Source organism: uncultured Cohaesibacter sp., from assembly GCF_963556055.3.
In the GTDB taxonomy this organism is placed as follows: domain Bacteria; phylum Pseudomonadota; class Alphaproteobacteria; order Rhizobiales; family Cohaesibacteraceae; genus Cohaesibacter.
In genome coordinates, this window is the sequence record NZ_CAUVYE020000012.1 from 57,173 (window position 1) to 172,515 (window position 115,343).

Below are 115,343 nucleotides of genomic sequence, written 5' to 3' on the forward strand. Positions count from 1 at the left end.
CCTTCTGGAAAAGCCGATACGTGCTGATCTGGCCATTATTCATGCGGCATGCAGCGACAAGGCAGGCAACCTGCAATATCGCTTGTCGGCCCGCAATTTCAATCCATTGATCGCTCTTGCTGCTGATGTCGTTATTGCTCAGGCGGATGAAATCGTCGAAATCGGCTCGATTGACCCTGACGCAGTGATGACCCCGGGAGCCCTTGTTGATGCAATCGTGAGGAGTTGAGAGCGATGAACAAGAAAGAAATCATAGCGCGTCGTGTCGCCAAGGAACTGAAAAGCGGGGATGTGGTCAATCTGGGCATCGGTCTGCCGACCATGGTTGCCAACCATCTGCCCGAAGGTATCGAAATAACGCTTCAATCGGAAAACGGCTTTCTGGGAATTGGCCCCGTAACAAAAGAAGATCCGGCACTGGTAAATGCCGGAGGTCAACCTTGTGGCATTCTTCCGGGCGGCTCGACCTTTGACAGTGCCTTCTCCTTCGCTCTTATCCGGAGCGGGCATGTCGACGCCTGTGTCCTGGGGGGACTTCAAGTTGATGAGAATGCCAATCTGGCCAACTGGATGGTGCCGGGCAAGATGGTGCCGGGAATGGGTGGAGCCATGGACCTCGTTGTCGGCTCCAGGAAAGTCATTGTCGCCATGGAGCATTGCGCCAAGGATGGCAGCGCCAAGATCCTGAAAGCCTGCACTCTGCCGCTGACCGCGGTTCACTGTGTATCAATGATCGTCACAGAGTTGGCGGTGTTCGAGTTCTCAGATGACACACTGACCCTTGTTGAGCTTGGTCCGGAAACGGATCTTCAAACGGTCAAGGACAAGACCGAGGCCAGCTTTGCCATCTCCAAACACCTAACGCAACAAAAGGCATCCTGATCATGAAAAATATCGTCATAGCCAGCGCGGTCAGGACCGCAATTGGCAAATTCGGCGGATCTCTTTCCTCCGTTCCTGCCGTGGAACTCGGAGCCCGCGTTGCCGCAGAGGCAATCAAGAGGGCAAGCATCACCCCCGACATGGTGGACGAGGTCTTGCTTGGCAACGTGCTTCAGGGTGGACTTGGGCAAAACCCGGCCCGACAGGCGAGCCTGAAGGCGGGATTGCCGGAAAGCGTGCCTGCCTCAACGCTTAACATTGTCTGTGGTTCAGGTCTCAAGTCCGTTATCATGGGTGCTCAGATGATTGCTTCAGAAAGCAACCAGATCATGTTGGTTGGCGGCATGGAAAACATGTCTGCTGCTCCGTACCTCATAGACAAGGCGCGCTGGGGCCTGAAAATGAATGATGGCACGATTACCGACATGATGATCCAGGATGGGTTATTTTGCGCGATGAACGGCTATCACATGGGGTTCACGGCAGAAAATGTCGCAGAAAAATATGGCATTTCCCGTGCGGAACAGGACAGAATCGCTTTTCAGTCTCAATCACGGGCAGCCAGGGCCATCCAGTCGGGTGCCTTCATGGATGAAATCCTGCCGGTTACTGTGAACGTGAGAAAACAGGAAGTTGACTTTTCCACTGATGAGCATGTTCGTCTTGATACCTCACTGGAAGGTCTTGAAAAACTGAGGCCGGCGTTCAAGCCCGACGGAACAGTGACCGCGGGCAACGCATCCGGGATCAATGACGGTGCGGCAGCGCTGATCCTTGTGAGCGAGGACAGAGCGCGTGCGTTAGGTTTGCCAATTCTTGCCAGGATCCGTGGTTTCGGGACGGCTGGTGTCGATCCCGCCTATATGGGCATGGGTCCCGTGCCCGCGACTCTGAAGGCTCTGGAACAGGCCAGGCTCGAGATCAGCGATCTCGATCTGATTGAAGCCAATGAAGCCTTTGCGTCGCAGTTTGCGGCGGTTGGCAAAGAGCTTGGACTCAATGAGGAAAAGACGAATGTCAATGGCGGGGCCATCGCCATCGGTCACCCGATAGGTGCTTCCGGTGCCCGGATTCTCGTCACTCTTCTTCATGCATTGATGAAACGGGACGGAACCCTTGGCCTTGCGACGCTGTGTGTCGGTGGTGGCATGGGCGTTTCCCTGATTGTCGAGCGTATTTGATCTCTCGATAGCATCCGGTCTTTCGGCAAATTGCCGAAGGACCTTTGCTACGCAAGAGGGCCAACCGGCCAATGCGTAGACAACCCAAAGTTCCATCCACTGAAAATGTCACTACCCACGATGATCGAATTTGAAAAATATATAAATTGTTTGCGCGGCCCTGCGAGCCGTATTATGCACTTCAAGAAAAGTTGCATGGATTGCTGACCCGGTTTGAGACCGTATCGAAAGCGTGGAGACCGGAGGACCCTGACATGCCATTTGATCCGCTATTTGACACCGCACACACGAATGAAATGAATGCAGTGAAAAACGACAACAGCTCAGAACCACCCAAGAAAAAGCGCATTACCCTCGTTGATCGTGCGCGATTGCATTTACGGGATGAAATCTTGTCGGGACGACTCGCTCCCGGACAGCGCATTCATCTGAATGAAACGGCAGAGCAGCTCGAAATGAGCATGGTCCCTTTGCGGGAAGCTCTCGGTTCACTTGTTTCCGAGGGATTGGTGACCGCTGTCCGGCAAAGAGGCTTTCGTGTCAGCGAAGTCGATCTTGACGATATGGCCGATATCTATCGCTTGCGGCTCATACTTGATCCTCTTGCCGTCGAATTGGCTGTCAGCCAGATGACAGATCAGGAATTCGACGCGGTAACCGAAGCCTATCAGGCGATCAAGGGTGCAAAAACCAAAGAGATTTCGCGAGCTGACAACCGTACTTTTCACTTTTCCGTCTATACGCCGTGTCGTTCTCCCTGGTTGCTGCGAATCATCAACATGCTTTGGGAAAATAGCGAGCGCTATCAGACCCTCTCGACATCTGACAAGATTGTCAAAAAGCATCATATTGATGAGCACGAGAAAATTTACAGGGCTATTGTTGAACGGGATCCGAAAAAGGCGGCAGAGGCAATGTATCAGCACGTCAAGGCAACCGCTGAAGCGCTCGTATCGGCTTTTGACGAAAAGGATCCTTCCTGACTGGGCATGACTGTCACTTTTCATCCTTCTGCATTCATATCTTCCCCCGCACAGCGCGGGGTGGATTGCGGATGGAGCCCTTTGTTGCGATTGAAGTCTGTGGATCAAAAAATGCCCTGCCCTTTCAGGCAATCCGACACAGTATCGACCAGACCTGGCGTTGAACATGGACTTTTACTTGGTCAAGAATCACCCAATCTTATGCTGAACGCTCGACAGAAAGTATAAATGCGGTATTTTGCAAATTTATTTATTTTATACTATGCAAATTAAAACGAAATTATTATACAATTAGCAACAATACTATTTATTAGTATATTAACCATACCATTGCCCCAACTATCACTATTGCATCGGGGCAATGTTATGCACTTCAAGATTCGAATTTGGGCGATATTATTCTTTGGGTTCTTCGGTCTGATATTTCTTTCCGGCATGTTTTACTGGAATCAGGAAAGATCAAATGAAGTAAATAGTATTGCGCTGAAAGCTGAGATGAGAGTCGGTTTCTATTATCAAACGGCCGCAAAACTCAGCAATTTAAAATCCATTGCTGAAGAATTCCTTCTTTCCAACGACCTCGCTCTCATCGATCAGGCGAGAGTTGTAGGCGCCCCGGCTCACGATGCAGAAGAGCTTCCAGTCAAGGATGTCGAATTCATCAATGAACTGGTCAACAAGGCCCTTACCCCAGTTGGTCGCATTGACAGAGGCGCGGTCAATTTCGGGTCTGTCTGAGAATGAAGGTCTGAAGGGAGAGTTGCGCAGCGCTGTCAAGACAGCCGAGGCAAAGCTTGGCGAATTCAGCAAACAGAATCCCGATGTTTCGATTGATGCTCTGATGGTCAAAATGCTCATGCTGCGCCGCCATGAGAAGGACTATATGCTTCGCCAGCAGACCAAGTATCTCGACACCTTCAATAAGCGCATCGGTGAATTCATGAAGGTTCTGGCGGAGACAGACATTCCGACAAGTCTGAAAAGCGAGATTGCAGATCTGGCTCAGAATTATCAGGCAAAATTCAGCAACTGGGTGAATGCCGACCAGACAGTTCTGGCTCGCGCCACAACGTTTAGAACGGACTTGGCAGACATGACCAGCCGATTGGACGGCCTTGTATCCGAAGCTCGGTCTGATTTCACCAAGGCGCTGGAGTCGCGTGATGAAATCAATAGCTCCGTATATTCAACGACGCTCCTTATTCTGCTTGTGGCGTCCTTCCTTATTCTTGCCGGGGGCATTTTCGTCATTCGCTCAATAACTCGCCCTCTGCAAGGCATCACAAATGCGATGAACAGTATCGCCAAGGGAGATCTCGACGCGCGCTTGCCGGATTACAAGCAGAAAGACCAGATCGGAGAGTTGGTTTCGATTGCCAGCATTCTGCGTCAGAGCATTGAGCGGCAGAAGAGACTCGAATCGCAGGAACAGGAGAGGCAACACCAGCTCGAGCTCGATAAACAGGCTCTTATGGAGCGGCTTGCAAATGAATTCGATCAGAGCATTAGCGGTATTGTCAATGCAGTTTCCCAGTCTTCCGAACAGCTGAGCAAGACGGCTGAAAGCATGAACGCTGTGGCAGAAAAGACGTCTTCAGAAGCCTCAAGCGCCTCCTCTGCCTCCACACAGACCATGAACAACGTCCAGACGGTGGCGACTGCGACGGAGGAATTGACCGGATCCATTTCCGAGATTAGTTCCCAGATCAGTTCCGCTTCCGGTGCTGCACAGCAGGCGGTTGCCAAGGTAATCGATACGAGCCGACAGATGCTGTCGCTAACGGAATTTTCTGGCAAGGTCGGACAGGTCGTGGAGATGATCTCATCGATTGCCGAACAAACCAACCTTCTGGCGCTCAATGCCACCATCGAGTCGGCCAGAGCCGGGGAAGCAGGCAAGGGCTTTGCCGTGGTAGCCGGAGAAGTAAAGGCGCTTGCCGGTCAAACCTCGAAAGCAACGGAAGAAATCTCGAGGCAGATTACCGAAATTCAGGCGGCCACCACTTTTGCCTCTCAGTCGATGGATGAACTCAACGATGTGATTCAGCAGGTCGACACAATATCGGCCAGCATCGCCGCGGTGATGGAACAGCAGACAAGTGCAACACGAGATATTGCCAAAAGCGTTCATGAGGCAGCCAATGGAACCAACCTTGTGAATGCCAACATTTCGAGTGTAGCTTCCGCGTCAAAAGAAGCGGGAACGGCCGCTGAAATGGTGATGTCGGCAGCAAGTACCCTGCAAGATCAATCACGGCAGCTGAACGCTGAAGTCAGTAATTTCATAAAGCGCATACGCACGGCTTGAGGCAGAGAGACTTGCCTCTCGATCCAAACGTATCATCCGAGAGAAGTGAAACATCACCCGGTCACGCAGCATCAAGACCAGAGCCTTGCCGCAACCACAAGACTGTCCGCTTTGGGCTCCGCGCCAACACGCATTGTGTAAGATTGCGGGGCCCAAAAGCACAGAGGCAAACAGGACATACAGGCCCCGTTATTCCCGGCGAACGCGGGACAACGGGGTCTCTGGTCACCTTCGGCATCTCGACATTGAGACAGGTCCCGATGTGAGATCAATGCGCCACACCGGATTGCTCCATGTCACTGGCGTGCATTTGCAGGTAGGTCTGCACAAGGCGTGCTTCCTCCTTGGTCATGTTGCATGACGCTTCCATCGCCTTGAACTGCCCTGACCACTGATTGGAGTCGAATTCGTTCAGATGCGGTGCAGCGTGGCACTGGGCGCAGTTGGCATTATAGAGAGCATCTGCATAATGCCATAATTTGTCGGTTGCGCCGGTCAGATTATCTTGAGGAATCCAGCCAGTAAGCTTGGTTTTTTGCCAGACCTGGCCGGTCTCTTCGATGGTCATCGGTTCATCGTAGGCGACCGCAGCTTCCTGAGCTTCCGTTCCCAGTGATGCAATCAGAATGCGTTTGCCGGCATCGACATAGAGCACGCGTTCGACGCCTTCCTGTCGCCATCCGTTCAACTCAATCTGAACCATTCCATCAGAGACCGCCAGCACCGTCATCGGAGCACCGGGCAGAACCTTGCCGCCCTTTTCCTGACCAGCCTGATCGAGGAAATAGGATTGAGTAGTCAGCGAATGGGCCACTTTCTGTTCAATACTTACCTGACCGATTGTTTCCTTGAAGCTGTCATAGGCAATCTTGGCCAGCGATCCCATATCGGGCATTTTATGTACCAGACCCTTGTGACAGGAAATGCAGGTATCCCCTTTCTCTATTGCCCTGGGGTGCTGTTTCTTTGCATCTGCCGCTTGCCTGCTAACATTCATGCTGTCATAGGAATGGCACTCACGGCAGGTGGCCGAATTGTTTTTTTCCATTTCAGCCCAGACCGTCTGAGCCATTGCCAGACGATGCGATTCAAATTTCTCCTCGCTGTCGATGACGCCTGTCACCTCTCCCCAGACGTCCTTTAGCGCCTTTATCTTTGTCACCACATAGGGCGCCATGTCTTTTGGCACATGGCAATCTGAGCAAAGGGCTCGAACACCGGATACGTTTTCGTAATGTGCAGATTTCTTGTATTCTTCAAAGGGTGTTTGCATGGAGTGGCAGCTGGTACAGAATTCAACGCTGTCGGTAAATTTCATCACGGAATGAAAACCGCCCCAGAAAATAATCCCGATTATGAAAAACAGTCCTGCAATGACACTCCATGCGATTGGGGCGGGTTGCAGAAACAGCTTTCGAAACTTCTGGCCCAAGTTCGAATGCGTCTTCGACATTTTAGTCACCGATTTCCTTTAAGTCAGGCAAGCGGATATTGGCCGCGTGCCTACCGTCATCTTTATAGGTCTAGCCTGTCCAACCGATCTGAAAGGCTTCCGTCACGTCTGTTTGGAAAAGGCTGCTAAATCTCGAAGACATGGTCTTTCACAATATTTTGGCTGCTCATAACCAAATGGATGCGCTTTATTGGACAAAAGTAGCATGTAAAATGCCAGTATAGGCACTCTTAGACCTTTTGTGCATGGAACAGATCAAAGACGCTAAGCTTTCCGCAGGTAAACTTACCTTTTTAAGAGACCATATCCAGAGGCCGGCAACACGACGCCATTTTACCAAGCGCCGCGCCCGACTTCCTGTCATGTGAGAATGAAGGAGGTTAATTCTCATGTCGAAAATCAGAGGACCGTTTGATCCCCGACTAACCCGCAGGGGATTTCTGGGAGCAACAGCAGCGACAGGTGCCGGAGCCATGTTGGCCGGACCATTAACATCAGCAGCAGCCCATGCTTCAACCGAAAAGGCCAGCCTGACAGCTGCGCATTGGGGGGTCATGCGCGCGGTTGTCGAGGATGGCAAATTCGTCAAGGCGCTGCCGTTTGAAAAAGACCCTGCCCCGATCATGCCGATGATCGAAGGGACGCCATCGCTGGTCTACAGCCCATCTCGCATCAAGTATCCCATGGTCCGCAAGGGCTTCTTGGAAAATGGCCACAAGAGTGACACATCGGAGCGTGGCACAGACAACTTTGTTCGGGTTTCCTGGGATGAAGCGCTGGATCTGGTTGCGCGCGAATTGCATCGTGTCAAGGACGAGTTCGGACCGGCCAGTTTCCTGGTGGGCAATCTTGGCTGGAAAAGTTCCGGCCGACTGCACAACCCACGCGCATCACTGGTTCGTTTGATGCATTTGCATGGCGGCTTTACAGCGCCACTTGGTGACTATTCCACTGGCGCCGCGCAAGCCATCATGCCGCATGTGATGGGTGGTCTGGAAGTCTACTCGGCTCAGTCAGCCTGGCCAGGTGTCGCAAAAAATGCCGACTTGCTTGTCATTTTCGGTTCCGACCCAATGCGTACACTCAATATTGGCTTTGCCCCTCCTGATCATCAGGGCTTGCTGGGCTTCAAGGCCTTCAAGGACAAGGGACTGAAAACCGTCGTCATTGATCCGAAACGCACTGAGACTGCCAAATATCTGGATGCGGACTGGATCGCTCCACGACCGGGTTCGGACACCGCGATCATGCTCGGCATCGCCCACACGCTGTATAGTGAAGGGCTTCATGACGAGAAATTCCTCAAGGACTACACGGTTGGCTTCGAGGAGTTCGTGCCTTATCTCACGGGTAAATCCGATGGTCAGCCCAAAGATGCGGCCTGGGCGGCAGATATCGCTCAAATTCCGGCTGACAAGATCGTCGAACTTGCCCGACAAATGGCGAAAGGTCGCACCTTCATCATGGGTGGCTGGGCGATTCAGCGGACGGAAAATGGCGAGCAAACCTATTGGATGCTTGTCACACTCGCTGCCATGCTTGGACAAATTGGCCTGCCCGGCGGTGGCATCTCGCTTGGTTATCATTATAACTCATCCTGTGCTCCTCGCGCCACCGGCGGTGGGTTACCCGGCCTTTCAGGCGGCAAACCTCCCTCTGACATGCCACCACGCATGCCATGTGCCCGCATTGCCGACATGCTCATGAATCCGGGTGCAGAACTTGACTTCAATGGCAAAAAACTGACCTATCCAGACATTCGGATGGTCCATTGGGCAGGTGGCAACCCCTTGAGCAATCATCAGGATCGCAATAAGCTCATCAATGCCTGGCAGAAACCTGAGGTTATCGTGATTCAGGAACCGTGGTGGACAACATCGGCCCGGTTTGCCGACATCGTATTGCCTGCGACAACGCCGTTCGAGCGTGATGATATCGAAATATGCGGTGACTATTCGCGGCAATTCATCGTGCCTATGCATAAGGTCATCGAACCGCTTTATGAAGCCCGCAATGATTATGACATCGCCGCAGATCTGGCGGATCGCCTCGGCTATGGCAATGATTATGATCGCAAGGACCAGCTCCAGGAGATCGAGGGCTTCTACAATGCCTGCAAGGGCCAGGCGGCCAAGCAGAAAATTGACATGCCTGACTTCAAGGACTTCTGGGAAAGCGGCGATTATTACGAGTTCCCGGTTATGGATCGTGCCAAAGAGTGGACCCGTCACGCAGACTTCCGTGAAGATCCTGATATCGAAGCTCTCGGCACGCCATCAGGGCGGATCGAAATCTACTCCAAAAAGATTGCAAGCTTTGGCTATGAAAATATTGATGGTCATGCGAAATGGATCGAGCCGACAGAATGGCTTGGCTCCAAAGAAGCGGCTGGCGGTGCAATGCTGCACATGATCAGTCCGCATCCTGAATATCGCATTCATAGCCAGATGAACCAGTCCGATGCTCGGAAGGAATATGTGGTCAAGGATCGCGAGCCGATTGAAATCAGTGCTAGCGACGCCAAGGCACTCGGCATCGCTGACGGCGATGTGGTTCGGGTCTTCAATGATCGCGGTCAGTCCCTTGCGGGTGCGGTCGTCACCGAAGACCTGATGGCAGGCGTCGTTCGGTTGTGTGAAGGCTCCTGGTATGATCCGGACAAGCCCGGTGTCATCGGTGCCCTCGACAAGTATGGTTCAGCCAACCAGCTCACTCGAGATATCGGGTCCTCCAAGATCGGCCAGGCCACCACGGCCCACACGACGCTGGTCAAAGTCGAGAAGTTTGACGGAGACCTGCCTCCGGTCACAGCTTTCGATCCGGCTCAAAACGGCTAGGACCAAACACCATGAAGGAGGGCGTTGCCGACGCCCTCTTTTTCGGGGCAATCGTCTGTTGTCACTGACTGCAAGGGTCGCATTGCCTGACTTTGATCGAGAACAACAATATGGCCTGCTTTGACCCCCACGGACGCAAGATCGAGTATGTCCGCCTGTCTGTCACTGACAAATGCAATCTGCGCTGTTTTTACTGTATGCCGGAACATTTCAGGGACTTCACCCCATCATCCGAATATCTCTCCTATGATGAGCTGATCCGCATCATTTCTGCTTTTGCCGAGCTTGGCATATTCCGAGTGCGCCTGACCGGAGGGGAGCCTCTGGTACGCAAGGACCTTGCGGGTTTCGCAAAACAGCTTTCCGCCATTCCCGGAATTGAGGATCTGTCTCTTTCAACCAATTGTGTCCTGATGGACCGGCATGCAGAGGATCTTTTCGAAGCCGGAGTAAACCGGCTTAATGTCAGCCTGGATACTCTGCGCGAAGACCGTTTCCGCTTCATCACCCGGCGAGGAGGAAATCTTGAGTTGGTTCTCAATGGCTTGAAAAAGGCCAAACAAGTCGGATTTTCACCGATCAAGCTCAACATGCTGGTCATGCGCGGTATCAATGATGACGAGGTCATCGACATCGCCAATTATTGCCTGGAGAACGCGTTTTCCCTGCGATTTATCGAGACTATGCCAATTGGGGCAAGTGGTCAGAAAGCAACCGATCATTATATCAATCTGAGAGAAGTTCGCGATCGCCTTGATGCACATTTCAATCTGGTGCCCTCCATCATGCGCGGCGGTGGTCCGGCCAGATATGTCAGGGTGGAAGGGACAAATGTGCATTTTGGTTTCATTACGCCACTATCGCAGCATTTTTGTTCGAGCTGCAACCGTCTGCGCCTGACCGCGGAAGGTACGTTGCATCTCTGCCTTGGCAATACACAGAATTTTGAGCTCAAACCTCATATCCGGCAGGGCATATCCGATGATGGTCTCAAGGGCTTGCTATATGAGGCTTTGGCACTCAAACCCTTGCAACACAATTTTCTCGACAACCCGTCAGAGGTCAACCGCTCCATGTCTGTAACCGGGGGTTAGGGCTCATCCTGTTCCAGCCAAACAGGAACACAAGGCGGCCCAACCCGTGACGAGGACATATTGGCATTCTACCGTCTCTCGCAGAGAGACACATGCCCTCGCACCCGGTTCACGTTCCGATCTTGGCTCTGTGCGGAATGCTCCGATCAGATCCTCTGCCCTGACATGTCAAAAAGATGCGCGCGGGCGCTCTCGAATTTGGCGTCCAGCATGCTGCCAGATCGCACATTTCTGTCATCGCCAAGATCAAGAATGGCGCTGGCACTGCCATGAACCGTGCCATAACCAAAGGTTTGTCCGCCCAGATGTTCGATCAGATCCAGGGTGACGGGAATAGACTGATCTCCTTGCAATCCGAAATGCTCAGGCCTTATTCCGACCTTCACCACCTGCCCGATCTTCACACCGCCTTCCGGTTTGGGGAGCTTGATTTTTGGGCCATCCTCATTGATGAGCTGAAGGTCCAGACCGTCTCCGGTGACACCCATGACTGTTGCCTCGAAAAAGTTCATTGAAGGCGAGCCGATAAAACCGGCCACAAAGGTATTGTCCGGATGGTCATACAATTCGAGCGGCGAACCAATCTGCTCGACCTTGCCATCCCGAAGCACAACAATCTTGTCGGCAAGCGTCATGGCCTCGACCTGATCGTGCGTGACATAGATGATGGTTGATTTCAGTTCCTTGTGAAGTTTTGAGATTTCAACCCGCATGTGAACACGCAGCTCGGCATCAAGGTTGGAAAGAGGCTCGTCAAACAGAAACGCACCCGGTTCGCGTACAATCGCCCGACCGATCGCCACCCTCTGGCGCTGTCCGCCGGACAATGCCTTGGGCTTGCGTTTCATCAGGGCATCCAGTCCCAGAATGCCTGCGGCCTTTTTGACCCGTTTCTGCACCTCAGGCTTGGGCATGCCTGCGCGCTTGAGGGCAAATTCCATATTCTGCTGGACCGTCATGTGCGGATATAAAGCATAGGATTGGAACACCATAGCGATACCGCGTAGAGCAGGTTCGACATCATTCACCCGACTGCTATCGATCAGCAGCTCTCCCTTTGTGATGGTATCGAGCCCGGCGATCATTCTGAGCAAGGTAGATTTGCCGCACCCGGAAGGACCGACAAACACAGTGAATTCGCCATCCTTGATCGAAAGGTCGACGCCTTTGATCACCTCTTGCACACCGTAGGATTTCCGAACGGATTTCAGCTCCAGAGAACTCATTTTTTACCTTCCTCCATGATGGCAAAGCTTACAGATGCAAAACGATCCGATGAGACGGTTACGGTTGAGCTGTCAACTCGCCCCGAAGATCTAAGCCAGAATGCGGCATAGCCACCGCGGAAAATGACATCGGACGGTCCGACAAGATCGACGGAGCCTTCCACTTTGACCGTTATGCGGTCCTGAAAGAATGGCATCCGGTTCCCAGCCTGATCCAACGCCCGAACGGACACCCGGACGCAATCACTGCCATCAGATTGCAGGGTTGAAGCGTCTGGGATGACCTCAAGGCGGTCAGGCAATGGTGCGCAGGCCATTTTGCGTCGGATCACTGGCTCGCCATTGATGTAGCCGACAAACTCGACATCCGCAAAGGCCGCCCCCCAAAGCTCGAATCCGTTCGTGGCATCCTGATTGCCTTTAAATATGACAGGCGGATGGGCCAGGTTCGGAAAACGCTCTCTTTCAGGTTCGCCCACCATATGCTTTTCACCAGCAACAAGTTCTACGCGGTCACAATTTGTCAGCACCATGAGCGGCAGCACTCCGCCAGTACTGCGATTGCCCATTGTCCAGTAGGAAACGGGTTCCATGACAATCCTTTGCTGAGGGTCAATCTGGCTTCCATAGGCATAAGCGGCAAATTTGGGCTGACGATACATGTTCAGCACGCCGTGATGGCAAATCCTGTCACCTGCCCCGAAATCCTTGTGCGTGTTATAGTCGGCAAAGCACCAGCCAATGCAACCTGCAATGTGATCATCGCCATGGGCCGCATTGAGGACTTCGAGATGTCTGAGGACATGTTCGAACTGACGCTCTTCCCCATCTTCTACCGTTGTCGGGTACATGTGCCCGCCATATTCGGTAACCAGATAGGGAACATTCCTGACAAGGCCAGTGACTTCCCTTTGATCGCGCAATGGCACCCTGCCCCGGTTGTTGCCCGGCATGATTTCCTCGCCCAACACGAAGTCATTCATGGTATAGACGTCTTCGAGCATTTCGCTGTTCGGAATGCAGCGAATGCCGCCCGTTTGGCGTGTCCCGTCCAGCTCGTGCGCCAGTGTGTTCGTGCGGCTATAGAAGGAATGCTCGTCACGGGACTCGTTGATCCTCACGCCCCACAAGATAATCGAAGGATGGTTCCAGTCCCTTTCGATCATGGCGCGCACATTTTCCAGAGTCTTGTCTTGCCAATCGGCCCCGCCGATATGCTGCCAGCCCGGAATCTCTTCCAGAACCATCAGACCTATTCGATCGCAGTGGTCGAGGAACCATGGTGACTGCGGATAGTGCGATGTCCTGACAAGATTGAGCCCCAAATCCCGTTTCAGAATTTCGGCGTCCTTTTCCTGTGCGGCTCGCCCCAGAGCGTAGCCGATATTTGGAAATGACTGGTGCCGGTTGAGCCCGACGATCTTGACCTTGCGTCCGTTAAGGAAGAATCCCTCTGGTCGGAATTCCGCCAATCGGAAACCAAAGGACCGCGAAACCCTGTCTTCAGACTGCGAAGCCTTCAGTTCAAGGGACAAGGTGTAGAGTGCTGGATCATCGAGTTCCCAAAGCTGAATGTCCTGGAGACCATCAAAGGAAAAGCGAATGACTTCCCCATTTGCCTCAATCACCTTGCTCTGAACCAAGGAGCCATCAGGCGCCAGAATGTCAGCTGAAATGGTCCCGTCAATCGTGACGGCTTGCGGATTTGCAAGTTTCAGCACAACAGAGACGGAGGGCGCATTCTCGCTCAATCCGGGCGTCTCGATCTTGACATTGTCGATTCGCACGGCATCACTTTCCACCAGCCAGACATCGCGATAGATACCGGCATAGGTCAGAAAGTCTATGGTTCCGCCAAATGGTGGAATATCGGGATTCTCGGCACCACTCAAAATCACCTCAACAAGGTTGCTTCCCTCCTTTAGTCCGCCAGTCAGACGGGCTTCAAACGGCGTGTAACCATCGCTATAGGCAGCAACAACTGCTCCATTGAGCAGGATATGCGCATCCGCCATCGCGCCTTCAAAGCGCAAGAAAACCTCTTTCTTGAGCATTTCTGCGGTTGCAATCAACTCCTTGCGGTAGCGAAATGGACGTTGATAGCTATTGTCATCACAATAATCGTAAGGCAGATCCACAGCATTGTGTGGCAGGTTTACTATTTGGCTTTTCTCGCCATCAATGAAGGTCCAGGCCTTATTGAAACTTGTCGTTTTTCTCATTGTAGACCCTATTTAACAGACCCGAGCATGCCTTGAACAAACTGGCGCTGCATCAGGAAGAAAACCAATATCGTTGGCAAAGTGGCCAGAATGGTTGCAACCATCACAATCGCATAGTCGGGGTAATAGCCTTGCGCGATGGAAGAAATGACCAGTGTCAGCGTTTTGGTGTCATTGGATTGCAGCACGATCAGAGGCCATAGATAGTTGTTCCAGGCGAACATGAAGGTGATGATGAAAGCCGCAGCGAAAGTCGAGCGCATCACCGGCATGTAAACGAAGAGATAGATCTCCCACTCTTTCAGCCCGTCGACTCTCGCCGCATCCCGCAATTCGGAAGGAAACGCCTTGGTCGTCTGACGAAAATAGAAAATGATGAAGGCGGTTGCCAATGTTGGCAGAACAACCGCGAAATGGGTGTCCAACAATCCCGCCTTGGCAAACATCATGAAGAGCGGAATCATCAAGGCAGCAAAGGGGATCATCATGGTCAGCAACAGTGTCGCATATATTCTCTCGCGAGCCTTTGAGCGGAAGATCTCGAAGCCGTATCCCGCCATTGAACACAGGAGCAGAGAGAAAAATACGCTGATACCAGCGATTTTTGCCGAGTTCCACGCCACCAGCGGCAGATCAACGGTCTCGCTGAGCGTGGCAAAATTCGCCAATAGCTGATCGCCAAAACTGACTTTCCCCTTGATGATATCTGCCGATGTGTTGGTCGCTCCGATCAACATCCAGATGAATGGGAAAATGGAGACGAAGGCTATCAGGCTCAGAATGCCATAACGGGTCAGATTAAGCAGATATTTCATCAGTCACGCTCCTGAGCCAGCTTGAATTGCAGGAAGGCCAGAATGGCTACGATCACGACAATCACGTAGGAAACGGTCGCCGCGTAGCCGAAATTCGGCGCAAAGGCGAAAACGAGCTTGTAGATATACATCGACAAGGTAAGGGTCGCGTCTCCCGGTCCTCCGTCGGTCAGGTTCTTGACCTCATCGAACAGCTGCAAGGTGCCGATGGTCGATGTGACCGTGGTGAAAAGAATGACCGGCCTCAGCATCGGCACGGTGATGAACAGGAAACGGTCTTTCGCCGAGACCCCGTCCACCTTGGCGGCTTCATAAATCGAGCGATCAATATTCTGCAACGCGGCCAGATAGAAGATCATATTGTAGCCGGTCCAGCGCCAGGTGATGGCGACAATCACAAGCGTTCTTGCCCAAAAGGGATCATTCTGCCAATCAATCGGCTCTCTTACGAAATGCAAAGCCATCAGCGTCGCATTGACCACGCCATCATAGGAAAACATGCTCTTGAAGAGAATTGCATAGGCTACCAAAGACGTTACCGTGGGAAGGAAAACTGCTGTTCGGAAAAACCCTCTGAATTTCAGTGTTGGCTCATTGAGCGCGGAGGCCAGCAACAGCGCCAGGCTCAACATGACCGGCACCTGTATGGCCAAGAACAACAGCGTGTTGCCAAGAGCAGACATGAAAATCGGGTCGGTCGTAAGGCGAACGATATTTGCAAAGCCGCCAAAATGCGTATTCACACCACGGCCGACCTGAAAGGACATCCATAGGGACCAGAAAACGGGATAGACCATGAAGAGCGCAATCAAAACGAGCGCTGGCAACACAAAGGTCCAACCTGTTATCGAATATCTGGCTTCAGCGGTACGAGCCATATCATTCTCCAGATACATTTCTTTGGAAAGTCATGCTCTCTCACCCCATCAATCACGAGAGAGACCAACAGTTTTATTCACGTTCAAAACCAGACCTGAAGCAAACTGTCTTTGCTTCGGCTGGAGATCCTGCCGAGAAATGCGGGATCCGGGCGGGACCATGAAATCCCGCCCATATCTCTTGGCAGAGAAGTGACTTACTGAATCTGGCCTTTGGCCTGACGTTCAACAGCCTGCAACATCTGATCAACGTCGATCCGGCCTTTCAGATAGGCAGGCAGATTTGATTTAATCGCGTCATGGAACTCGTTGGTATAAGCCCCATAGTTGACCGCCGGGATTTTGCTCATCCAGTTGGAGATATCTTTCCAGATATATTCTCCACCGAAGAAAGCATCCGGGCTGCTGTAAACTTCACCTTCACTGGCGGCAAGCAATGTGCCCACAGCCCCGCGCTCTTTCAGAATATTCTGATACAGACCGATATCCTCGACCAATTCGGTTTTCAGGAAGTCGATTGCTTCCGCTTTCTCTTCGGAGCTTTCAAGCACATACCAGCTTGAGCCACCACGGTTCGAGGCATTGGCAGCACCGTCGATTGACAGTCTCGGCGTCGCAGCAACACCCCATTTACCTGCCTGATCAGCGGATGACTTGACGGTACCGATAATCCAGACCCCGGTTGTCACGCTCGCGGCGTCACCAGAAGTGAATTTGCCAACCCAATCAGCCCAGTCGTTGGCGGGCAGAACTGCGTCAGAATTTGCGAGTTTCTTGAAGGTTTCAAGTGCTGCCGCAAGGGCCTTGTTGCCCACGACATTGATGGAGCCATCCTCTTTTACGTACCACTCTCCACCTGACTGCATGAGCATTGAGATAAAGTCGGCATCACCAAGATCAAGTGCCATCATGGCATGACCGGTTTTGGCTTTGACTGCTTCTGCAATTTCCAGAAAGCGATCCCACGTGATGTCTTTCATGTCATCGGCAGAAAAGCCGGCGTCAGCCAGATAATCGCTTCGATAAAACATCGCCGACGCGCCGGAGTCGAATGGCACACCGTAAATATCGTCCCCTACGGTCATCACGGACACTTTGTATTGGGCAAATGCGGAGTGGTCGATTTTTCCGTTTAGGGGCTCGAAAGCGCCCGGGAAAGACGTGAGATAACGTTGTGCGGAATAATCTTCGATCAGTGTGATATCCGGCAAAACGCCACTCGCACCGGAAGCCAGTGCCACTTGCAACTTCTGCTTCAGATCATCCTGAGAAAAGTCGACAATGTTGAAAGTAGTTTCAGGATGGCTTTTTTGATAGCGCTCGGCTGCCTCTTTCATGATCGCGATATTGAAATTCGGATCCCAGGCCCAGACAGTCACCTCTCCAGCCTGAGAATAGCTCACCGATGCACCGATCGCGGCAACGGATGCAGCCAACAAATATGAAATCTTTTTAAGCATGGTTTCCTCCACTTCATGCAAAAGGACCAACATTCAAACTCCGCAATTGGCGGCGTTAATTTCGGTCTGTTCCGACCATCTCAAAACAGCTTGAAACCCTCCGGTACAGGATCATTTTGGCCGGTGAGCGTCTTCAAAGAGACTCCGGAACTGACCTCAATGTACCTCAAGTAAAATTTTACTGCAATATTAGTTTTGTACTTTTTAGACCATTTGCCCCCATCGAGCATCGGCGTTAAGGCCAATCATGAGGGAGGGCTTTGCGTCTTCCACCAAGCGGGTTCAGGTTGCCGCAGGGCTATCAAATGGGGACCTATTTCGGGCAAAATGATTAGCGAGCTTGCGACTCTATGGATCTTTCGCATAAAGTCGCGCAACGCATGTGCTTCAGATTTTTCGCATATGCTGCTTGCTCGAATGCCAAGTTGCGGAGGAGACGAACGTGGCGACCATCAAAGAAATTGCAGAGCGCGTCGGTTACTCTCTCACCACCGTCTCTCGCGTTCTCAATTATGACAGCTCTCTTTCCGTATCCGAAGCGACCAGACGGCAAATCATTGAAACCGCAGAAGAACTCAACTACACCCCGCCCCGTTTGAGAGGCAAAAGACAACAGGCACCAGATATAACCATCGTGCCGGTATCGCTGGTGCATTTTCTCAATCCTGCCGAAGAACTTGCCGACCCCTATTATATTACCGTGCGGCACAGTATCGAAAAACGATTGCTTGAGCTTGGCTTGAAATTGAACAATCAATGCGTCGCCGATGACGAACTCCCCGCAGCCATCGCAGCCGATGGAGGTGCACTTATTGTTGTTGGCCCACACAAACCATCTTTCATTGACGCTCTGGCAGAACAGTCCATCCCGTGTGTGTTTGTCGATTTTCCGCCAACCCGCAAGGATGTGGACTGTGTCTACCCAGATCTCACCCATGCAATGACAAACCTTATGGATCAGCTTTGGGAGCGCGGCTTCAGATCCTTTGGTTTCATAGGTTCGCGTTCCGGTGGATCAAACCCCAAGAGGCCGTTTCCGGAATATCGTCATGACACATTTCTGGAATGGTTCAGACAGCATGATCTTGAAGAGCCGTCGCTGGTCCGGTTGCAAGACTTGTCTCCTGTGGGCGGTTTCGAAATGGCCCGTGACTTGTTGAGCTCCGGAAATTTGCCTCAGGTTCTTATTGCAGCCAACGACACCATGGCTATTGGCGCGATGCACGCAACGTCCAGCCTCAATCTGAAAGTGCCCGAAGACATCCGCATTGTCGGCTTCAACGACATTCCCGCAGCAGCCCTGACCGAGCCGAGCCTTACAACGGTCAGCATACCGGCCGACGAAATTGGGCGATCGGCTGTGGATCTGTTGGTTGAACGTCTGGCTGGTCGCCAGTTTGCAAAACGGCTTATCTTGACAACCAATATTTGTTGGCGCGAGAGCTGCTGAATGTCCGTGTGAGGTGGCTTTTCTGAGTTCGCAGATCACGAAAGCCTTCGTCTGCGTAGAATGTATGCTCGCCAATCAAAAGGATTACCCCCTTCCAACAAGACAAAAGCCCTCGCAACTGCCTGAGCTGCAAGGGCTTTTTGTGCAAAGTGGTACGCCCTACGGGACAAAGATGGGCACTGGAATATAACGATAAATTACGCCCGGTAGGCCGAAGTTACCCGGATTTGGTAACAGATCGCCTTTATATCGACTGTTTGGGGCAACACATCTTCCATTGCGTCGCAGCATCGGCGGCAGGCGAACTTCGGGTGTGCGGACGTTTGAGACATTGGGTGTTATTGTTTCAATGACTGCTAACAGAATACAGGCTGTAAACCCTAAAACGGAATATCGTCATCTAGGTTTGACGGTTTCAAAGCTTCAGGAAGCGCGCCTGTAGGCAAAGGCTGATTAGTTACTGTAAACAAATTGAGAATGTCATCCCTGTCCATAAACATGATCTGACTTCGTTTGCTGGCATCCAATTTTTGACCGAGCCAGTTCTTGGCCTGCTTTGTGATTTCTCCACCGGCAACGATGAATGCATGATCCACGAGCGCTTTCTTGCTTGTCTCGGGATCAAATATTTCATGACCCAACATCATTAGAACCTGCTGGTATATTTCAGAAATATTTCTATTGTTGCCTTTGCTCATTCCTGCGGCGTCAAGTTTCCCCTTCTTGGCTTGTATTCCAAAATAAAGAATATGCTGTGTCGGCAGGGTATATCGCATCCAAATGTCTTTGCCATATTCTAGCGCTTTGTCTTTGTGCCCTGCTGCTTGAATGCGGTGGTAGCCAAGTTGCCGAAATAGTGGTAGTAGCACGTCCTCTATCAACTCATCTTCCGAGCACTTATTGAGGTAAACGCTAAGAATTTCACGACGCTCTATTTCTTTTGGCGTGAATGGTCGATGAGGGTTCACGGCTTGGGATATCGTTTTTGTGCCAATGTGCCTGATATAGAGCAGATCATCTTCTCCATAATAGGCTTCGAAACCTTCGCGGGAGAACGGCTTGTTGATGTGTTCAAGCGCAAGGCTACGATCGGGGTCATCATCTTCAGCGTCGGCCTTGTGCATAAGAACACGGAAAACATGCACAAACCGCTCAGGTAGAACGTAAGGTCCCGATGATGGTTCCGCCAGCAGTTCAGCAAGTACATTGGAAGTCCACGCCCAACGTGTAGAGCCATCGTGAGCGTAATCCATATCGCATTCTTCGAAGAAGCGCGTGATGTAACTACTAGAGCGGTATATAAAATATGGCGGATCACCGTTTACGGCTTCAGCTAGATCTCGCAAGTTTCTGTCTTTAAACTTCATAAGAGGACCAGTCTGTTGCAGTTTATTGCCTTGCACTCGTAAATCAGACATTCATGTAGTTTACAGCATTTGTCAAATTGGGCTCGAACCGGACTGATGCGGTGCATCATCACCGGAAATGGCTCATCTGTCGCCGTGATTGGTATTCGCGGCCCAAACCTGCCGCTCGATGAAGCTGCTCTGCTGCGCTAAATATTTCTCATAGCGGCCATTCGTTTATTATGCGGTAATATCGTCAGATAATGGTCAATTCGACAGACCGATCAATCAATCAGCACAATTAGCTATCTATCGTTTGGTTCGGTTTTCAGCACGTCCAAGACCGTAGCACTGAAATCGTGAATGCGAGCAAGAGGAATGATGCGGGCGTTGTTTGTAACTATGGGGAAACGACTAACAACAAACGGTTCGATCCTTTCAAAACCTAGGTGATCCCTAAGAAGTTGTTCTCTGGAACTCTCCTTAATGATTGCCCTTTCGTAATAGCGCTCGAGAATTCGATTAGTTTTGATAAAACGCTTTGGATTCAGATCCACCCATGAAGGGTCGACCAAGTTGTTCTTGCACTGTACATTAAAGCAAACGTTATCTCGGGTGGCTATAACATCGAACTCTTTGCGCTTGATCCGCTTGACTGGCAGAATTTTGAAGCCTTGTTTTACAAGTTCATTCTTGATTCGGTCCTCAAATATGAACCCAGACCGAATCTGGAAACGACGCTTTCGATAAAGACAAATATTCTTGTAGTTATAAAGAAATCGTCCTAGCAATGTTACTGAACTACGAATTTCACATCCAGCGCGAACGAAAGGCGCATAGGAATTTAAAGCCGATATGAAGTCGTCGTTGGTGAACGTTAGCAGCAGCCTATTAGAGGCCGACACTCCATTCCTTTCGGCAAGTACATCAAGAAATTTCGGGCTTACGGTAACCCAAAAATCATCTTGTGCTTTGTAGGAAAGCTCTCGGACCAACGCAGCCATTGCTGCGAAAGGTGTATTCTCGAGCCCAAACTCAGCAAAAGCTTCTTCTATGAGAACGATATTATTGCGCAACTCTGTCGCACTAAATACACGGCGAGGAGGAACATTCTCGATCCTTTTGGATTGCAAATATGATGTACGCTCAATTATGGGAACTCTTTCGGCCTCGAGGGACAGTTCGTCCAGAGTGGGATAGCTGTGGGACGCTGTAAACCCTTTCGAACCGACGTGGAGCGTGAAGTCATCATAGAGTTTACTTAGCACCCGCTGCTGCAGCAGCCCGACAATCGTAGTTCCACTTATTTCCGCTTGCGGTAATATCCACGTCAAGGCATCACTGGCAGTCATAGTAATATGACCCCTACATGCGCCAGATCCCATCAAATAAAGCAGACCGACAAAGTGGCGACGCCGTGATTGTAGATAGCCTATAGCATGTCCGACAGTAGCAAGGCCTTGAGCAGCCTGAAGGATACCGTGCATCGCAAAACTCTTCTGCATAGCGGAGAGTTGAATGAGCAGCTTCGCCTGCCGCTGAGCGAAGTCAGCACCATATAGGTATCTTAGATGGTGCAATACGAATTTCAAACGCGGCGAAATATTTGTTTCGGTGAGAATGAGCCCCACCAATTCTCGTTCGAGTACCTCATCATCCAGTTTGCTCGGTAGATTTATGAGTTCCTCAATCGCGCGAATGATTTCTAGCCAGGAATTTACCGCAGCCTGGGGCTCCAACATTGCCAATGCTTTGAGTATGCCGTTGGCGTGCTGGTCAAGCTGGTCTTCGATCAGCTCAAGTGCGGAGTGCCCGTATAAGCTGTAGTTATTCATTCTTGGGTCAATTCTGCATCCTAGAAGCTATCTCGTCCAATACATCCCTATTTTGAAGTTGTTGTGACCACCCTGCAACAAATGAAATATCGTTGGAATCTGGAAGCTTTTCTTTCGGCAGTGATCTAATCTTAATTCTAGCGGGTAATGCGGCTGCTTCTCCGACAAACAATGCTTCTTGTCTGGGTAGAGAAGACAAAATGGAGGTCATGTTGGAGAGGCTGTCAGGAAGAAAACGCTTTACGTGTTGTTGGTCTAAGCTATTTGACAACCGCAAAACGATCCACGAATTGCACTGTGAAATTACAGTGCCTTCAACATCTGCGGGACGTTGCGAAACCAACATAAGGCCTAGGCCATATTTTCGTCCCTCGCGGGCGATGCGGCGCACGGCGTCTTGCGCGACAGCGTATTGTGCTTCACCTCGATCAGGAACATAGCGATGCGCTTCCTCACAAACCAACAAGATAGGATCTCGTTCTCGGCCCTCTCGGTCTTGGGCAAGCTTATACTGAAATAGCAATCTCGCGATCGATGCTGTAAGTGGTCCTGCAACTTCGTTAGGAAGGCCGGAAATATCGATGATTTTGATTTTTGTCTGTAGTTCTCCAGCAATAGACAGAAACTGAGAAAGAACATCAGAAAGTGTCAATGGTCGTTCTTCGTCGAGATGATCGTTTAGGAGAAATGAAATCCTTGTATCAGAACTCAGTACATTTACTTTATCTAGTATTGAAGAGAACTTTTGTTTTGCCCCGTCAGTTTCATCGTCCCATTTTCCTTTAAAGTAACGTTTGGTCTGTAGTTCACTGATATGAGCTACAAATTCTGCCAACCTGAAGGGACGCGGCTTATCTCTATCAAAGTTCGCGATTGCTAGTTTACGTGCAGCCAATTCCGCGGGGTTGTCTGAAGGAATAACTATCGGTTCCTGTGGATGTTGATCCGCTCCAAGCGTCGCAAGATCGATATCTTCTACGGGCAATATCAAGCCTGCTTCAACCATCCGTGCGTGAGTGAGAGCCTTATAAACGATGTTTGATTGTGATGTGGCTTCGTTCTCGGTCTTACCAACAACCAAAGAACGAAACTCATCGCTCGACATAAGCCAAAACGGAAGTTTCAAATTAGTATGTCCAACTGCGGCTTCATTTGGAGCGTCATATGCTCTGTACAGCGACGCTTCCTCTCCAAAGGCGGCAGAATACTCCCCATGAGGATCAATAATGACAATGTGGGGATTGGAAATGCGCCCTTCAACAGCTTGGTGGGCGATCACCGAGTGCAGAATAGAAGCGACCGTACCTGACTTGCCGGAACCGGTGGAACCTAAGATTGCACTGTGTTGACCAAAAAGTTTATCAATATTAGCTCGACATGCAACTCGAGTAGCTCCGACATAGTCACCTATTGCGACATGACAATCTATATTGTCGTCCCGAGCGCTTTCAACGCTTGCGTAGAGCCGTTCCGTTTCTGCTTTTGTCATTAAAAATACAGATTGTAGAGGGAGCGGGTATGTACTTATACCCCGACGGAAATCTAACTTTTGCTCTCTTGGTTGCCACCAAGCTTCTCCGAGTAAATCAGCTTCAATGACTCGCTTGTCAAATGTAGATACAGCGCTTCCAGTTGAGGCTGCAATCGCGGCAGCCTCCTCGTCAGACTGAAGACGTAAAAGACTAACCGTCGCAAAGACAACCTTTCTACCGATATGCAGTTTGATAACACTGCCAAGCTGGCCAACGGAATAACTTCTCCCCCGATAGCCTCTTGTCAATTCTGTAATGCGTTTATCGAGAGCAATCTTGATGGAATTCCCAGAGACTTCGAATACTGTTCCAATCTCAAGGCCTGACTCTACTGCGAATTCTGTCATGCCATTGCCTCCTGAATATCTGTAGGTAGACCACCTGAAAGTATTCCCGTGACACCATCGAACGTCCACCAATCACGTCCACCATCTTTCTCCCAGAACGGGCCACGATCACCGTTATACAGCCCCTTAGTTGAAGCGACGTAGACCCTTTCGCCCCAAGAAGACTTCCTCCAGAAATCAAGGATAGTAGGAAGCGCATCTTTTTCTTCTGAGAATGCAACTAGCGTTAGCTGGCTATCCGGAGCGGACATCGCAACTTCAATGTCCTGATTAATGTGCTCATCTCCGAAGGAATATCCGCAAACCAATAGAACCCTTTCCGAACCATCTGCAAGGTTTGCGCGAAACCGCTGAAACAATGCTGCAAAAGGGTCTAGCTGAGTGTTTACGTATTTTGTAGATTGCGGATAAATTACCACTTGGTTTTTAGGTGCAGGATAAGTGTCATGATGTCTGACTCTAAGAAGCCGAGAAGCACCTTCTTTGGGTGCCACCCAATCGATTGAGCCATGTAATTTGATAATTCTAGCCTTTGAAGCCCGGCTTGTATCGCGGCCATAGCCAGCCCAGAATGCGACTCCTCCACCAGAAAATCCGTCATCATAAGGAATACCACACAATGCGAGAGCATCTTCGATTAACGTGTCATAGTTGGTTGTAAAAAACTCTACTGGCCCGCGCAGTGCTTCAAGTCCAGCCCGACTTTGTCCAAAGACGGCTCTCACAAAACTAAGGTGGTGTTTTACAGTAACGATTGGGTTTTCAGAATTGCCGACATCAGGATCCTCGAGTTCCCCTTTCTCGTTCCAATTCTCACGGTAACCCCACCGGATTGTATCAGAAATAATCTCCAAAAGCCCGTGGTGTAACTGCGTCAGAGTATCAAAGCTGACTTTTTCACCCCCCAGCTGTACAGTGTGATCGCGAGAGCGTGTCGACATTGAGATCAAATCGGCCAAATGAGTCAAGAAAACCTCTATGTGCGCTTCCTTTTCGATGTCTCCTGCAATAAAATTAATTACGGAGAGTAATTCATCCTCATCTTTGAAGAACTCTGTCCTTGCCAACGCCAATACTCGCCTTGTTAGCGGATACATCAAGGGAATATTGGACATGAAGCTAGCGCCAGCGGCTAGAAGCCATGTTTGTTTCGGCGTCCGAATTGCTTTTTCAAACTGTTCTGCAATATCGATGGCTTCGTCCGACATTTACCCCTCCCCCAAAATTGATGATTGTTCCAACTCTAGGGCATCTTACCTGCAATACAACTAAAAGCTGCTTTTTAAAGGGGATATCTGACTGTTCCCATCAAAACTACTTTCGCACTTGTAGAGCAAGATATGGCTATCGCCGCAATTGGCGTAACAACAAACGGTGCAGACATCCTGCGATTGTCTTCTTCGACCCGCGGCATTGTAGATCTCGCAGCAGCAGGAAATGTCAGCAATCCGCCCGAACCGGCAGCCTATGCCTAAATACGCCTCCAGGTCCCTTGAATGGTCGCTTTGACCTGCGGCGTCAAAGATCTCGCATCTGACAGAAATGGCAGCTGGTTTGGGAAGAATGGCGAGCAAGAAATCCCTGACCCCACCATACCAATCCTCAGCGATTGAAATCATCATTGATCAAGGCTGTCTTCAGCCAGCCATGATCCCGCCTCCCCGATTTGAGTTGGTCAGAGAACCGTAAATCTTCAGCTCCAAATTATTTTTAAATTCGATTTTTATTTTTCGAAAACGGACTCACTTCCCCTGCAGAGAGACGATCTGATCGTCTGATCCTGCAGTCCGGATTCATATTGTCGGTATCCCGTCTCTCTTCAAACGTGATTTGATCAGGAGACGATACATGCATTTTTGCTCTCGAAACCATAGCAACCAAGTCGGTCAAGACTACTCCGGCAGATGGTGGTCATTTGGAAACCACCCCCGCATTATCCGCAAGTTCGGCAAGGATTGTTTTGCCGGACAGCAAGGTCAAAAGCGACCCCAACCGGATTGCCGAAACCATCATCTGGCCGTAACGACAGCCTTCCAACACCGCGAAAATCACAAGCATCTGATCCTCCAACCACACACAAGAGCGGGGGCAGATGTATGAGTGAAAAGAAGACAGCAAGGAAACCCGTGTATTACACGGGGCCTTGCGAGGGGAGGCAAACCTCCCCTTCGAACCCCACCGACAGCGCATGTGTAAACCACCGTACCAAGGTGATTACAATACGCTGCACAGCCGCGGAAAAAGAGAAGCTTATCGCCTCGGCCAAGGCCCAGCGCAAGTCGACTTCGGAGCTGTTGCGTGATGCGTTGGGGCTGATCGAAAGCCCCAGACGCACACGCCGACCACCTCCGAAAGTCGACCAGAAGCTTCTCGTTGCAATCCATGCCATTGGCACAAATTGCAACCAGATTGCCCGCGGCATAAATGCTGCGCGTCGCCATGGCGACATGCGCCAACTCGACGCGATCGACATCCTCACCACCCTTGTCTCTCTTGATCGGCAACTCGCATCCATCCGCCTGTCTCACTCCAAAAAGGAGGTCGGCAATGATCATTGATATTTTCGACGCGGGTCAGGGTGGCGGCGCAGCTCCGGTTAATTATCTCATAGCGTTAGATGGTTTGGCCTATGATAAAATTCGCAACATTCTCCGCGATGAGAATGGCAACGTGATCATCAAACGCCGAGATCCGCCGCCAGACATTATGCGTGGGGATCCCAATATAACGCGCGACTTGATCGACAGCTCCCCGTTCAAATGGGCCTATGTATCAGGCGTTGTTGCTTTTACGCCAGAAGATAATCCGACTGAAGAGCAACAACAGGTCGTGATGGACGAAATTGAAAAGCTGTCGTTCGCCGGCCTCGAACCCGAACAATATAATATTCTCTGGGTCAGGCACACGCACGAAGGCAAGGTCGAGCTGCATTTCTGTCTGCCTCGCCTCGAGCTGATATCGGGTAAATCGCTCAATCCGTGCCCGCCAGGGTTTGAAAAAGCCTTCAACAGCCTGCGCGACGTGCTGAACAAGCGCCATGGCTGGGCGGATCCTGAAGACCCTTCCCGCGCCAGAGACCTAAAGATTGTCAAGGAAAGCCCAAGCAAGGCCAAAATGCGGGATGAGATCCATAACTGGATTGTGAGCGAGATAGTCGCCGGGACCATCAACGACCGGTCAGAGATGATCGAAGCCCTGATGAAAGGTGGCTTTGAGGTCCCACGCATCAAGAAAAAATTCATCACAGTAAAATTACCCGCATTCAAAAAAGGCATCCGCATGCAAGGAGGAATATACCATGAAGGATGGACAAGAAACGAGGCCATTGCACGAGCAATTGCTCAGGCAGCAACAGGAGGCGGAGAACCGCCAAAAAGACTTGATGACATCAGCCTCGCAGAGCTTCAAGAAAGACTTGGACGACATATTGAACGACGCACAGAATACAATCAAAGCCGGTATCCAAGACCTCACGAGCGAATTCGAGGCGGAATTGAACCAGGAACGGAGCGAGAAGCAACAGCATCTGACCCAAAACGAGGAGTTCCAGGAAAACCTGTCAGATATCCTGACGATGATCTTCAACAAACAGACGAAAACTACGAAAGCTTTGGATCAATTGGGAACGCAGATGAAGAGACAAAAGATGATGGCGGCAGCGGCGATCCTCTTAATGCCGGTGATCTTCTGGCTTCTGGTGCCGACCCAGCAGGACCATCTGCAGCAAGGCAAACCAATGTCCCTCCACCTGCCAGGCCGATATCTGATCATGGATATCAAAACCGGCGAGATGGCCAACTGCTTGATGCTGCCGACCGGTCGACAGCCTCAATGCTCGAAAGTGGAGTTTTGACCGATGCCTCAAAACCATCAAGATATCAGTCAACCCACCTTGCTGACGCCACTCGAGCGCGAGTTGATGTCATCCATCGAAGAATTAGTGACACAATTGAACGGGCCCAACGAAGAGCAGAGAAAAGCACTGCGGGATACCGTCAACTTGCTGATAGAACGGCAAGAAGCGCTCGAAGCCTCATTCAAGGCCTTTCAAACATGTCAGATGGCCTACAACGTTGCCTTGATTGGCTGGGCTGGCGATCCGAACGACCAGAAAAGTCGGGCCCGCTTGTCTCAAGCGTTCAAGGCTCTGGAAAGCCTCGAGCAAGCCGCTTCGTCGGAATAATCATGAAAATTTACGAGCTTCGACAACAGCGACAGCGAGCGCAAGAAGAACGAGCGAAAAGGAAGCACGCCCGCTCCTTTGACCACCTTGATGCGGCCGAATTCGAACGCCGAATTGATCTGGAGACAGGTGAGATCATTGACGGTGACGATTATGTTGCTGACGCCAGCAACCACGACAATCGGCCACCGGTGGGCCGAAAAGCTGGGAACAATAGCGGTCACACGAACTCCGCCGCGCCTGCGCCTCGTCGCGAGCTCCACGGTCGGATGACAGAGCAAATGGCGCAAACTGAAGAATCTCGACCGCCACGACGTACAGCCCCGGTCTCGCAACCCACAAACGATAAACGGCAGGCTCCGCCTGTCAAATCATCGAGCGCTCAGGCCCAAAGCAAACCCACCGGCGGTGAAATCCCCCCTAAAAAACGCCGCCGCGACAGAGGATATGAGCGGTGATGTCTTACGAAACGGAAGAGGGAGATATCGACCAATCTGCTTTCATGAGGCGATCCGGGTGACGCCACATTCAACCCGATTGGTCTGCAAAACAGATGGGAGGAATGGATAGGCGGAGAACCACATAGGAATAGAAAATCCATGACCACCGCCAATAATTTATCCACGAAGCACGCCAGCAACTGGCAAGACTCTGTCAGCTGTGGCGACATTGTTGCCTTCGAGATGCCTTCAGAGCATTTCGACAATCCTCCACAACCACCCAAGAAGGCATTGCCATGGCTCATCGTTGACGAGGCAATCTATGTCGGCACCCGTTATCTGACTCTCGCACGGGGACATGACATCGGGACAACTTTCAACCACGGACCCCAAATCCGCGTCGAGCATTCTGCCGCCTTTAGTGCTGCAGGTCTCACGCAGCCGACAGTCTACAATCTGCGTGGCCTTGTGATTGTCTCTGTCAACCATGAAGGCTTTGCACTCAACAAGGGTGGAACACCAGTCCTTGGTCGGTTGGTTGGTGACGAGCTCGTTCAGTTGGAACGCCTTAGAGCTCTTATCCATGCCACCAACGTTGAGCGCGCAGAAGGACGAGCCGATATGCTCAAACGACAAGCCCCGCTTGCCAAGAGATCTGGCCACCAAATGTCCGGGATGATTATCCCAGCGCCGATTGCCATCCCAAAACCCGATCCCCAGCAGTAGCCACAGTGTGGTCTGAGATTTGTCCGACCAGCCACGGTGTCGGCCGGACAAATCACCAACCCATTCATTTTGAAAAGGATGACTATATGCCCCTTATACCTGAAACCTATCGCCACAATATTTCGCTTCTCGTCGATCAGCGCTCGACCGATGCCAGCCGCATCCTCGATATTGGAGCCGATGCAATCTGCGCGGCTAGACAGGCGTTATCCTCTTTGCCCGATATTGCAGTCGGCGATATTTTCGACGACATCAGGCCATTACATGCCCTGATCGATGCTGTCAGCAATCGCCGTGTTCTGGATCGGCAATTTGACGAAATTGTCGACGATTTACTTGAAGCACTACCTATCCTCGACGCGGACGATCCTTTGGCTTCATCCTACGCCAGTGTCCGCGCTGATCTGCAAGAAGCTCAGTATTTTGCCAATCGATTTCTGGATCTATTGGCCGCCGAGGCGCAACACGCTCAAACACGCAGCTCGCGTTGAACGCAACATCGGCATCCATTCGACCTCGCCCATTCTGCGGGCGAGGACCGAAACGGCCACAAGCTCAGTAGCCTCACAATCCCAATACCAACAACCGCCTATAGTCAGGCATGCATTTCAGGAGACAATTGGTCATGAAAGACCTTTTCATCAGCATGGGATCATTCATTTGCGTCCAGAATTTCGTCGAAGGACCGTTGCAGTGCAAAACACTCCAACCTGACGAAGTCGCCAGCATAATCGCTTCCACAAGAGCTGAGGGTGGCAAGATCAAGGGCTATTTCGATTTCAATTCCGAACTATCGGAAGAAGAAGATCAGCGCCTCCATCAACTCCTCGTCGCCTTCGAAGCAGCAACGGGAACCCGGCTCAGCGAAGATGACTTCTTCTACGACAGTGACGAAGACGACGATCATTTCCCGAGAATAAATTACGTTCCAACCGTGACTGATACCTGCAGCATGCTGGTGGTCGAATATTTCATCCCATATAGGCCTGACGAGGACCTTAAAGAATCTGGATTGAGTGACCGGTACGCAGTTTCGGCGGATGGCATGTCTTTCTGCCTCTTCGAAACACCATAATAGCCAGCCTCAAGTCAGGTGGTGACCTGACCACATCGGGTCTCTCGGCCGGCTCGAAGAACTGCAATCGCCAAAGCATCGCAGCCAAAAAACATGGATTTTGAAAATTCATGTTTTTTGGCGGGACGACACCATGCCCAGAAGGCTGGACGTTTCTAAATCCTCTGAGCGCGGTCATGAGCTTTTATGCAGGGCCCACTTTCTGAAAATGTGCCAGAAAGAAAATTGCTCAACCATTTCAGCACTTTGCGCAGGAATGGAAGAATGTGTTTTGATTTCCAGCCAAACGAACCCATGTCGTCGGATTCACGTTTTTTTTACCAGAAGCCAAAATCTGCCAAAAAATCTGACCAAAAATCGACCCCTACAGCAAAAGCAGTTGCCTGCCTTGATAGCAGGATCCTGATTTTCCGAATTTCTGGCTCAACATGCGGCCTGCATGAAACTCACCCGCGTCGAATCCAGCACAACTGGAAAGAAGGACGGACTTTATTCAAACAATTCAATAGCTTGAATAAAAATCGAAGAAAATATTTTTAAATTTTTCAAACGGACTCACTTCGTTGATGCCCTGTCGGCGCCTGAAAATCGCTGCCGACAAAACATCAAACTCGGTTTGTCCTTCAATGTCATCAAGTCCGAAACCAGAAAATTTGGATTGTTTACATCAGCCGACAACCACGGCAGATGCGAAAAACGCATTGAACTCGGCCGGTCACAGAGAGCAGCCAAAGAATAGCAGCCTGACCGTCACCAGTGACTGGGCAGCATCTTTCGAAGTGACCGAAGAAGAAATTCAGTTGATTTTGAACCACCTCGATCGCGACCTTCAACGGATCATGGGAGAATGACGATGACAGATACAAAGATCAGGAACTGCGCTTTATACTGTCGAGTGTCGACCAGTCGTCAGGCGGAAAAAGACCTTTCTATCCCTGATCAACTTCGTCATGCAAGACAGTATTGCGAGCAGAGAGACTGGGAACTAGTAAGAGAATTCGTCGAACCCGGGGCTTCGGCAACAAATGATCATCGCCCGGTTTTCCAGGAACTCATCGCCTTTGCCTGCCGCTCTGATAAACCGATTGATGCCGTGCTCGTGCATTCATTCAGCCGTTTCTTCCGAGATGACTATGATCTCGAAACATATCGCCGTCGGCTGCAAAAGCATGGCGTGTCATTGATCTCAATGACGCAGGAAATTGCCGATAGTCCGCAAGGCGATCTCATCCGCAGTTTTATCACCAAATGTGATGCCTACCACTCCGCGGAGACAGCAAAACACACGACGCGGACCATGCTGGAGAATGCCCGTCAAGGATACTGGAATGGCGGGAAGCCGCCATTTGGATATTGCACAATAGAGGCGGAGAAAAGGGGAGACCGGGTCAAGAAAAGACTCGCCATTGACGAGGACGAAGCCACATTGGTGCGTAGGATCTATGACCTATACATAAATGGAGAAGGCGTCAGTGGGCCACTGGGCGTGAAAGCCATTGTCAATCATCTCAATGATAGAGGCATCAAGCGTCGAGGAAAGATGTTCTACGTGAGCCACGTTCACGACATCTTGCAACGAACAATCTACACCGGTACCCACTACTTCAACCGCCTGGACAGCAAGACACGGGAAATCAAACCGCGTGAGGAATGGATTCCCGTTGATGTGCCTCCAATCATCGAACAGGTTGTGTTCGATAAGGTGCAGAGGACATTGGAAGACAAGCGTCCCCAAAACACACCGCCACGGGTGGTCAGCGGACCAACTTTGCTTTCGGGTCTCCTGAAATGCGCCACATGTGGCGGCAGCATGGTTTTGAGGACCGGAAAAAGCGGTCAATATCGCTATTATGCCTGTTCTACATGCGCCAGAAAGGGGAAAACAGCTTGCCCGGGCAGAAGCATTCGCATGGACTTCATGGATGACATGATCCTGCAAGAACTGGCCCAAAAGCTTTTTACCCCGGAACGGCTCTACCTAACTCTTCAGGAAATCATGGATCGTTCGAACGGTGGCAAAGAAGCTCTTAAACAGAAGCTGGCCCAACTCAAGAAAGAGCATTCTGCAAAAGCGGCCGCGCTTTCAAACCTGTATGCAGCGATCGAAGAAGGTCTCATTGACCTTAATGATCCGCAGCTCAAGGAACGCATCACCAAAACAAAAGCATACCGAGACGAGTTGGGAGAGCAGATAGAGATCTTGTCGCGACAGATCAGCAATGACGATCTTGCCATCACGCCCGAGAAGTTGGAAGCTTTTGCCAAACTCATGCGCGAAAAGTTTTTCGGCGGAAATCAGGGCATGCAAAAAGCATATTTGAACCTGTTCATAGAACAGATCGTGCTGAATGATAATGAAGTGAAGATCACCGGATCAAAACATGCTCTGACGCATGCTATTAGCACCCCCGAAAAACTAAACACGTCTAAGGTGCCCAGTTTTGTTCGGGAATGGTACGCCCTACGGGACTCGAACCCGTGTTACCGCCGTGAAAGGGCGGCGTCCTAACCGCTAGACGAAGGGCGCTCATCAATCGGTGAAGCGCTTTATAGAAAGCTTTCGATAAAAGTTCAAGCCTCTTCAGAGCAAAGCCGTCAAATTTTCGGGTGTCAAAGCCAATTGTCCAAAGGCTTGTTTATGCTGCACGACATTAATTTGAGACCAAACTCGGGGGGCTCCGTTTTGCTCGGTCATCAAGCAAGTATCTCTGCGGCATCGATGATCCTGAGCTGCACCGATGGTCGGCCCTGCCAGTAATCGAGCGAGAGGCTTCCTGCGACATGAAGGCTCTGCCCCCGGTTTTCCAGCAGAAGCCTGCCGATTTCCTGATCGGCGGCCCTGAAACATATGGCCTTGATCTTGCCACCCGAATTGTTGGCGAGGGTGCAGCGTACATGACCACCCTGCCCCACGATATCTGCAAATGCGATCTTGTGTGCGGGAAACACGAAAACCGGTTCGGGATTGCCCGCACCATAGGGCCCGGCCTTTTCCAGCATGGAAACAAGCTCTTCCGTCGCACCGGTCGCGCTCATTGCAGCATCTATTTCCAAGACATCATTGGACCTCGATTGCTGGACCTGTTGTCTGAGCTGGCGATCCAGAAAATGGCGAAACTCGTCGATTTTCTCCTGCTCGATGGTCAAGCCGGCGGCCATTGCGTGACCTCCTCCCTTGACCAGCAATCCTTCCGCGTGAGCCGCCCTTACCGCTCCGCCAAGATCTGAGCCCGAAATCGAGCGTCCCGATCCGGTTCCCCTGCCATCAGCGCCGATGGCTATGGCAAAGGCCGGTCTGCCGAATTTCTCCTTCATGCGGGATGCAAGAAGCCCGACAATTCCGGCATGCCAGTCCTTGCTATGCGCCACAATTGCAGCGCAGTCGGGATCGGACATGAGGTCGGCTTCAGCCTGTGCGTTGGCCTCCTCCAGCATGATTTGCTCAAGCGCCTGACGTTCCTTGTTGAGGCGCTCCAATTCAGCGGCTATGACTTCTGCTTCCTGAGGGTCGGATGATGTCAAAAGCTTTGCGCCCAATGCAGCATCGCCTATACGCCCTCCGGCATTGATGCGGGGGCCAAGCATGAAGCCGAGATGATAGGGATTGACCGGTCCGGACACGCGCGAAATGGCAAGAAGTGCGCTGAGCCCGAGGTTGCTATTGGACCGGATGACCATGAGGCCCTTTACGACAAAGGCCCGATTGAGGCCTGTTAGCGGGACAACATCGCAGACCGTGCCCAAAGCGACGAGGTCAAGCCACGCCAAGAGGTCTGGTGCGGGGCATCGACGGGGGAAAAAACCATCCTGACGCAACAACCGATTAACGGCAACGACGGTCATGAAGGTCACGCCGACCGCAGCCAGATTCCCAAGTTCGCTCAAGTCATCCTGACGGTTCGGATTGACCAATGCCACACATGGAGGAAGTGCCTCGCCAACCTGGTGATGATCGAGAATAACAACATCTATCTGGCGCTCTTTTGCCCGTTCAAGAGCGTCAAAGGAAGTCGAGCCGCAGTCAAGGGTCAAGATCAGTTGATGCCCTTCGTCGATCAGTTGATCAATGGCGGTTGGATTTGGGCCATACCCCTCAAAGATCCGATCCGGAATATAGATGCTTGCTTCGCAGCCACAATGGCGAAGGAACAAGGCCATGAGTGCGCTTGAGGTTGCTCCATCGACATCATAGTCGCCAAAAATCGCGATCTTCTCTCTCTTTCTGATCGCAATTGCAATGCGCTCCGCGGCGACATCCATATCCGTCATGCAAGAGGGATCCGGCATTAGATCCTTGATCGTGGGATCCATATAGGACTTCGCGGTATCGAGAGTTTGCCCGCGGCCAACAATGATGCGCGCCACGATGTCAGGGAGCCCCTGCCCTTGTGCAATGGCATTGGCAAGCTCTATTCCCCGCAAATCCAGCCGCTCGGTCCAGCATCTTTCCCGTGCTGATCGTCGGACACCCAAAAAGGGTTTGGTTTCGGATGTTTGGGAGAGCATTAGCGGGCTTACTTCTCTATTGGCGAAGAATCATGTGGTTTTTGCAAATTTAGCATGTTGGTGACTCGAAGCCATAAAAAAGGCAGGCCATACAGGCCTGCCCTTGTCTGACGGGTCGTTTTCCGGCGCTTATCAATCGAGGTGGAATTTGTCGAATTGACGATGCTCAGACTCAATCCAGCGAACCGTACCGGTCGTTGAGCGCATGACAACCGTTTGTGTCTTGATCACACCGCGTCCAAACTTGACACCTGAAAGCATGGCACCATCGGTCACGCCCGTAGCGGCAAACGTCACATCGCCACCGGCCAGTTCGATCAATTCAAACTTCTTGGACGGATCTGCGATGCCCATGCGAATGGCACGTTCACGTTGTTCCTCGCTGTTGATGACAAGACGCCCCTGCATTTGCCCGCCGATACACCGCAGAGCCGAGGCTGCCAGCACGCCCTCTGGCGCACCACCGATGCCCATATAGATATCGATGCCAGTTTCGTCAGGATCAGTGGTATGAATAACGCCCTGGACGTCACCGTCACCGATAAGCCGTATCGCTGCGCCGGTGGTTCTTACTTCTTCGATCAGGTTGGCATGACGCGGACGGTCCAGAATGCAGACATTAAGCTCGGAAACAGGAACATTCTTCGCCTTGGCCAGCGCGTTGAGGTTGTCGACAGGACTACGGTCCAGATCGACGAGACCTTTGGGGTAACCTGGACCAATCGCAATTTTGTCCATGTAAACGTCGGGCGCGTTCAACAGGCTTCCTTCATCGGCGATTGAAATCACGGCGAGTGAATTGGGCTGGTTCTTGGCGCAAAGGGTCGTACCCTCCAACGGATCGAGTGCGATGTCGACTCTCGGGCCATGCTTGTTGCCAACCTGCTCACCGATATAAAGCATGGGCGCTTCATCGCGTTCCCCTTCGCCGATAACCACGGTGCCATCGATTGGCAACTGATTCAATTCCCTGCGCATGGCATCAACAGCGGCCTGATCGGCCTCTTTTTCATTCCCCTGTCCGCGCATGCGAGCGGCAGAAACAGCGGCTCGCTCGACAACGCGTACAATTTCGAGGGTCAGGATGCGGTCCAGTACCTTCGCTTCTCTAATTTCAGTCATTTAAACTTCCCTTCGACCCGAATTAATAATCAATCCAATATACATAGCACTGTGATTTACAATCTCTCAATTCGGATAACCTGAGGGGGTGCAACGATATGACCATCCTTTTCAATGGCTTCAATAGCTGCCCTGACAGCCTTTTCTGTCGTCATATAGGTAATCAGCACAAGATCTTGCGGCATATCACGGTTTGCTGAAACAGCTGACTTGGGATCGGATTTATGCCTCGGCTTTTTTTGTACTATACTTTCGAGTGAGATGGCTTGCTCGGCCATCCTTTTTGCGATGGAAGCAAAGACGCCCGGTTTGTCGGTCACACGCAAACGGATATAGTAGCCGCCTTCATGAGCGCGCATGCGTGCACGTTCATATGGCTCCAATGCTTCGGTCGCTCGTCCCAGCGGAATGATCTGCAACCCACGTGCAATATCGACAATGTCGGCAATGACTGCCGATGCAGTTGCATCGCCACCAGCGCCCGGACCGGAAAGAGTTATGGAACCAACGGCATCGCCTTCAATGGCTACGGCGTTTGTGACATCAGAGATTTGTGCAATGGCAGATTCCTTGGGAACCATGGTCGGATGCACGCGCTGTTCGATGCCGGTGTCCGTTTTCATGGCAACACCGAGCAGCTTGATGCGGAACCCGAGATCATCAGCAGCCGAAATGTCGGTCTGCGTGATCGAGGTAATGCCTTCGACAAAGATCGAGTTGGCCTCAATTTCTGACCCGAATGCGATACTTGTCAGGATCGCCAGTTTATGGGCGGTATCGTAGCCTTCGATGTCGAAAGTCGGATCGGCCTCGGCATATCCCAGTCGCTGCGCTTCTGAAAGACACGCATCGAAAGACAGCCCTTCATCTTCCATCTTGGTCAGAATATAGTTGCAGGTGCCGTTCAGAATACCGTAGACGCGGGAGATTTCGTTTGATGCAAGGCTTTCACGCATCGACTTGATGACGGGAATGCCGCCGGCGACGGCTGCCTCAAAGTTAAGCGATACGTTGTTCTCTTCTGCCAGGCGGGCCAACTCATTGCCGTGTTTGGCAAGCAGAGCCTTGTTTGCAGTGACGACATGTTTACCTGCCATAAGAGCGGTTCGGACAGCTTCTTCTGCCGGGCCGCTATCGCCACCAATCAGTTCGACAAAAACGTCGATATCCGGTGACTTTGCCATTGCCACGGGATCGTCAAACCATTGGAACTGGCTGAGATCGACACCGCGATCCTTGTTGCGGCTGCGGGCGGTGATCGCCTTGACCTTGATTGTGCGACCGGCTTTTACGGCCAGTGTGTTTTCTTTGGCTAAAAGGCGCTGAAGTGCGGAAATGCCAACGGTTCCAAGACCTGCGAGGCCGAGCTTGAGGGGGTCGCTCATAGAGTTGTTAGTCCGTTAAGTCGTAATCGGGTGGGTTTATGGGTTGTTCAATGAGTTTTTCAGAGCAAATAGACTAGAAAATCAAGAACAAGGAAACTTCAGGATAAATACGAAAGGCGGGGATCATCCGCAAGAACAATTTCACTGAATGGAATGAGTTTGCTCTCGCGGATGAGATTACTTGCTTTGGCAAAGATCAGGACGATGCAAGAAAGCGCCGGATATTACGAGCGGCCTGACGAATGCGCTGTTCGTTTTCAACGAAAGCCAGACGAACATAGTCATCGCCATATTCGCCGAAGCCAACACCCGGCGCAACCGCCACGTGGGCCTCTTCTACAAGTCGTTTAGCGAATTCGAGCGAACCGATATCTCTGAATTGTTCAGGTACCGGAACCCAGGCGAACATGGTTGCATTCGGGCTCGGGATTGGCCAGCCGGCCCGTGTGAAGCTTTCAACCATGACATCGCGTCTCTCTCGATAGGTTTTCCTTGCTTCCCTGATGCAGTCTTCAGCGCCATTGAGGGCAGAGGCCGCCGCAACCTGAATGGGCGTGAATGCACCATAATCGAGATAGGATTTGACACGGGTCAGAGCGTTGATCATGCGCTCGTTCCCCACCGCAAAGCCCATGCGCCAGCCGGGCATGGAGAAGGTCTTGGACAGTGAGGTGAATTCGACAGCAATGTCCTTGGCCCCTTCAACCTGAAGAATAGACGGTGGTGGATTGTCGTCGAAATAGATCTCGGAATAAGCCAGATCGCTCAGCACCATGATCTCATGCTCTTTGGCAACCCGGACAACCTCTTTGTAAAAATGCAAGTCGACCGTATAGGCGGTCGGGTTGGCCGGATAGTTGACGATGAGTGCGATCGGCTTCGGGATGGAGTGGCGTACAGCGCGATCAATCGAGCGGAAAAACTCGTCATTGGGCTCGGCCGGCATGGAACGCACCACCCCTCCGGACATGATGAAGCCGAATGAGTGGATGGGATAGGTCGGATTGGGAACGAGCACGACGTCGCCCGGACTGGTGATGGCCTGAGCGATGTTGGCAAAGCCTTCCTTGGACCCAAGTGTCGCGACGATCTCGGTATTGGGATCAAGCTTCACGCCAAAACGACGATCATAATAGGCAGCCTGAGCCTTGCGAAGTCCGGGAATGCCGCGTGAAGTGGAATAGCGATGGGTTCGCGGGTTCTGAACCGTCTCGGTCAGCTTGTCGACAATATGTTGCGGTGTCGGCAAATCGGGGTTGCCCATGCCCAAATCGATGATATCCGCACCCGCCGCTCGCGCTTTCGCCTTAATCCGATTAACGGGCTCGAAGACATAAGGCGGAAGACGACGAATTTTATGGAATTCATCCATTGAAAGGCTCCTTGAGAATAGCTCAGAGACTAAGTGAAGGCATTTGCCGGATATTGGCACTGGCCGCTGTCAGACAGATGCCGGTGAAACGAAAAAGAAAATGGAGTCATCGCGTTTGCTTTGCCACCACTAATTCCATTTGTGCACATGCTAATACGACGATAGTGGGGCGGTGCAAGCGATAACACTGTCCGATATCGCCTGAAAATCACGGCGACAAGTGACATGACCGATCACTTTTGCAGATTGGGATTGAGTAGCAGAAGCTCTTTCTTGATCGCTTCCTGCTCTTCCTGACTTAAAAGGGTTGGGTCTGTTGTCGCGATATTGCTGATGGTGGGATAAGCGGCAGCTTCCTGTTCCACTGTCGTTTCATTGAGCAACTCAAAGGACTCGCGCGCGGTCGTGAGTACGGCTTGGCTCTTTTGTTTGCTGGTCGTCGCCAGTTCCTGATGCGTTGAAGCGCAACCGGCAACGAAAAACAAAAGCGGGAGCGAGGCCAGCGCGAGCCGCACGCTGGCGGGTTTTGCTGATTTGAGGTTGCGATTGCCGTTGCTCGACAAAATGGCCGTCATTACTGCAAAATCACTCCGGTTCCTGTTTGCAAGATGCAAGCTTGTGAGATTCGTAAATGGGATCATACTCTGGCCGGTTCAATTGTCGACGCACCTGTTTTTCAAACTTTTTCTATCCGATCTTTGAGTCAAAATTGCGTTTTTTTCAAATCTTTCATATATGCGTATCGCCGAACACTATTTTTGCGCCCTTGATTGATTTTTTGCATTATCATTCATTGGCGTGTGCAAGTGCCAGCTGCTGGATAAGAAATGGCATGTCCCGATTCATGTGCAAAGCTTCATGCCGGGCTGTCGATAAGTAAGGGCCGGAATAAGCAATGGATGAAGGAAAAAATCGCGAGGATGAGTTCGTGTCGTGCGGTGATTCCAGTAATGACGGCCGATCCGGCAATGGCAGCTCTTCCTCCTCCGGTAGCACTTGGGAGTACGATCCGGACAAGCTTGCGATCTCCATCGCTCGGATCGCTGTCGAGCTTGGACAGGTGGCGACTTCATTTCTGACAATGAGAAATCCGGAACGGGAAAAGCAGGTCAAGAACTTTGCCAATCCGATGACCAAGGCCTTTGCGCATGTCGTCAGCTACTGGATGTCAGACCCGGAACGCGCATCTCAGGCCCAGATGCGGTTGTTTGGGCAATATCTTGAACTCTATGGCCAGTTGGTCCGCAGAAGGATGGGACGTGAGGAAGCGGATATTGTAACCTGCGAGAAGGGTGACAAACGGTTTGATGATCCGGCTTGGACCAGCAACGCCTTTTTCAATTTCACAAAGCAGCTTTATCTCATGACCTGCCGATGGGCCAACGACATCCTCGATGAAACGGCTGATATCGACGAGCATATGAGGCTCAAGGCCAAATTCTATCTGTTGCAGATCCTGAGCGCCATTTCTCCCTCGAATTTCATTCTCACCAATCCCGAGCTTTTGCGCGAAACGATCGATTCCGGCGGCGAGAATGTTATCAATGGCCTCAAGTTGCTCAGTCAGGATATTCTGAACAGCAAGGGTGAGCTGCCGATCAGGCAAACAGACCAGACAGCCTTCACCATCGGGGAGACTATCGCCGTTACACCGGGCAAGGTGATCGCGCAAAATGACTTGTGTCAACTCATTCAATATGAAGCGCAGACCGAACGGGTGATCAAAACCCCTCTGGTGATTTTCTCCTCATGGATCAATAAATATTACATACTCGATCTCACGCCACAAAAGAGCTTTGTCGACTGGTGTGTCAAACAGGGTCACACGGTCTTTGTTGTCTCCTGGGTCAACCCGGATGAGTCGCTTCGCGACAAGGATTTTTTCTCCTATATGCACGAAGGGATACTGTTCTCACTGGACCATGTGAGGAATGTAACAGGAGAAGACAAGGTCAATGTTGCTGGCTATTGCGTCGGCGGAACCCTGCTTGCTGCCACCCTCGCCTATCTTGCAGCGAATGAACTCGACTATGTAAAATCAGCCACCTTCTTTGCCAGTCAGGTGGATTTCACCGAGGCAGGAGATTTGAGAGCCTTTGTTGATGCGGAGCAGATGGTCGCGCTGGACGAGTTGATGGATGTGCAAGGTTTTCTTGATGCCTCCAGCATGACCAACGTGTTCAACATGTTGCGCCCCAACGACCTCATTTGGCCCTATCTCATCAATTACTATTTGCGCGGCATCGAACCGTCATCGTTTGATTTCCTCTACTGGAATGCCGACGCCACACGTATGGCCGCGGCCTGTCACTCCTATTATCTTCGCAAATGCTATCTGGAAAACGCGTTGGCGCGGGGGAAAATGGAAGTCGATGGCACTTTCCTGCAACTGGAAAAGGTCACCGTGCCGATTTACTGCCTCGCGGCAAGGGAAGACCATATTGCACCGGCAAGATCGATCTACAAGGGGTTCAGGCAGTTTGGCGGTCCTGTCGACTTTGTCCTGACCGGATCGGGTCATATCTCGGGTGTGGTCAATCCACCCAGCCGGAACAAATATCAATATTGGCGGGCAGATCCTTCACCCGTCGAGTTTGACGACTGGCTCCGTTCAGCACACAAATCAGCTGGATCCTGGTGGACAGACTGGCAGGCATGGATCGAGAGATGTTGTCCGGATCGGGTTGATTCCCGCAGCATCGGCGGGACTGTCTTGCAGCCTCTTGAAGAGGCTCCGGGCAGTTATGTCCGTGTCTGTTCTTGAGCTGTCACAGATACATCTCGCTTTTCCATGATTTTTCACTCAAAATGAGTAATTTGTCACCTTGAGCGAATGCTCTCCGTTTTTATTATCCTTTTTAAAACAGATGCTTAATTCGATACTTTGGCCGCTTACAAGCCTTCGCAAAAGGGTCTTACAAGTGCCATATGATTGTCATTGAGCTGTCATTATATCGTAACGCGCCGCTATTTATATGGTGGCTCACCCGGACAAATCCGCATTTCCCACTCCCGATGTGTGAGCAAAACCATGCGCAAATCTATTCTTTCCTTTGCTGTTGCCGCTTTTGCAGCGACGCCAGTTCTTGCCGAAGAACTGGTTCTTTACACCAGCCAGCCAAACACCGATGCACAGCAGACTGTTGATGCCTTCATGGCGGAAAATCCCGACATCAAGGTTACCTGGGTCCGCGATGGCACAACCAAGATCATGGCCAAATTGCAGGCTGAAATCGCTGCCAACGATATTCGTCCTGACGTGCTTCTGATCGCTGACATGGTCACGCTTGAAGGCCTCAAGCAACAGGAACAATTGCAGCCTTACAAGGCACAAGCTGCCGATTCCTACGATGCAGCCCTTTACGATTCTGAAGGCTACTACTATTCCACCAAACTGATCACGACGGGCATCGTTTACAATACCGGCGTCAAGGATCAGCCAAAGAGCTGGAAAGATCTTGTTGCTGCCGACAAGAAAGGCATGATTGCGATGCCGTCTCCGCTTTATTCCGGTGCAGCCCTCATTCATCTTGCCACGCTGACAGGTGATGCGAACCTCGGCTGGGATTATTACAAGGCTCTTGCTGCCAATGAAGCCCGCGCACAAGGTGGGAATGGCGGGACCTTCAAGGCGGTGGCCGCTGGCGAAAAACCATATGGCGTCGTCGTCGACTATCTTGCCATTCGCAGCAAGGCAAAAGGTTCTCCGGTGGAATTCGTCTTCCCTGAAGAAGGCGTTTCCTATGTGACCGAGCCAGTAGCCATTCTGAAGAGCGCCAAGAATGTCGATGCTGCCCATAAATTTGTCGACTTCCTTTTGTCTGGCAAAGGTCAGGATCTGGTTCTTTCTCAGGGCTACATTCCAGCGATCAACGGTTCCAAGGTCCCAGAAGGCTTTCCGGAACGCAGCGCAATCAAGCTGATGGCTTTCGATCCAGCTGCCGCTTTGAAAAATGCCGAAGAGAACAAGAAGCGTTTTGCTGACATGTTCGGAGTGAAATAATGTCGCTTGGCACCATCGTGAATGGTGTTAAGCCTGGCCGATCCTCTGGTCGGCCAGGCCTTTTTCTTGCTATTCTCACGCCCGTTATCGTTGTCTTGTGTCTTTTTCCCATTGCCCGGCTGATCTTTCAGGGGGTCTGGCAGGAGGGCGCTTTCTCCGCTGTTCATCTCACGAAAGTGCTGGCGGAGCAGGAAACCTGGCGCGCCACATGGCATTCGCTTTTCATTTCGGCCGCAGGCACCATCGTCTCTGTGCTGATTGGTGGTGTCTTTGCCTTTCTGGTTGCTCTGACCGACATTCGCCACAAGGCCGCGCTCGTCTTTTGCTTCATGCTGCCGATGATGATCCCGCCGCAGATAACGGCTCTTTCCTGGCTGCAAATGTTCGGGCCCACGAGTGCCTTTCTCAAGATGATCGGTCTTGCCCCTCCCCTTGGTTCCAGACAACCGCTTTACTCTCAATGGGGCATTGCACTGTTGCTGGGCATTCAGCATGCCTCTTTGATATTTCTTACCCTTCGCGCTGCGCTTCGACAGGTGCCTCGCGAGCAGGTTGAAGCTGCACGGCTTGCCGGTGCTCACGGCTTGCGTGTCTGGCGCGATGTCATCTTGCCCATAACAAGCCCTGCTCTCATCGCCGGTGTCGCATTGACGTTCGTTACGGCCATTGGAAACTTTGGTATTTCAGCCATGCTCGGCATCCCGGCCAACATCCAGATGCTGCCTACGCTCATCTATTCGAAACTATCGAGCTTTGGCCCATCCATTCTGTCGGAAGTTGCGGTCCTTGCAATTCTAATCGGCATTATCGCCGCCGTCGGGGTCATCACCCATCATCATCTGGTCAAAGGGCGGGACTATCGACTGCATGGTATTGTGGGCAAACCTCTCGATATTTCGCTAGGTCGATATCGCCTGCTTGTCGAGATCTTTGTTTGGCTGGTGCTCTTCTTCATTTTGATCGTACCGCTTATCGCCCTTGTTTCGGCCTCGATGGTTCCGGCCTATGGGATGACTTTGTCATTCGAAACCGCAACGCTTGACGCCTTTCGCGAGGTCATGTTTCGGCAAGCCGCAACCGCCAGAGCATTCGTGAACAGTTTCGGACTTTCCATTGGTGCGGCCCTGGCCCTGTTTCTTCTGACAGTACCTCTTGCCTATGGCATGATGAAAAGGCGAAACGGTCTTGCGCAAATACTCAATATCATAATCGAAATTCCGTATGCCCTACCGGGGATCGTTCTTGCCATCGCCTGCATTCTGACCTTTCAGCGCATACCGCTTGCCGGGATCAGCCTTTACGGAACGCTTGGTATCATATTCATTGCCTATCTCGCTCGTTTCTTCGTTGTCTCGTTGCGCCCTGTCGTCAGTTCGTTTCAGCAAATGGATCCCAATCTTGAGGAAGCGGCTCAAGCCTGCGGGGCCAGCGCGGCGCGGCGACTGATTGATATCCTGTTGCCCGCGGTCGCTCCGTCTGCCGCGGCAGGAGGGTTGCTGGTGTTTTTGACAGCCTTCAACGAGCTCACGGTATCGGCACTGCTTTGGTCATCGGGCAATGAAACCCTTGGCGTGATCATTTTCAACCTTGATGACAGCGGCGAAAGCGTTCTTGCGTCTGCGGTTGCTGTGCTGGTCGTTGTGGTGATCATAGCGCTGATGGGCCTTATAGAATTCATGGGCAATCGATTGCCCAAAGGAGTTATCCCGTGGCGAAGCTGACTTATCGTGACGTCTCGAAGTCTTTTGACGACACCCCAGTCCTCAACTCGATCTCGCTCGATATCGCTGACGGCGAGTTGATCGCGCTGCTCGGGCCTTCCGGCTGTGGCAAGACCACATTGTTGCGTCTGACGGCAGGCTTTGAACAGCCTTCGTCAGGTCAGATTTTCAAGAATGATGCACTCCTGTCGGGTAACCATCGTCACGTTGCGCCGGAAAAGCGCAATATGGGCATTGTCTTTCAATCCTACGCCCTTTGGCCGAACATGAGCGTTGCGGAGAATATCGCCTATCCGCTCAAGATCAGGAACCTGTCGATCTCGGCGATAGAAGAGCGTTTGACCGAGGCACTCGAGACCGTCTCGCTGCTCGATCACGCAGATGCCGAACCGTCGACCCTTTCGGGTGGGCAGCGTCAACGCGTTGCGCTTGCCCGCTGTCTCGTTATGGAGCCTGATGCTGTTCTGCTCGACGAGCCTCTGGCCAATCTTGATGCCCACTTGCGCGATGTGATGCAAAGAACCTTCGTCGACTTTCACAAGGCTTCAGGGGCAACCATGATCTATGTAACCCATGATCAGTCTGAAGCCATGGCGATGGCAGATCGGATTGCCGTGATGTTTGATGGCGAGATCGCTCAGGTCGACAAACCTCAAACGCTTTATCGCAGCCCGGCGAGTGAACAGGTCGCTCGCTTCATTGGACAAGGCTCCATACTGACCGGAAATGTTGATGGCATCATCGATAATGATCATCGCAAGGTTATCCTTCATGGCCATGAGGTGGTGGCGAGGCATGGTGCCAACAACACGGCTCTTGCAGAAGCTCAGAAAGTCAGTCTTTGCGTTCGCCCTGAAAATGTTCACCTTGGTCATGCGGAAGGGCTCGCCGCCCGGGTCAAGTCTTCGGTCTATCTTGGTGAAAGATTTCGCGTTCGTCTGGAAATGAGAGATGGAACAGAACTCGAATCCTATAGCAGCCAGTCTGTCATGGACGGCGAACTCTTGAATTTTACGCTTTCAGATGCGTGGATCATCGAGAAGTCGCGCTGACTTATTGTTAACAACAGATCTGACCATTAAGGGATTGATGACCTTGTAAAATCCAAGCAGGAACAAATGTATTTAATTCACGGCATCAGAGAAACAGTTGCTCGTCATTGCTGAAAAAATGCGATGTAAAGGGAAAAATTGTCCGTTTTGAACTTTTATGAGCTTGACGCATTCCACTATTCCATTTAGGCACTTCGCTAGTTCTGCTAAGTTTTTCTCGACATTTTCTTCTGTTTGGAAGGCGATGATCGGGAGTTTTGCGCCTCAACTGACGAATTTGTGTTAAGATTGTGTCATTTCAGAAAGGCGAAAAGGCTTGAAGTGTAACCAAGCCAATGCGTGTTTTCTTGAGCGTTTGCCAAAAGAGTAGAACCGTCGAGCGATATGCTCGTCGTCATTGCGGATGTGAAAATTATCCGGTTTCGAATAAAGACGACGATCTCGCATTTTGGTCCATAAATTGTCGGGCCAGAAAAGGAGATCTCGACCTTAAAAGTGAGGAATAGCGGTTTGGAAAAGTCTCAGCATCAGTTCGGCCTGTATGACCACAGCTTTGAGAAAAGCAGCTGCGGTGTTGGTTTCTTGACTTACAAGTCCGGTGTTCAAACCCATGATGTTCTTGTGAAAGCCAACGAAGCCCTGTGTACGGTTCCACACCGTGGCGGCATGAGTGCCGAGGGTGTTGGCGACGGCGCAGGGGTTTGTGTCGACTTGTCTCTTTCCTTCTTCCGCAAGATCACCGGGATCGAAAAACTTGAACTCGGCGAATTCGGCGTTGGCAACTTTTTCTTGCCGGAAAGCCAGAGATCATGGGATGCCGCAGACAAACTGATCAAGGAAAGCCTTGAGAAGAACAATCTGCGCGTCATTCTGGTGCGCGATGCGCCTGTAAACAACTCCGTCATTCGTCCGGCAGCCGTCAAATACATGCTTACGGTTCATCAGGTGGTTTTCGTCAAGGATGCCTCCATGAGCGCCAAGGAGTTTGATCGCAAGATTCATGATGCCCTGATGGACATCGAGGCCGTTGCCTATCTGGATCCGTCTCTCAAGGGCCTGTATCCCGTTTCCATGTCGGCCCACACCCAGGTCTACAAAGGTCGTCTGAACTCGAACGAGATCATTCCCTATTTCTACGACCTGATGGATGAAGACCATGAGATTCACTCGCTCTTCTTCCATACCCGTTTCTCGACCAATACCGAGCCGCAGCCTTCCATGGCGCAGCCGTTCCGTTTGATGGCCCACAATGGCGAGCTGAACACGGACAAGAAAAACCGTTTGTCCGAAGCAACGATCGCTCAGATGAAAAACCAGCAGATCTATTCGCCTCCCGGCCAGTCGGATTCTGCGCGTCTTGACCAGACCCTCGAGCGGCGGCTCATTGAAGATGACCTCGATCTCATCACGGCCGTCGTGGCGATGATGCCTCCTGCATGGGAGAATGACACGCGCTTCCCGGACGATGTGCGGGTCATGCTCGAGTATTTCTCTCTGTATGAAGAAAAGAATGACGGTCCTGCTGCCCTGATTTTCGGCAACGGTACTGTGATCGGGGCCCGGCTTGACCGGTTGGGTCTTCGTCCATTGCGGTCCGTCGAGACAGATGAATATCTGTGTGTCATGTCGGAAGCTGGCCAGATCGACTTCGAACCGAAAAGCATTCTTCGCCGCGGGCGTATTGAAGCCGGTGGCATGCTCTATTTCGATCATTCCACGAAGCAGTCCTACACCTCAAAAGAAGCTCTTGAGATGCTTGCATCCAAGCGAGATTATCGGTCGCTCCTGGAAAAGGCACGCAAGAATCTGCGTGATCTACCGCGGATCTTCGGCAACACGACCGTATCGAAAGACTTCAGCGACTGGCAACGCGCCGTTGCCTTCGGACTCAATCAGGAAAGCTACAAGTTCCTGATGGATCCGATGATGCAGACCGGCAAGGAAAAGATCTCCGCCATGGGCTATGGCGTCGCCATCAACTCGCTGACGGATCAGGAAGGCGGGATGTCGAAATATTTCTCCCAGCGCTTTGCTCAGGTGACGAACCCGCCGCTTGACAGCCTGAGAGAAGCAGACGGCATGACCTTGCGCGTTGCGCTCGGAGCCAAACCGCACTTCAACAAGGGCGAAACCAAACAGTTGATCATCAGATCCCCTGTTCTGGCTCCCGATAACCTTGCAACGATCCGCAGCCAGACCGAGGTCGAGGTTACCGAAATTGCCATGATCCTTGAAGTCGACCATTCGGCCAATGCCGAGAAGGCCGAAAGGGATCTTGTTGCTGCGGTTGATCATGTTTGTGACCAGATCGAGAAAGCGGCGCGCGACAAAGGTGGCATCATCATTCTGTCAGACGGCATGGTCGACAAGACCCATGCGGCCATTCCCCTGCCTCTGATGATTTCCGCTGCCAACCAGCGCCTTATCGAGCAGGGCCTGCGGTTCCGCGCGTCTCTGATTGCGGAAAGCGGACAGATCGCCTCACCGCACAATATCGCCACGGCTCTTGGCTTTGGCGCATCGGCTGTCATGCCGGTTGCCGTTGAAGCCCGTGCGATGGAGTTTGCAAAGGGTGATCAGGTAGAAGCCAAGGTTCTGGTTGAGAAATTCATTTCAGCCGCCAACAAGTCCCTGATGAAGACCATGGGCAAGGTCGGTCTGTGCACCGCCGAGAGCTATATTGGCGGGGAGTTCTTCGAACCCAACTTCCTTGATACCGACGAGCCTATTCTCAAACGCTATTTTCCGAACATGAAAAACACGGTGGGTGGCGTCAACATGGCTGCGATTGCCAAAAGCGTCGTCGATTGGCACAAACGCGCCTGCGAAATCAAGACGGATGACGACATTCCGCTTCTTGGCCTCTTCAAAGAGAGATCGGAAGGCGCAGGCCATACCTATGGCACCACGGCTGTACGCGGCTTCGTCGACATGACGGAAGAGAAAATTCAGTCCAAGAAAAGCGCTCCAACCGATGGTGATGCGGATACTGACGATTTGCGCCTGCTGCCTGTTGCCCGGCTTAAGGATGCCTATGGCAAAAGCTCTGACGCCTATCGCAACACCAGTTTCGGTCGCCTCAGCCCCGAAGAGATAGATGCCTTCACGATTACGTCAAGCTATCGCAAATTCGTCAAGGATCTGACGCTTGAACGCGATGAGCGTCCGGCTGCCTTGCGCGATGTTCTGTGCTTCCCGGCGGATGTAACCTGGGCGCTGTCTTCGGAAGAGTTCGAAAAGGAACTGTTCCATCATGATCTGGTTGGCAACAACAATTTCATTGTAAGAGGCATGTATGTCGGAGCGCTCGGAGATGATCGCTTCACCGTTTCGATCAATGGCATGAAAAAGCATGATCGTCTGGTTGCCCTGTCCGTTGCTCTCAAAAACAAGTTCGGTGGTGGAACTCGTTTCCATGGAAACGGGATGGACACCCAGATCACGTTGAAAGCAAAAGGATCTAGCGCTCTTCTATTTTGCCAACGTGCTTGAGGCCAATCCAAAGCTCAAGCTCGATGCCATTCAGCCGGCCCATGAAATCACCGCCACGCTGGCCTCAGGCGCCATGTCCTCACGGTGCTCTGGTCGGTCCTGCGCATGAGTCCGTTGCACACGGCACCAACATGGTTGGTGCCTTCTCCAACTCGGGCGAAGGTGGCGAGCATTATTCTCGCTATGGCACCATCCGCTCCAGTTCCATCAAGCAGCTCGCGTCCGGCCGCTTCGGGGTCTGGACCGGATATCTGGCCGACCCGACGCTTGAAGAGCTTGAAATCAAAAATCGCTCAGGGTGCAAAACCCGGCGAAGGTGGCCAGCTTCCGGGCAAGAAAGTGACAGTCGAAATCGCGGCTGCCCGTGGCGGTACGCCGGGCGTCGAACTGATCTCGCCTCCGCCTCACCATGACACCTATTCGATCGAGGAATCTGGCACAGCTCATTCACGATGCAAAAGCCGCCCGCGTTCGCGTTATTGTCAAACTGGTGTCTTCTGAAGGCATTGGAACGATTGCCGTTGGTGTCGCAAAAGCTGGCGCCGATGTCATCAACATCGCGGGCAACTCCGGTGGTACGGGCGCTGCGGCGGTGACCTCGCTCAAGAATACCGGTCGTGCGGCAGAGATTGGCCTTGCGGAAGTGCATCAGGCCCTTTGTGTCAACGGCCTCAGGGACAAGGTTATCCTTCGCTGTTCCGGTGCGCACCAGATGGCATCTGACGTTATCAAGTCCTGTCTTCTTGGCGCTGACAGCTTCGAGTTCGGCACGGACGGCTCTGATGATGCTCAAGTGCGTCATGGCGAAAAACTGCAATGTCAAATGCCCCGCTGGCCTGACGACCAACTCGGAGGTTTTTGACGGCGACCCTCGGGCTCTCGGACAATATTTCCTGAACATCGCGCATGAATGTCGCGAAATTCTGGCTTCTTTGGGCTTCAAGAGTATGCGTGAAGCTCGGGGGCGCTCCGACTATCTGCATCTCGTGAAGCATCCCAGTGCCATCGGTCAGATGAACTTGCGCAACATGCTTCAGGTTGTCAAAGAGGTTCACATCAAGGAACCTGTCTATCTCGAAGCCAATTTCGAGATAGATGACATCATGCTCAAGGAGTTCAAGAACAAGGCCGTCCAGCGCCATCACCGTCGCGTCAAGATCGTGATCGACAAGAAACTGGACAACCGGAACAAGGACCCGTTGGCGGGCAGTTCTCAATCGACATCGAACGCATGCTTCAGCATGAAATGTCCGAGAAACATGCCCGGTCCATGCCGATGGTCTATACCGATGACCGCGGCAGAAACCTGCTCAAGGTCGAAACGCTTGAAATTCCATACCCATGGGTCCGCTGGTCAGTCCTATGGCGCCTTCTGTAATGCCGGGATGGTATTCCATCATACGGGGACGTGTAACGACGGTGTCGGCAAAGGCGCTTCCGGCGGCAATATCGCGATCCATTCACCGGGTGGCGGCGAGGTAGAAAACTATCTTATCGGCAACTTCGCCTTGTTCGGTGCATCGAGCTGTTCGCTGTTTGTCGAAGGGGGCGCAGGCGACCGGGTTTGGCGTCCGTAACTCGGGTGCGACAGCGGTTGTCGAAGGTGTTGGCGATTTCTGTTGTGAATATATGACCAATGGCGCCGTGATGAACCTTGGCGGTTTCGGCAAGGGCTTCTGTAATGGCATGTCCGGTGGTGTGGCCTATCAGTATGATCCTTATGATCAGCTTGAGAATCTGCACAGTCACGACTCGGTCAAACTGCATCGCCTTGATGGCGATAACGACCGGGCCAAGATCCATCGGCTGGCCGTTGAGCGCCTGCTGCGTTACCACATCAAATTTACCAACTCGGCAAAGGCCAGGTTCCTGCTGGAGCATTTCGATACGGAAATCGCAAACTTCAAGTTCGCGACACCATTGGCCCTCGAGACCTATCAGAATTATGAGGCGATCCTCAAGAGCCAATCCTCGCAAGGAATTGACCGAGGGAACTGGCGAACGCGCTTGTTTCCTTCCAGATCAGAAAGTTCAAGCTGGCCTATCGGGATGGCAAGACCATCGCCGGGGGAGCCATTCCCGCAAACAGGGTCAGACAGATACAAGCCTGATGTTCGAGCTGATCAACCAATTTCACGGTGATCAACATGGCCTCAGCAAATCGTAAAGGGCCGCTATCGCAACGACGACATTGACGCGGCAACGCTCAATGCCGGCGTACGAAAGTTGATCCTGACGGAAGATTTCTCCCTGATGACGAAATTGTCAGGGATCGCAAAACAGGCCCTCGCCGACTATTCCGACATGGAATTGGCTGTGCTTGTTTCCGATAAACGCATGAAAGACTATAAAACCGCGCTTTCCAACCGCAATGTGCGCCTCATGGGATTCCATTGGCACATATGGTTGGAATCCTGTTGCAGGATCGTTTGAATCGCGGAAGCCATGGGCGAATTGCCGGATTTCGAAGCTTTGTTTGCTGCGACATCCAGTCAGGAGCTGATCCAATCAGGTGTCTTAGGACACCTGATACGAACACGCCAGACTATTGCGACTTCCAAAAGACGGATTATTGAGACATGACACTTCCTTTTCTTCCTGATGATGCGCCCTTCTCCGAGGATCAGAAATCCTGGCTTGCAGGTTTTTATGCCGTGTCTTCACACGGCAAATGCTACAGGGCAAAGAAGTCTGCGACAAGCGAAGACCAATCTGCCATTACGGCCAACATTCTTTTTGGTACCCAAACCGGCAACTCGGAAGGCTTCGCTGAAGAATTCGCGGTTTCTCTTCGCTCCGAAGGGATCAATGCGCATGTCAATTCTCTCGATGACGTTGAAGTCGAAGCCCCTGACGAAAAATGGAGTATGTCTTTCATTCGTCACCATCGACCTATGGCGAGGGGGAAATGCCAGACAATGCTCAGCTCTTTTGGGACGAACTCAGTTCTACAACGGCATCACGCCTTGAGCATCTTCATTTTTCTGTTCTGGCACTCGGTGACACCGCTTATGACGGGTTCTGCGAGGCGGGGTAAGCAATTTTGATCTGAGATTAGAGCAGCTCGGTGCGAAACGCCTTGCTCCAAGGATCGATTGCGATGTCGATTTTGAAGAAAGCGCGGAAGAATGGGCCGCCGTAGTTCGTACTGAGTTGGGCAAGTTGAAACCGGAAGGGGCAAGTGCTCCTGTCGACTCGTCTGGCGCTGCCACCATGGTATCCAAATCCAAATGGACGCGAAAAAATCCGTTCGAAGCTCCCATGCCCGTCAACAAGCTTCTTTCCGGCGAAGGATCTGCGAAAGAAATCAGACACTTCGAATTCGATCTGTCCAATGATGGTCCAGACTATGAGGCCGGTGATGCGCTCAATGTCATTCCGACGAACGATCCCGAATTGGTGTCTGCTTGGCTAGAACATCTCGGCGTGTCTGGCGACAGTGCTGTAGCGGGAAAAGACGAGTCACTTGAATCACTTCTGTTCAGCCATTTCGAAATCTCGACACCGAACAACGAGTTCGTGAAAGCAGTCGCCGAACGCAGCGATGATGACCATCTCAAGCACATCGTGGAACACGGAGACAAGGAGGCGATGGAAGCCTATTTGTGGTCCAAGGATTCCCTCGACATTGCCCGGCTTAATCCAAAGGCTAAATTCAGCGCCGATGAACTCGTTTCGCTGTTCAAGCCTTTGCAGCATCGTGCCTATTCCATCTCATCCAGTTCCAAACTGAATGAGGGTAGCGTGCATTTGACGATCGCCGCCGTGCGCTATGACAGTCACGGCCGCAATCATGGTGGCGTGGCCTCCTGCTATCTCGCTGACCGGGCGGGCGCAGGACCGGTGAAGGTCTTCGTATCCCCGAACAAAAGTTTCAGGGTCCCGGAAAATAATGATGTTCCGATGATCATGGTCGGACCGGGGACCGGTATCGCGCCTTTCAGGGCCTTCTTGCAAGAAAGACAAGCCATCGGCGCCACCGGCTTCAACTGGCTGTTCTTTGGCGATCAGCATGCAGAAAGCGACTTCATCTATCGTGAAGAACTTAAAAAAATGCAGGCGGACGGCATTCTCAATCGCCTTGACCTTGCCTTCTCACGCGACCAGGCGAAAAAGATCTACGTTCAGACCCGGATGAAAGAGTTTGCCAAAGAACTTTATGGAGCTTTGGAAGAAGGCGGTTACTTCTATGTGTGTGGTGATGCGAGCCGGATGGCCAAGGATGTCGAACGCACATTGCATGAAGTCATCTGCGAACAGGGCGAATTGACCGAAGAAGCGGGTCTAGACTATGTGAACAAGCTGAAAAAGGAAAAACGCTACGTTCGCGATGTCTATTGATCGCCTCACCACCCATTCAAGCAACATGGACCGGCCTCAGTGCCGGTCTTTTCGTATCATGCCAAGCCTGGGCATTGTCGTCTTTCCCAGCCCTTTTCCTCAAGGGAAAGCCTCTCCCGTCTGATTGCCGGTTCGGACAAATCGCTTTGACTGTCAGGTTACCGGAAATGCGGCCTAGTACATGTGATCAAATTGTTTGCTGGCTGAGATGGAGGTATATTTGAACTTGGAATTTGTGACAGGTGGCGACCTGCTGGTCGTCTCGAAAGGGGCTTGTTATGAAGACAAAACACATTTTTCCAATGATTGCCTTAACCGCCGGTTTCTTCTCTTTTTCGCCGCTTCTCTCCGTGCCCGGAACTGGCATCAGCCTGACGTCCAAAGCGAATGCTCAATCCTATGCGTCGATGTCCTGTGGCCAGCTTTGGTATGAGAGAAACGCGATCTATGCTCGTCAGGGCTATTGCTTCAAGACAGCCAGAGCCCAGCGCGCTTTCCCGAGAAGCTGCCACGCGCCGTGGGGACGCTTGAGTTATAGTCAGCAGAATCGCGTCAATTCCATTGTTTACTGGGAAAGACGCTACGGATGCCCAAGATAGGTCAAGCAACGAAGAATCAGTGAGTTGAAAGACTTTCTTCGATCAAAACCTTAATAGGTTTGAAGGGGGCGCAATGGAATTGCGCACCCCTCAGGATATATGGGCTCAAGAGTTAGAATAATAATATCTTACCCAAAGAAATTCTTTCCCTAAGATTTTATACCCCAATCTTGCCTTGGCCTCAGGCCTATTTCAAATTCCGATCATTTTTCTCCATCAACTCGGACATTCTTTCAAAATCCGGATTGGACGAGAGTTCGGCAAGATTGCAGGGGCACTTGCGTCGCCAGTTGGGATGCTGATCTATGGTTCCGGGCAAATTCTGCGCCTCTTCCAGTCCCAGAATGTCATCGAGCTGAACGGATATCATGGAAACGCCAGAAGCGGCCAACGAGCCGTGGATCGCTTCGAACATATGCTCAAAACTGACATCTTCATGGTGCGACGCGTCCGGATCGAGCGTGGCGAGCGCCTTCACTTCATTTCTTCGATCCTCGTAAGCGGAATGAGAAACGCCCTCGCCATCGCCTCTCAGCCGGTCTCGCCATTTGATGTCACAACCTGACAGATAGCCTTTCAAGGTCGGCGTGTCGTGGGTGCTGAAACTCGCAAGGCTGAACTGGCGCAATTCGGATGGATTTTTAAACCGACCTTCTGGCCATTTTTCATATTGCAGAACCGAGTATCCGTAGATGCCGTGATTCTGAACGGCTTCGCGGAAACCGTCCGGCACCAGTCCGAGATCTTCCCCGATGACCGCTGTGTTTGAGGCAGCGGCTTCAATGGAAAGAAGCGCCAGGAAGACATCCAGCGGCTGAGACACATATGCCCCCGGAGATCCGTCATCCGGAATCCAGAAGCTGCGATTAAGGCCCAGAACATGGTCGATTCTCAAGACGCCGGCATGTTTCATTGCGGAGCGGTAAATGCGCCTTAACGGCTTATATTTGTTGTCGGCCAGTTTTCTTGGCGCATAGCCCATCAAGCCCCAATTCTGACCATCCGGGCCTAGTTGATCGGGTGGCGCTCCGAGAGAAACTCCATGGGCCACGCTGTCATTTTCGCACCAGCTTTCAGCCCCGCCCCGCCGTGCACCGACTGCGAGATCAAGATAGAGCCCCAACCCCTTGCCTCCCGACGACGCCCTTGATTGCGCGTCGGTCAGCTGAACACTTGCGACCCATTGTAACCAGACGTGAAAATCAACCCGAGCCGCGAACCGATCTCGCGCATCCTCGATTGCGTCTTCATGAACGGTCCTTTATATTCTTCAGGCCATTGGTGCCAGTCGTGGCCATAATGCTCCGTCAATGCTTCTGCCAGGGCAAACCGTTCGAGGTAATTGCCAAAGACCGGTACGGAACTGATCAAGTTGCTGTCGATCATAGGAGCTGGCATGTTGAAGAAACAGGGTGTAGCTAGTCGCGCAGCGCTGCATTATGGCAAGTGCGGATGTTTGAAATACTCGACCCTCCTCAGAGGCTCGCAGCTCTGTCCACTGGGTTTCAACTGCCTGCAACAGAGATCGGGCCTCTGGCAATTTCTCAAGTCCGGGGATTTTGTCCAACGCAAATGTGCTGAGTATTGAGGAACCCGCGATGGCTGGGTGAATAAGGGACTGATTTGCGTAAGGGTCGGAAAATCCGAGCGTGTGGACCGGATTGATCCCGACAAAACTGCCTCCAAGCTCTCTCACAAATTCCGACAAGCGCGCAAGATCTTCAAAATCGCCCAAGCCGGAATTTCGTTTCGATCTGATACCATAGAGGGCAGCGTTCAGCCCCCAGATGCGTTCCTTGCCACAAATACTGGCTATAGAAGGCGCCTTGAGCGGTCGCTGCAATGATGGTGACGGTTTCGACCGCCGTCCGCCAACCTCGCAAACAAGGTCGTGGGACACCGGTGCGGTAATGGGGGGAAGCGTGATATGTGTCTCTGCCATCCCGCAAAGGCTTTCAGCCGGGATGTCGACATTCAGCTCTTCACTTCAGCTCCTCGTCGAGTTCGATATGCCAGCGGGCTCCAAGACCCGAAATTGCAGACATAGTTGAACCCGCTCGTGGTGATCAATTCGCGTGGAAACCAGCGATCCTGCTCTTTTCGAATATGCTCCTCGATTGCCTCATCGACCATGGCATCATTGTCAAGCTCGAGCCCACAGGCGCGCAGCCAGAGCAACCTGTGTTTCCAGCGAGGTATTGACGAGGCTGCCATTGAAATCATTGTACGTGGGCGTGAATTCCAAAATGATCTGCGAGGAGTTTTCAGATTATCAACATTCATGAGGAAGCTTTTATCCGCTTTCTAAGATCAAGGCAACAACTGAGGAACCTGACACTTCTGTCGAGTCACGTTGAGTTTCAAGGCTTGGAAATTGAACCTGCTGGGCAGTGTCGAGCGCGCGTTTCCAATGGAATCCTTTTGGACATTTCGGCAGAACGACACTGGCGGCAACGTTGCTTCTATTGAAGATAATGAAGACAACATCATTGTCTTTTTCATAAGGCGGCGCTTCGGCGGAACATCTCAAGGTCAAACAGAAGCTCGACAGACCGGGATCGCGCCATTGCAATGGATAGCCGCCAAAATCGGTCCATTCCACATCGCGGGCATTGTCTTGCAAGCGCTTTGCGCCATGCAGGAAACGGTCCTGCCTCAAAGCCGGATGGTCACGACGGAACTGGCTGAGATAGGCAACAAAATTCTTGAGATCCTTGTCACCTTTTGCCCAGTTGACCCAGCCAATTTCATTGTCCTGACAATAAGCATTGTTGTTACCCTGCTGGCTGTTGCCGATCTCGTCGCCAGCCAGAAGCATCGGAGTGCCCTGACTGAGAAACAGTGTGGCCAGGGAAATTGCGCTGACGGCGCATCCGACGGGCATTGATGACGGGGTCTTTCGTTTCACACCTCATAGCCACAATTGTCGCTGAGATTGTTTCCGTGGCCGTCCATGTTGTTCTCGCCATTGGCGAGATTGTGGCGATTGTTGTAGCGGGTGATATCGGCGAGCGTGAAGCCATCATGGGCGGCAAGGAATTGACCGATGACCAGGCTCGACGCCCTGCCCGGTCGAACTTGTCTGCCGATCCCAACAAACGGGAGGCCAGATCCGGCGTCGTCTGGGGATCACCACGCCAGTATTTTCGGCTTGTATCGCGATAGTTGTCGTTCCATTCGCTGAATTCTGGTGGGAAACCACCAAGGCGATAACCGCCCGGCCCGATATCCCACGGCTCGGCGATCAGGCGAACCGTCGACAGGATCGGATCTTGCCGAATGGCATCAAGAAAGCCGCCATATAGATCGAAGCCATAGTCTTCTCGGCAAACTGTGGTAGCCAAGTCGAAGCGGAAACCATCCACGCCCATGCAGAGCACCCAGTAGCGGAGCGAGTCCAGCACGAGGCGCAAGACATAGGGATGGGAGACATTGACCGTATTGCCACATCCGGTGTCATTGACATAGTAGCGCGGTTGCCCGGCGATGAGGCGATAATAGGACGCATTGTCGAGGCCCCTGAATGACAGGGTCGGTCCATTTTGGTCGCCCTCTGCGGTGTGGTTGAAAACCACATCGAGATAGACCTGAATGCCTGCGGCTTTGAGCTTCTGCACCATTGCCCTGAAGCCAATGATGCCATCTGGTCCGAGATATCGCGGCTCCAGCGCAAAAAATCCAATGGAGTTATATCCCCAATAATTGACCAGCCCCTTGTCGAGCAAGAATTCGTCATCGATGAAATGATGCACCGGCATCAACTCGACGGCCTTCACATTCATCGACAGAAGATGATCGATCATCGCATCACTGGCGAGAGCTTCATAGGTGCCGCGAAGCCCTTCGGGGACGTCCGGATGCAGCTTGGTAAGACCTTTTGCATGGGCCTCGTAAATCAGGTCACGGCCATCCGAGACAGAGGGTGCAATCTCCAGGAAATCATTCAATGCAGGGTCTGACACCACCGATTTGGGGACGCATGACGCACTGTCCGACGCGCCGAATGTCAAATCCCCACCGGTTGCACCCTTCTGATAGCCAAACAGGGTGGCCGAGGCTGTCCACTTGCCAAATATCTCTCTTGTGTAGGGATCAAGCAGAAGCTTGTTTGAATTAAAACGGTGCCCCTGTTCGGGCGCATAAATGCCGTGTGCGCGATAGCCGTAGAGGGTTCCCGGTTTCAGATCATGCAAATATCCGTGCCAAACAGGCCCTGACCTTTCCGGCAAAGAGATCCGGTCGACTTCCTTTTTGCCATCAGGTGAAAAAAGACAGAGGTCTACCTGGCTCGCATTGGCGGAAAAGACGGCAAAGTTGGTTCCGTCACCATCATAAAAGGCGCCAAGTCTATAAGGGGTTCCGCTGGTGATATAGTATTTCATTGATAATCGGTCCTAACAGGCTCAGCTGTCGATCAATGATCTGTATAAATCGGCATAGAGTTCGGCGGAATGATCCCATCCAATTTCCTGTGTCATCGCACGGCGCATCATTGTTTTCCATTGCTGCGGTTGCTGGAACAGATCACAGGTCCGGTGAATTGCCTGATCCAGAGCCTCAACGGTTGCCGGAGAGAACTGGATACCGGTTGCGCACTTCATGGTCAGAGAAGCGGCATTGGCATCGATTATGGTATCGGCAAGTCCGCCGGTACGACAGACAACCGGAATCGTGCCGTATCGTAAACCGTACAGCTGGGTCAGGCCACAAGGTTCAAAGCGGGACGGTACAAGCACAACGTCGGCACCACCTTGCATCTTGTGGGACAGGTCCTCGCTATAACCGATTTCGACGCCAACCTTGCCCGGCATGTTACCGGCAGCGTTCACGAAGGCTGCTTCCAGCCGTTTGTCGCCGGTTCCAAGCACGGCAAGACGTCCGCCACGTTCCACAATGGTCGGGATGACTTCAAGCAGAAGATCAAGACCTTTCTGCGTTGTCAGTCTGGAGATCACGCAGAAGAGCGGTGCGTCAGGATTGGCTTCAAGCCCGAACCGCGCCTCCAGCCATTCTCGGTTTGCCACCTTCCGCTTCAGGCTTTTGGTATTGTAATTCTTTTCCAGTACCGGATCCGTTTCAGGGTCCCACTCAGCCATATCTATGCCGTTGAGAATCCCGACAAGATCATTCTTCCGGCTTTGAAGAAGACCTTCCAGGCCCATGCCAAAATCCGGAGTGAGCAATTCTATCGCATAGGTTGGGCTTACGGTCGTTATCTTGTCAGCGAATGCCAAGCCGCCCTTCAGATATCCGGCATGTCCCCAATATTCAAATCCGTCTGGGTTGAACAAGTCAGGAGACAGCCCAAGCGTTGACACGATTGCACCATCGAAAAGCCCTTGGAAAGCGACATTATGGATGGTGATAATGGAGGGTGGCGCTTGACGTCCGGATTGGCGCAGATAAACCGGCACAAGCCCGGCTTGCCAATCATGGGCATGAACAAGATCCGGCTTCCAACCGCCGATGCCATCCAGTGAGATTTTTGCACCAATCAGGGAAAGGGCCCCGAAGCGAATGGGATTGTCTTCCCAGTCCAGCCCCTCCTCATCGAGGTAAATGGTCCCTTCCCTGTCGAACAGGTGCGGTGCTTCCAGAAGCAGAAGATTGAGTCCCTTGGCCCGGACCGAGAAAACTCGGGCCGGTCCACCAAACAGATCCTCCAGTTCAAGCAAGGGATCGCCGTGCTTCAGCCATTTCTGAAGTTGAGGATAGGCCGGAAGCAGGACCTTGATCGTATGGCCCAGCTTTTCAAGCGCCTTTGGCACGGATCCAATAACATCTGCCAAACCACCGGTCTTGACAAATGGCGAGCATTCGGAAGCAACGAAAAGTATGTTCATCTAGAGGTCCAGTTTGTCAATCATGGATTGGGTGATCAGACAAATGCCGTTATCGGTTCTGCGGAACCGTTTGGCATCAAGCTCTGGATCTTCGCCAACGACCAGGCCAGCGGGAATTTTTACATCCCTGTCGATGACCACATCCTTGAGCTGGGCTTTCCTGTTGATTTCGGCATATGGCAGAGCGACCACACCGCTCAGTTTGGAATAGGAGTGCGCCTTGACGCCGGTAAACAACAGGCAACGGTTCAGCGATGAACCTGAAATGATGCAGCCACCGGACACCATGGAAGACACGGCCTGACCGCGGCGACCTTCTTCATCGTGGATGAATTTGGCTGGTGGTGTCAGTTCCTGATAGGTCCAGATTGGCCAATCCCGGTCGAAAATATCCAATTCGGGGATAAAGTCCGTCAGGTCGATATTGGCTTCCCAGAAAGCATCGATGGTACCAACATCGCGCCAGTATGGTTTTTGTTCCAATCCGGTTCTGACACAAGAACGACTGAAGGGATGTGCAACAGCCTTGCCCTGTTTCACGAGTTTCGGAATGATGTCCTTGCCGAAGTCGTGATGGGTATCGGGGTTTGCTTCTTCCTCGCGAAGAAGTTCATAAAGCAGTGCGGCTTCAAAGACGTAAATCCCCATGGATGCCAGAGCGCGGGTCGGATCGTTGGGCATTGCGGGAGGATTGTCCGGCTTTTCGACAAAATCGAGAATGCGGTCGTGTTCGTCGACCTTCATGACGCCGAAAGCCTTGGCATCAGCAAGAGGCACTTCGATCGAGCCGACCGTTACATCTGCACCGGTTTCGACATGCTGGCGAACCATCAGTGCATAATCCTGCTTGTAAATGTGATCGCCTGCGAGCACGACGATATATTTGGGACCATAGCTCTCCAGAATATCAATATTCTGATAGATGGCATCAGAGGTACCCTTGTACCAGGCTTCCGTGTCCATTCGCTGAGACGCAGGGAGAATGTCGAGAAACTCGTTCCGTTCCTCGCGCAAGAAGCTCCAGCCCCTTTGCAGGTGGCGGATGAGGCTGTGCGCCTTATATTGGGTGGCCACGCCAATTCGGCGGATGCCGGAGTTGACCGCATTGGAGAGAGCAAAGTCGATGATACGGACCTTGCCGCCGAAATACATCGCAGGCTTCGACCGCTTCTCAGTCAGTTCCTGCAAGCGACTTCCCTTGCCTCCAGCCAGAATGAAGGCCATCGACTGATTGGCGAGTCTGGATGTTTCTCGATCTAATTTCATAATGCTCTCCCCATTTGTCACTTAAGCAAAGTCAAAGTGATTTCACTCAGTGCTGCTCCAACGTGAAATACAAAGTAGACAGCGGAGGTATCGTCAGAGAGAGCGACACGTCCTTGCCGTGTGATGCAATCTCTTCTGTGTTCGCGCCGCCCAAATTGCCGCGCCCTCCACCTGAATAAAGACTTGAATCGGTATTCAGAACCTCTACCCAACGTCCAGCATGCGAAACGCCCAACCGGTAGTTCTGACGCTCGACCGGTGTCATGTTGCTGACAACAAGAACCGGTGCGTCCGTTTTGTCACCGTAGCGGATCCAGGCAAAAACGGAATCATCGGCCGAGTGGCACTGGATCCACTCGAACCCTGCCGGTCTGCAATCATTTCGATAAAGAGCCGGCAGTGTTTTATAAAGTCTGTTGAGATCCCGGACCAGTGACTGAACTCCGCGTTGGAAGTCATGGCCAAGCAGATGCCAATCAAGGCTCTGGTCGTGGTTCCACTCTTCGCCCTGGGCAAATTCACCCCCCATGAAAAGAAGCTTCTTGCCGGGATGCCCCCACATATAGCCAAAATAGGCGCGCAGGTTGGCAAACTGATCAGCCGGATAACCCGGCATGCGATCGAGCAACGAGCCTTTACCGTGCACCACTTCATCGTGACTGAGAGGCAGGATATAGTTTTCGGAATAGGCATAGTGCATGCCGAAGGTCATATCATGGTGATGATATTTTCTGTGAACCGGATCATGGGACATATAGCGCAAGGTGTCATTCATCCAGCCCATATTCCACTTGAAGCCGAACCCGAGACCACCGTGATTGGTCGGTGCGCTGACGCCGGAAAATGCGGTTGATTCTTCGGCCACTGTCATGATTCCGGGAGATTCCCGATAGGCCATGATGTTCATGTTGCGCAGGAACTCGATTGCCTCGTAGTTTTCGCGACCACCGTCCTTGTTTGGAATCCATTCCCCTTCATTGCGGGAATAGTCACGATAGAGCATGGATGCAACAGCATCCACGCGCAGGCCATCGATATGATATTCCTTCAGCCAGTATAGCGCGTTGGCACTGAGAAAATTGGCAACTTCGCGACGGCCATAATTGTAGACAAGCGTATTCCAGTCGGGATGATAGCCTTCACGTCGATCTTCATGCTCATAAAGAGCGGTGCCGTCAAATTTGGCCAAACCGTGGGCATCTTCGGGGAAGTGTCCCGGAACCCAGTCGATCAGAACGCCGATACCTTCCGCATGGAAGGCTTCAACCATGGTGCGAAACTCTTCGGGCGTACCATGGCGGATGGTCGGGGCGAACAGGCCAACCGGCTGATAGCCCCAGGATCCGTCGAAGGGAAATTCCGAAATCGGCATGAGTTCAACGTGGGTAAATCCCATGTCCTTGACATACTGAACAAGCTGATCTGCGAGTTCCAGATAGGAAAGCGGTCGATTGCCTTCCTCTGCCACACGGCGCCATGAGCCCAGATGAACTTCGTAAATCGAAATTGGCTGATCGATATTGTTTTTCTTGTACCGGTTCTCGATCCACTCGACATCCTGCCAGTCATGGCTGCTAAGATCGCGGATGATCGAGGCAGTGCGTGGCGGATGTTCCGAACCGAACCCGACCGGGTCGGCCTTGAGCGGCAAAAGCTGGCCTTGTCTGTTGATGAGCTCGTATTTGTAGGTTTCACCCTCGCCAAGAGCCGGGATAAAAATCTCCCACACACCGGTAACTCCACGCTGGCGCATGGGGTGCCGACGACCGTCCCAGCCGTTGAAGTTACCAACTACAGACACGCGGCGCGCATTGGGGGCCCAGACTGCGAAATGCGTCCCCTCGACCCCTTCATGTTTCATGACATGGGCACCGAGGATTTTCCAGAGCGTTTGATGCGTCCCTTCACCAAACAGATACTCATCCAACTCGCCGATAACAGGCCCGAACCGATAGGGATCCTCACCGGTCCAGATATTATCGCCACGCGTGTATCTCAATTTGTAAGGGAACCGTTCATTGGGTCTGTTCAGGAAACCGGCGAACAGGTCAGGAGCATTCTTGTCACGCTCCAGTTCGCATTGCACCGCACCGCTCGTATAGTCGAGAACTTCCACTTTTGCAGAACCGGGAGCGAAAGCCCTGATGACCACCCCACCTTCCCAATCATGTAGACCCAGGATTGAAAATGGATCGTCACAAACGCCACTCTGAATCGACAAAGCATCCTTGCGTGAGGTGTATGTCATAGCTCCGAATTCCCCCTCTGTTTTGTAATACGCTAGAGCATGTGGTCAACAAATGGAACCGATTGAAAAGTAGTATCCCTTTGTTTTTTTTCCCATTTACGTGATGTCCGGGAAAAATTGAAATCCACACCTCCTGTCACCATTGTGTGAGCGCAATTCAGAATATCAAAAAGCGGCAGTCTGTTGGGAAGACTGCCGCAATGTCACATATTTCCATTAGCGCTCATACAGCGATTTTGCGTCCCAAATGTCTTTCGCATAACCGGCGATTGTTCTGTCTGATGAGAACCAGCCGACATTTGCGGTATTCAGGATGGACATTTTCGTCCAATGCTTGATGTCCTGATAAGCCTTGTCTACTTCACGCTGTTTTGCGAAATAATCGTCGAAATCACAAGTTACAAGGAAGTAATCACTCTCATACATCATCTGAACGATCGAGCCATACCGATGTGGCTCATCCGGCGAGAATACGCCACTGGCTATCTGGTTCAACACGCGGTAGAGACGCGGGCTGGCCTCGATTGCACGACGGGAGTAATCCTGCTCTGCCCTGCGTTCGACGACTTCGGCAGCGGTCAGACCGAAAAGGAAGAAGTTCTCAGGACCAACATGTTCCCGAATTTCAACGTTTGCACCATCAAGCGTACCGATGGTCAGGGCGCCATTAAGAGCAAATTTCATATTGCCCGTGCCGGATGCTTCCTTGCCGGCTGTTGAAATCTGTTCCGACAGATCCGCCGCCGGCATCAGGATTTCCGCCATGGAAACGTTATAGTTGGCCGGGAATATGATTTGCAGATAATCCTTGGTCACAGGATCATTGTTGACCACTGCCGCAACATCGTTGATCAGATGAATGATGCGTTTGGCCACTTCATATCCGGGTGCAGCCTTGCCGCCGAATACCTTGATCCGCGGGGTCCAGTTCTTGCCGGGATTTTCCTTGATTTCGTTCCAATAGGCGACGGCTTCGAACAGGTTCATCAGCTGTCGTTTATATTCGTGGATACGCTTCACCTGAATATCAAGCATCGCGTCCGGGTTAATTGAGACATTCCGTTTCTCATTCAACCAGTTGATGAAACGCTCCTTGTTTTCCCGCTTGGCTGCTCGGAAACTGTCCTGGAATGCTGCATCGTCAGCATATTGCGACAGGCGTTCGAGCTGCTCCAGATCATTCGGCCACTCGATGCCGATGGTCGAGTTGATCAGGCGACGAAGCGGCTTGTTACAGTTATAGAGCCAGCGCCGAGGCGTGATACCGTTGGTTTCGTTGATGATGCGGGTCGGATACACCTTGTGCAGATCACCAAAGACCGTCTCCTTGACCAGTTCGGTATGCAGCGCCGATACGCCATTGACGCGATGGGCCATGATAAAGGCCAACTCGCCCATATTCACGTTTCCATTGTCGATGATGCGAATATCGGAGCCGGTCTCCTTCAGGTGCTGTTCCTGAATGATCTCGATGATACGATAGTGACGAGGCAGAATGCGAGCGAACAGATATTCCGGCCAACGTTCCAGCGCCTCGGGCAACAATGTATGGTTGGTATAACCGAGACACTTCTTCGCGATATCGATGGCTTCATAAATCTCGATGCCGTGGGTATCCGTAAGGATCCGGATGAGTTCGGGACCAGCGATTGCCGGATGGGTATCATTGAGCTGGATTGCGGCCTTATCCGGCAAATCCCTCAGATCATCATTTGTAGACCGGAAACGGCGAATAAGGTCCTGAATGGACGCTGACGTGAAGAAATATTCCTGTTTGAGGCGCAGTTCCTTGCCCGTCTCGGTCGTATCATCCGGATAAAGGACGCGCGAAATGGTTCTGGCAAGTGCCTCGGGAGCGCTTGCAGCCAGGAAATCGCCTCTGTTGAAGCTTTCCAGGTCGAAGGCGCTCGTCGGTTTTGCTGACCACAGGCGCAAGGTGTTGCACCATCTGGCCTGCCAACCCAGGGCCGGGGCATCATAGGCCTGAGCGCGGACGGTTTCGGAAGGATACCAGACGGAACGACCATCCTGCTCGCTGACATGACCACCAAATCCGACAATATAGGCCACTTCTGGCCGTTCGAATTCCCAAACGTTTCTTTGGGCGAGCCAACCTTCAGCGGTTTCGACCTGAGCACCATTTTCAAAATGCTGTTCGAAAAGGCCATGCTCATAGCGAATGCCGTAACCGTGAGCCGGAATGCCCAAAGTTGCCATCGAGTCAAGGAAACAGGCAGCAAGTCGACCAAGACCACCGTTGCCAAGGGCGGCATCGGGTTCATTGGCTACAATGGCGTTATAGTCCTGTCCAAGTTCGCGCATGGTTTCCCGAGCAACGTCTTCAAAGCCTAGATTGATTGCAACATCTTCGACAAGACGGCCAATCAAGAACTCCATGGAGAGGTAATAGACACGCTTGGCATTGCTATCATATGTCTTGGCAGTGCTGTCGAACCAGGGGTCAACCACCATGTCCCGCAAGGCCATGGACAAGGACATCCGCCAGTCATATGGCGTTGCATGGCCGGGATCCTTGCCAAATGAATATTTGAGATGCTTTAGAAGTTCTTCCTTAAGCTTGATTTGAAAAATCTTTGTATTCATGAGCCCGAACGTCCAGTTGTTTTCGCCAGTAATGAAACAGGAGAGTCCCTCCCCTGTGTTCGCCATGCGCGCCGAATTGTTTCGAACGCGAACCGCTTATTGAAATGACCGCTTTTGGATCGATCCAGTCCAGCCATACGCCACAATGATTAAATATGAAGTGAATTTTCTCATTTGGCAGTAATCATCTTCGTATACGACTTTGTAAGCATAACTACATGCTTCCCATCAAATAACAAGATTTCATCAAGGGGAAGCACAAATATCAGAAGCTTTTTGGTATCGAACAGGCCGGTTTTTCCCGACTTTGAGCAAAAATCGATCAACATCCATGACAAAGAAGCTTTCTTTTTGGGCAACCCAGGCTCGCCAGTTCACAACCCTGTGACTGTTCGACGCACATGCACGCATTTGATTCGTTGCGAAACAATGCAAATTGTACAGGACGCCTCTAGCGAGCCATCGTTTCGTTTGCCCCGAGGGCAACGGTCCCTCTCCCTTACTCCCGCACCTTGTCCGGTCCTTTTCGACAGAGACCATTTCGAATCCTGAAAGCAAATTGGCATGCGACGATACATGAAAATAATTATATTTGTACATTCATGCGCAAAATTGAAGGCAAGTCATTGAATTTGTTTGCATTGCTTTGATCATTTCGATTTTCAAACCTTGCGGACTCTTTCGAAGATGCGATTGCTTATGACCGATATTTTCCTATAGTAACATTCGGTAAATAGTAGGTCTTGCATGCATCAAGATCACGTCAAAATGTCGTTTTTCTGAAAGTCACGTCCCAATATGACCAATAATCACAAAAAAGGTGAGAGACCAGCAGCAAACCGTTCCGGAAGGGTCAGAGCCGAGGACGTTGCGCAATTGGCTGGTGTCTCGCGGTCTGCGGTTTCCCGTGCCTTTACTCCCAATGCCTATATTTCGCCGATTGCAAAGGCCAAGGTCATGGAAGCTGCTGCGGCGCTAGGTTATCGCCCGGACAGTCTGGCGCAAAACATGGCCCGCGGACGCTCCAACATGGTTGTGCTTGTCATCAACAAGATCAACAGCATAAGAGAGCCCGGCGTTCATGCATCCATTCTCAAGGCGGTACTCGATTCCGGCCGACTTCCCGTCGTTCTGACTGTTCCGCCAAGGGATGACGGTGCCAGCATTCTGAAACAGCATTTGACCTTTCCCATCGAGGGGATTGTCGTCATGTCAGATTCGGTCAGCGCCCTCAGCGTGCATGAGGCAGCCCCTCATATGCGGCCTATCATGATCAATCGTGATAGCTACAACAGCTCGGTGGATGCGGTCAGGACCGATGATGCGACTGGCATCAATGACATGGTTGAGCATTTATGGAGAACGGGACACAGAACCATCGCTTTCATGGCCGGGCGAGAAACATCCGTTGTTTCCGACGTTCGAAAGAATGCGCTGCTTCTGGCCATTGCAAAGAAAGGCATGCGTCTCGTGGGAGAAGCAAGAGGCAACTTCCGTTATGAGGACGCGTTCGCCGCCGCTCATGACCTGGTCTCTGGCGACGACGTTCCTGATGCCATTTTCTGCGCAAGCGACACGATGGGATTCGGCGTGATGGATCACATTCGAATGAAAACCATCTATCGGGTTGCAAAGGATATTTCGATCATCGGCTATGATGATTCCATCGTTGCAGCCTGGCCAAGTTACGATCTATCGACGATCCGCGAGGATGTTGAGCAGCATGCACGGGCTGTCATTGACATTCTTGACCGACGCAAGACACAAGAAACGCCCGAACCGATTCAGATCACGACCGTTTCTGAATTCGTCTTGCGTTCATCTGTTCGCCCCAAGGACGGACGCCTTTAAAGCCGCCTGCAACCTTATGAACGCGCGTCTATGCTCAATGCTATTCCGCAAAAATCGGATTGGTGAAGAGTTTCGGAGCAAAGTCCCCGTCTTTTACCTGCCAGACCTCGAACCTGACAAAGCGACCATTCAAAACCGTTTCCATCTGCTGGACAGTGTTTTCAGCTCTCAAAGCTTCAACCACGCCCTTCTCGGTAACAATTCGGATTTCATCCGCATTGGAAAGTCCCTCGAACTTGATCGCAATTCGCGACCCGACAGGAATGACGTCTCCAAAATTGGGTGCATCGGGGCTGACTGGTTCGCAAATCAGGCCGTTTGGCGCGGCGGAAATGACATTTCGCCCTTCTCTCACTGCCTTCAACAAACCGGAAACAGACCGGCCATCTGCAAATAGCCGATTGCATGGGTAACCATGACGACGTTTGTTCTTGAGATGAAAATCGGTCCCGGCAGTGGCTGGAATTCTCACGCCTTCACATAGCATCTCCTGCCATCGCTGAAGGGCCGACACATTACGGGCGCTCCAGTGACCATTCCAGATTTCAACCGCATCATGGGGAACCTGAAATCCACATACCCAGCGATTGAACCCGCCGGGATCCATGAAGTGATTGAGAATGATGGTCGCGCCATTGGCCTTGGCTTCATGCATGCGTTCTTCTACCTGTTCAGGCGTTGCACACTGCCAGTTTTTCACTGGCATCCTCACTCCCAAGAAATTGGTGTGCCCAAAATAGGTCGTCAGTTCCATACCCGGAATGACCAGAATACCGGGCTTGTCCAACAAGACATGATTCTGAGCGGTTGTGTTGTGATCCGTCAATGCAACAAAATCGAGACCGGTATGACGTGCGCGGCTGACGGCTTCGCTTACACTGACGCCACCGTCTGAGTGTTCCGTATGGCTGTGAAGATCACCGCTCAACCACTGTCGCCGCTTCTTGATGACGTCCACCGTGACATCGATCTTGCAGCCTTCGGTCAAGTGGACGATGCCGAGGACGAGTTTCCATTTCCCGGCCAACTGGCCAGCAATGTAACCGGGCGACGCGGCATCCTCCGAGATCGATATCTGATTATACTCGGACCCTGTCCAACCGCGTGACACTCCTTCATGCGCCATGCCGAGATCGATTACACTTTTTGGTCCACCATCCTTGTCCGCAACGAAATAGGATGCCTCGATCCGTTCCGCATCCTGATCGACCTGAAAAGGCAGCTCGACAAAAGACTTGGCGCCATCGGGGAAGTCTGTAACCGTGAAGTGAAAGCGTTGCGATGTACCAGCCATGACAGTCGGACCCTTTTTCATCTAGCGGACAAGTCGGTTTTCAACCAGTTTGGTAAGACGGCCAAGACTTTCAACAACTGTTCGCCATGAACCGCGCCGCGTCTACGGCATGACAATCTCGACCGCTTGCCAATCTAGAGCAGGTCGTACCATTCTGCAAGCGCGTGCAGGTCTGCCTCCACAATGTCATCGAAACGATCATAATGTCGAACGGATTGATCTTCCTGATCCGCAAAGTTTCAAATGAGGCGAGAGCAAAATCCCTCGCCGCATATCGTTGGTGATTTCATGCAGATTGGTCTTGTGTTCAGAACATCACGGGATGTGATGAAGCCACTCTTTTGTTGAGAATTTCTCTTTTACGAGCTTTTCTGCTGCGGCATATTCTTCCGGCGTAATCTGTCCCTCGCGACCACCATTGAGTGACACAAAGGTCTCTTTCATTTGATCGATGACTGCACGGCGCTCCATACCAGTCTGACTTCTTACCGGATCCACACGTTTGGCGGCGCTTGCCGTACCCTTGTCCGACAATTTTTCGCGACCAATGCGCAAGACCTGCATCATCTTTGCCGCATCCATGTCGTAGGCCATGGTGACATGGTGCAGCACCGTGTTGCGGTGATAGCGCTTCTGGGCGGCCCCGCCGATCTTGCCCTTGGAGCTTGTTATGTCGTTTAGCGGTTTGTAATAGGCATCAATGCCGAGCCCGTTCAGAGCCTTCAAAACCCAATTGTCAAGAAAGGCATAGGAGTCGGCAAAACTCATGTCTGCGACAAGATCCGTGGGCGCATAAAGGGAGTATGTGATTGCGGTTCCCTTTTCGACGAACATTGCGCCTCCCCCGGTCACGCGGCGGACGATTTCGACATTCAGCTCCTCGGCTGCTTGCAAGTCCACTTCGTTCTTCAAGGACTGGAAGGCCCCGACGATGACCGCTGCGCGATCCCACTCCCAGAAGCGAAGAGTGGGCGCGCGCCGACCAGAGGCAACTTCATTCGCCAGCACATCATCCAGCGCCAGATGCATCGCGGGAGACACCGCTTCGCTGTCGATTATCTGCCATTCATAATCGCGCCAGCTTTTGCTGACACCAAGAGCACGACGGACGGCAATTGCGATGGCCTCGAGAGAAAATCCGATAAGGGCAGCCCCTTCCGGAAGGCTCTTTTTCAGTTTGGACGTGATGTCTTCAACGCTCGATTCCACCGGCATTCCCTCAAGAGACAGGCAGATATCGTTCAGCGCTTCCGCCGGCTCGAGGAAAAAATCCCCTGCGATCTGAACAGCGCTCATCGCACCATCGACAACCTCGAGATCGGCGACAACCAACTTCCCTCCATGCACCTTATACTCACCATGCATCTGTTTTTCTTCCTCTAAGCCATTGAAAAATCGTCTAATACTTATCTATTCACTTCACTCCACCGACGCAAGTGCGAATGCTCGAATTGATCGCTACCGCGCAGCTGAAACTGTCGTATTACTCAAGAAACGCACCAACTTGATAGTAGAATGATCATTTCTTCATGCGCCTCATTCGATTTTTGCATTTGTTATTATTCTTGTAATGAAAGTAAGTTACCCTTATATGTAGCGTGCTACGCAATATGCGGATCGAGCAATGGATAAACCCAACGAAGTCGGTTTCGTGCTGAAGCAAATCAACGACAAAATGCAGCAGCTTGTAAACCACCAGCTTCTACCCTTTGGATTGACCATGACACAGGCCAAGTTTCTCGGGTTTCTGAGAAGTCGGCAGAGTGTGGTCACATCACAAAAAGATTTCGAAACACATTTTGATATCGCACACACAACAGCTATTGGCGTTTTGCGTCGCCTTGAGCAAAAAGGTCTGATTGAAATTGTGTCAGATCCCGACGACAAGCGCAGACGGCTGGTCAACCTCCTGCCAGCCGAAGACGAAATTCACAGTCAGGTTGTCGAAACAAAACGCCGTATCGACAAACAAATGACGAAAAACATGTCCGAAGATCAAGTCCGGGAATTAGAAAGTCGCCTTCTGCAACTGCACCAGAATCTTCTCGAACTTGATGAATAGAGAAAAAAATAAAATCGAGCCCTGCAATGCAACAACCAGAAAATAGTGATCACACATACATTTTCGAGAAAATGCCTGTTCCCAAGGCAATTCTGAAAAATGCCATTCCAACCATCGCCGGGATGGTCGTCGTTCTTATCTATAATATCGCGGATACATTTTTCGTTGGTCAGACCAACGATCCATTTCAGGTCGCCGCTGTCTCCTTGACAACTCCCGTATTCCTGCTCTTCATGGCCACCGGCAACATGATCGGCATTGGCGGCACCTCCGTTATTTCTCGTGCTCTTGGTGAGCGTCGTCCCGAGTTCGCCAACCATGTTTCCTCATTCTGCTTTTACATGTCTTGGGTGATCGGCATCGTCTTTGCCGCGATTTTCATGCTGGGAATGCCCTTCATTCTGCAATTGATCGGCGTCAGCGACAATACGATCGGCCATGCGCGGGACTATCTGCTTTATGTGGCCCCAAGTGCTCCCTTCGTGATCACGAGCGTTGCCTTCGGCAATATCGTGCGCGCGGCTGGCAAAGCCAAGGAATCCATGTTCGGCATGATGTTGGGAACGATCCTCAACATTCTGCTTGATCCGATCTTCATCCTCTACCTTGATATGGGGGTTGCCGGTGCGGCCATTGCCACATTGATCGGCAACATTGCCTCTGCCTATTATTTCTGGCGTCTTGTGGGCGGGAACAAAACCGCACTTTCAATCAAGCTTGCAGATTTTCGCATTGTTGGCGTCATCTGGCCGGTCGTTTCAATCGGCGTTCCGGCAGCGCTCAACAATGTGCTGATGAGCACCTCGATCATCATTCTGAACAATGTTCTTTCAAGTCATGGCGACATTGCAGTTGCCGCCATGGGGGTTGCAACCAAGGTCGGGATGATCGCGGTTCTTTTGCAGATCGGCCTTGGAGTTGGCATCCAGCCTCTGCTTGGCTTCAACTTCGGAGCAAAAAACGCGCAAAGATTTCGGGCCATATTGCAAACATCCATCGCTTTTGCGCTGATCATGGGGTCTACCCTCACATTCTTCAGCTGGCTCGGTTCCGGATTTATCGTCCGATCTTTCATCGATGATCAGGCGGTGTTCGAACAGGGTGTGGTTTTCGTCAAGGCGTTGCTGCTCACCGGTCCGGTCATTGGTGTCATGTTCATCTATATCAACACCTTGCAGGCGATGGGGGCAGCGAAGGAATCTCTCATTCTGTCCATCAGCCGTCAGGGTTTCATCTTCATCCCGATGATCTATGTCCTTGACCATTTCTTCGGCCTTTCGGGTGTTGTCTATGCCCAACCTCTGGCTGACATCATGTCAATCCTGATTTCATTGGCTCTCGTCTATCCTTACTTGAAGAAATATCTTCCACATGACGAGGATGACAGTGGCCTGAATGCCAAGGTTGCAACCTCTGAAGCCTAGGAGCTTTTCGCTCGACACGCATATGATGTCTGATCACCTTGCCTCGCATTTGTCTTGATCACGTGCGGGGCATTTTTCTGTCCGGATTCTGTTGTCTCGCACCAGCGCTCCGGGCGCATGTTGCACGAATGCTCCCCAATCATTACCAAATGTCGCGTGTCTTGAGGAAAACTCTCCGTTTGTGAAAGCAGCTGCGGTGCTGTCATGGAACCCTTAATAATGGTCCCTATGGTCGCAGACACTTGCCGGTCTGAGATTCAGATTCCCGACGACATAGTCTGCGGTATCTTTGGCTACTATTGTGATCTTGTTCTTCGTGATCGGTATCTTGCCATTGGCACTATCGGGTGCTGCGCAGCTGCAATGAATTGGAGGTTTGACATGAACCGGTTTACCGTCACAGGAGCTCAGGTGTTTTTGCCTGACGAAATCGTAGAGACGACGGTCTCCGTCGAAGATGGTCTGATTTCGGATATTGGCGGACCGGTTCAAGGGATAGAAATCGACGGACGAAATTATTGTCTGGCCCCTGCCCTTGTCGACGTGCATGGGGATGCGTTCGAACGTCAGATCATGCCGCGTCCCGGCGTGTTTTTTCCTATTGAAGCGGCGGTGCTCGAGACGGACAGGCAACTTGCGGCCAATGGCATCGCGACAGCCTTTCACGCTGTTACCCTCAGTTGGGAGCCCGGTCTGCGGAGCCTTGAAAAGTCTCAAGCCCTGATTGAGGCACTCAACCTCTTTGCTCCCCGTCTCACGGTTGAGAACCGGGTTCAGTTGCGCTGGGAGACCTTCTGTTTCGAAGCGATGGACATCATCAATGAGGCCCTTGAAGGTCCGCTCCTTCCCTCACTTGCCTTCAACGATCACACTTCGATGGCCGTGCTGCACCCGGACATCCCGCTTCAGGATCGCCCCTTTGATCATGTACCAGACTATCCGGTTGCAGATATGAGAAGCGCCAAATTCAGCGACAAGATGAAAAAGCGAGGTGAACGCTCCGGACTATCTGGCACCGAGTATGCCTCGCTCATCCGGGAGCGATGGACCATTCGGCCTGATGTGCCTGAAGCAATCAGGGCGGTTGCGGCCAAAGCCCGCAGTAAGAATGTCGCGATGCTCAGCCACGATGACACTCAAAAAGAGACACGAGACTATTATCGCTCACTCGGCGCTGACATCTCGGAATTTCCAATGACCATCGAGCTTGCGAAAACAGCCCGCGGCGATGGTGACATGATTGTTTTTGGTGCGCCGAATGCCGTGCGTGGCGGAAGTCATATCGAAGGGTCTCCCGGTGCGGGAGAGATGGTCGAGGACGGTCTGTGCGACATACTTGCCTCTGACTATTACTATCCCGCCATGCTTGCCGGTGTGGCACGGCTCGACGCAGAAAAACGGGCTGACCGGCTTTCATTGTGGCGGCTCATATCGAGCAATCCGGCAAGGGCCATGAAGCTTGTTGACCGGGGTGACATAGTGGTTGGCAACCGCGCCGATCTTGTTCTCGTCTGCTGGCCGGACGGTCATATGCCCGCGATCCGGAGAACCTGGGTTGCCGGACGCGATGCCTATATCTCCACGCCCGCCCATTGATTTTTTCATTTCCACGATGGAGCCGACATGCTTCCTTTGAAAATTGGCGCTTGCCTCAGAAGTCAACAGATCGCAGACCACCGGGACTGGTTGTTTGACGACGCCCGAGACCTTGAATTACAGGACTTCCTCTCCCATGATGTCCTTATGGCAGACTGGAAAGCTGCGGCCCTTGAGGCCAAGGCTGCGCTGGTCGGCTTTTCTGGGCGCCTTGGCATTCATGGACCCTATGCCGGTCTTGATATCGACAATAAGGATCCTGAATTACAGGCCCTGATTACCAGGCGGTTTCTTGTCGCACTGCAAGCTGCCGAGCTTGTTGGCGCGCGCCAAATGGTCCTGCATTCGCCCTATCGCAGTTGGTACTATATCAACCGGATGGTCAAGTCTGGCTACGAGGAGGACAAGCTAGATCGCATCCACACAATTCTTGATCCGGTTGTCGCTCGCGCTGAAGAGGTTGGCATTGTGATCGTGATCGAGAATATCGAGGACTCCGACCCCTCTACCCGACGCAACTTGGTAGACAGTTTTCATAGTGACGCCATTGCCCTATCCATCGACACCGGTCATGCCCATGTCACTCGTCACAATTTCGATGCTCCTCCGGTGGATTTTTTTGTCCGTGACGCAGGCGATCAGCTAAGACATGTGCATCTTCAGGATGTCGATGGTTATTGCGACCGGCATTGGGCTCCGGGCGAAGGCGATATCAAATGGCAATCGGTGTTTGATGCCCTGTCGGACTGCAACAGTGCACCCCATCTCGTGCTTGAACTCCGGGACAAGACCAAAATCCTCCAAGCCTTTGAATATCTCAAGTCTCTTGGGCTTGTCTGCTGACGGACTATTGAAGGAAAAGGCCAGACAACAATCCGACCAGAAACGGGATCGGCAGACAGATCATGATGCGAAACAGCGCCGTTTGCCGACCCATCATGGGAACTTCATATCCGAGGATCCGGGTGCTGGAAAAAAGTGTCCATGACGTCACATAGGCCAACACGTTGGCAACGCCCGCTCCGGCCTTCAACGCGGCAGCTCCTATCGCAAAGCTGACGAAAGCCCCGCCCGGCGTGATGGGGCCGACTATCGTTGCCATCAACAATCCCTGAAGTCCCGTGTCCTTGCCAAACCAGTCCTGCATATGCTCGGTTGGCAGCAGTTCGGCAAAGAAGCTGGCCCCCAACAGCGCAATCAGTATTCTTGGGAAGGTGAATTTCAGAGTGTCAAAGGTGTTTCGATAGGCCGCTAGCCGCCACACTCCATTTGGCAAGGCTCGCCACATCCAGATTGCCGCGGCCCCGATGATCACCGTTCCGATGATGATATTCATTCGCCAATCCCTTCTTCGGCGGACCTCTCCTTGCCATCTCTTAGCAGGACAAAGCGGGTGCAACATGCCAAGCAGCAAAGGCAATGGCAGGGCTAAGGCCCCAGCGGACCCAGACCATTTCAGGGGCAAAGAACGAGAATTCCCAAATGAGTGTTCGGTTGAGGCCAAGAAGGTTCCAGCTTGAGACAAAGGCGATGATCGCGCCAAGATCGGCTCCGGCGGCAACAAAACCTGCCGCCAGTGGGAAAATCATCATGGGGGCCACCCGGAATGGCCGCCCCTGCGGTCATGGCAAGCACAAGTCCGCGTGTGCCACTTTTCTTGCCAACCCAGGCAGAGACCGCTTCACGAGTCCAAGACAAACTGCAAGGACGACGCTACAAAAGTGCCCGCAATGATCTTTGGTGACAATTCGGCAAGAAAGACGAAGGTTTCCGCCATGATGCCGTTCATATGAGCCGCTCCCTTGAGCCAGAGCACCTGCGAGACCGGCAATTGCGGTGATCATCAGAAAGAAGACAAACCCGCCATCAATAGCCTTTCTACTTTTTCAGCTCCGGGGGCGCATCATTTGCCGTATTTTTCAAGGAACTCATCCACGCTGAGGGCCCTGATATCCGGGAGAGCTGAGGCATATTTCTCTCGCGGCCAATCCCACCACGCCAGCTTCTGCAAAGCTTCAGCCTGTTTTTCCGTGAACCGCCGTTTGATGAATTTGGCGGGCACACCGCCCACTGACGGTATAGGGTTCGACATCCCTGGTCACAACAGCACCGGCCCCGATCACCGCTCCGTTGCCAATCGTGACGCCAGCGGTAACGGTTACCCCGTGCCCGATCCAGACATCGTTTCCGATGGTTACCCCAATGATCCTTGCGCCATTTGAAGAAGTCGTGATCATCCTCTCCCAGACCATAGGCTTCCGAGCGATAGACCGAATGATGCTGCGCCACGCGCCATGTGGGATGATTGCCCGGATTGAGGCGGGTCGCGTTTGCAATGGAGCAGAATTTGCCAATCGTCGTCCAGACCACATGACACTGTTGGGTGATATAGGAGTAGTCCCCCATCTCCGCTTCTCGCATCATTGTGCCCTTGCCCACTTCGGTCCATGCACCAAGTTTACACTCGCTAACCTTGGCCTCAGGATGGATTGTCGGGGCTTCACTCAAATGCTTCTTGTCGCCTGCACCACTCATTTTCGTCTTTCCATATTTGGGCTCTTGAGCGAAGGCTCTAGAGTTGGTTCTTTTGTGCGCCAATCATGCGACTGCGGATCAGGCCGGACAGATAGTCGATGATGTAGACCATTGAAATAATCAGGAAGATAATCGACCAGGCCTCACCCCATTTATAGGCGGCGATCCGGTCCGACAGCAGGAAGCTCTATGCCCCCGGCTCCGACGATTCCCCAAAATGGTGCCTGTGCGCACGTTGGATTCGAAATTGTAGAGCAGGATCGACAGGATCACCGGATTGACCTGTGGTGCTATGGCATAACGCAGCTGTTGCAAGCGTGATCCGCCTGACGCCTTGACCCCTTCGACAGGCTTTTCTGACGCATTCTCAATGGCTTCTGAGAAGAGTTTGGCGAAGGTCCCGATCTCGCTGACCCGATGGCCAGAATGCCTGGTAGCGGCCCAAGGCCAATTGCGCGAATGAAAATGTAGGGCCAGAATAAGCGTTTCGAATGCACGGATGAAATCATAGCCGCGTCGCACGCCAAGGCGCAGGAGTCAAATCGGTTGATATTCTTGGCCCCCAGAAAGGAAAGCGGGGAAAGCGAATATTGCTCCAAGCAACGTACCAAGAAAGGCAATCGACAATGTCTCCCCCAACCCCTTCAGGATTTGCGAGAAATCCGCCCAATTGTCCCAAATGTGAGGTGGGAACATGAATTTCAGCACGCGCCCAAACCGCTCAAAGCCAGTCAATATTCTTTCCGGCGAAAAATCGAAGGCCCACAGGCAATAGGCGATCACGCTGACAAAGAAAATACGTATTAGTGAAACACGAATACGAACCGCCAATGGCTGTTTGAATGCACGCGGGATGAGAACTTTTGCTTCATCGATCTCTGCTTGAGAAAGGCTCATGGTTCGGCTCCGGTGTTAGTGTGCTACGGGTGCGGTTGGATTTGGTCAGTCCGATAAATCTGTGACGAAGCCGCTCCGAGCCATAGTCAATGACGATCACGGTTGCCAACACGATCAGGAACAGGGCGGACAGGGTCCGTATATTCCTGAAAGGACATGGCAGTTCTGAATTCCTGCCCCAGCCCACCAGCACCGACATAGCCGATGATCGAGGAGGAGCGAACATTGATCTCGAAACGCAGCAAGGTGTAACTGGCGATATTGGGTAGAACCTGCGGCACCGCGCCATATCGGATTTGATCAAACCATGTTCCACCGGAGGCCTTGACGCCTTCAAGCGGCTTCATGTCGATATTCTCGTTCACTTCGGAATACAGCTTGCCGAGCGCTCCGCATGCATGGGTCGCAATTGCCAGCACACCCGCCATGGGCCCAACGCCCAGACAATAAACAAAGATCAATGCCCAGACGAGTTCCGGCACGGTGCGCGCAATTTCCATGAAACGGCGTGAAAACCATAGCACCCAGCCATTCGGGGACAGGTTGCGCGAAGCTGGAAAAGAAATGAGGAAACCACCGATCACACCGAAGGTCGTCGCCATGAAAGCAATCAGGATTGTCTCGAACAGCAAACCCATCCAGATTTTCCAGCGCCAGAACCAATTGGCGAGATCGCTACCGAGGCTTTCCCAATGCAGAACCGGAATGGTCTGCTGAATATACTCGCCAAGCCTTGGTATGCCTGCGGGAATAATCCATCGCCAGGCACGCGTGCCATCCAACTGGGTCACCTGTGTGACCTTGAAAAAATCGCCGATATAGGTCGTGGCTACAAACATCGCCAGGAAAATCAGACAGCCGATGATCCAGCCCTGTCTGGCGCGCCGACGCTTGTCCGCATATACCTGATCAAAATTGTCTCTGGAAAGCGGAGCCGTTTCTTGGACTTCATGGCCTGTAACAGCATCAGCGATCATGCTCATGATGACTATCCTGAAATTGGAAACAACAAATCATTGAAAAGAAGGGTGGATCATCTCCACCCCTCTCGATTTTCTTTCAAATGAAGTTAGCCGCCGCGGCGCTGCTTCTTGATCCAGTCGCGCATTTCCACGATCCACTGGTAGCGTTCAGTGTCAACACGGGAAAAACCAACAGCCGGATTGGCATCTTTCGGATCAAAGGAAGAGTAGAGCTTGTAACCTTCCGGATCCGTTTCAGGGAAATTCTCGAAGGCTTGCGTGATTTCTTCGATCATTTCAGCAGGCAGGTTGGTGCGGAAGGCCAGCGGACCAGAGGTGATTTCAGGGCTTTCCCAGATTTTGCAGACAACACCGGCATCGATCATGCCTTTGGTGACCATGCGCTGGTAAACACCGTCAACATCGTTGTTCTGATAGGTGGAAGCGGTATCGAAGGTGCCGTTGACAACACCGGTCACATCGGCTTCGTGGCTACCGCCAAATGGGGTTGCAGCGAAATATTCTTCGGGCTTGAAGCCTTCCTTGGTGATGAAATTGAAGTAAGGAACCGCATAGCCAGAGGTGGAGTCCGGATCGGCAAAAGCGTGAACCTTGCCTTTGGCATCGGCAAGAGACTTGATGCCACTGTCGCAGCGGGTCACAACAATGGAATGATAACCGGTGTTGCCGTTTTTCTTGATTGTGGTCAAGGTCGGAACAACGCCACCGTTGGTCTGGGTGTAGGCTGCGGCATAGGAAGAAGAGCCAAAACGTGCGGCTTCAATCTGGTTAGCAGCGATGGCCTGAATGACGCCATCATAGTTACCGGCGGTGAAGATTTCGACCTTGACGCCAAGAGTTTTTTCAAGATGCTCGCGAAGAGGTTCGTTGCGAGCCAGACGATCTTTTTCATTCTCACCGGACAGAACGCCGATTTTTACGACCTGATAGTCTTTTTTCCAGTCAGCTGCGAGAGCCGGGGAAGCAGCCATGAGAGCGGCAAGAGTAACAAGGGTGATGGAACGCATGGGTTTTCTCCAAAAAGTGCGTTGGCAAATGAATTATTCCGCGGGAATTGGGATGGCAGATTCAGCAGCGGCAATTGCTGCTGGCCGGGTTTTCACTGAGGTAGATGTGACTGCCTCATTGAACTCTTGAAGGCCCTCGAGCCCGTAAATGTCTTTGACGACATCATCAGTCAGATCCTGAGCAGCGCCATCGAACATCACACGCCCGGACCGCATCGCGATGATCCGATCACAATAGACGCGCGCTGTATCCAGCGTGTGCAGATTGACCAGGACGGTTATTCCGTCTTCTTTGTTGATTTGTTTGAGCCCCTCCATCACAAGAGTTGCATTGGCTGGGTCAAGACTTGCAATTGGTTCGTCTGCAAGGACAATTTTCGGGTTCTGGACAAGTGCCTTGGCAATGGCGACACGCTGCTGCTGGCCACCGGAGAGGGTCCCTGCTCTCTGCAAGGCTTGTGGCACCATTCCCAGGCGATCCAGAGCCCTGATCGCCATGGCGCGCTCTTCGTCCGTGAAATGCATGGCCATGGAGCTGAAAAAGCCGCGATTGGACAGGCATCCGATCAGAACATTTGTCAGGACATCCAATCGCTCAACGAGGTTGAATTGCTGGAAGATCATCGCGCAATCTCGTCGCCACTGCCGCAGGGCCTTGCCCTTCAGTCGGCTGACTTCGACATCGCCGTAGAAGATCTGTCCATCGGACGGATCAATCAAGCGGTTCAACAAGCGCAACAGCGTAGATTTCCCCGCACCAGACCGTCCGATGACGCCGACAAACTGGCCAGGTTCGATCTCCAGGGTAACGCTGTTGACGGCAGCGGTGTTGCCAAAACGGCGGGATAAATTGGATAACTTCAATTGGGTCATGGTCACTCGCAAAATCATTCGAATGAATTTGCGACTAGTGATAACACCGCTATTTGACGTTTAATTTACGTGTCCATGAAGCTTCAGCACCAATTTTATTGCGGTTTGGTGACAGCTCAGGCCGCACGGCATGATTTCGGTGTCAGACCTGTCAGCAAGCCTGCGGAATATATGACATTTCCTTCACTTAGCGTGCCGATGACACGGGTTGCGCGTTGTCGCTCGACAATACACAAGTCCGCTCTCTGTCCGATTGCCAGTTGGCCGCGATCCGACAGACCGAGGGCTTTGGCGGGATTGGCGCTGGCCAGAGCAACCGCACCGGGCAAGCCGTTGGGATCACTCTTGGCAAGAATGAAAACGGACGCAAGAATTGCGGCGGGATGATAATCCGAGGCAAGAATATGCAGGAGCCCTTCTTGATGCGCTTGCCGAGCGGACAGATTGCCCGAGTAGGATTGACCGCGCATGGCATTTGGCGCGCCCATTGCATTCATCATGCCTCGCGCGGCGGTAGCTCTTGCGGCTTCCAGGGCAACGGGAAATTCGGCGATGACTGCCCCGATGTCGGCCATGAGGTTGGCTTTTTGCACCGTGTCATCATCATGGCTCGCGAGGGAAACACCCTGCACCTTGCAGATTTCGGACACTTTGCGAATATTGTTCAGAATTTCTTCCTCAGGTCGCTTGCGACGTTCAATCCGTTCTTCGATGGATTGTCTTGCTTCGTCTTCCGACACCTTTTGCCTTTGGGCCGTCAGTTGAATATGCCGTTCGATATCACGATATTGCCCTTGTCCGGGCGTGTGATCCATAAGGGAGACAAGATCGACCTGATCGTCATTTACAAGATCCTGCAAGACGCCAACAGCATTGTCGAAGGTTATGTCAAATCGGGCATGGATCTTGTGATCAACACGACAATCGCCTTTCAGGCGATAAAGAGAACGGATGACATTGCTCGTATGCTCAAAGGACCGACGTTCCCCTTTTCGGGCACTTCGAGAGAAACTGACCGCGGCATAGGCGGTGGTCACCCCGGCGGCAGCCAACCGCGCATCGAGATGTGGCAGAGCCACCTCTATCGGAAAATGAACATTGGTGCGTGGCTCCATTTCCAATTCGATCATGTCGCCATGCATATCGACGAAGCCGGGCAGGATATAGGCTCCACGTCCATCAACTCCGCTTTGGACCGGATGATCAAGTATATCCGCTATCCTGCCATGTTCCACAAGGATCGATCCATTCTCGATTATGCGATCAGGAAGCACCAGTTTGAAATCAGACAGCCACATCGATCCGCTCCTCATCGTCTTCAATCAGATTGCTTGCATCAGGGGTCAGGTCTATTACCTTGTCGATCAGCTCTTCAACATCTCCGGGATGATGAAATACGCCAATCATGGCGGTTCCGTTGGCTTTCAACTCAGAAAGCCGCGCAACCAGAGCTGCGCGAGCACTGGCGTCGAGAGAGGCTGTGGGCTCGTCGAGCAAAAGCAGTTTTTGCGGCAGGATCAGCGCTCGGGCCAAATTGACCTTCTGCTGCTCTCCGCCGGAAAAGGTTGTCGGATAGGCGCGCCAGAGATTTTCCTTGACGCCAAAAGCGGCGAGCCAGCCTCGTGCCTCATCGAGCGCCTTGTCTGCATTCCAACCGGCAAGACGCAAGGGCTCAGCGACAAGGGCCTCTGCCGACACGCGCGGGCGGGCAACAAGGAATTGCGTGACAAACCCGATCTCGGTGCGGCGCAAATAGGTGATGTCGATATCGGCAGCACGAAGAAGATCAATCGGGCCGTGAACGGACTTGAAAATCACCTCGCCACCCTCAGCCAGATAGGATCTGTAAAGGGTTCTGAGCAAGGTTGACTTGCCCGATCCGTTCGTTCCCTTGAGCAACAGGAACTCGCCAGCATCAACGGAAAAACTGATCTCGGAAAATGCCGTGAAGCGATTTCCCAAATGATGCATTGTGAAACCTTTGCTCAAGGCTTTGACGTCTAGTACGGGGGTCATAATTTTGCATGCACCAATTGTTGAGTATAAGGATGTTGTGGGTCTTGAAAGATCTGATCGGCAAGGCCCTGCTCGACCACTTCGCCGCGCCGCATCACCATGACACGATCTGCCAAAGTCCTGATGACACCAAGATCGTGACTGACGATGATCATGGTGATCTTGCGGTCCTGCTGAAGATGCTTGAGGGTGTCGAGCACAAGAGCCTGAACGGACACGTCGAGCCCGGTTGTCGGCTCATCAAGCAGCAGCAACGCAGGCTCCAGCGCGATTGCCTTTGCAAGCTGGACCCTTTGCTGCATGCCGCCGGAAAGCTCAATGGGAGGCGAATCCAGCCGCTCAAGCGGAAATTCGGATGCTTCTAGCGCGACCTTGGCCTTTTGCCTCAGAACCGAGAAGGACCGCTCGCCAGCGACAAGCAGGCGCTCTGCCACATTGCCCGAGCTGGAATGCTTCATCAGCAATCCGATATGCGGATTTTGATAGACAATACCGATCCTTGTTGCACAGAGCATGCGCCGAGCGAAGCGGTCAAGCTCAAACAGGTTGCCAGAAACATCGGGCAAGTCGAGACTGTAGTTGCCCTCGTCTGGCAGTTCTTCAAGATTCATCATGCGCAGCAGTGTCGACTTGCCAGAGCCACTCTCGCCAACAATGCCGAGCACTTCGCCAGGATAGGCAATTGCGCAGACATCCTTGAGGGCGGTGACCGAACCATATGTCTTGCTGATGCCGTCCATCCTGAGCAACGGGTCCGTGGTAACGATGCGTGCCGGGTGTTGGGAAAGCCTCATGATGTCATCTCCCCATCCTTGTACCAGGTTTCGCCGAAAGTGACCGGTTCGCCCTCGTTGGCCCGAATGGTCTTGGCCCCATATTCGCTATCGGACAATTCATAGTCCGAGGTACCGTCATCTTGCGGGATTTCGTTCATGAAAAAGCCTTTTGCGCCTGAACGCGAGCAAATCAGCGATGCGTGATCCTCGACCTTGTAAGGCACATCATCAAAGACCAGAGGTTCTACCCGCGTATAGGGAGGAACCGCGTGTATCCGCTTCTCGCGGCCGGCGGAAAGAATCGTCAGATGCTTTGCCATATGCAGTTTGGGAACATCCCAGCGTGGAATGGGCGATGGCGTCATCACATGGCGTCCGTTGACCAACGAGGGATAGGAAGCGCCTTGCATGACGCGCCCAGAGCGGACAATCTGCTCATATAGCTGAAGCCACATGCGGCCATAGTCTGCATCGGCATGCATTTGACGCGCGATGGACATGTTTGGCTGGACGGATCGAAGGGGCTCCGGGTTGGGAACCTGCAAGACCAGAATCTGGTCCTCCCGCAGGATTTCTTCCGGAATGCGATGTCGCGACTGGATGAGATCGGCCTGCAAGGTGTCCATGCTCGTGGAGACCCCCGAGACCCGTTCGATGAAACGTCGGATGGAAGCGGCATTGACGCTGTCGTCAGCGCCCTGATCTATGACCTTGAGACGTGTTGTGGGATTGACCAAGGTTAGCGAGACTTGCAAGCCACCTGTACCCCAGCCTCTGGCCATGGGCACTTCCCGGCTTGCATAGGGCATCTGGCAACCGGGCACGGCCACGGCCTTGAGCATCTTGCGCCTCATTTCGCGCTTTGCCGAAGCGTCCAGGAACCCATAGCTCATTGGCTCCCAGTCCTTGGTCAGTTGGGACAGTTTCATGAGACTGGTTCCTTGTTGTTGTTGCGGATGCTGGCGTCTGCCTCTTTTTCCGCGGCCCGCTTTCTGTTTGCGTCGCGCATCGCATCCAGCGAGGACTGGAAGGTCACATAATGTGGCAGCTTGAAATGGATGCAGAAGCCGGAACTCTCAACGCCTTCGGTATGATAGAGGAAGAACTCCTCTTCAATGGGCGACCCCTTGGATGCCCCCTTGGAATTGAGATCCAATGTCGCAGCGGCGATGCATTTGACTTCGTTCCAGCCAAGGGTTGCAGAAAAACCGAGATTGAGTTTTTCTCCCTTCTTGGAGACCACTTCGGCCTGACTGACCTTCACGCGACCCGCAGAAAAGGCGGTACCTGTCGGATGCCTGACGATGATCTCGGCCTCAGCAAGGCGCAGCTCATTGACTGTCGGATGCGCTTGCCCATATCCACGCATGGCCGAATATCCCAATGCCAATGTGCCACCCGTATCCGCTCTTGCAAGGCTTTGCAGCGTGTGGGCGCGTTTTGACGGGAAAAGCAGTGGTTCACGTGTAAGGTCCGGGATATCGTTCCCTTCTGTCTGGTCCCTTTGTGGCAAGTCGACGAGATCATTTTTCGCCTGCCACGAGCTGACCGACGGAGCATGCGGGCTTGCTGCCTTGTTGGCACTCTCGACCGGATTTGGCTTGAAAGTTGCTCCAAGCAGGACTTCTGTGGCCAGAATTCGGTGTGAGTAATCAAGGGTCGGCCCCAATACCTGACCACCCGGAATATCCTTGAACGCGGCGGAAATACGTCGATGGACAAAAAGCTCGTCTTGCTCTATCGCCCTTGCAACGCAAATGCGCGGCTGGGTGGTCCGCCATGAACGCAGGAGCAGAACGGCTTCGAACATTTCCCCGCCGGTCTGCGCTAGAGCGAGCGCAGCAAGATCCTGATCATACAGGGACGCCTCCCCCATCACGCGATCAATCAGATAAGGCAAAGCCTTCTTGACCTCTTCGACGCGATCAGGGGATACCTCTCCCATTTCCTCGCGGAACAGACGTTCGGATTGTTCAATCGCCCGTTCCCCGCCTCGTGTTGCGACATAAGCCATCAGACGATCTCCACTTTGGTTGAGCGCGGAATGCCAATCACCCTGTTGCCATCAAGCAGGAATATCTCGAACCCCATCGGGTAACGGACAAGCCTTGCCCTTTGCGACCAGAAATCCAGCGGCAATCTGCCTGTCCCGATCTCAAGGGAGCCATCAACACCTGGCCCACTCAGCCGAACGCGCTGACCAAATCCGATATCGGCCCTCACCACAAGCGTCGCTCCATCATCGGGATAAAGATCAGATCCTGTCTTCAGGCAAGACAGGCTTGCGCAGTCGTCAAGATGTCCGACAAAGACATGATCGGCTCTGTCGATCTCGACCCTCTCCGCTCGGGTGGCGATGAATTTGGCCGAGACGATCTCATCATTCGCAAGGCCGGGTGCCAGGTGAGCGCAGCACTCCCTGTCTAGCAGGGCTTCGATAATCTGTGCTTCACCGACCTCGGGCAAGTCACGGACCTGTCCGGGGCGGCTCAAGGCCCAGAGCAGGGCTTCGAAACACCGGTTGGTGCGCGCTTCCTTATCGCTTTGTTGCGGGATTGCCTGCATCAGAATGTCTCCATATCCACTCGGGTTGCCTCAACTTTCCTCAGCACTGCGTCATCCACAGCGGCAAGCATCTGCGCTTCGCCGTCAAGGAAGTCACGACAGTCCTGTTTGGAAATGTTGCTGGCAATCGCAAGATCAATGATCGCCATGGCCATCGCCGCTTCGAGATCGCGCCCGGTGCGCATGCCGTAACCGATTGCGTCACGACTCGTGATATGTGCTTCGCTGACCAGCACTTCCCCCAGATGAAAGGCGGTTCCCTGCGCGGTGTCACGCATGGGCAGCATGACGAGCCCTGAGCGGTTATTGACCACTTCGATATCTTCGAACTGGGCTATCAGGCTTTCAGCGAAGCTTTTCAAACGATGACTATCCGCACGCGCGAGAATAGACAGGGTTTCTTGGTGGCTTCTCTCGCCGGAAGCCTGTGCGGATATGGACATCGTTTTTTACTATTCCTCGTCTGTTATCGTGAATCGCACCCGCATGGCTGACCAGACAACCTCCTTGTAGCAAAGAGGTGATCCGTCCAGCATGGTGTCCAGAGCACGAACGACCATGACCGGCATCTGCGGATGCTGTTGCAAGATCTTGGCTTCGTCTCCCCGCGGCAGGCGGCTATGTATGGTGCTGTGCGCACGGAGATAATCGTTTATCCCGTAGGACTGATAGGTCTTGGTCGTGGACCCGAGTTCGTTTCGACGCTCGGTGAAATCCGGGAAGCGCTTGGCGCAACGATAGGCCTCTCCCACCCCGATCGGCAGGTCATCGGCCAAGGTTACGCGGCGCGCCATGACAACGCTGTCCCCTTCCTGCAAGCCCAGCTCTTTGGCAATCCTGTCTGTTGCCTCCATCTGCCCGGCATGGAGCAACTCGCCACTCACGCGCGTTGCCTGTTCGGCAAGGTTCTGACGCAAGCGTGTTCTGCGACCCAAGGCATACGCGATCATCGGCTCGGACTGAACAAACGTACCCCGTCCCTGCTCGACGCTGAGCTTGCCCTGCCTGGCGAGTTCATCCACGGCTTTGCGCACCGAGTGTCGCCCCGTGCCGAAACGGGCAACCAGCTCCGGTTCTGTCGGGATACGTGTGCCAGGCTTCAGAAGGCCGTTTTCGATCTCTTCAGACAACACCGTATATACGCTTTTCCAATTTGAATTTGTCATGGCTAAATACATTCGAATGAATTTGTGTTTAGGATTTTTGTGTTACGCAGATATGACGCTAACTTTACAGTTTCATGAAGCGGGTGGTACAAATCGATAAAACCGGAATCAGGATGGCGTTTCTTCCATCATTTCGGCCCTGATGGGTTTGCAACCACAGAGACATCGGCCAGATGACTGCTTTCAGCCTTCTGGCATTTCCGGACGATGGCACGCTTGGAATATGGTGAGAGAATCAGGGACCTGACGGCGAGGAAATACAGATTTCCGCCATCTCCTTGTCAAAAACAGGATCAGTAACAATTTGACCAAAGGGGAGAAGTGCCTATTCAGATTCGGAGCAGGACGGCCCGTTCTATCATGAATTTCTCAGCTGAGTTCATGTGTTCAAACATGATTTTTTGTGCCTGATCGGCGTGACCGGCCCTGATCGCCCGGAGCAATCGCACCTGATAATCTACGCCCTTTTCACGCCCATGCCATGGCGTGGGCTCGGAATAGATCGCACGACATTCTGATTTGTCACGTAGAAGGCTATGCAGAAAGCTGCATACAAAGCCCAAAAGCCGGTTCTGGCAAAGGTTCGCCAAGGCCGTATGAAAATCAAGCTCTGCCAGTCTTTGTTCATATTCCTCTTCAGCTGAAACAGGTTCGTCCTCATAAAGGTAAATCAGAGACTGGAGATAGGTGAATTGCTCCTGAGACAGAGTTCCGGCAACAGAAACCGCCAATTGTGGTTCCAAAATCTTGCGCAGAGCATAGATATCCGAAATCGAAGGGGGATCGGGCAAAAACAGGTTGTCAAGGAAGCGAATGGCGTCCTCGGGATCGATTGAGGAAACGAACAAGCCTCCGCCGGGGCCAGTTTTTGTGATGATCAGCCCCTGAATTTCGAGAATTTTCAGTGCTTCTCTGATCGTCCCGCGTGAAGCATTCAATGTCTCGGGCGCAACCCAATCGGACGGAATGCGGTCCCCTTCTGCCAGCTCCTCTGTCAAAATCCTGTCTCGAACGACGTCGGCGAGAATATCGGGGCGCTTCTTTCTTTTCTTCTGTTGACTTCTTTGCAGGGGTCCGAGTTTCAACCGTTTATCGCCTTCCATTGACATTCACGCCTGTCTTTCCTGGTTAAAACAGGCGCAGAGGTGATCGACCATTTTGGCGTCCGCGTCAAGGGACGGCTGGGCGAATTCGCACATCTCGACCCTGCGCTCACATCTGGCATGGAAGGCGCACCCAACGGGAGGATTGTAGGGATCGGGAAGCTCTGTGTTGGCATCCTCGGACAGCATGGACTTGCGTCCCGGCACGGGAGCCGACTGCAAGAGCAGCCTGGTATAAGGATGATGGGCGGATTTGAAGACATCTTCGGCTTTTCCCAGCTCGACAACCTGACCGAAATACATCACGGCCACCCTGTCGGAAATGCTTTCGACCACAGACAGATCATGGGAAATGAAAATATATGTGAGGCCGAATTTTTCCTTTAAATCATCAAGGATATTCAGCACTTGTGCTTGCACCGAAACATCAAGGGCCGAAACCGGTTCGTCCAGAATGATCAGTTCGGGATCCGCCGCCAGAGCCCGTGCTATTCCGATCCTCTGTGCCTGACCACCCGAGAATTCATGCGGATAGCGATCTAGAAATTCCGGTGCCAGATTGACGGCTTCCATCAGCTCGACAAGCCGCTCTTGCCGTTTCTGTCTGTCGAGCCCGAGCAGCTGGATGAGCGGCGCTTCCAGAATGGTCCTGATCCGTTTGCGCGGATTAAGCGAGGCAACAGGGTCTTGAAAGACATATTGAACCTTGCGCGCCAGTGCCCGGCGATCTCTTTTTGCTTCTGCAACCAGATCACGACCTTCGAGCAGAATCGTGCCAGCGGTGGGGCTGTCGAGCCCGGCAACAAGGCGGGCAAGGGTTGACTTGCCACACCCGGACTCGCCAACCACGCCAAGGGTTTCGCCTTTCCTGACTTCCAGACTGACCGATTGCACGGCATGCACGGAAGGCAGAGCCTTGCCAAAGAGGCTTTTGCCTCCGCCAAATCGGCGCGAAGTTTCTTTGATTTCGAGAAACATCTCAGACATTGGCGCCTCCTTTGGAAGGATAAAGGCACCGCACCAGTCGTCCTTCTCCATTAGCCTTGAGGGGAATATCCCCGTGCAAACAGACGTCTTGCACTTTTGGACAACGTTCGGCAAAGGCGCAGCCGTCGGGCAGATTGTTTACCACGGGAGGTCTTCCCTCAATGGCGTCGAGACGTCGGTCCGGTTCCCCCAAGACGGGCACGCAGGCAATCAGCTTTTCGGTGTAGGGATGGGCCGGTGCACTGAGGATATCATCCGTCGTGCCCGTTTCGACAATCTTGCCGCCATACATGACGGCAACCCTGTCGCACATGGTAGAGACGACGCCAAAATCGTGCGTAATGAACAGTATCGCTACATTGCGTTCCTGACGCAGCTTGTTCAGGAGCGAAAGGACTTGTGCCTGAACCGTCACATCAAGCGCGGTCGTCGGCTCGTCTGCGATGATCAGTTTTGCATCATTGGCCAGTGCCATAGCAATGCAGACACGCTGACGCATTCCTCCGGAAAGCTCATGCGGATAGGCCTTCAAACGCTCGGCAGGGTTTGGAATACGGACGGTTTTGAGAAGCTCTTCGGCCTTGCTGCGCGCCTCTTTTTGCGAAATGGGCTGATGGGCCTGAATGGCTTCGATCAATTGAGCGCCTACGGTAAAGAGCGGGTGCAAGGTGGATAGAGGATCCTGAAAAACATGACTGACGGCCGAGCCTCTGAGCAGGCGAATTTCCTCATCACTTTTGGCAAACAAATCTTCGCCCTCCAGCAATGCGGCCCCTCCCACGATCCGGCCCGGTGGTGTCGGGACCAGCCCCATGATGGACATGGCTGTCACCGATTTGCCCGAACCGGACTCGCCTACGAGTCCCAAACATTCCCCCTGCCTGACTTGAAGATCAACGCCGCCCACGGCTTTATAAACCTCATCGCCGATCTGAAACTCTGTACGAAGTCCCTGCATATTGAGGGTTGCATCTGCCGATGCCGACATTTGTGGAATGTCTTGTCTCTTGACCGCTGTCCGCATAACCGGCCGGGCAAGTGCGCCCGATTTCAGACGCGGATCGAGGACATCGCGCACCCCGTCGCCGAGCAGATTGATGCTCATGACCAGCACAAAGATCATGACGCCGGGAATGATGGATACATGAGGTGCAGTGAAAAGAATCTTGCGCCCCTCCCCCAACATCGATCCCAGGTCAGCCTGTGGCGGTTGTGCGCCAAGGCCAAGGAAGGACAGGCCTGCGGTTTCGAGGATCATCCAGCCGATGGTCGTTGACATGGTGATGATGATGACCGGCAGAACGTTGGGCAGAATTTCTCCAAAAAGAATTGCCGCATCGGACTTGCCCGACAAACGCGCGGCATCGACAAATTCCCGCCGCGACAGCCCAACCGTGATGCCTCGAATATTACGCGCGAAGAAGGGTATATTGACGATGGCGATGGCGTAAAGCGCATTGAGAAGGCCCGGCCCGAGCGCCGCCACGATTGCCAGAGCAAGCAGGATGTAGGGAAAAGCCATGATCATGTCGATTGCCCGCATGAGCAGATTGTCCGTCCGTCCCCCTGCATACCCAGCCACCAGCCCAATGAGTGAGCCGATCAGTGCCGCAATCATGGTCGCAGAAATGCCAACGGCCAGACTGACGCGCGATCCCCATATGAGGCGTGAGAGAATGTCACGTCCCAAGGCATCGGTTCCCAGAAGATGCCCCTGAGACAGAACGGGCTGCAAGCGGTTGACCGGCTCTGTTGCGTCCGGGTTGGCCAATGGCAACAAGGGCGCGGCAAGGGCGATCAAAATGACAACCGAGAGGATGACCAGACCAGCTGACGCCAGGCTGTTGTTCAGCAACAGGCGTATCGTGCTTGGTCTGCCTCCGGCGCGCTTTTTCTTGGCTGGAGCATTCATTGCAGCATCAGACATCAGCGCAACCTCGGATCTAGCATGGGACTGGATGACATCAACAAACAGATTGAACAGGACATAGGCGCTTGCCACAACAAGCACGCCGCCTTGCACCAGCAGAAGGTCTCGGGTCGATATCGCCTTGACGAGCATGGAGCCGATACCGGGCCACTGGAACACCGTTTCGATATAAACCGCACCACCGAGCACAAAGCCGGCCTGAATGCCGATCACGGGAATGACGCTGACCATGGCGGCCTTGAAGGCATGAACATAGATCACGCGCCGCTCCCTGATGCCTTTGGCGCGGGCTGTGCGAATAAAATCCTGACGCAAGACCTCAAGCATAGAGGTGCGGGTCAGCCGGGCGATGACCCCTGTCGCGACAATGGCCAACGTCAACGCCGGAAGGGTCAGGTGATGAATAAGATCAGGCAAATCGCCACCGCCATAAATGGCATACATGCCACTTGGCGGGAACAGGCGCCATTTGACCGCGAAAGAAAAGATCAGAAGCAGGCCGAGCCAGAAGGATGGCGTTGAAATTCCGATGAGGACGGCGAAGGTCAGTCCCTTGTCGGCCCAACCATATTGGCGCACGGCGGAAACGATACCTGCCAAAAGACCGAAGACCGAGCACAAAATCAAGGCTGGTCCGGCAAGAATGAGTGTTGCGGAGAAGCGCTCAAGCACTTCATCGATCACAGGTCGATTGAGCGTATAGGAGCGCCCGAAGTCCCCTTGCAACATATTGCCAAGCCAGATGAAATATTGGTGCAGCATCGGCTTGTCCAACCCAAGATCATGGTTGAGTTTTGCAACATTTTCCGGAGTGGCAAAGGAGCCCAGAATAGCCAGGGCCGGATCGCCGGGGATGAGCGCCATTATGACAAAGACGATGATCGAAAGCCCGAAAAGGACCGGGATAGCAGCCAGCAGCCTTTTGACGACATAGGCACCCATGTGCTTTCTCCGAAAGTGTGGTCAGTTTCATCCTGCATTGCCAGACATACAAGGCCCGACTGGCCATCATCATGCGGGACAAATGATATTCTGTCCCTTCTCACCATTTGGCGAGAAGGGAGGTGTCATTTTGAAAGCCTTTCAGCCTTCAATCAAGGTTTCGAGACCTTTTGCAGCATCAGGAAGAAGGACGGCTGCAATTTGAAGTCCTTCACGGCAGCGCTGGTTACAGCATTCTGTTTCCAGTTTGCGACAAAGACCCAAGGTGCATCTTCGACGACGATCTGCTGCATTTCCTTGTAGAGCTTGGCGCGTTCGGCCACATCGGTTGCCTGACGAGCCGCATCCAGCAATTCATCCACTTTCGGATTGGAATAGTAACCGGAGTTGAAACCACCCTTGTCCGGGAACGCTTCTGTGCGCAGGGCAAGGAATGGAAGCGTATCCGGGTCGTTGGTCATCCAGGCCATCTCGGCCATGTCTGCCTTGCCTTCAAGACCGGGATTGACCTTGCCAAGGAAGGTGTTCCATTCGTAGGTTTCGATTTTGACCTTCATGCCAACCGCTTCGAGATCGGCTTGAATGGCGGTACCCATGGCGGTTGGATCGAGCATGCCAGACCCACCTTCGGTGACATAGAAGGTCACTTCAGAACCGTCATAGCCAGCTTCCTTGAGGAGCGTTCTGGCTTTCTCGGGATCATAAGGATAAGGCGACAGGCTCTCATCATAGGCCCATGCGAAGGCGGGCGGAATCGGGCCTGCTGCGACATCGGCCGTGCCCTGAAGGATATTCTCGACAAGTGCCTTCTTGTTAACTGCATAGTTGGCTGCCTGACGGATTTCTTTCTTGGCGAAAGGACCTTCCTTGGCATTCAGGATCAGGAACCAGACGTGGGGACCGGCCTGCTCATGAACGGCAAATGCAGCATCGCCCTTGAACTGAGAAAGGTTGTCGGGTGGCACTTCGACCATCACGTCAAGGCCACCTGCGAGCATTTCGGCAACGCGGGTATTGGCATCCGTGATTGGGCGGTAGACAACGGCTTCAAGCGCAGGAGCGCCGTCCCAATAGTCGGCATTCTTTTCAAGGACGACCTTGGCGTTGGATTCCCACTCGGCAAATTTATAGGCACCGGTTCCGGCTGGATGTCTGCCAACATCCTTGCCATATTCCTTGACGGCGGCAGGGGAAATGATCAATCCGGTCGGATAGGCAAGGTTTGACAGGAATGGCGCATAAGGCGCGTTAAGGTCAAACTTGACCGTCATCGGATCAACAACGCTGACGTCCTTCACAGACGAGAAGAAGAAGGCCAGCGGAAATGGTCCGGTTTCATGATAAGGATGGTCATCCTTCAACATGCGATCGAAATTGAACTTGACCGCTTCTGCGTTGAAGTCACTTCCGTCGTGGAACTTGACACCTTCACGCAATTTGAAAGTGTAACTTGTGCCATCTTCGGAAATGGTCCAGCTGGTGGCCAAAGAGGGCTCGACTTCAAGCGTGCCATCTTTGTAACGAACCAAACCATCATACATGTTGACCAAAATACGGAAATCATTGACCGCAGTATCGGCGGCTGGATCCAACGATTTCGGCTCTGCAATTTGGCCCACGATCAAAACATTAGGTGGTGTCTGCGAAAATCCTGGTGATGCAAACAGCAATGAGGCCGCAGCCAGGGCTGCGAATAACAAGCGCTTCATAACGTTCTCCCTCGGTTTATTGCTGGTCCAATTAGGACTGAGAATTGTATAATTTTCAAGCATTGATTATAATAAATTAGCCCGAAATAGTATATTGATTATAATTTATGCAGTTTCGCCCAAATTGACCATTTTGCAACCGGGGAAAACCCAATCGATGACCAGTATCGCGCCAACCATCAAGTCTGAACGCCTGAAAAACCTGCTCGCAGGGATCAATCAGTTTGGTCTCAATCCCGTGACCGGCGGTTTCAATCGGATCGGATTCTCACAGAGTGATTTTGACGCAAGAGAGTGGCTTTCGGCGCAAATGAAAGGGGACGGGTTGTCTGTCACAAGCGATGATGCGGGCAATCTGTTTGGGAGATATGGCAGGAGTGACCGCCCCTGCATCATGGCTGGATCGCATACGGACACGGTACCGGAGGGAGGCGCCTTCGATGGCGCACTTGGGGTGTCCGTTGCTCTTGAATGCGCCCGTTGCCTCATTGAACATGACATTGAACCTGACTTTCCCCTTGTCGTTGTGTCCACATCAGAAGAGGAAGGACGCTTTGGTGGCATGCTGGGCTCGCAAACGATTTCAGGACAGCTGGCACCGGGCTGGGTGCGATCAGCTGTCGATGCGGAAGGCTTTTCCCTCTTGAACGGCATGGCGCACCATGGCCTTGATCCCGACGCGCTCCCCGATGCGGCCTGGCCGGAAGGCTCGATTCGGGCCTTTCTGGAATTGCATATCGAACAGGGACCGGTTCTTGAGACCGAACAGCTCTCGGTTGGCATCGTCGAGGCCATTTCCGGCGTTTGCAATCTGGCAGTTACCCTCACAGGGGTTGCCAATCATTCCGGCACCACACCGATGACCATGCGGGCCGATGCCTTCGCGGGGCTCTCCATGGTCGGGAGCGCCATTCCTGATGTTATTGACCGGGTCGGAACCGACCATTCTCGGGTGACCATTGGCAAAGTCGAGATCAGACCCAATTTCCCTCATACGGTTCCCGGTGTGGCGGAATTCATGGTCAATATCCGGGACAATTCGGCCGCAGTAATGGCCGATCTTCGCAGAGAAATCGAAACGGCCATCAAACTCGCTTCCAAATCTCACGGGTTGAGCTATCGGATAAAAGACCAGTCCTATCTACCGCCCGATAGCCTTGACCCTGCCCTGCGCGCTCTTTTGCAAGAGGAAGCCTCACGCCTTGGCCTCTCCCACAAGGTCATGCCGTCAGGGGCTGGACATGATGCCCAGACGATTCAGGCCTTCTGCCCGTCCGGGCTCATTTTTGTCCCGAGCCACAAGGGCATCAGCCATTCCCCCGAGGAATGGACAGACTGGGAGCATATTGAAAAGGGAGCGCAATTGATGCTCAATGCAATCCTGCGCCTGACCCAAGAGGGACTTTGATGCCATGTGCCAATGTTGCAGCTACACCATTCACTCCGAGCGGTCTCATTTCGGCTGGGACAACAGTCTGTCACCAGTGCTTCAGATCGCTCCGGGAGAAACGATAGAGTTTTCCTGTCAGGATGCCTCTGCTGGCCAGATCACCTCGACAAGCACGGTTGAAGATCTCATGGCGCGGGATGCGTCAAAGGTCAATCCGGTGACAGGGCCGGTTTTTGTGCAAGGCGCAGAACCGGGCGATATCCTGAAAGTCTCGATCGAGCAATTTTCGCCATCGGGCTTTGGCTGGACAGCCAATATCCCCGGATTCGGACTGCTTGCCGACCAATTCACCGAGCCCGCCCTGCATATCTGGGATTATGACAAAACAGGCCTGACCCCTGCTCTTTTCGGTGCCGAGGCACAAGTGCCATTGAAACCCTTTGCGGGTACAATGGGAAACGCTCCAGCTGAGAAGGGTCTGCATTCCATCATTCCGCCACGCAGAGTTGGCGGCAATATGGACATTCGCGATCTTTGTGCCGGAACCGATTTGTATCTTCCGGTAGAAGTGGCCGGTGCGCTTTTCTCGGTCGGAGATACGCATGCCGCTCAAGGCGATGGCGAAGTGTGCGGCACGGCGATTGAAAGCCCGATGGATGTCGTTCTGACATTTGATCTGATCAAGCAGACGCCGCTCAAAATGCCACGATTTGCCACCAGAGGGCCGGTTACCAGTCACCTCGATTCCAGGGGCTATGAGGTAACCACCGGCATCGGCCCGGATCTCATGTCTGGTGCACGAGACGCCGTCTCGGGGATGATCGATCTTTTGACCGCACAAACCAACATGGCCGCAGTCGACGCCTATATGCTGTGCTCGGTTTGCGGCGACTTGCGAATCAGCGAAGTGGTAGACGCCCCGAATTGGGTTGTCTCCTTCTATTTTCCCCGCTGCGTTCTGGAATGATCGGTCCCCTTTTTCATGCGGAATAGTCCAGCGTCAGACTTGCGGGCCCAAATCCTCATTTTCGACGTCACGGGTCAGGTCTTGCTCAGCCTCTGCCGTCTTCTGTTTCGTAAAGCCGGAGATCCCCTCGCTCACGGGTTTGAAATCGCGTTTTATCTCGACCGGACTTCCCACATAACAGGTGATCAGTTCCGCAAGCGAGCGCAAGGCATGCATATGTATGCGTTCATAGCCGTGGGATGCGTCGACCCCAAAGGTGATCAGCGCCGTGCGGACATCGGCTCCCGCTTCGACCGCGCTGGCTGAATCGGAGCGATAGTAGCGGAAGATGTCTTTCTGATAACGAATGTCATTTTCCCGACACAACGCAACGAGCTTCTTGTTCAGGTGATAGTCGAAAGGACCTGTCTGGTCGGCCATGGCGATGGTCACCCCGAACTCGGATGAGTTCTGCCCCGGCGCGGATGTGCCATTATCAACCGAGATCATCGAGGCCACTTCCGGAGCAAGAACCGAGGACGCACCAACACCCACTTCCTCGGCAATCGTGAACAGAAAATGGATGTCAACGGGTGTTACCAGATCCTGATCCTGCATGGCCTTGAGGGCCGTCAGGGCAACGGCAACGCCTGCCTTGTTGTCAAGGTGACGGGAGACAATGAAACCATTGTCGACAAATTCGGTCTGCGGGTCGATGGCGACGATATCGCCCACATCAATGCTCAGCTTTTCCAGATCATGGAAATCGCGCGCCAACGCATCAATTCTCAATTCGACATAGTCCCAACCAATGGGGGCCGTGTCGACTTCTTCGTTGAATGTGTGCCCGGACGCCTTAAGCGGCAGAATGGTTCCGCGATAGGCTCCATCTTCTGCGAAAACCGTGGCTCGGGCTCCTTCGGCAAAACGGGCTGACCAGTGGCCGACTGAAACGAGTGAGAGGCGCCCATTGTCCTTGAGCATCTTGACCTGAGCGCCGAGCGTATCGAGATGGGTCACAATCGCGCGGGCCCCATTGCGACGCGAACCCTGACGAATGGCGCAAATGGCACCGCGGCGGGTCAATTCGGCCTCAAGCCCCAGCGCATGCAGCTCTTCGGTCACAAAACGAACAATTGTGTCTGTGTAACCGGTCGGGCTTGGAATGCTCAGTAGTTTAGCCAAGATCTTTTGAAGATATTCGGTATCGATTGCCAAAATACTCATGCCGTATTGCCCTCGTTCTGGTTCGTGCTCGTTGTGAAGCGTCTGTCGAACAGCGTCAGGCATTGACCTGGGCAACAGCAGATCGGCAAAACGTTCCGCCGTAGGTAGAGATTCGTGACTGGCAAGACCGGACCGTTCATTGGCTTCAATGAACATATAGTCTGCTTGTCCATGATCTTTGACCATGAAGTCAATCCCGAAGACACCAGTTTTGTCAGCTTTTGCAGCAATAACTGTGCCAATGGCTCTCTGATTGTTCCCGTCTTCCGAAGCCCGCACACTGCTGCCTCAAGCATGCAAGCTGGCCGCTTCTCGGACGAGATTCTCGGCGTCCGCATTCCGTCAGACATCAAGATCGCTGCCTTATCTCCTTGAACACGTGCTTTTTTTCATTTGGATACTTTGAACTGTCTCCACTTGGAGAGGCATTTTCGCCGTGCTGCTGATTCCACGAGAAACGCGCGCCCTGTCGTGCGTCTGAGCTTTTCGATTCGCAGGTCCCGCCCAACTTCGGACGGGTCTCGAGCATTGAGTTGAAAGCTTCACATCCATGCATTTTTTAGCCAATCCAGACGTGACGATAAAAAAACGCCTTTTCCTGCGACGCAAGGTTTGGCAATAACAAAGACAGAGATTCATACGCGCGAGGCTTCATGACAAAATCAGATCCGCGACAACCCAAAGCGAGACAGCGCAGGCCTCGGGCGTCGGCGGTTGCCAATCGCAACAAAATCATTGCTGCTGCCCTGCGTGCCTTTTCCGAACACGGATATGACACGGTGAGCACACGCGATATTGCCGCTTTGGCGGGTATGGAGCAGGGTCACCTGGCTTACTATTTTCCCTCCAAGGAGCTTTTGTGGAGAGAAGTCGTCTCCAGTTTCAACATGGAATTTGATCTCATCGTTCGAAAGCATGTTGAAGATGCCGAGGATGGTGATCTGTTGGAAAATGCCCAATCGTTCTTTCGGCAACTCGTTCGGTATTTTGCCAAGAATCGCGAGTTCACGCGGTTGATGCTGCAAGAATTCTCTTCCGCATCCCCCCGGCGCGACTGGCTTGTCATGGAGTATTCTTCCCCTCTGTGGAACAGAATCAAACCCATGGTCGAAGTTCTTCTTGCCGAACGGAATTGCGATATCGATCCCGCGATTCCCTATTTCAGCTTCATTGCAACATCATTGCATTTTTTCGGCCTTCACAAGGAAGTTCGCGAAATGTCGGGTCTTGATATCAATGACAACAAGACCGTCGACCTGATCGTAGACCATATTCTCTCCACGACTCTCTTCATCAAATCCTGAGAGCGGGATCGCCTTGCTTGCGAAGTCACCCCCAGATCTCCCATTTCGGTAACAATTTGATCAAGACTTGCGCTTGCCTGCGGAAAAGTGCCCGTTTCTTTGCGTGTTTTCCCGTAAATCGGCCATACCTTATTTGCATAGTTATCTTTGTCGTTTGACAAAGTTAACTGCATGATGCCAACAATCCTCACGTAGCTGCGCCCTCTTTTGTGCCGAATGACCGGCAACTCATGGCGCGTTTCAATCGCCGATCAGTCATAGCTCGGCGCATGGAGGACCCAATGAAAGAGATTTCCAAGAGTATTGATGTTACCCTGAATGTTCAGCTGGTTTATGTCGCTCTCATTCATGAATATGCATATGAAGGACCTTGCCGTTTCGGTCCGCCTGAAGCGTTGACCAAAGAGTTTGACGAGAAAAGTCAGGCTGCCATTTTCAAGGCCTGGTCAGGTGGCGTGAGCGGAGCACTTGGCAGCGCTTCCGGCATCAATATGATGCCCCCTCTCTATATCACGATGTCTGATGAATTTCTGGTTGAAGAAGACGATGTTAAAAAGCTCACCAAAAACATAGCAGAAACAGATCTGTACATATTTACAGGCATGCGGTGCGAAGGCTTTGCCAAAGAATTCGCGATGCGTTTCAATGTGCCTGTCGCCGGGGAAGGCATGTTTGCCTCTACCATCATCAAGGCAACCTTGTCGGCAAGAGACTATGAAGCTTATGCCTTCATGGATATCCCGGACGGCATTCGTCTTCTCAAGGCAATGCGGGCACGCAAGGCGCTTCAGAATACAAGGGTTCTGGTTGCCACTCGCAACAATTCCCAATATTCCCTCGGAGCACAAGACGCTTTGCTCAGCAACGATGAAGCCACCAAACGTCTTGGCGTGAAATTCAACTATTTCAGCGTGCATGAATTCATCGACATGATGCACGAAACCGACAAGACGGAAAACTACACTCTTCCCGGTCGCGCGGCTTACAATCTTGATGAAACCGACATGCAAGAAGTCAACTCCATTGTTGACCAACTGGTGGCAGACTCGGCAGAAACGGATATCAAAAGGGAGTATATCGTCAACTCCGTGAAGGCCACCACTCTGGCGAAAAAGCTCATGGCGCATTTCGATTGCAACGCCTTCACGGCTCCATGCCCGGATATCTGCGCAACCCGCCGCATGCATGAAGAGAAATTCACCTTCTGCTTCTCGCATTCTCTGCTGAATGAACAGGGGATTCCCTCAGCTTGTGAACTCGATCTGATCGGCGCGTTGTCTATGTCCGCCATGGCCAACATTACCGGCAAGGCACCCTATCAGGGCAACACCCAGCCCTGTGTCTATGGAAATGGCAAGGTGCAGAGCGAGTTTGTCGGCATCTCCTACATTCCGGAAATGGATAAGAGCCCGAACATCTATTACACCGGTCATGCAACTCCAAACCGCCTCATGCATGGCTTTGACAAGGAGCCCTCTTCCTTCGCGCTGCGTTCATTCACCCATAGTGGCTGGGGCGCGACGATGCGCATCGACTTCGACGAGTTCAAGGGCGAGCCTGTGACACTCATGCGCTTCAACCCGCAATGCAACAAAATCCTCGTTGCCAGAGGCACTTGTGTCGGCGGTTTTGGTTACAAGGCAACGGGTTGCTCTGAAGGTCTCTATTTCGACGTCGAAAACAAGCGGGAGTATTTTCACAAGCAATCAGAGTTCGGATTGCATATGCCGCTGGTCTTCGGTGATCACGTAGAAGACGTGAAAGCCTTCGGAGAGGTTGTCGGCATGGAAGTTGTCGTCGTCTAGGGCATGTTTTGTCAGGAAACTGACGATAGCTCTCTGTGGCTCCCTCTTCCTGATCGGCAAGAGGGAGCCAATTCTTTCAGCGCTTAGCAACAGTGGTCTGTACTGTTGCCTGCGTTCTCGCTTCCTTGTGCGGGTGACTAGCGTTTTTCAAATCCAATTGCCGGCTTGATATCAAGCAGATTGGTTCCGTCCAGACAATCGAGCCCGCGAACAGTGATGACATTGCCCGAGATTTCGACAATGGGGAGAACGGCAGCCGCTATCGGGTTTGGGCGATGTGGAGAGCGCAAGGCAAAGGTTCCGCGCGGATCGGCATCTGGATTGTTGCCAGGGCGTTGAATCATCGGTGTCCTCTTCGCCTTGTCAAACCAGTAGAGAATCAGGATCTGCTGCTCAGGCACAAGCCCCGTCAGGCCTTCGATGTAGTCTTCGTTGACAGTGATCGTACAAATTGGCCCGTCAGGCCTCACGTTTCTGGGGCAATCCGAGAGCGTTTTGTATGGTGTGCCAATTGAACCGATATATTTGAGTTCTGCGTCCATGATCCTGTTCCTTGCGTTGTTCGCTTTTTGGGAGGCGAGATCAACCACTCGCATTTTCGGGTGATTGTCTCTAATTCTTTTCGGCAGGAGCGACATATCCGAGGGATGAAGGATCAAGATCGGTTCCTTGCAGCGCATTGGCAACGGCTTGCACTATGGCTTTGCTCGTCATCGAAGCGCCGGTTACCGCATCAATATCAAGGGACTGTTTGGCAACGATCTTTCTGCCGATCTTGTTGATCGCGACTGTCCCCACACCAAAGGTTTCGTGATGGTTTTCATCCACCGTGACAGACGTAATCTTCTTATGAGTGTCGACGTCCACTGAAACATTGACCCAGCCATGATAACCGTATGCCTTGCCCGACAGGGTTTTTCCGGCGACACTGGTTTGCTGAGCATTGGAGGGAACGGCGGTTGTTATCAAGGCCATCGCGGCGATGAACCAGATGATCCTGTTGTATTTCATTATGTGCCTTTCGGGATTGATGCGGGGGTCGGAAATGCTGGTCAGATCCTGCACCTCCAGGCTGACGAGGACAAGGCAAGAAGCGCAAGCACGACGGTGTTTCTCTGTTGCAGGATCCGACAAGACGACAGTCTTATCTATTCACATCAGCTGTCAATTTGTCATTCCTGCAAAAGCTTGCCCTGCCCCCATATTTCAAAAAAACATCTTACGGGTTAGCCATCGGTCTGCTCAAGCCCCTGCTCAATCCAGAAACCATATCGGAAAGCTTTCACGCTCGTGATCCTCTCAAGAATGAAGATACCCCGCAAGGAGCACGTAATCGTGTCGGGGCGTGCCAAAAGGTTCTTCGTCATTCTTCCATGGCATACATAGCGCGCTTTCAAACGCAAACGACCGTGCTTCGCTACATATATACTCCAGATTGCAATCCGAAAATGGTTGTTACGCCGTCATCTTCTGCACGGTCGTTGCCGAGAAAAAAGTTTTCAACTGTCATATTTTCGGTCTCTTGCCTTCACTCTGCCTGGGATACATAGGCCTTAGGGCATCATCGCGAAGGTTTTTGTTCATTCCAAATCACCTCCGTTTTTCAAGCGTCTGCTATGTTGCGCAGAAATTTGCGCAACTGGAACCGATGCTCTTGATTGAAAAATCGACGCGTGCCCCTATCGGGATTTTTGACGTGCGCGCATTTTGTCTGGTCAGGAAAAAGTAAAAAGGTCTCATTGACAAGATTTCGAAATCGAGGCATTTTCACGTTGCGCAAACGGTAAACCATGAGTGAGCAAACGTTATCTCAATCTGGTTTCATATTTTGCGGAAGGGGTGAAGATCGTGGTTTCAGATTCAAATTCCAGACCTGCAACAGTGGTTCAGCGCGCGACTATTCGCGATGTGGCAGCAAGAGCGGGTGTCAGTGTCACGACAGCCTCGCGCGCGCTCAACGAAACCGGACGCATGTCGGATGAGACACGTCTTCGGGTTCAGCAGGTTGCCAAAGAACTTGACTATCGCCCCAACAGCATGGCGCGAGGTCTCGTGCAGCAGCGTTCCTTTACACTCGGCCTTCTGACAGATGACACCTATGGTCGTTTTACCCTTCCGGTTGCAGCCGGTCTTTCCTCTGCGATGACAGACAGAGGCGTTTCAGTCTTTTTGAGTGCTGGCGAAAAAGAACCCAAACGGATGCAACTGAACTTGCGCGCCATGGAAGAAAAGCGTGTTGACGGGCTGGTTATCACCGGCAAGCGTATTGATCGGCAATTGCCTGTTGATGTTTCAAAACTGGGCATGCCGGTCGTCTATGTCTATTCCAAATGTCCGCAAGGCAGTATCGGCTTTGTGCCTGACGATTTTAACGCAGCCAAAAACGCGACCCAGCACCTAATCAATCTGGGGCGCCGCAAGATAGTTCATATTACAGGCCTGTCCTCGTTCGAGGCGGCTCATTTGCGCAAAGCCGGTTGGCTTGAGGCCCTTGACGAAAATGGCCTCGCCCCCTTTGCCGAAGCGATTTTCGGGAATTGGACCGAAGAGCATGGCTACAAGACAGCCTATGGGCTTTTCGAGTCCGGCGCAGATCGGCCCGATGCCATTTTCTGCGGAAACGACCAGATTGCCAGAGGCGTTGTCGATGCCTTTGCGCATATGGGGATCAAAGTCCCCGACGACATTGCCATTGTCGGTTTCGACAATTGGGAAGTTTTTGCCAAAGCAACACGCCCTCCCCTGACAACGGTGGATATGGGTCTCACATGCTTGGGCAAGAGTGCAGGCCTGGCTCTGCTCGACATGATTGAAGGCAAGCCGATCGAGTCCGGCTTGAGAAAGCTGAATTGCCGTCTAGTCGTGCGTCAATCCTGCGGAGGAGAAGCGTCTGAATAGACGAATGAAGACCCCTGAAATGTGAAAATTACATGCTTCAGGGCGGAATATGCACAATTTGCGCAAACGTTGTCTCAACTCCATTGCGCCATGAGACGACTTTTAGGGAGGAGTTATCGTGACTATCAAAGCATTCCTTGGCGGTGTTGCCATCGCCGCACTCGCTCTGCCGAGCCTCGCTCAGGCAGAAACCTTTTCTCTTTGGGTTCGCTCGGACGGTTCCGAGTTCATGCCCAAACTGGTTGATGCCTTCAACGCAAAAGGCGATGACAAGGCTGAATTGCAGATTGTTCCAGTCAATGAACTGGTTCAGAAATATGCGATTGCCGCCGCTGGCGGGTCTCAACCGGACGCCCTGTCTCTCGACCTGATCTTCACCCCGTCCTTTGCTCAGGCAGGACAGCTCAAGGACCTCACCGAATTTGCCAAGGGGCTGCCTTATTATGACAAACTTTCCAAAGCTCATCTGAGTGTTGGCACCTATGAAGGCAAAATCTACGGCATGCCTTTCTCAGCAGATGCTTCGGTTCTTGTGTGGAACAAGGATCTCTTCAAAAAGGCGGGGCTTGACCCGGAAAAAGCACCAACCACATGGGCTGAAATCCGCAAGGATGCAGAAGCAGTCGGCGCACTCGGCGATGACACATATGGCTTCTATTTCTCGGGCAATTGTGGTGGCTGCAACATCTTCACCTTCACACCGCTGATCTGGGCATCAGGGGGCAACCTGTTTGAAGATGAAGGAGCCAAAGCAACAGTCAAGACTCCACAGATGAAGGAAGCTCTTGAATTCTACCGCGGCATGGCCAAAGACGGCCTCGTTCCGGCAGGTTCCCAGACAGACTCAGGATCCAACTTTTTTGCCGCATTTGCAGGTGGCAATATCGGCCTTACACCTTCCGGTTCCTTCGCCATTGGAGCCCTCAACAACCAGTATCCGGATCTCGACTATGGGGTCACCTATCTGCCCGGCAAGGATGGCGATTGGTCTTCCTTTGCAGGTGGCGACAATATCGTGGTTTCTGCAAAAACGGATGCGGCCAAGATGCCGGCAATTCAGGCATTCATCGACTTTGCCTATTCGCTTGAAGGGCAGACCATTCTCGCCAAGAACGGATCCCTGCCTGTACGCGCCGATGTTGCCGAGCAGGCACTTGAGGGCCTCGACAGCCGTTATCTGATTGCTGCCAAGGCAATGGACAAGGGCCGGACCCCCTATACCCCTGTCTTCAACGATCTCATCAACTCTCTCAATGGCCCATGGGTGAATATGCTCAACAAGGCTTTCTTTGCCGACAGCGAAGAAGAAGTTGATGAAGCCATGGATGAAGCACAGGAAGAAATGCAGGCTATCATCGATTCTTCCCGGTAGATCCTCCAAAATCAACCAGGAACCAACCGCCGGCTGATCCAGATCAGTCGGCGGTGACTTACGCACCCCTCATCAAAGGATTGCTCCATGACAGACAGTCTCATGGCGACCCCGGAGGTCCCAGCAACCAAGCGGCGCAGGCGACGCAGGCATTCGCAATGGAATGGGTTGTTTTTCGTTCTTCCCGCGCTCTTGCTTGTCACACTCTTCTTTATCGTGCCGCTCGGCATGGCTGCCTGGATGTCACTCCACAAATGGCCCCTCATGGGCATGCCTCGCTGGGTCGGATTCGATAATTATGAGCGCCTGTTACATGACAAGAGCTTTTGGTCCTCGCTGTGGTTCACGATCGAATATACCGTCGTCATCACCATCGGCCTTCTGGGTGTGGCAATGGGGCTGGCGCTGATCGTTCAGGGTCAGGGCAAGGCTGTTTCCACATACAGAACCATCTATTTTCTTCCCGTGGTGACTGGTTTTGCCTCCGCTGCGCTATTGTGGGTGTGGCTCTCGAATGTTGACACGGGCCTGTTTTCACCCCTTGCCCAAACGATCGGGCTTACCGATGGGCGCGTCAATATTCTGGCCAGCTTTTCTCCTGCATTCTGGTCGGTCATAGCAATGGTCATATGGAAGATGGCCGGTTTCTACATGGTTATCCTCATGAGCGGGTTGCAGTCCATCCCCACGGACTATATCGAGGCCGCGCGGATCGACGGAGCCAAATGGGGGCAACGATTTCGCTTCATCATTATGCCGCTCATCCGCAAGCCTTTTGCGCTAGCGCTCATCCTTTGCATTTCCGGATCCATGCTGGCATTCGATCAGTTCTACATCATTCTCAGTGGCGGACCGCGGAACATGACGGTGACAGCCGTTTACAAGATTTTCAATGAAAGCTTCATTTCGTTTCGCCTCGGATATGGCGCGGCCCTCTCCATGGTCCTGCTGCTCATTCTGTTGGTGCTGAGCGTCATTCAACTTGCTTTCCTGAGCGACAAGGGGCCGAAAAAATGAGTTCCATCACCTTTTCTGGCCACCCGACACCTTCGACAGTCACCCCGACCCGACGCAAAGGGCGCTACAGATATCACAACATCCTTTTTCATGTGACATCCGTGCTTGTTGCCCTGCTGTTTCTGGCTCCGCTGGCCTGGGTTGTGTTGTCGAGCTTTCGCTCACCGGCAGAGTCCACCCAGCCGCCCCTGCCGCCCTGGCCCATGCATGGTTTCAGCGTCTCGAGTTATGACCGACTGGAGAATTTTGGCCAGTCAGTGCTGCATTATTCGGGCAATTCGCTGTTTGTGGCGGTGGGAACGTCAGTGCTGACCATCGTGGTCTCACTGCTTGCCGGGTATGGCTTCTCACGCTATCGCTTCCCCTTCAAGGGCATTGCCTTCGTGCTCATCCTGTCGACCATGATGATCCCGTTTCAGTCGATTCTCACTCCGCTCTTTCTGCTGCTGGCAAAAATGGGGCTTCAGAATACGCTGATCGGTCTGGTTTTCATCTACTCGACACTGCAATTGCCATTCTCGGTCTTCATGATGCGCAACGCCTTTGACGCAGTGCCCAGAGAGATCGAGGAAGCGGCGCGCATGGATGGCGTCAAGGGTTGGCGCATGCTGGTGCAGGTCATGGGGCCATTGGTGCTTCCCGGCGTGGTGACAGTTGGCCTCTTCGCCTTCCTCAATGCCTGGAACGAGTTTCTTGCGGCTCTCGTCCTGCTCACCGATCAAAGCAAGTTCACCCTACCGGTTCTCATGACAGCGGTTCAACATGGACGCTATGGATCGGTTGACTGGGGCGCGGTGCAGGCCGGTGTCACGCTCATGATGATCCCTTGCATGATCCTCTTCCTCATCCTTCAACGCTCATACATCAGAGGCCTCACGGCCGGTGCTGTCAAATAGGCACCCTCCGCGAAAGGACAAATTAATGAACACCATTTCTGCTTCCCAAGCTGATGAGGCGATGCAACCGAAGGCGAAATTTCGCCCGCTAGCCGTCAACCAGATCGATGTCGCGGGCTTCTTTGGGCCGAAACTTGACACGATTGCGACAACGACAGCGAGAATCCTGTTCGACCGTTGCCTTGAGGCACGCATGCTCGAACAGGTGGATCCTGACTTGCCCAATCCGGGGATCGTGATCCCGTTCCAGCACAACAATACCGTCACAACCCAGATGTTCTGGGACTCCGATTTTGGCAAGAGCATCGAGACCGCCGCCTATGCTCTGAACCGGCACCGGGACGCTGAACTTGAAGCACGTGTCGACATGGTGATTGACGCCTATAGCCGCCTTCAGGCAGAAGACGGCTATCTCAACAGCTGGTATCTCAGGATCGAACCCGGCAAACGCTGGACGAACCTTAGAGATCGACACGAACTATACAATGCCGGGCATCTGATGGAAGGTGCAATCGCCTATTTTCATGCTACCGGCAAACGCAAGTTTCTCGATGTCATGTGCCGCTATGCCGACTGCATCGACGCCACTTTCGGACCTCAGGACGGCAAGAAGCGGGGTTATCCCGGACACCCTGAACTCGAGTTGGCACTGATCAAGCTTGGCCGTGTAACCGGGGAGCAGCGTTATCTGGATCTGGCCAAATTCTTCGTCGATGTGCGAGGAGAAAGTCCTAGCTATTTTGATGCCGAGGCGCACGCCCGTGGAGAGAAACCGGAAGACTTCCATTTCTCGACACTGGAATATTGCCAGGCGCACAAGCCGGTAAGGGATCAAAGGGAAGTCGTGGGCCATGCGGTGCGAGCCGCCTATCTCTATGCGGGGATGGCAGATGTCGCGACCGAATTCTCGGACAGCAGTCTCGATCCGGCACTTGATGCCCTCTGGACCCATCTGACAGAGCGAAACCTCTACATTACCGGCGGCTTTGGACCCTCCAAGGACAATGAGGGGCTGACCTTCGATTATGACCTGCCCAATGACTCAGCCTATGCCGAGACCTGCGCCGCAGTCGCTCTGGTCTTCTGGGCAAGCCGCATGTTGGGACGGACACCGGATGCTCGCTATGCCGACGTGATGGAGCAGGCGCTTTATAACAATGTGCTGTCTGGTCTTTCCGATGACGGAAGCCACTTTTTCTATGACAATCCACTGGAAAGCCATGGTCATCATCATCGCTGGCGCTGGCATCGTTGTCCATGTTGCCCGCCCAATGTGTCGCGATTGCTGTCATCCATAGGCACATATTTCTATGGCCTGTCCGAAGATGAGGTGGCGGTTCATCTCTACTGTGAAAACAAGGCACACCTGAAAGTCTCCGGCGTTAATCTCGCGCTCTCGCAAACCACAACCTATCCGGCGGATGGTCGTATCGTGTTTGGCATAGAACCCGAGGCCCCTGCCCGGTTCACGCTGTCATTGCGCGTTCCCAACTGGGTTGAAACATACACGCTTACCCTCAATGGGGAAGCGGTTGAGGCACAATTGCAAAAGGGTTACCTACGTCTTGATCGGACCTGGCAGGCAGGTGACACGTTGACGCTGGATCTCGCCATCGAGCCACGCAAGCTCTACGCCAACACAAAAGTTGCGCATGATCAGGGGCGCGTCGCCCTGATGCGTGGCCCGTTTGTCTATTGCATCGAAGGCGTCGACCATTCGGCTCCGCTCAACAGCTATCTAGTTGAGGACCTGAGCAAAATCGCAACAACCAGCATAGACCCGTGGCCGAACACGATCGCACTCGAGATCGAAGCTTTGGCCGAGTATCAGGAAACAGACGCCCTATACAACACCAGGCCGCCATCGCGGGTATCTGCAAAACTCAAGGCTATTCCCTATTATCTGTGGGATAATCGCGCACCGGGCGAAATGCTGGTCTGGTTGCGTAGAGAGGCATGACGATGAACGAACAAGTCAATCTGCAAAATATTCAACGTCAGGCCGGGGTGTGTCTGCGGCGCGTGAGCAAGTCATTCGGCTCGGTTGAAGTGATCCGGGATGTTGATCTGGAAATCGAGGGCGGTGAGTTTGTTGTCTTTGTCGGGCCATCAGGCTGCGGCAAGTCCACCCTTCTGCGGCTGATCGCCGGGCTCGAGGAGGTCTCTAGCGGCGATGTCATGATCGCTGGCAAGGATGTCACCGACGAGGATCCGTCCGACCGCGGCATTGCCATGGTGTTTCAAACCTATGCGCTTTATCCGCACATGTCGGTCGCCCAGAATATGGGCTTTGGATTAAAAGTGGCGGGGCGTCCCAAGGGCGAAGTCGAGCAGAAGGTTCAGCAGGCTGCGGATGTCTTGCAACTGAATGACTATCTGGACCGACGCCCCGGACAGCTCTCGGGAGGGCAGCGGCAGCGTGTTGCAATCGGCAGAGCCATCGTGCGAGATCCAGATGTGTTCCTTTTCGACGAGCCGCTATCTAACCTTGATGCAGAGCTTCGCGTGGACATGCGCATCGAGATTGCCCGCTTGCATCAAAAGCTGGGCAATACGATGATTTATGTGACGCACGACCAGACAGAAGCCATGACGCTGGCGGACAAGATCGTGGTCTTGCGCGCCGGGCGCATCGAACAGGTCGGCTCTCCTTCCAAGCTCTATGACGACCCTGACAATATGTTTGTCGGTGGTTTTATCGGCAGTCCAAAGATGAATTTCCTTGAAGGCATCATGCGTGCCGATGGGGTCGAGGTGGCCGGGGTTGTTCTTGAAACCAAAGACATCAAAACCAGGCCAACCGACGGAACGCCCGTCCATGTGGGCATTCGGCCTGAACATTGGCGACTGGCCAAGAGTGACAAGTCGGCAGTCCCCTTCACGGTCGGTTTCTCGGAGTTTCTTGGTGGCGCGAGTTATCTTTATGGAACCATCGGGAGCAAAAGCTGCACGGTAAATGTCGAACGAGAAGCTATTACCAAACGCGGTGCGGTATTGAACCTGACTGTCGACAAAAACCAGATCTGTTTGTTCGACCAGGATGAGCAACGCATTCGCTGATGCATGTCGAGGCCATTCCCGGATCATGCGGGAGTGGCTTGATGCTTTCCGGTCTGTTTCAGCTTGAGACGCGAGCCGTTTCAAGCCGGTCTGATAACTGGGTGCCTCAAGTTTTCAGGCCGGACCGTCTGATCCCCCCCCCATTGCCCGCCCAAAGACCTTGCCATTGAGAGGAACAACGCTCTTTTCCGACCGCGTGGAATTGTGAGGGATCGTCTTATGGCTTTCGATCAACCACCTGATAGGGAACAAACAAAATGCTTGTTCCCTTGGGTGCCGCTTGAACCTGCAATGACAACATACTGAAAAACTGTGAATCCCGATGACCCCGCTTTTGCCAATTCTCATTTTTGCGGGCGACGCGCTTTGCCAATCGACCGAGATCCATCGGACGACTTGAAGTGATCAGGACCAATGCTTCATGGTTGGACTGGGCACCTTCCAGAGGCATGCTGGTCAGTTCATCAAGACCGAATGGTTTAGAAGGCAGGATGGTTGGCCGTTTCTCATACAGTCTGATTTTATCGCGATGCCGGAATGGGAAAATCCGGATCACGGTGCCATCGGCCTGCCATCCGAAAAGACCAAAATAGAGCGACTTTTCTGACATGACCGATATTTGCAACGGATCACCACTCAGCAGGACCGGCGATTTTATTCGTGCCGTGACATCGTCGTTATGAAACAGCGGCTGGACTTTCATTCGGACCGTTACTTCAACGACATTTTCACCCTTTTCGACTGACACGCTCTCATCATAGGGGAGCCCTTCATTCAGGTAGCCAATGAGGCGCGGTATTTCCTGACTGCGTCGAACAAGCCCGATCTTGGGGGGATCCAAATTGAGTGCGGTACTGATGGCTCGCGCACGGGCCAGCAATTTTGCTGCGGTAAGGGCTTCCTGCTCGACGAGTTCCGCACCGATGACGGCCTTCCCGGTGGCGAGAAATGGTGTGTCAGATGGCTTGAGTTCCTCGGTGTGAACCGGCCTGGAATTCTGCGTGAAAAACGGATTGATTGTCGGGCGCAACAATCCCGGATCAACTTGCGATTTGTCAATTTCAATAAATCGGTTAGTTTGCCTGAACCCATCTCGAATGAGTGCAACTGTTACCGAAATGCCCTTGTCATGAACATCGGCCGACACATCCAGCCCCCAGGGCCCAACTTCAATTTGCCCCTGCACGCCATCGTCAAGCGCCTGAATGCCGGGTTGTTCATATCGCCCTTCCCACATGACACTGAGTTCAGACAATACCAGATTCTTCAGATAGGTGGTGAGCTTGTCCGAGGACTTGAGATTTTCATCTTCGGCCTTCACCGAGAATGGCGTCGAGTAACTATAGTCAGCCCTGTCGAACAGATACTGCGCCAACTCCTTTGAAACAATGTGCATGGCTCTCTGAGGAGAAAATCGATTGAGGTCTTGCACGCTGTCAATCAGCAAATACTGCTCGGAAGCGGAAATGAGTTTGGTCTGTCCATAGGGCGCAGCTTCCAGATTGAATTTCAACCCACCCTGATAGTCATAGGTATTCAATCGAATGACGGTATCTATGCTTTGCTGATCCACAAAGTCAGAAAATGACTGATTGTTGTTCTGAGATTCACGCTGAGCCTGTTTTGTCGACGTTCTGGAAATGACTTCGAATTTCTGTTCGGACTGTTGCGATAAAAACCGCTCGACCAATGACAGGATCCGTTTTCGGTCACTGTCATTTATATAGTCACGATGGGTATCGGACATCTCAACCCCGATCCGGCTCACATCGGACTTTCGAAGATTGTCAACCAGATCAAACACTGCGGCGTCTATGTTGGCTTCAACGATACCAGCACGCGCTGGTTCGATGGCAAGCAATGTACACAGACCAAGAATCGACAAAACAGAAATACGCAATAGTGCAAGCATAACAACCGTACACCAGGCCCCTAAACGGCTGGCGCCATAGCCCTTTTTGAAAAAAGAAATTTAGAGCCGCAACAAGCGGCTCTATGATTTTGCCTTGAGATGCTATTCAAAACCCAAGAAGGTTTACAGCTTTTCTACGATGACTTCGTTGCCAACCATCTTGGTGGTGATCGCGTCATCAACCCGATAACCATTCTGTTCGAGATGTCTCAAAATGTCATCCAGGATCTCACAATTTCCGTATGTCAGATCCACTCTATAGATGCGCAGATTCGGCTGAATCTCTTCGAGATGATGTGCGGAATAGCCCCCGAGGGTCGGCCACATTTTCTCGAAATGAGTCAGGAATTCAGAATTGTTGAACCCCTTCAAGGTCAGTGTAATCGACGTCGCGATGTTACCCGTGCGGCAGGTCGTGACAGACTGAACCGGAACAGGAGGTGGCGTTACCTGAATGGTGACACCCGTCGCAGGTCCGACATTGCGGCAACTGAAAACGAAATCTTGCGTCCCTGCATATCTCAGAACATCCGTGCTTCTGATTTCAACACGCCGGTTCAGAGCATTGGCCTGCTTTGTTTTGACCAGAAGCCCATCCCACAGCTCGCCGAAACTCGTCGTATTGAACAAACAGGAGGGGAAGCCGTAATTCTCAGTCAAATACATCTTCACCGCAGCTGCGCGGCGCGCGGACAGATCCAGATTGTAAGCAGCGCTGCCGACCGCATCGGTAAAGCCAGCAATCAGCAATGTCAGATCCGGATTGGCCCGATAGCTTTGAGCGATCTGGGATGCAAGCACATCAAGATATTGTCTCGCAGGAACAGTCAGTTGCGCACTGCCAAATTCGAAACGGATGTCACGGGAGATAAATCCCGGCAAACGATGGAACAAGCCAATATCACTCAGCAGGCTATGGAGCGGAAGCTGCTGCACAAGGATGGATTGCTTGACAAAGATGTCGAGTTTGCCATCACGGCGGATTTGAACCGAAGATCCGACAGGAGCTGAGAAAACTCGCATCGCGTCGCCTTGATCCAGAAGTTCATAACGCCCTGATTGAGCCGATGCCATGCTGCTCAAGCAACATGCCAATGTGATTAAAAACAGTCTTTTGAATAAATTCATGACACTTGACCTGAATAGAAATGTAGGTGGGCAAAGATATCGGAGCTTCAGCTTGAAGATTTTATCGTTGCAAATGGCGTCAGACTGGCAAATACAACGGACTGACAAGCCACATCCTGAAGAAAAGGGCGACCGGTTGTCCGACGCCCTTCCATTTTCATTTAGTAGGCCAGATTTTCCACCGAGAGTGTTTCATTCACGAGACTGACCGAAATATCCCGATCAATGTCAAACCCGGCACCCATCAACAAAGTCTGGATGCTCTCATCAAGTGGCACGGTCAGATCATGGGTTTCGAAACGATAAATGCGTTCATTTTCGTTTCGCTCTTCGAGCATGAGAGTAGACGTGCCTTCAAAGTCTTCGCGGATAGCGCCGATGATTTTCAGAAGAGCACTTGGCTTGAAGCCCTTGACACGCAGAGTATAGGAATTCAGAAGCCCGACATTTGCAACTGGCTGATCGGCGGCAGGTTTTGCCGTTTTGGAAGCAATGTAGATCTGCAATTCGCGCGACAGAACCTGACCCAGATTTCCAGCCATATCCCTTGCATGCTCACCGGCCTTTTCGCTCATGCAAAGACGGTTGCATTCCATGGGAACGGGGAATCTTGTTTCTGGAATTTCAAAGGCGTCGACATAAGCGCCCGTTTCCAGATCATACAATTCTCCGTCAAGTCGAACACTGACCTGTTTGGCAAAGGCCAGGGTTTCGGAGAAAACGTGAATCCGGAACAGAGCCAAAAAGCGGGACCTGTTATTCATGTTCAAGCTGCGATTGGCCAGCTTGACCGTCTGCAACAATTCAAGCTTTGGACGCCGTTCATTGATAGCGAAGCCCAAATCAGCAGCAATGATTTCTTCATCCATGATATCGAATTGCGCGCGCCGCATGGGACGGCGCAATTCTGCAATGACACGCTTGTAAATGTCATGGTTTCTTCGGATGGTCGCAGGATCGCTATCTTCTCCCATGACAATGATGCGCACCGGCTGAGCCTGTGCAGCGCTCGCTGCAATCGCCACGAAAAGCGTGACGAGAAATGCGTTTAATATTCTTCGCATAAAAAACTCCATTCGTAATCAGATGCAATGGCTTGACTTGACAAAATTGTCACGCAATTTGCCCAACATCAGTAGTAGACAATGACTTGTTCCTGATCGCCCTCGAATGTCGGGGTCTGATCGCGGCGCCAAGACCGGCGAGCACTGCGGTGGACCTGCTTTTCAAGGAAGGCCTCCAGCTCTCCGTTCGATACGCTGCCATCATCATCGCCATCCGCTTGGCCGCCCAGACCGGCAATCAGATATTTGGTAAAGATCCCGTGGCCATCCGATTCATCCCAGCTTGCGATCTGGTCTGCCTGAGCTGCCGCGAAAACATTGATCGAACCGCTCTCTTCTGGTGCATAGGCGGGGATGACAATCGGAGACGCAGCCTGAATGATCATGTCGCCGTTGCCAGCAGCACCGGAGAAGCAGGCATCAATAAACAATGTGACCGACTTGGTGGGCAGTGCCTCCAGGTTGGAATATAGTTTTTCGAGGGAATAGGATGATTGAATTGACGAAGTAGAAATCACGTCGGTTGGAGCAATATAAGCTTGCGCCTGCGCTCCACCATTATCGAGTGACGGAATGCCATGGCCTGAGTAATAGACATAGACGTCTGACTCACCGTCTGGATCGATATAGGACCAAAGCATGCTGCCATCCGGGCTTTCATTGCCAAACGTGTCGACAAGCACGGACAGGGTCGCATTCTCGATATAGATCACGTTGTCTTCAGGAATACCAAGGGTATTGATGAAGGCATATTTCATGGCCAGGGCATCGCGTGTTGCAAATTCGACATTCGGAATGTCTTTGCCGCTATAGTCCTGGTTGCCAATAATCACGGCCACAGCATTGTCATTCTTGATTTTGCCTTTGGCAAAATTGTTGGCGACAATCTCTGGGAAACTGCTGCCGGCATTGCTTATGATCTGCGTATTGGAAGCCGCCGGGACGATGGTTTGAACCGTATTTGTCGGCTGCATTTGATTGGGCACATAGCCTTGCTGGCTGGCCATCACGGTCTGCTGATCGCCCAGCAGCCTCAAGGTCTGATTCGGAGTAAGACTACCGGTTGGGGTCTCACCCAGCTTACCCTGGAACTGGGCAATAGCGATCGAGGTTTGCTGATCGACCTTGCCGTCAACCATACCTACGGAAAAGCCATTTTGGTAAAGGGCATTCTCAACCTGGAAAGGCACTGTGAGCAGCATCTGCTTTTCAACCTGAGTCAACTGACCGGTTGGAGCGAAACCGTTTGCCATCTGGAACTGTCGGATACCAGCCTTTGACTTCTTGCCAAGCGCGCCATCGGCCGTGCCGACATTGAAGCCATAAAGATTGAGTGCCTTCTGAACTTGAATATTCTCTTGGCGCTGCGCCGAATAAGCCGCGCTATTGCTGGTTTTGCGCTTGCTATACGATGTTGTGCGCTTCTTTTGGGTTGTTCTTCCCTTTTGGCTGGCAGCGATAGCGCCCACCACACCGCCGATGATCGCTCCGGCAGCAAATGCACCGGTATTTGAACCAGCCTTTGCACTGTTGGAATGAACAGGAATTGCGATTGCTGTCATCAGCATCAAAGCGCAAACTTTGAGAGAAACCGTTCTGTGCATAACATCCCCCGCGAAAAGAATTCAATATTTGACAAAAGAAAAATTAATCTCTTGCCAGTCTTACACGTTTTACGCATCATTTCGACAACGACAACCAAAGGTCTCCACAGAAATTCTTAGGAAACTTTTCGTCACGTTAATGAATTAGGTTAGTTTATAGCATTGTTTCGGCGATCG

General features: G+C 52.4%; 99 protein-coding genes, 1 tRNA gene and 6 pseudogenes (1 of these 106 cut by a window edge). 49 read left to right on the forward strand and 57 right to left on the reverse strand.

What is annotated here, in order from left to right; translation table 11 throughout:
* The 6 genes from atoD to ACHZB8_RS06650 form a co-directional block, all read left to right on the forward strand.
* Nucleotides 1-229, forward strand: partial view of an acetate CoA-transferase subunit alpha gene (gene atoD / locus ACHZB8_RS06625; RefSeq protein ID WP_316859474.1) — the end only. The gene continues 422 nt to the left of window position 1, outside the view; the window shows 229 of its 651 coding nt (coding positions 423-651); the start codon falls outside the window, past its left edge; the stop codon is at nt 227-229.
* A 5-nt stretch (nt 230-234) separates the two neighbouring features.
* The gene (locus ACHZB8_RS06630) at nt 235-882 is read left to right on the forward strand and encodes a 3-oxoacid CoA-transferase subunit B (protein WP_316859475.1); all 648 of its coding nucleotides are present in this window, start codon (nt 235-237) and stop codon (nt 880-882) included.
* 2 nt (nt 883-884) lie between these two features.
* The gene (locus ACHZB8_RS06635; RefSeq protein ID WP_316859476.1) at nt 885-2,063 is read left to right on the forward strand and encodes an acetyl-CoA C-acetyltransferase; all 1,179 of its coding nucleotides are present in this window, start codon (nt 885-887) and stop codon (nt 2,061-2,063) included.
* Nucleotides 2,064-2,317: 254 nt separating this feature from the next.
* Nucleotides 2,318-3,046: a GntR family transcriptional regulator gene (locus tag ACHZB8_RS06640; RefSeq protein WP_316859477.1), complete on the forward strand. Its 729-nt coding sequence runs from the start codon at nt 2,318-2,320 to the stop codon at nt 3,044-3,046.
* A 366-nt stretch (nt 3,047-3,412) separates the two neighbouring features.
* Nucleotides 3,413-3,784: a hypothetical protein gene (locus ACHZB8_RS06645; RefSeq protein ID WP_316859478.1), complete on the forward strand. Its 372-nt coding sequence runs from the start codon at nt 3,413-3,415 to the stop codon at nt 3,782-3,784.
* Nucleotides 3,711-5,354 carry a methyl-accepting chemotaxis protein gene (locus tag ACHZB8_RS06650; protein ID WP_316859479.1) on the forward strand — a complete coding sequence of 548 codons (1,644 nt, stop codon included), beginning with the start codon at nt 3,711-3,713 and terminating at the stop codon, nt 5,352-5,354. Before ACHZB8_RS06645 ends, ACHZB8_RS06650 begins: the two co-directional genes overlap by 74 nt.
* Nucleotides 5,355-5,622: 268 nt before the next feature.
* On the opposite strand, the gene ACHZB8_RS06655 is transcribed toward ACHZB8_RS06650, so the two are convergent.
* Entirely contained in the window at nt 5,623-6,807 is a 1,185-nt protein-coding gene (locus ACHZB8_RS06655; protein ID WP_316859480.1) for a NapC/NirT family cytochrome c, read from the reverse strand.
* A gap of 389 nt (nt 6,808-7,196) precedes the next feature.
* Between ACHZB8_RS06655 and torA the strand changes: the two genes are divergently transcribed.
* Both torA and moaA read left to right on the forward strand, forming a co-directional pair.
* Nucleotides 7,197-9,644 (forward strand): trimethylamine-N-oxide reductase TorA, encoded by a 2,448-nt coding sequence (gene torA / locus ACHZB8_RS06660; protein WP_316859481.1) that lies wholly within the window; start codon nt 7,197-7,199, stop codon nt 9,642-9,644.
* 110 nt (nt 9,645-9,754) lie between these two features.
* Nucleotides 9,755-10,738: a GTP 3',8-cyclase MoaA gene (moaA, locus tag ACHZB8_RS06665; protein WP_316859482.1), complete on the forward strand. Its 984-nt coding sequence runs from the start codon at nt 9,755-9,757 to the stop codon at nt 10,736-10,738.
* Nucleotides 10,739-10,884: 146 nt separating this feature from the next.
* Here moaA and ACHZB8_RS06670 read toward each other — a convergent pair whose 3' ends face one another.
* From ACHZB8_RS06670 to ACHZB8_RS06690, 5 genes are all read right to left on the reverse strand, one after another.
* Nucleotides 10,885-11,964 (reverse strand): sn-glycerol-3-phosphate ABC transporter ATP-binding protein UgpC, encoded by a 1,080-nt coding sequence (locus ACHZB8_RS06670; protein WP_316859483.1) that lies wholly within the window; start codon nt 11,962-11,964, stop codon nt 10,885-10,887.
* Complete coding sequence (locus ACHZB8_RS06675) at nt 11,961-14,186, reverse strand: glycoside hydrolase family 2 TIM barrel-domain containing protein (protein WP_316859484.1); 2,226 nt, start codon at nt 14,184-14,186, stop codon at nt 11,961-11,963. Before ACHZB8_RS06675 ends, ACHZB8_RS06670 begins: the two co-directional genes overlap by 4 nt.
* Before the next feature lie 8 nt (nt 14,187-14,194).
* Nucleotides 14,195-15,001 (reverse strand): carbohydrate ABC transporter permease, encoded by an 807-nt coding sequence (locus ACHZB8_RS06680; protein WP_316859485.1) that lies wholly within the window; start codon nt 14,999-15,001, stop codon nt 14,195-14,197.
* Complete coding sequence (locus ACHZB8_RS06685) at nt 15,001-15,879, reverse strand: sugar ABC transporter permease (RefSeq protein ID WP_316859486.1); 879 nt, start codon at nt 15,877-15,879, stop codon at nt 15,001-15,003. Before ACHZB8_RS06685 ends, ACHZB8_RS06680 begins: the two co-directional genes overlap by 1 nt.
* 197 nt (nt 15,880-16,076) lie before the next feature.
* Nucleotides 16,077-17,339, reverse strand: a complete 1,263-nt coding sequence (locus ACHZB8_RS06690; protein WP_316859487.1) for an extracellular solute-binding protein — start codon at nt 17,337-17,339, stop codon at nt 16,077-16,079.
* Between the two features lie 442 nt (nt 17,340-17,781).
* On the opposite strand from ACHZB8_RS06690, the gene ACHZB8_RS06695 reads away from it, so the two are divergent.
* The gene (locus ACHZB8_RS06695; protein ID WP_316859488.1) at nt 17,782-18,789 is read left to right on the forward strand and encodes a LacI family DNA-binding transcriptional regulator; all 1,008 of its coding nucleotides are present in this window, start codon (nt 17,782-17,784) and stop codon (nt 18,787-18,789) included.
* A 380-nt stretch (nt 18,790-19,169) separates the two neighbouring features.
* On the opposite strand, the gene ACHZB8_RS06700 is transcribed toward ACHZB8_RS06695, so the two are convergent.
* From ACHZB8_RS06700 to ACHZB8_RS06715, 4 genes are all read right to left on the reverse strand, one after another.
* The gene (locus tag ACHZB8_RS06700) at nt 19,170-20,207 is read right to left on the reverse strand and encodes a hypothetical protein (protein ID WP_316859489.1); all 1,038 of its coding nucleotides are present in this window, start codon (nt 20,205-20,207) and stop codon (nt 19,170-19,172) included.
* Nucleotides 20,208-20,440: 233 nt separating this feature from the next.
* A complete protein-coding gene (locus ACHZB8_RS06705; protein ID WP_316859490.1) occupies nt 20,441-21,970 on the reverse strand; it encodes a hypothetical protein in 1,530 nt (509 codons plus the stop codon).
* Nucleotides 21,971-21,977: 7 nt separating this feature from the next.
* On the reverse strand, nt 21,978-23,849 hold the full coding sequence (locus tag ACHZB8_RS06710) for an ATP-binding protein (protein WP_316859491.1): 1,872 nt from the start codon (nt 23,847-23,849) through the stop codon (nt 21,978-21,980).
* A complete protein-coding gene (locus ACHZB8_RS06715) occupies nt 23,846-25,057 on the reverse strand; it encodes an SIR2 family protein (protein ID WP_316859492.1) in 1,212 nt (403 codons plus the stop codon). The genes ACHZB8_RS06710 and ACHZB8_RS06715 overlap by 4 nt, the downstream gene beginning before the upstream one ends.
* 132 nt (nt 25,058-25,189) lie before the next feature.
* On the opposite strand from ACHZB8_RS06715, the gene ACHZB8_RS06720 reads away from it, so the two are divergent.
* Complete coding sequence (locus ACHZB8_RS06720; RefSeq protein WP_316859493.1) at nt 25,190-25,324, forward strand: hypothetical protein; 135 nt, start codon at nt 25,190-25,192, stop codon at nt 25,322-25,324.
* Nucleotides 25,325-25,760: 436 nt separating this feature from the next.
* Here the strand turns inward: ACHZB8_RS06720 and ACHZB8_RS06725 are convergent, their stop codons facing one another.
* The gene (locus tag ACHZB8_RS06725) at nt 25,761-25,907 is read right to left on the reverse strand and encodes a hypothetical protein (RefSeq protein ID WP_316859494.1); all 147 of its coding nucleotides are present in this window, start codon (nt 25,905-25,907) and stop codon (nt 25,761-25,763) included.
* Between the two features lie 38 nt (nt 25,908-25,945).
* Between ACHZB8_RS06725 and ACHZB8_RS06730 the strand changes: the two genes are divergently transcribed.
* On the forward strand, nt 25,946-26,407 hold the full coding sequence (locus ACHZB8_RS06730) for a plasmid mobilization protein (protein ID WP_316859495.1): 462 nt from the start codon (nt 25,946-25,948) through the stop codon (nt 26,405-26,407).
* A 214-nt stretch (nt 26,408-26,621) separates the two neighbouring features.
* Here ACHZB8_RS06730 and ACHZB8_RS06735 read toward each other — a convergent pair whose 3' ends face one another.
* A complete protein-coding gene (locus ACHZB8_RS06735) occupies nt 26,622-26,888 on the reverse strand; it encodes a hypothetical protein (RefSeq protein ID WP_316859496.1) in 267 nt (88 codons plus the stop codon).
* Nucleotides 26,889-27,147: 259 nt separating this feature from the next.
* Here ACHZB8_RS06735 and ACHZB8_RS06740 point away from each other — a divergent pair, with 259 nt between their 5' ends.
* The 7 genes and pseudogenes from ACHZB8_RS06740 to ACHZB8_RS06770 all read left to right on the forward strand — a co-directional run.
* Nucleotides 27,148-27,702, forward strand: coding sequence for a hypothetical protein (locus tag ACHZB8_RS06740; RefSeq protein ID WP_316859497.1), 555 nt, complete (start codon nt 27,148-27,150; stop codon nt 27,700-27,702).
* A 3-nt stretch (nt 27,703-27,705) separates the two neighbouring features.
* On the forward strand, nt 27,706-28,032 hold the full coding sequence (locus tag ACHZB8_RS06745) for a hypothetical protein (RefSeq protein ID WP_316859498.1): 327 nt from the start codon (nt 27,706-27,708) through the stop codon (nt 28,030-28,032).
* 599 nt (nt 28,033-28,631) lie between these two features.
* Nucleotides 28,632-29,198, forward strand: coding sequence for a hypothetical protein (locus tag ACHZB8_RS06750; protein WP_316859499.1), 567 nt, complete (start codon nt 28,632-28,634; stop codon nt 29,196-29,198).
* Nucleotides 29,199-29,284: 86 nt separating this feature from the next.
* Nucleotides 29,285-29,689, forward strand: coding sequence for a hypothetical protein (locus ACHZB8_RS06755; protein WP_316859500.1), 405 nt, complete (start codon nt 29,285-29,287; stop codon nt 29,687-29,689).
* Nucleotides 29,690-29,823: 134 nt separating this feature from the next.
* Nucleotides 29,824-30,273 (forward strand): hypothetical protein, encoded by a 450-nt coding sequence (locus ACHZB8_RS06760; RefSeq protein ID WP_316859501.1) that lies wholly within the window; start codon nt 29,824-29,826, stop codon nt 30,271-30,273.
* Between the two features lie 566 nt (nt 30,274-30,839).
* Entirely contained in the window at nt 30,840-31,124 is a 285-nt protein-coding gene (locus ACHZB8_RS06765; RefSeq protein ID WP_316859502.1) for a hypothetical protein, read from the forward strand.
* A 2-nt stretch (nt 31,125-31,126) separates the two neighbouring features.
* A pseudogene (locus ACHZB8_RS06770) lies at nt 31,127-32,206 on the forward strand (recombinase family protein); the annotation flags it as partial.
* Nucleotides 32,207-32,725: 519 nt separating this feature from the next.
* On the opposite strand, the gene ACHZB8_RS06775 reads toward ACHZB8_RS06770, so the two are convergent.
* The 6 genes from ACHZB8_RS06775 to ACHZB8_RS06800 all read right to left on the reverse strand — a co-directional run bounded on the left by ACHZB8_RS06775 (nt 32,726) and on the right by ACHZB8_RS06800 (nt 39,233).
* A tRNA-Glu gene (locus ACHZB8_RS06775) sits at nt 32,726-32,800 on the reverse strand.
* A 167-nt stretch (nt 32,801-32,967) separates the two neighbouring features.
* Nucleotides 32,968-34,779: a single-stranded-DNA-specific exonuclease RecJ gene (gene recJ / locus ACHZB8_RS06780; RefSeq protein WP_316859503.1), complete on the reverse strand. Its 1,812-nt coding sequence runs from the start codon at nt 34,777-34,779 to the stop codon at nt 32,968-32,970.
* Nucleotides 34,780-34,911: 132 nt separating this feature from the next.
* Nucleotides 34,912-35,901 carry a class II fructose-bisphosphatase gene (gene glpX / locus ACHZB8_RS06785; RefSeq protein WP_316859504.1) on the reverse strand — a complete coding sequence of 330 codons (990 nt, stop codon included), beginning with the start codon at nt 35,899-35,901 and terminating at the stop codon, nt 34,912-34,914.
* Nucleotides 35,902-35,957: 56 nt separating this feature from the next.
* Nucleotides 35,958-37,286, reverse strand: a complete 1,329-nt coding sequence (locus tag ACHZB8_RS06790) for a homoserine dehydrogenase (RefSeq protein WP_316859505.1) — start codon at nt 37,284-37,286, stop codon at nt 35,958-35,960.
* Nucleotides 37,287-37,482: 196 nt separating this feature from the next.
* Nucleotides 37,483-38,658: an LL-diaminopimelate aminotransferase gene (locus ACHZB8_RS06795; protein WP_316859506.1), complete on the reverse strand. Its 1,176-nt coding sequence runs from the start codon at nt 38,656-38,658 to the stop codon at nt 37,483-37,485.
* 233 nt (nt 38,659-38,891) lie between these two features.
* Nucleotides 38,892-39,233, reverse strand: a complete 342-nt coding sequence (locus ACHZB8_RS06800; protein ID WP_316859507.1) for a hypothetical protein — start codon at nt 39,231-39,233, stop codon at nt 38,892-38,894.
* A 320-nt stretch (nt 39,234-39,553) separates the two neighbouring features.
* Between ACHZB8_RS06800 and ACHZB8_RS06805 the strand changes: the two genes are divergently transcribed.
* From ACHZB8_RS06805 to ACHZB8_RS06875, 15 genes and pseudogenes are all read left to right on the forward strand, one after another.
* The gene (locus ACHZB8_RS06805) at nt 39,554-41,422 is read left to right on the forward strand and encodes a class I poly(R)-hydroxyalkanoic acid synthase (RefSeq protein ID WP_316859508.1); all 1,869 of its coding nucleotides are present in this window, start codon (nt 39,554-39,556) and stop codon (nt 41,420-41,422) included.
* A gap of 267 nt (nt 41,423-41,689) precedes the next feature.
* Nucleotides 41,690-42,661, forward strand: coding sequence for an ABC transporter substrate-binding protein (locus tag ACHZB8_RS06810; RefSeq protein WP_316859509.1), 972 nt, complete (start codon nt 41,690-41,692; stop codon nt 42,659-42,661).
* The gene (locus ACHZB8_RS06815; protein WP_316859510.1) at nt 42,661-44,382 is read left to right on the forward strand and encodes an iron ABC transporter permease; all 1,722 of its coding nucleotides are present in this window, start codon (nt 42,661-42,663) and stop codon (nt 44,380-44,382) included. The genes ACHZB8_RS06810 and ACHZB8_RS06815 overlap by 1 nt, the downstream gene beginning before the upstream one ends.
* Entirely contained in the window at nt 44,370-45,434 is a 1,065-nt protein-coding gene (locus tag ACHZB8_RS06820) for an ABC transporter ATP-binding protein (protein WP_316859511.1), read from the forward strand. The genes ACHZB8_RS06815 and ACHZB8_RS06820 overlap by 13 nt, the downstream gene beginning before the upstream one ends.
* Nucleotides 45,435-45,944: 510 nt before the next feature.
* Entirely contained in the window at nt 45,945-48,926 is a 2,982-nt protein-coding gene (locus tag ACHZB8_RS06825; RefSeq protein WP_316859512.1) for a glutamate synthase central domain-containing protein, read from the forward strand.
* Between the two features lie 131 nt (nt 48,927-49,057).
* Nucleotides 49,058-49,135 (forward strand): annotated as a pseudogene (locus ACHZB8_RS06830) (hypothetical protein); the annotation flags it as partial.
* Entirely contained in the window at nt 49,110-49,427 is a 318-nt protein-coding gene (locus ACHZB8_RS06835) for a glutamate synthase-related protein (protein WP_316859846.1), read from the forward strand. The pseudogene ACHZB8_RS06830 and the gene ACHZB8_RS06835, both read left to right, overlap by 26 nt.
* Nucleotides 49,336-49,788: a glutamate synthase-related protein gene (locus tag ACHZB8_RS06840; protein WP_316859513.1), complete on the forward strand. Its 453-nt coding sequence runs from the start codon at nt 49,336-49,338 to the stop codon at nt 49,786-49,788. The genes ACHZB8_RS06835 and ACHZB8_RS06840 overlap by 92 nt, the downstream gene beginning before the upstream one ends.
* On the forward strand, nt 49,709-50,503 hold the full coding sequence (locus ACHZB8_RS06845; protein WP_316859514.1) for a hypothetical protein: 795 nt from the start codon (nt 49,709-49,711) through the stop codon (nt 50,501-50,503). Before ACHZB8_RS06840 ends, ACHZB8_RS06845 begins: the two co-directional genes overlap by 80 nt.
* Nucleotides 50,463-51,068, forward strand: a complete 606-nt coding sequence (locus tag ACHZB8_RS06850; RefSeq protein WP_316859515.1) for a hypothetical protein — start codon at nt 50,463-50,465, stop codon at nt 51,066-51,068. Before ACHZB8_RS06845 ends, ACHZB8_RS06850 begins: the two co-directional genes overlap by 41 nt.
* Before the next feature lie 111 nt (nt 51,069-51,179).
* Complete coding sequence (locus ACHZB8_RS06855) at nt 51,180-51,359, forward strand: hypothetical protein (RefSeq protein WP_316859516.1); 180 nt, start codon at nt 51,180-51,182, stop codon at nt 51,357-51,359.
* Between the two features lie 146 nt (nt 51,360-51,505).
* Nucleotides 51,506-51,718 (forward strand): annotated as a pseudogene (locus ACHZB8_RS06860) (sulfite reductase subunit alpha); the annotation flags it as partial.
* A gap of 116 nt (nt 51,719-51,834) precedes the next feature.
* A complete protein-coding gene (locus ACHZB8_RS06865; RefSeq protein ID WP_316859517.1) occupies nt 51,835-51,963 on the forward strand; it encodes a flavodoxin domain-containing protein in 129 nt (42 codons plus the stop codon).
* 176 nt (nt 51,964-52,139) lie between these two features.
* Nucleotides 52,140-53,267: a hypothetical protein gene (locus ACHZB8_RS06870; protein WP_316859518.1), complete on the forward strand. Its 1,128-nt coding sequence runs from the start codon at nt 52,140-52,142 to the stop codon at nt 53,265-53,267.
* 278 nt (nt 53,268-53,545) lie between these two features.
* A complete protein-coding gene (locus ACHZB8_RS06875; protein ID WP_316859519.1) occupies nt 53,546-53,866 on the forward strand; it encodes a YARHG domain-containing protein in 321 nt (106 codons plus the stop codon).
* 187 nt (nt 53,867-54,053) lie between these two features.
* Here ACHZB8_RS06875 and malQ read toward each other — a convergent pair.
* From malQ to ACHZB8_RS06920, 9 genes and pseudogenes are all read right to left on the reverse strand, one after another.
* A pseudogene (gene malQ, locus ACHZB8_RS06880) lies at nt 54,054-55,112 on the reverse strand (4-alpha-glucanotransferase); the annotation flags it as partial.
* A 24-nt stretch (nt 55,113-55,136) separates the two neighbouring features.
* Complete coding sequence (locus ACHZB8_RS06885) at nt 55,137-55,808, reverse strand: 4-alpha-glucanotransferase (RefSeq protein WP_316859520.1); 672 nt, start codon at nt 55,806-55,808, stop codon at nt 55,137-55,139.
* A 32-nt stretch (nt 55,809-55,840) separates the two neighbouring features.
* Nucleotides 55,841-56,044, reverse strand: coding sequence for a hypothetical protein (locus ACHZB8_RS06890; RefSeq protein ID WP_316859521.1), 204 nt, complete (start codon nt 56,042-56,044; stop codon nt 55,841-55,843).
* Between the two features lie 115 nt (nt 56,045-56,159).
* Entirely contained in the window at nt 56,160-56,684 is a 525-nt protein-coding gene (locus tag ACHZB8_RS06895) for a hypothetical protein (RefSeq protein WP_316859522.1), read from the reverse strand.
* Nucleotides 56,641-58,248 carry a glycogen debranching protein GlgX gene (glgX, locus tag ACHZB8_RS06900; RefSeq protein WP_316859523.1) on the reverse strand — a complete coding sequence of 536 codons (1,608 nt, stop codon included), beginning with the start codon at nt 58,246-58,248 and terminating at the stop codon, nt 56,641-56,643. Before glgX ends, ACHZB8_RS06895 begins: the two co-directional genes overlap by 44 nt.
* A gap of 21 nt (nt 58,249-58,269) precedes the next feature.
* Complete coding sequence (glgA, locus tag ACHZB8_RS06905; protein WP_316859524.1) at nt 58,270-59,709, reverse strand: glycogen synthase GlgA; 1,440 nt, start codon at nt 59,707-59,709, stop codon at nt 58,270-58,272.
* Entirely contained in the window at nt 59,710-60,975 is a 1,266-nt protein-coding gene (gene glgC / locus ACHZB8_RS06910) for a glucose-1-phosphate adenylyltransferase (RefSeq protein ID WP_316859525.1), read from the reverse strand.
* Between the two features lie 46 nt (nt 60,976-61,021).
* Nucleotides 61,022-63,223 carry a 1,4-alpha-glucan branching protein GlgB gene (gene glgB / locus ACHZB8_RS06915; protein ID WP_316859526.1) on the reverse strand — a complete coding sequence of 734 codons (2,202 nt, stop codon included), beginning with the start codon at nt 63,221-63,223 and terminating at the stop codon, nt 61,022-61,024.
* Nucleotides 63,224-63,439: 216 nt separating this feature from the next.
* A complete protein-coding gene (locus ACHZB8_RS06920) occupies nt 63,440-65,827 on the reverse strand; it encodes a glycogen/starch/alpha-glucan phosphorylase (RefSeq protein ID WP_316859527.1) in 2,388 nt (795 codons plus the stop codon).
* Between the two features lie 876 nt (nt 65,828-66,703).
* Between ACHZB8_RS06920 and ACHZB8_RS06925 the strand changes: the two genes are divergently transcribed.
* A complete protein-coding gene (locus ACHZB8_RS06925) occupies nt 66,704-67,678 on the forward strand; it encodes a substrate-binding domain-containing protein (RefSeq protein ID WP_316859528.1) in 975 nt (324 codons plus the stop codon).
* Nucleotides 67,679-67,718: 40 nt separating this feature from the next.
* Here the strand turns inward: ACHZB8_RS06925 and ACHZB8_RS06930 are convergent, their stop codons facing one another.
* Complete coding sequence (locus ACHZB8_RS06930) at nt 67,719-68,972, reverse strand: CehA/McbA family metallohydrolase (protein ID WP_316859529.1); 1,254 nt, start codon at nt 68,970-68,972, stop codon at nt 67,719-67,721.
* A 315-nt stretch (nt 68,973-69,287) separates the two neighbouring features.
* Entirely contained in the window at nt 69,288-70,337 is a 1,050-nt protein-coding gene (locus tag ACHZB8_RS06935; protein ID WP_316859530.1) for a biotin/lipoate A/B protein ligase family protein, read from the reverse strand.
* Between the two features lie 259 nt (nt 70,338-70,596).
* On the opposite strand from ACHZB8_RS06935, the gene ACHZB8_RS06940 reads away from it, so the two are divergent.
* From ACHZB8_RS06940 to ACHZB8_RS06955, 4 genes are all read left to right on the forward strand, one after another.
* The gene (locus tag ACHZB8_RS06940) at nt 70,597-71,034 is read left to right on the forward strand and encodes a MarR family transcriptional regulator (protein WP_316859531.1); all 438 of its coding nucleotides are present in this window, start codon (nt 70,597-70,599) and stop codon (nt 71,032-71,034) included.
* 26 nt (nt 71,035-71,060) lie between these two features.
* The gene (locus ACHZB8_RS06945) at nt 71,061-72,458 is read left to right on the forward strand and encodes an MATE family efflux transporter (RefSeq protein ID WP_316859532.1); all 1,398 of its coding nucleotides are present in this window, start codon (nt 71,061-71,063) and stop codon (nt 72,456-72,458) included.
* A gap of 381 nt (nt 72,459-72,839) precedes the next feature.
* Nucleotides 72,840-74,054, forward strand: a complete 1,215-nt coding sequence (locus tag ACHZB8_RS06950) for an alpha-D-ribose 1-methylphosphonate 5-triphosphate diphosphatase (protein ID WP_316859533.1) — start codon at nt 72,840-72,842, stop codon at nt 74,052-74,054.
* A 27-nt stretch (nt 74,055-74,081) separates the two neighbouring features.
* Nucleotides 74,082-74,897: a sugar phosphate isomerase/epimerase family protein gene (locus tag ACHZB8_RS06955; protein ID WP_316859534.1), complete on the forward strand. Its 816-nt coding sequence runs from the start codon at nt 74,082-74,084 to the stop codon at nt 74,895-74,897.
* Between the two features lie 4 nt (nt 74,898-74,901).
* Here the strand turns inward: ACHZB8_RS06955 and ACHZB8_RS06960 are convergent, their stop codons facing one another.
* From ACHZB8_RS06960 to ACHZB8_RS07055, 20 genes and pseudogenes are all read right to left on the reverse strand, one after another.
* Nucleotides 74,902-75,390, reverse strand: coding sequence for a hypothetical protein (locus tag ACHZB8_RS06960; RefSeq protein WP_316859535.1), 489 nt, complete (start codon nt 75,388-75,390; stop codon nt 74,902-74,904).
* Between the two features lie 40 nt (nt 75,391-75,430).
* Nucleotides 75,431-75,646, reverse strand: coding sequence for a hypothetical protein (locus ACHZB8_RS06965; protein ID WP_316859536.1), 216 nt, complete (start codon nt 75,644-75,646; stop codon nt 75,431-75,433).
* A gap of 311 nt (nt 75,647-75,957) precedes the next feature.
* A pseudogene (locus ACHZB8_RS06970) lies at nt 75,958-76,589 on the reverse strand (DapH/DapD/GlmU-related protein).
* A gap of 537 nt (nt 76,590-77,126) precedes the next feature.
* Nucleotides 77,127-77,486 carry a hypothetical protein gene (locus ACHZB8_RS06975; RefSeq protein WP_316859537.1) on the reverse strand — a complete coding sequence of 120 codons (360 nt, stop codon included), beginning with the start codon at nt 77,484-77,486 and terminating at the stop codon, nt 77,127-77,129.
* 86 nt (nt 77,487-77,572) lie between these two features.
* Complete coding sequence (gene phnE, locus ACHZB8_RS06980; RefSeq protein WP_316859538.1) at nt 77,573-78,469, reverse strand: phosphonate ABC transporter, permease protein PhnE; 897 nt, start codon at nt 78,467-78,469, stop codon at nt 77,573-77,575.
* A gap of 86 nt (nt 78,470-78,555) precedes the next feature.
* A complete protein-coding gene (gene phnD, locus ACHZB8_RS06985; protein ID WP_316859539.1) occupies nt 78,556-79,476 on the reverse strand; it encodes a phosphonate ABC transporter substrate-binding protein in 921 nt (306 codons plus the stop codon).
* A gap of 33 nt (nt 79,477-79,509) precedes the next feature.
* The gene (phnC, locus tag ACHZB8_RS06990; RefSeq protein WP_316859540.1) at nt 79,510-80,349 is read right to left on the reverse strand and encodes a phosphonate ABC transporter ATP-binding protein; all 840 of its coding nucleotides are present in this window, start codon (nt 80,347-80,349) and stop codon (nt 79,510-79,512) included.
* 116 nt (nt 80,350-80,465) lie between these two features.
* A complete protein-coding gene (locus tag ACHZB8_RS06995; protein WP_316859541.1) occupies nt 80,466-81,647 on the reverse strand; it encodes an alpha-D-ribose 1-methylphosphonate 5-triphosphate diphosphatase in 1,182 nt (393 codons plus the stop codon).
* Complete coding sequence (locus ACHZB8_RS07000) at nt 81,634-82,365, reverse strand: ATP-binding cassette domain-containing protein (RefSeq protein ID WP_316859542.1); 732 nt, start codon at nt 82,363-82,365, stop codon at nt 81,634-81,636. Before ACHZB8_RS07000 ends, ACHZB8_RS06995 begins: the two co-directional genes overlap by 14 nt.
* Nucleotides 82,362-83,159, reverse strand: a complete 798-nt coding sequence (locus tag ACHZB8_RS07005; protein ID WP_316859543.1) for an ATP-binding cassette domain-containing protein — start codon at nt 83,157-83,159, stop codon at nt 82,362-82,364. Before ACHZB8_RS07005 ends, ACHZB8_RS07000 begins: the two co-directional genes overlap by 4 nt.
* Nucleotides 83,156-84,070: an alpha-D-ribose 1-methylphosphonate 5-phosphate C-P-lyase PhnJ gene (locus tag ACHZB8_RS07010; protein ID WP_316859544.1), complete on the reverse strand. Its 915-nt coding sequence runs from the start codon at nt 84,068-84,070 to the stop codon at nt 83,156-83,158. Before ACHZB8_RS07010 ends, ACHZB8_RS07005 begins: the two co-directional genes overlap by 4 nt.
* On the reverse strand, nt 84,067-85,155 hold the full coding sequence (locus ACHZB8_RS07015) for a carbon-phosphorus lyase complex subunit PhnI (RefSeq protein WP_316859545.1): 1,089 nt from the start codon (nt 85,153-85,155) through the stop codon (nt 84,067-84,069). The genes ACHZB8_RS07010 and ACHZB8_RS07015 overlap by 4 nt, the downstream gene beginning before the upstream one ends.
* Complete coding sequence (phnH, locus tag ACHZB8_RS07020) at nt 85,155-85,706, reverse strand: phosphonate C-P lyase system protein PhnH (protein ID WP_316859546.1); 552 nt, start codon at nt 85,704-85,706, stop codon at nt 85,155-85,157. The genes ACHZB8_RS07015 and phnH overlap by 1 nt, the downstream gene beginning before the upstream one ends.
* Entirely contained in the window at nt 85,706-86,149 is a 444-nt protein-coding gene (locus tag ACHZB8_RS07025) for a phosphonate C-P lyase system protein PhnG (RefSeq protein WP_316859547.1), read from the reverse strand. Before ACHZB8_RS07025 ends, phnH begins: the two co-directional genes overlap by 1 nt.
* A gap of 9 nt (nt 86,150-86,158) precedes the next feature.
* Nucleotides 86,159-86,872 (reverse strand): phosphonate metabolism transcriptional regulator PhnF, encoded by a 714-nt coding sequence (phnF, locus tag ACHZB8_RS07030; RefSeq protein WP_316859548.1) that lies wholly within the window; start codon nt 86,870-86,872, stop codon nt 86,159-86,161.
* A 329-nt stretch (nt 86,873-87,201) separates the two neighbouring features.
* Complete coding sequence (locus tag ACHZB8_RS07035) at nt 87,202-87,981, reverse strand: FCD domain-containing protein (protein WP_316859549.1); 780 nt, start codon at nt 87,979-87,981, stop codon at nt 87,202-87,204.
* A complete protein-coding gene (locus ACHZB8_RS07040) occupies nt 87,982-88,962 on the reverse strand; it encodes an oligopeptide/dipeptide ABC transporter ATP-binding protein (RefSeq protein ID WP_316859550.1) in 981 nt (326 codons plus the stop codon).
* Nucleotides 88,955-90,889, reverse strand: coding sequence for a dipeptide/oligopeptide/nickel ABC transporter permease/ATP-binding protein (locus tag ACHZB8_RS07045; protein ID WP_316859551.1), 1,935 nt, complete (start codon nt 90,887-90,889; stop codon nt 88,955-88,957). Before ACHZB8_RS07045 ends, ACHZB8_RS07040 begins: the two co-directional genes overlap by 8 nt.
* A pseudogene (locus ACHZB8_RS07050) lies at nt 90,889-91,834 on the reverse strand (ABC transporter permease). Before ACHZB8_RS07050 ends, ACHZB8_RS07045 begins: the two are co-directional and overlap by 1 nt.
* A 152-nt stretch (nt 91,835-91,986) precedes the next feature.
* A complete protein-coding gene (locus ACHZB8_RS07055; protein WP_316859552.1) occupies nt 91,987-93,543 on the reverse strand; it encodes an ABC transporter substrate-binding protein in 1,557 nt (518 codons plus the stop codon).
* 157 nt (nt 93,544-93,700) lie between these two features.
* Here ACHZB8_RS07055 and ACHZB8_RS07060 point away from each other — a divergent pair, with 157 nt between their 5' ends.
* Together ACHZB8_RS07060 and ACHZB8_RS07065 are read left to right on the forward strand one after the other, a co-directional pair.
* Complete coding sequence (locus tag ACHZB8_RS07060; protein ID WP_316859553.1) at nt 93,701-94,951, forward strand: Zn-dependent hydrolase; 1,251 nt, start codon at nt 93,701-93,703, stop codon at nt 94,949-94,951.
* A gap of 4 nt (nt 94,952-94,955) precedes the next feature.
* The gene (locus ACHZB8_RS07065) at nt 94,956-95,900 is read left to right on the forward strand and encodes an acetamidase/formamidase family protein (RefSeq protein ID WP_316859554.1); all 945 of its coding nucleotides are present in this window, start codon (nt 94,956-94,958) and stop codon (nt 95,898-95,900) included.
* Nucleotides 95,901-95,933: 33 nt separating this feature from the next.
* On the opposite strand, the gene ACHZB8_RS07070 is transcribed toward ACHZB8_RS07065, so the two are convergent.
* A complete protein-coding gene (locus tag ACHZB8_RS07070) occupies nt 95,934-97,106 on the reverse strand; it encodes an osmoprotectant NAGGN system M42 family peptidase (RefSeq protein WP_316859555.1) in 1,173 nt (390 codons plus the stop codon).
* A 114-nt stretch (nt 97,107-97,220) separates the two neighbouring features.
* On the opposite strand from ACHZB8_RS07070, the gene ACHZB8_RS07075 reads away from it, so the two are divergent.
* The 3 genes from ACHZB8_RS07075 to ACHZB8_RS07085 all read left to right on the forward strand — a co-directional run bounded on the left by ACHZB8_RS07075 (nt 97,221) and on the right by ACHZB8_RS07085 (nt 100,215).
* The gene (locus ACHZB8_RS07075; RefSeq protein ID WP_316859556.1) at nt 97,221-97,481 is read left to right on the forward strand and encodes a hypothetical protein; all 261 of its coding nucleotides are present in this window, start codon (nt 97,221-97,223) and stop codon (nt 97,479-97,481) included.
* A 278-nt stretch (nt 97,482-97,759) separates the two neighbouring features.
* Entirely contained in the window at nt 97,760-98,410 is a 651-nt protein-coding gene (locus ACHZB8_RS07080) for a helix-turn-helix domain-containing protein (RefSeq protein WP_316859557.1), read from the forward strand.
* Nucleotides 98,411-98,691: 281 nt separating this feature from the next.
* Nucleotides 98,692-100,215 carry a hypothetical protein gene (locus tag ACHZB8_RS07085; RefSeq protein ID WP_316859558.1) on the forward strand — a complete coding sequence of 508 codons (1,524 nt, stop codon included), beginning with the start codon at nt 98,692-98,694 and terminating at the stop codon, nt 100,213-100,215.
* 137 nt (nt 100,216-100,352) lie between these two features.
* On the opposite strand, the gene tsaA is transcribed toward ACHZB8_RS07085, so the two are convergent.
* From tsaA to ACHZB8_RS07100, 3 genes are all read right to left on the reverse strand, one after another.
* The gene (gene tsaA, locus ACHZB8_RS07090) at nt 100,353-100,757 is read right to left on the reverse strand and encodes a tRNA (N6-threonylcarbamoyladenosine(37)-N6)-methyltransferase TrmO (RefSeq protein WP_316859559.1); all 405 of its coding nucleotides are present in this window, start codon (nt 100,755-100,757) and stop codon (nt 100,353-100,355) included.
* 70 nt (nt 100,758-100,827) lie between these two features.
* Nucleotides 100,828-101,349, reverse strand: coding sequence for an FMN-binding protein (locus ACHZB8_RS07095; RefSeq protein ID WP_316859560.1), 522 nt, complete (start codon nt 101,347-101,349; stop codon nt 100,828-100,830).
* A gap of 92 nt (nt 101,350-101,441) precedes the next feature.
* A complete protein-coding gene (locus ACHZB8_RS07100; RefSeq protein ID WP_316859561.1) occupies nt 101,442-101,582 on the reverse strand; it encodes a hypothetical protein in 141 nt (46 codons plus the stop codon).
* Nucleotides 101,583-102,009: 427 nt separating this feature from the next.
* On the opposite strand from ACHZB8_RS07100, the gene ACHZB8_RS07105 reads away from it, so the two are divergent.
* The 6 genes from ACHZB8_RS07105 (at nt 102,010) to ACHZB8_RS07130 (ending at nt 109,458) form a co-directional block, all read left to right on the forward strand.
* Complete coding sequence (locus tag ACHZB8_RS07105; RefSeq protein ID WP_316859562.1) at nt 102,010-103,113, forward strand: LacI family DNA-binding transcriptional regulator; 1,104 nt, start codon at nt 102,010-102,012, stop codon at nt 103,111-103,113.
* A 124-nt stretch (nt 103,114-103,237) separates the two neighbouring features.
* On the forward strand, nt 103,238-104,485 hold the full coding sequence (locus tag ACHZB8_RS07110; RefSeq protein WP_394706148.1) for an ABC transporter substrate-binding protein: 1,248 nt from the start codon (nt 103,238-103,240) through the stop codon (nt 104,483-104,485).
* A gap of 87 nt (nt 104,486-104,572) precedes the next feature.
* The gene (locus ACHZB8_RS07115) at nt 104,573-105,502 is read left to right on the forward strand and encodes a sugar ABC transporter permease (RefSeq protein WP_316859564.1); all 930 of its coding nucleotides are present in this window, start codon (nt 104,573-104,575) and stop codon (nt 105,500-105,502) included.
* Complete coding sequence (locus ACHZB8_RS07120) at nt 105,499-106,398, forward strand: carbohydrate ABC transporter permease (protein WP_316859565.1); 900 nt, start codon at nt 105,499-105,501, stop codon at nt 106,396-106,398. Before ACHZB8_RS07115 ends, ACHZB8_RS07120 begins: the two co-directional genes overlap by 4 nt.
* A gap of 25 nt (nt 106,399-106,423) precedes the next feature.
* Nucleotides 106,424-108,358 carry a beta-L-arabinofuranosidase domain-containing protein gene (locus ACHZB8_RS07125; RefSeq protein ID WP_316859566.1) on the forward strand — a complete coding sequence of 645 codons (1,935 nt, stop codon included), beginning with the start codon at nt 106,424-106,426 and terminating at the stop codon, nt 108,356-108,358.
* Between the two features lie 2 nt (nt 108,359-108,360).
* The gene (locus ACHZB8_RS07130) at nt 108,361-109,458 is read left to right on the forward strand and encodes a sn-glycerol-3-phosphate ABC transporter ATP-binding protein UgpC (protein WP_316859567.1); all 1,098 of its coding nucleotides are present in this window, start codon (nt 108,361-108,363) and stop codon (nt 109,456-109,458) included.
* 217 nt (nt 109,459-109,675) lie between these two features.
* Here the strand turns inward: ACHZB8_RS07130 and ACHZB8_RS07135 are convergent, their stop codons facing one another.
* The 4 genes from ACHZB8_RS07135 to ACHZB8_RS07150 form a co-directional block, all read right to left on the reverse strand.
* Complete coding sequence (locus tag ACHZB8_RS07135; protein ID WP_316859568.1) at nt 109,676-111,370, reverse strand: DUF4384 domain-containing protein; 1,695 nt, start codon at nt 111,368-111,370, stop codon at nt 109,676-109,678.
* A gap of 123 nt (nt 111,371-111,493) precedes the next feature.
* Nucleotides 111,494-112,393 carry an OmpA family protein gene (locus tag ACHZB8_RS07140; RefSeq protein ID WP_316859569.1) on the reverse strand — a complete coding sequence of 300 codons (900 nt, stop codon included), beginning with the start codon at nt 112,391-112,393 and terminating at the stop codon, nt 111,494-111,496.
* A 266-nt stretch (nt 112,394-112,659) separates the two neighbouring features.
* Entirely contained in the window at nt 112,660-113,562 is a 903-nt protein-coding gene (locus tag ACHZB8_RS07145; protein WP_316859570.1) for a hypothetical protein, read from the reverse strand.
* 68 nt (nt 113,563-113,630) lie between these two features.
* Nucleotides 113,631-115,166, reverse strand: a complete 1,536-nt coding sequence (locus ACHZB8_RS07150) for a peptidoglycan-binding protein (protein WP_316859571.1) — start codon at nt 115,164-115,166, stop codon at nt 113,631-113,633.
* Nucleotides 115,167-115,343 lie beyond the last annotated feature (177 nt).

Coding starts and splice junctions, on each gene's coding strand:
- ACHZB8_RS07125 (WP_316859566.1), top strand. CDS start 106,424: ATGAACACCATTTCTGCTTCCCAAGCTGATGAGGCGATGCAACCGAAG.
- ACHZB8_RS06720 (WP_316859493.1), top strand. CDS start 25,190: ATGGCTATCGCCGCAATTGGCGTAACAACAAACGGTGCAGACATCCTG.
- ACHZB8_RS06940 (WP_316859531.1), top strand. CDS start 70,597: ATGGATAAACCCAACGAAGTCGGTTTCGTGCTGAAGCAAATCAACGAC.
- ACHZB8_RS06810 (WP_316859509.1), top strand. CDS start 41,690: ATGCGCAAATCTATTCTTTCCTTTGCTGTTGCCGCTTTTGCAGCGACG.
- torA (WP_316859481.1), top strand. CDS start 7,197: ATGTCGAAAATCAGAGGACCGTTTGATCCCCGACTAACCCGCAGGGGA.
- glgC (WP_316859525.1), bottom strand. CDS start 60,975: ATGAAATTAGATCGAGAAACATCCAGACTCGCCAATCAGTCGATGGCC.
- ACHZB8_RS07040 (WP_316859550.1), bottom strand. CDS start 88,962: ATGTCTGAGATGTTTCTCGAAATCAAAGAAACTTCGCGCCGATTTGGC.
- ACHZB8_RS07115 (WP_316859564.1), top strand. CDS start 104,573: ATGACAGACAGTCTCATGGCGACCCCGGAGGTCCCAGCAACCAAGCGG.
- ACHZB8_RS07130 (WP_316859567.1), top strand. CDS start 108,361: ATGAACGAACAAGTCAATCTGCAAAATATTCAACGTCAGGCCGGGGTG.
- ACHZB8_RS06765 (WP_316859502.1), top strand. CDS start 30,840: ATGCCCTGTCGGCGCCTGAAAATCGCTGCCGACAAAACATCAAACTCG.
- ACHZB8_RS07085 (WP_316859558.1), top strand. CDS start 98,692: ATGAAAGAGATTTCCAAGAGTATTGATGTTACCCTGAATGTTCAGCTG.
- ACHZB8_RS06805 (WP_316859508.1), top strand. CDS start 39,554: ATGGATGAAGGAAAAAATCGCGAGGATGAGTTCGTGTCGTGCGGTGAT.
- ACHZB8_RS06745 (WP_316859498.1), top strand. CDS start 27,706: ATGCCTCAAAACCATCAAGATATCAGTCAACCCACCTTGCTGACGCCA.
- ACHZB8_RS06730 (WP_316859495.1), top strand. CDS start 25,946: ATGAGTGAAAAGAAGACAGCAAGGAAACCCGTGTATTACACGGGGCCT.
- ACHZB8_RS07055 (WP_316859552.1), bottom strand. CDS start 93,543: ATGAAGCGCTTGTTATTCGCAGCCCTGGCTGCGGCCTCATTGCTGTTT.
- ACHZB8_RS06950 (WP_316859533.1), top strand. CDS start 72,840: ATGAACCGGTTTACCGTCACAGGAGCTCAGGTGTTTTTGCCTGACGAA.
- ACHZB8_RS06755 (WP_316859500.1), top strand. CDS start 29,285: ATGCCCCTTATACCTGAAACCTATCGCCACAATATTTCGCTTCTCGTC.
- ACHZB8_RS07070 (WP_316859555.1), bottom strand. CDS start 97,106: ATGAGTATTTTGGCAATCGATACCGAATATCTTCAAAAGATCTTGGCT.
- ACHZB8_RS06670 (WP_316859483.1), bottom strand. CDS start 11,964: ATGAGTTCTCTGGAGCTGAAATCCGTTCGGAAATCCTACGGTGTGCAA.
- ACHZB8_RS07000 (WP_316859542.1), bottom strand. CDS start 82,365: ATGACCCCCGTACTAGACGTCAAAGCCTTGAGCAAAGGTTTCACAATG.
- ACHZB8_RS06935 (WP_316859530.1), bottom strand. CDS start 70,337: ATGCATGGTGAGTATAAGGTGCATGGAGGGAAGTTGGTTGTCGCCGAT.
- phnC (WP_316859540.1), bottom strand. CDS start 80,349: ATGACCCAATTGAAGTTATCCAATTTATCCCGCCGTTTTGGCAACACC.
- ACHZB8_RS06735 (WP_316859496.1), bottom strand. CDS start 26,888: ATGGCGCTTGTTCAGCACGTCGCGCAGGCTGTTGAAGGCTTTTTCAAA.
- ACHZB8_RS06750 (WP_316859499.1), top strand. CDS start 28,632: ATGACCACCGCCAATAATTTATCCACGAAGCACGCCAGCAACTGGCAA.
- ACHZB8_RS07080 (WP_316859557.1), top strand. CDS start 97,760: ATGACAAAATCAGATCCGCGACAACCCAAAGCGAGACAGCGCAGGCCT.
- ACHZB8_RS06865 (WP_316859517.1), top strand. CDS start 51,835: ATGCCAGACAATGCTCAGCTCTTTTGGGACGAACTCAGTTCTACAACG.
- ACHZB8_RS06855 (WP_316859516.1), top strand. CDS start 51,180: ATGACGAAATTGTCAGGGATCGCAAAACAGGCCCTCGCCGACTATTCC.
- ACHZB8_RS06960 (WP_316859535.1), bottom strand. CDS start 75,390: ATGAATATCATCATCGGAACGGTGATCATCGGGGCCGCGGCAATCTGG.
- ACHZB8_RS06790 (WP_316859505.1), bottom strand. CDS start 37,286: ATGAGCGACCCCCTCAAGCTCGGCCTCGCAGGTCTTGGAACCGTTGGC.
- ACHZB8_RS07100 (WP_316859561.1), bottom strand. CDS start 101,582: ATGACGAAGAACCTTTTGGCACGCCCCGACACGATTACGTGCTCCTTG.
- ACHZB8_RS06650 (WP_316859479.1), top strand. CDS start 3,711: ATGAACTGGTCAACAAGGCCCTTACCCCAGTTGGTCGCATTGACAGAG.
- ACHZB8_RS07150 (WP_316859571.1), bottom strand. CDS start 115,166: ATGCACAGAACGGTTTCTCTCAAAGTTTGCGCTTTGATGCTGATGACA.
- ACHZB8_RS07025 (WP_316859547.1), bottom strand. CDS start 86,149: ATGTCCATATCCGCACAGGCTTCCGGCGAGAGAAGCCACCAAGAAACC.
- ACHZB8_RS07135 (WP_316859568.1), bottom strand. CDS start 111,370: ATGCTTGCACTATTGCGTATTTCTGTTTTGTCGATTCTTGGTCTGTGT.
- ACHZB8_RS07065 (WP_316859554.1), top strand. CDS start 94,956: ATGTGCCAATGTTGCAGCTACACCATTCACTCCGAGCGGTCTCATTTC.
- moaA (WP_316859482.1), top strand. CDS start 9,755: ATGGCCTGCTTTGACCCCCACGGACGCAAGATCGAGTATGTCCGCCTG.
- ACHZB8_RS06965 (WP_316859536.1), bottom strand. CDS start 75,646: ATGATGATTTTCCCACTGGCGGCAGGTTTTGTTGCCGCCGGAGCCGAT.
- ACHZB8_RS06680 (WP_316859485.1), bottom strand. CDS start 15,001: ATGAAATATCTGCTTAATCTGACCCGTTATGGCATTCTGAGCCTGATA.
- ACHZB8_RS06725 (WP_316859494.1), bottom strand. CDS start 25,907: ATGCTTGTGATTTTCGCGGTGTTGGAAGGCTGTCGTTACGGCCAGATG.
- ACHZB8_RS06640 (WP_316859477.1), top strand. CDS start 2,318: ATGCCATTTGATCCGCTATTTGACACCGCACACACGAATGAAATGAAT.
- ACHZB8_RS06675 (WP_316859484.1), bottom strand. CDS start 14,186: ATGAGAAAAACGACAAGTTTCAATAAGGCCTGGACCTTCATTGATGGC.
- ACHZB8_RS06955 (WP_316859534.1), top strand. CDS start 74,082: ATGCTTCCTTTGAAAATTGGCGCTTGCCTCAGAAGTCAACAGATCGCA.
- recJ (WP_316859503.1), bottom strand. CDS start 34,779: ATGCTCTCCCAAACATCCGAAACCAAACCCTTTTTGGGTGTCCGACGA.
- glgX (WP_316859523.1), bottom strand. CDS start 58,248: ATGAAATACTATATCACCAGCGGAACCCCTTATAGACTTGGCGCCTTT.
- ACHZB8_RS06885 (WP_316859520.1), bottom strand. CDS start 55,808: ATGGCAGAGACACATATCACGCTTCCCCCCATTACCGCACCGGTGTCC.
- ACHZB8_RS06700 (WP_316859489.1), bottom strand. CDS start 20,207: ATGTCTGATTTACGAGTGCAAGGCAATAAACTGCAACAGACTGGTCCT.
- ACHZB8_RS06920 (WP_316859527.1), bottom strand. CDS start 65,827: ATGAATACAAAGATTTTTCAAATCAAGCTTAAGGAAGAACTTCTAAAG.
- ACHZB8_RS06705 (WP_316859490.1), bottom strand. CDS start 21,970: ATGAATAACTACAGCTTATACGGGCACTCCGCACTTGAGCTGATCGAA.
- ACHZB8_RS06635 (WP_316859476.1), top strand. CDS start 885: ATGAAAAATATCGTCATAGCCAGCGCGGTCAGGACCGCAATTGGCAAA.
- ACHZB8_RS06875 (WP_316859519.1), top strand. CDS start 53,546: ATGAAGACAAAACACATTTTTCCAATGATTGCCTTAACCGCCGGTTTC.
- ACHZB8_RS06715 (WP_316859492.1), bottom strand. CDS start 25,057: ATGTCGGACGAAGCCATCGATATTGCAGAACAGTTTGAAAAAGCAATT.
- ACHZB8_RS06840 (WP_316859513.1), top strand. CDS start 49,336: ATGACACCTATTCGATCGAGGAATCTGGCACAGCTCATTCACGATGCA.
- phnH (WP_316859546.1), bottom strand. CDS start 85,706: ATGCAGGCAATCCCGCAACAAAGCGATAAGGAAGCGCGCACCAACCGG.
- ACHZB8_RS07060 (WP_316859553.1), top strand. CDS start 93,701: ATGACCAGTATCGCGCCAACCATCAAGTCTGAACGCCTGAAAAACCTG.
- ACHZB8_RS07005 (WP_316859543.1), bottom strand. CDS start 83,159: ATGAGGCTTTCCCAACACCCGGCACGCATCGTTACCACGGACCCGTTG.
- ACHZB8_RS06800 (WP_316859507.1), bottom strand. CDS start 39,233: ATGACGGCCATTTTGTCGAGCAACGGCAATCGCAACCTCAAATCAGCA.
- ACHZB8_RS06895 (WP_316859522.1), bottom strand. CDS start 56,684: ATGCTTCTGGCTGGCGACGAGATCGGCAACAGCCAGCAGGGTAACAAC.
- ACHZB8_RS06630 (WP_316859475.1), top strand. CDS start 235: ATGAACAAGAAAGAAATCATAGCGCGTCGTGTCGCCAAGGAACTGAAA.
- ACHZB8_RS06655 (WP_316859480.1), bottom strand. CDS start 6,807: ATGTCGAAGACGCATTCGAACTTGGGCCAGAAGTTTCGAAAGCTGTTT.
- ACHZB8_RS06815 (WP_316859510.1), top strand. CDS start 42,661: ATGTCGCTTGGCACCATCGTGAATGGTGTTAAGCCTGGCCGATCCTCT.
- ACHZB8_RS07035 (WP_316859549.1), bottom strand. CDS start 87,981: ATGTCAATGGAAGGCGATAAACGGTTGAAACTCGGACCCCTGCAAAGA.
- ACHZB8_RS06870 (WP_316859518.1), top strand. CDS start 52,140: ATGGTATCCAAATCCAAATGGACGCGAAAAAATCCGTTCGAAGCTCCC.
- ACHZB8_RS06995 (WP_316859541.1), bottom strand. CDS start 81,647: ATGTGGCTGTCTGATTTCAAACTGGTGCTTCCTGATCGCATAATCGAG.
- phnD (WP_316859539.1), bottom strand. CDS start 79,476: ATGCGTTCCATCACCCTTGTTACTCTTGCCGCTCTCATGGCTGCTTCC.
- ACHZB8_RS06645 (WP_316859478.1), top strand. CDS start 3,413: ATGCACTTCAAGATTCGAATTTGGGCGATATTATTCTTTGGGTTCTTC.
- glgA (WP_316859524.1), bottom strand. CDS start 59,709: ATGAACATACTTTTCGTTGCTTCCGAATGCTCGCCATTTGTCAAGACC.
- ACHZB8_RS06945 (WP_316859532.1), top strand. CDS start 71,061: ATGCAACAACCAGAAAATAGTGATCACACATACATTTTCGAGAAAATG.
- ACHZB8_RS06795 (WP_316859506.1), bottom strand. CDS start 38,658: ATGGATGAATTCCATAAAATTCGTCGTCTTCCGCCTTATGTCTTCGAG.
- ACHZB8_RS07140 (WP_316859569.1), bottom strand. CDS start 112,393: ATGCGAGTTTTCTCAGCTCCTGTCGGATCTTCGGTTCAAATCCGCCGT.
- ACHZB8_RS07045 (WP_316859551.1), bottom strand. CDS start 90,889: ATGTCTGATGCTGCAATGAATGCTCCAGCCAAGAAAAAGCGCGCCGGA.
- ACHZB8_RS06690 (WP_316859487.1), bottom strand. CDS start 17,339: ATGCTTAAAAAGATTTCATATTTGTTGGCTGCATCCGTTGCCGCGATC.
- ACHZB8_RS06930 (WP_316859529.1), bottom strand. CDS start 68,972: ATGGCTGGTACATCGCAACGCTTTCACTTCACGGTTACAGACTTCCCC.
- ACHZB8_RS06740 (WP_316859497.1), top strand. CDS start 27,148: ATGAAGGATGGACAAGAAACGAGGCCATTGCACGAGCAATTGCTCAGG.
- ACHZB8_RS07120 (WP_316859565.1), top strand. CDS start 105,499: ATGAGTTCCATCACCTTTTCTGGCCACCCGACACCTTCGACAGTCACC.
- phnE (WP_316859538.1), bottom strand. CDS start 78,469: ATGAGCATGATCGCTGATGCTGTTACAGGCCATGAAGTCCAAGAAACG.
- glpX (WP_316859504.1), bottom strand. CDS start 35,901: ATGACTGAAATTAGAGAAGCGAAGGTACTGGACCGCATCCTGACCCTC.
- ACHZB8_RS06685 (WP_316859486.1), bottom strand. CDS start 15,879: ATGGCTCGTACCGCTGAAGCCAGATATTCGATAACAGGTTGGACCTTT.
- glgB (WP_316859526.1), bottom strand. CDS start 63,223: ATGACATACACCTCACGCAAGGATGCTTTGTCGATTCAGAGTGGCGTT.
- ACHZB8_RS06760 (WP_316859501.1), top strand. CDS start 29,824: ATGAAAGACCTTTTCATCAGCATGGGATCATTCATTTGCGTCCAGAAT.
- ACHZB8_RS07015 (WP_316859545.1), bottom strand. CDS start 85,155: ATGGCTTATGTCGCAACACGAGGCGGGGAACGGGCGATTGAACAATCC.
- ACHZB8_RS06835 (WP_316859846.1), top strand. CDS start 49,110: ATGGCACCATCCGCTCCAGTTCCATCAAGCAGCTCGCGTCCGGCCGCT.
- ACHZB8_RS07145 (WP_316859570.1), bottom strand. CDS start 113,562: ATGCGAAGAATATTAAACGCATTTCTCGTCACGCTTTTCGTGGCGATT.
- ACHZB8_RS07010 (WP_316859544.1), bottom strand. CDS start 84,070: ATGAAACTGTCCCAACTGACCAAGGACTGGGAGCCAATGAGCTATGGG.
- ACHZB8_RS06975 (WP_316859537.1), bottom strand. CDS start 77,486: ATGAGCCTTTCTCAAGCAGAGATCGATGAAGCAAAAGTTCTCATCCCG.
- tsaA (WP_316859559.1), bottom strand. CDS start 100,757: ATGGACGCAGAACTCAAATATATCGGTTCAATTGGCACACCATACAAA.
- ACHZB8_RS06845 (WP_316859514.1), top strand. CDS start 49,709: ATGATGCTCAAGTGCGTCATGGCGAAAAACTGCAATGTCAAATGCCCC.
- ACHZB8_RS06710 (WP_316859491.1), bottom strand. CDS start 23,849: ATGACAGAATTCGCAGTAGAGTCAGGCCTTGAGATTGGAACAGTATTC.
- phnF (WP_316859548.1), bottom strand. CDS start 86,872: ATGACAAATTCAAATTGGAAAAGCGTATATACGGTGTTGTCTGAAGAG.